The sequence below is a fragment of the Candidatus Ozemobacteraceae bacterium genome (genome assembly GCA_035373905.1).
Taxonomy (GTDB): Bacteria; Muiribacteriota; Ozemobacteria; order Ozemobacterales; family Ozemobacteraceae; genus MWAR01.
The window spans coordinates 57,672-165,163 of the sequence record DAOSOK010000007.1; the positions used below are offsets into that span (position 1 = coordinate 57,672).

Consider the following 107,492-nt stretch of genomic DNA (forward strand, 5'->3'; position numbering starts at 1 on the left):
AAAATATCTTCCGCCGTTTCGACGCAGGTCTTGCACAAGAGCATCCCGTCGCGGTTCTGAACGAACTCCCCGCCGCGACGGAGATCCTTTCCGCAAAACACACAATAACTCATAGATGTTGCACTTCCTTCATCAAGGCCTTTTCCGGCCCTGTACCAAATTCATGATACCATATTTCCCCCTCTCCATAAAGTGCTGTTCGAACGGCGTGTATACACGATCGTCTCCGGATAATCCCGCGTTCCCGTGAATTTGTTTCCTTCAACGCTTCGAGGCATGTTACCCTGAATCGTCGGCATTTCGAATCATCCATCCAAGGCAAAGCACTCCGCACAGCTCATGAGAAACCGGCCGCGCAGGCGATCTTGAATGTTTACCTTCAACTACGGGAAAAAACTGTCTCTCAAGGCGAAGACGGTCATCTACGCAGAGCATGCTCCCGTTTCCCCGAACGACGAAACCGTCTTTTTCATCATCCAGGGGAAGGCGATGATTGCTCGCCGCACATCCGAAGGGTTTTTCCGCATGGGCATGGCGGAGAACATGCTCATGGGCCTGCAGGACTCGTTCGAGACCTCCACCCGTATCACGAGCGCGATCACGCTCGAGGATTCGGAGATCTACTCCTGGAAACCGAAAGATTTTTTCAAGAATATATCTGTAGATATTCTTCTCGCGCGTGCGGCGACGTTCTCTCTCTGCCGGGAACTCCGATTTCTGAACGAGAAACGTGAGCGCAGATTCTCGACAGGCGCCGACGAGACCGAGGGGAAATTCGAGGTGTCCGAGGACATGTCGACCGTCGGCGCCCTGTACGGCCTCGCCTTCCAGAAGGAGAACGAGGCCATTCCCGACGAAATCGTCGCGATGTTTGGAAAGGCGTTCGACGCCGGCGAAACGATCATCGCCGAGAACGATCTCACCGATGAGATCTATATCCTGTATGACGGACGCGTCGAAGTTTCGAAAGGCGGCACGCCCATTTGCACGATGGAAGCGGGTGAAATCTTCGGCGAGATGTCCCATTTCGAGAAAAAACCGAGGGCGGCCACCATCAGGGCGCAAATTCCCTCGAAAACGCTGAAACTCGAACCGAAGAACTTCAACGTGCTCTATCAACTCCGCCCCAGCTGGTCCGTCAACCTCCTCAAATCCCTGAGCCGTCGCATCACCGCCGCCTACTCACGCATGTAGGAACGAAAAGCCTCACGGCAGAAAACGCGAAGAAGTCTTTCCGGCATATCTCTCATCTGCAATGCGGCTGATCACGATCCGCCCCTGTGTCGTCATGTCGGTCCTCGACGTGCAGAAGGATCACAAGGTGTTCTGAACCGGCGGAATCTGCGTCATCTGCAGATTCCTTCTCTGCGTAACGGCGTCTCTCTGGCTCGTTGGCCTGCCTGCGGATGTAGCCCTGATGAAGAAAACACCGGAAGGCGGTTGCCTCCCGGTGTTTTTGATCAGGGACGATTATTCGCCGTGGACCTCGTTGAAGAGGCGGGCGCTCTCGAGCTGCTCGCCGGTGAGGACGGTCGGATCGCCGGCCTTGGTGACGCCGCGCTTGTTGAACACTTCGCGGAGCTTATCGGCATACTTGCCGCCGAAGATGTTCTTGTCGGCGGTGAAGATGGCGTTGGCGCCGTCGATGAACTTCGGGCTGCCGGCCTTCAGGTAGTAGAAGCTCTTGTGGATGAGCAGATCGGCGACTTCGGCGCCGAGGGCGTTGCGGATATCCCACAGGATGGCGCCCCAGATGCGGCCGTCGGCATGCACTTCGCCCTCGATGCTCTCGGGATAATGCATGTTATTGGTCAGGATGCGGAGATAGGGCTTGCCCATCTTGTTCATCGCATACTCGCCGACCTTGTCGTCGTTCGAGATCGTGCAGGCGAAGTAGTCGGCCTGGCCTTCGTTCATGGCGCCGGACTCGGCGCTGTAATTCAGGCGGACGATCTGGGCGATGTGGGCGTGCGAATACTCGTGATAAGCGACGCTTTCTTCCTTGGCGAGATCGTTCAGACGATTGCCGTCGCCGAAGGCCATGGCGTTTTCCATCGGGGAATAATAGGCATTGTCATACTTGTCGCCGACATGGACGGTGGCTTTGATGGCCCAGTCGAGCTTGTCGTAGCCCATCTTCTTGAAGAAGTCGTGGACGGTGTTGATGTAGTAATAGATATTGGCTTCGTCGAAGTGGGTGTTGTCCGGATCGTAGATGTGCTCGTCGTTCTCGTTGACCGAGCCGGCGGTATCTTCATTCACGGCCTTGCAGTAGAGACCTTCGAGGCCGTGGGTGAGCAGATTGTTCAGCGTCTCGACGGAGGCCGGTGCGGCGAGGGGATGGTTCACGAACACGTTGCCCTTGCCGGTGTGGGCCTCGGCGAACACCATCTGATTGACGCGGCTGATTTCCTTGCCGGTTTCGGCGTCGATCAGGACTTCCCAGTCGCCCAGAGGCTCGAGGGCGCCCATCTTCACGAGGTACGCCATGCGGCCGACGTTCTTCTCGGGATGCACGACCATTTCGGCCTTGGCGACGCCGCGGATCTTCTTGATGCCCAGCGAGCGCTTGGCGGCGGCCAGCGCATCCTGGCGGCTGATGGTGATCTGGTTGATGATTTCGTTAATGGTCGGGAAGGAGCCGTTCGCGAGCTGAACGCGATCATCCTTGCCGATATGGAGGGAGATTTCCGCTTCGTGAACCGGGACGCCGTCGAGGTTCATCTGGAAGGCGACGTGCGTGGCGCCGGCGGCTTCCTCGTTGCGGATCATCTTGAGCATGTTGTCGTCTTTGGTGACCGGAAGATTGAACAGCTTGGCATTGCGCTGGATATATCTGCGGGCAGCCAAAGCCTTGTCGCCGGAGAGCTTCTCGGAAAGGTCGCCGCGGAGACTGTTGAGGCGCTGACCATCTTCGGTCGCGACCAACAGGTCGACGTGCCGGATATCGGCATTGCGAGACGTGACCGCGCGGATCAGGTTCTCGGAAATGGAAACGGGTCCGCGGCGGGTCGGCTTCACGTTCGTCTGCGTGGGCGACACGTCAAAAGCGAACGCCGAAGCGGCACAAAAGAAGGACAGGGCGAAACAGGCTGTTAACCTCTTCATCAATACTCCCCTTTTCTCAAATTCGGACGAAGATACTCAATCCTAACATGAGGGTACAAAACCCGCAAGTCCCCGACAATGAGTTTTGTATTTCAATGCCATCGCAAGGCCAGTCGCACCTGCGTTCCCACGAACATTCTGGTGGGGAGACACAGACGTGCATCGCGCGATGCGCGCGATATGCCCACGAAGGAAAACCGCCATCGACGGACGATCGATGGCGGTTCATATAAGGGCGCCCCCAGAGGGATTCGAACCCTCGCCGCAGCCTTGAAAGGGCTGTGTCCTGGGCCGCTAGACGATGGGGGCTTAGGACATCATTCGGCAGGTGTGGGCCCAGCAGGAGTCGAACCTGCGACCAGCCGGTTATGAGCCGGCAGCTCTAACCACTGAGCTATAGGCCCTTGAAGCAGAAAGAGTATATCATATCCTTCCGCATCGCGCAAGCATCATTCCATGTAAAATTCTTTGAGTTTTTTCGAGCGACTCGGATGGCGAAGTTTCCGGAGAGCTTTCGCCTCGATCTGGCGGATGCGCTCGCGGGTGACGCCGAACTTCTGGCCGACTTCCTCGAGGGTTCTCTGCCAGCCGTCTTCGAGACCGAACCGGTATTTGATGACCTTCGACTCGCGCTCGGTCAGGGTCGAGAGAACGCGATTGATCTGCTCCTTGAGGATGTTGTTGAACGCGGTTTCGGCCGGCGGCAGGGCCGACTTGTCCTCGACGAAATCGCCGAGATGCGAGTCTTCCTCGCCATTGATCGGCGTTTCGAGCGAGATCGGGTCCATCGCCGTCTTCATGATGTTCTTGACCTTCTCGACCGGCAGGCCGACCTCGAGAGCGAGTTCCTCGACGGCCGGATCGCGGCCGAGCTTCTGGACCAGCTTGCGGCTCGCCTTGCGGAGCTTGTTGATCGTCTCGACCATATGGACCGGAATGCGGATCGTGCGCGCCTGATCGGCAATGGCGCGGGTAATGGCCTGACGGATCCACCAGATGGCATAGGTGGAGAATTTATAGCCCTTGCGATATTTGAACTTCTCGACCGCGCGTATCAGGCCCTGGTTGCCTTCCTGGATGAGGTCGAGAAAGAGGAGACCGCGCTTGGTGTATTTTTTCGCGACCGAGACGACGAGGCGCAGGTTCGCCTCGATCAGCTTCCGCTGGGCTTCCTGGTCGCCGTGCTCGATGCGCTTCGCGAGAGTGACTTCCTCCTGCATGGTGAGAAGCTTGATCTTGCCGATCTCGCGGAGGTATACGCGAACCGAGTCATCGATGTCGTCGAAGTCTTCCTGGGCCTCGACATAGTTCTCGTCCTTCTTTTCCTCCGGCATCCGGAGCTTTTCCTTGAGCTGGATCTCGTCGTCGTCGACCAGCTCGACGTTGGCTTCCATCAGCTCGGTGACGACGGTCTCGAACGCTTCGGTGTCGAGCCCGTCGGGCAGCGCGCTGTTGATTTCCTGGTAGCTCAGGTAGCCCTGCTTTTTGCCTTTTTCGATCAGCTCGGCGCGGATCGCTTCGAGCGATTTACCCGCCGGACCCGAGGTCGGGGCCGGCGCCGGCGCAGGCGCGACGGCTTCGACAGCCGCCTGGGCGGCCGTTTTTTTCGACTGTTTCGGCGATGCCTTGGGGGCGGCCTGTGTTGTTGACGAAGTCTTCATGTCTGTTTCCTTACAATCCAGCATTCCGCTGGTTGAGTGCCTCCATCTTGCGACGGAGCTCGAGTTGCTGCATGGTCAGCTCGGCAACCTCGCTCTCGCGGCCGTCCCGCTCGGCGGTGCGGATTCGCGCCAGAAGCTCTTCGATTTCACGCTTCAACCGGCTTTTCACGAGTCCGTACACGCATTCGAGAAACGGTTCCTCGGGCTTCTCCTCGAGTTCGATGAGAAGCTCGCTGAAACGAGAGGCGAGCTCAGAATCGTCGATCGCGGCAATGATGTCCGCCGGCCGCGACTTCCCGCCCGAGGCTTCCTGTAAACGGCATATTGCCGTGAATATCTGTTGAAGCCGGGTATCGGTGAAGTCGGCCGGCGCAAGCATGGCTCGCGTGCGTTCCAGCTCTTCGGGATGTTCTATCAGGTGCTTGAGCACCCACTCCTGCCGCCGCACCATCCCGTCGGTCACCGGCCGGGCGCGAACGGGCGTTCCCGCTCCCCCTTCCGGCTTGACGAACGTGCGGTTCGCGAACTGGATTTCAAGCGCTCCCGGGTCGGTGTCGATCAGCCGTGCAATTGTCCTTATGACTTCGCTACGCGCAACAGGGCTGTGAATCGCCGGGACGAGATCCTTGAATTCGCGAACCAGCCGCTCTTTGACCGCGATTTCGAGCGGCGGCTTCATTCCACGGGTCTTTGTTTCCACGAGGAAGGTGTAGATGTCCCTCGCGGCAACGATGCGATCGACGAACCGCTCGGCGCCCTCGCGGCGCACGAAGCTGTCGGGATCGTCTTTCGGGTCTTCGAAGGAGATGACTTTCGCCGTCAGAGGCGTGTCGCGCTGCAGGGAGATCGCTCGCACCGTCGCCCGCTGGCCCGCTTCATCGGCATCGTAAGAGAAGTAGACGTTTTCGCAGTTACGAGCCAGGAGGGCGACCTGGTCGGCGGTGATGGCCGTTCCGAGGGTTGCGACGACGTTCGTGATGCCCGCCTGCACGAGACTGATCACGTCTAGATAGCCCTCGACCACGATCGCGGAGTTGCTGCGGCGGATCGGCTGAAGCGCATCGCGGAAGTTGAACAGCATCTTCCGCTTGTTGAACAGGTCGGTTTCGGGGCTATTGAGATATTTCGGCTCTTCCCCCTTGCCCATCACCCGGCCGCCGAACCCGACGATCCTGCCGTGAGCGTCGGCGATCGGGATGATCAGGCGATGCCGGAACGTATCGTAGTGGCCGCTTCCGGTCGAGCGTTGCTTGACCAGGCCGGCCCGGTCGAGAAGCTGGACGCGCTCGGCGTTTTTTCCCAGGGCGAGGGCCAGGGCGTCCCAGGTGTCGGGGGCATAGCCGAGACGGAATCTTGACGCCGTCTCGGGGGTGATGCCGCGCTGCTTCAGATACTCGCGGGCGATCTTTCCGCCGACCTGCTGAAGCTGGGCGGTGTAAAACTTCGCCGCCTCGTCGAGAATCTGGTACACACGGGCTTTCTTCTCGTATTCGGGGTCTTTTTCGATCGGAATGGCAACACCGGCGCGCCGCGCAAGCTGCCGGATCGCCTCGGGGAACGTCAGGTGCTCGGCCTCCATCAGAAACCGGAACACGTCACCGCCTTTCGAACATCCGAAACAGTGAAAGATTTGCTTGTCAGGAACAACGTAAAAGCTGGGGGTCTTTTCCTGGTGGAACGGACACAGCCCCTTGTAGGTTCGCCCGGTATGGGTGAGGCGTACATACTCGCCCACGAACTGGACGATATCGATCCGTCCACGTACCTCGGCGATGACTGCGTCATTGATCAAGGCCACGCCGCGAGCAATCCCTGCCTTTCAAGGGGCTGCGATCCACCCCTGTAAAACTTGACCGGAATTGTTCATGATACCAGCGATTCGGAGTGGTGTCAACCGTTTCTTCGCCGGATCACGAGCAGGGTGACGTCGTCCTCGATCATCCTGCTGCCGATCAGGCTTTTCACGCGACGCAGGATATCGGCATGAAGTGCTTCGGCCGTCCGTGCCGATGCACAAGCTTCCCCTGCGATACGTCGCAGACGGGAGTATCCGATAACGACGTTCCCCGAGTCTTTCGCTTCGACGATCCCGTCGGTGTAGAGAATAAGGCTGTCGCCGGGATTCATGGTAATGGACACGCTTTCGAAAGCCCCGTTTTTTCTCGCACCCAGAGGGAACGCCGGTTTTTCGATCTCGCTCGTCTCGCCGCTCGCGAATCGATGGAGGAACGGGAAGCAGTGGCCTGCGTTGACGAGTTCGACATTGTTCAACTGCGTATCGAGCACCGCATAGATCAGGCTCATCAACCGCTTCTTCTTGACCGTCTCGAACACCATCCGGTTCAGCCGGTCCATGGCCTCGACGGCACGGACGGACTCGCCCGGCCCGAGCATGGCGACGCCGCTCTTGGCCATGGCCATCAACAGAGCCGCGGGCACGCCGTGCCCCGTGACATCACCGATGATGGTGACGAGATGGCGGTCCCCGACGGTGAAACTGTCGAAGTAATCGCCGCCCAGGTCGGTCATGGAATCGGTCGCGCCGTACAATTCGTATTCCCCCTGGGCGACCGGCATTTTCGGGAAGAGAGTCTCCTGAACGATCTTTCCGACATGCATTTCCTCGAGGTTCGCGATGACGCGATTGAACGTCGTGCCAAGATCGCCGAATTCGTCGCTCCCGAGCGGAGGAACCTGGTGTGAAAATTCGCGGCGCTCGATCGCCGTGACTCCTGCTGCAAGCTGATTGATAGGCCACAGAAAGTGCCGCGACAGGAGAAGGCCGATGAAAAAGGCGAAGCATCCGCTCACCAGGGCGACCAGTCCGATTTTCACGCTGTTGTTCCTGATGACCGCGTCGATCAACCGTCGCGGATACATCGTAATGAGTATAAAATCCGGCATTTTTTTCAACGGTGAAGCGACGACGAGATACGGCTGACCGCCGATGTTTTCGACGGAAGCATGCTGCGTTTCGGTCGCTTGGACCTTTTCCGCCATTTCCTTGACGAAAGGATACTTGGTGTAATCGCGCGGATAGACGGAGTAGCCGTCACCTCGCGAAGCCATTGCCAGCCTGACGGGCGCAACGTTTTCCGAACGGAGCTGATTCTGCCGGACAATGTTTCTGAGATATTTCCGTGCGTATTCACGCGTCCGGTGAACGATCAGCAAAAGATTCGCCGGGCGTTTTTCCCCTTCGCCCCAAACGAATGTCGAATACATGAGGTTTCCGACATTCCCCAGCATGAACTCGATGATCTTGTCGTTCGCCTCGATGATGCTTCCGAACATTCTTTGCGAGCCCTTGCCCGACATGAACTCGGCGATACTGTCCGTAAAGCTCTCCACCATCACGTCGGACATGTTCGCACGCAGATCGTTATCGCTCTGGCCAAGTCTCGCAGCGAATATTTTCCGTGCGAGAGTGGGAATAAGCTTGCCGATCAAATCGCGGCCTCGCGGATTCATATCTTCCAAAAGCTGCATGTGCCCCTTGGAATCGACCATGAACATCTGCGAGAGAAGATCTGCGTCATTGAGACGGCGTGAAAGCGACCGGATGCGTCGAGAATCGCCGTTCCGGACGTAGGCAAGGCGCGAGATGCGTCTGTACAACTTTTCCAGCGAGCGGACGGCAGCCATGAAGCTTTCGTCGATATTCTCCGTGAGGCCTGACAACTGAGACACCCGCTCCTGGACCATGACCTGGTTGCGGTCGAGCATATATTGATATCCGAGAAGCAGGAGGGCCGTGACGGGAATCGCCGTGGCATACAGGAACAGCCCGACGAGTTTGTGCCGTATCGAGATCGAAACCATGTCATCCGCGACATGCACCCGCCAGGACCAGTATCCGGCAACCAGAAGAATCATGACCGACAGGATGTTGATCATGATGCCGACGTGACGTTCGAGCCCGTGTTCGAACCGTTTCATGCCGGCCACAACGCGGCCGGCATCGAGCGCGACGATCGCCGTGAGGCATTCGTTGTCCTGGTCCTGTCGCTGGTAGGTGTTGCGAAGCCCGACGACCCTGCGCAGGATCTCCTGGCTCCGCAGCCCGGTGCGACGGGCCAGGGTTCTGACCGCGTGGCTCTCCTCGGGGCGTTCGATATCGATGAGGGCATATCCCTCGCCAGGCGCCGCCTCACCGTTGAACCTGCGAAGAAGCTGTTTCAGCGCGAAATCCCGAGGGATGTCCCGTTCCTCGAAGAACGCAACGATGCCGCCCCTGTATTCGTCGAGGGCCTCATCACCGGCTCTGTTGGTTTGCCTGCCTCCATGCCGGCCTTGCGCTTCGGTGTAGAAGGTATTCCAATAGAAGTAGCCGGGTCGGCCCATGATCTGTGTCGAAACGAGGCTACCCTTCTGGTAGACGACGTCGGAGGGATCGATATTTCCGAGCATCGACTGGAACAGCGAGCGATTCTTCACGATCAGATCGCTTTTCCCGTGGAGTTCCGGCTCGACAAGGCCAGCATAGATGCGTTTCATTGCACTTCGCATCTCAATTTTCCTGCCGGGAACCGGAATGACTTCTCCCCCGGAATCGAAGAAGTGCGCGGTCACAAAGCCAAGGTTCGCCCTCCGAAGCGCGGATGCGGAGCTTGCGACGGCGTTGCCGGAAAAATCGTCCTCCAGGAGAAGCCCGTAGAGTTCGTTCAGTTGCCGCTGAATGTAATAGAGGTCGCCGCCTTCGCGTTTGAGACGGAACAGGTTCTGCTCGAGGCGCCCGAGGTGCGCTCTGCCGAGACGGTTTTTCTCCTGGGCGGCGACGAACGCCTCGCCGAGTCTGATCAGTCCGATCGGGAGCCCCGCGAAAAAGAGCACGGCGAGAAAGAAGGCAAGCCAGCTTCCGTCCTTCGACACCACTCCGGCACCTTTCTCCATGCGAAAAATTATACCAGACCTTGTGTTTGAAAACATGAGGCGGCGATCAGGGGCGGGACCATCCGATGTCTTCCGCCGGAAGAGACAATCCCGGATGGTAGAACTCCGTTCTGGGGATATGGTAGGATGCGTTCGTACTACACTCGCTTGTCGATGAGGAGTCACCGATGGAAAACAGAGGATGGCGGAATCTTCTCGTTGCCGTGTTGTTCGTTTCATGCGGCAGCGCTATGTTCGCGGCCGTTTCGAACCCCGAGGCTCTCAAGCTGTATCAGCAGGCCGAAGAGGCTTTCAAGAACAAGGATATCGAGAACGCCAGCAACTTGATGTTCGAGGTGCTGAAGAAGGAGCCGGACAACGCTGTATATAGATATATCTATGCAAAAATGCTCCTTCAGAAGAAGGATTACCTGGCGTCGAAGGAGAATCTTGACATCGTCGCCCGCTCGCGCCCATCGAAAGAGAAGGACGGCGATTACAACGAGAAGCTGAAGAATTTCAAGAAGAAGATCAAGGACCTTCAGGAGGAATTCAGCAAGGAAGGCGAGAACAAGTTTTCCATCTATCTGAAGAACCAGAACAGCCCCGAAAAGATCAAGCTCGCCGTCACTCTTTACCAGGCGTTCAGACTCGATCCTCCGCTCCGGTACAAGAATTACGACGAGCTGAAAAAGGCCACCGAGATCTACGAACAGGCGCTTCAGAAGTCGTTTTCGGGCCAGGAGTGGCAGAAGACCCCGATGCTCCAGCTCGCATTCCTGTACGAGATCGCGAACAAGAAGGACAAGGCCGCAGAAGTCTACATGCGCGCCCTCGACTACGTCAGCGACCCGAACGAGGAGTACGTCATCACGCACAAGTTCGATTACCTGAACCGGTCGAACAAGGAGAAGCTCCTCGACACAATCGAAGCCGGCGACTTTTCCCAGAAAGACCTCGAGGAGCTGATGGGCAGCAGTTCAGAAAAAATCACCCAGGAAGAGAAGCAGAAGGTCGAGGACATGATCGCAGAGGCCCGTGCGAAGCTTCAGAACGCCACATCCGACGAGGAACGAGAACAGGTTCTCGAAGAGATCAAGGCGAGCATCATCGAGAAGCAGAAGAAAGGCGAGCTGCCCGGTCAGGGCAAGCTCGAGGAAAAGCTCAAAAAAGAAGGGAAGACGATGGAGGATTATATGAAGGAAAAGGGGCTCTGACGAGATGCGAAACCAACTTACGATCGGGTTGTGCGTGTTTCTTGCCTTATCCTCGTATCAGGCCGGTGCCCAGATGTCGTCGAGCGGAAAAATCAGCCCGACCCTTGTGAAGGTGAAGGAGTTTCTTCGCGCAAAGCAGGCCGACAAGGCCGTCGCCCTCCTCCAGGAGGAACTGAAGAAACAGCCCGGCAATGCGCAGTATCTCTATGCCCTCGGGTATACATACGAAATCAATCGGCAGCCGCAAAACGCTCTCGAGGCATTCAAACAGGCCTATCGGCTGAACCCGGAATTTCCGGGGCTTTCCGTGCGGATCCGCAAGCTCGAGGCATCGATCGAAGCCGCCCGGGCGCCCGCGGTCGACGAGAGCACGCTCACGGAAGCGCAGAAGAAGGCGCGCAGCCTGTTCCGGGAAGCCCTGAAGGAAAAAGGCCTCGGGAATTTCGACAAGGCGTTCGCCCTGTTCGCCGACTGCGTTGAGCTCGACATCGGGTATCTGGGCGGGAACGACGAGGGCATTATCGTCACGGCGCTGAACCATTACGAGTCAAAACTGGAAGCCGGGAAAGACCCTTCGGCGGCGCTTTTTTACAACATCTACCGGTTCTTCCGCGGCGATCGCGACATCGCCGAGAAGGAACTTGGCGAGTTCCTCGCCGCGAAGCCCGCTCCCGAGCTCGCCGCCGTCGCCGAGAAATGGCTTGGAATAATCCGCAACCAGCAGACCATGGAAAAGGACCTGGTCATTTCCTATCTCGCCGAAAAGAAGCGAAAACTCGACGAACAGGCAGAACACCAGAAGAAACCGGCTCCCCCAACGCCGGCCGTCGCCTCCGCAACGCTCACACAGGATCAAAAGCCGGCCGTGGACAAGACCTCTCCTCAAATCACGTTTTCCGCCTCCCAGGAAATCACGCTTCCCGGCGTGGGCACGCTCTCGGATGAGTTCAGGAAAGACCCCAGATTCGTCCGCGCCCTCGCGGACATCGAAAATCCGGATCCGAAAGTCGCCGCCCGTGCCGCATACGATCTGGGAACATTTCGCAGGGCCACTCCCGAATCGCTCAACGCCCTCGTGACCGCCCTCCAGTCGCCCGACACCCGGGTGAAACTCATGTCGATCGAAGCTCTGAGAAAGATCGGGCCGGCCGCCGACCCGGCCGTGCCGGCCATCGTCTCCTGGATCGAGAGCGACACACGATGGATGAAGGTTCAGGGAATGGCGTGTATCGATGAAATTCTGACGCAGCCCCAAGTAACGGTTCCGTCGATCATCAAGTGCCTGGGCGATGCCAACAGAAATGTGGCACAGAACGCACGCCGTCTCCTTCTCAAATATGGCCAGGCGGCCCTCCCCATGCTCGAGGAGGCCCTCGAGGAACCAGGCGCCGTCTCAAAAAATGATATCCAGGAAATCATCACGACGATCAAGGGAAGTTATTGAGTCCTGCGGAATGAAAGCCACCCGTTCGCCCTGAGTCTGTCGAAGGGCGAAATGAGGAATCATCGGCAAGTGGCTGTTCGTGCTTCGACAAGCTCAGCACGAAGAGAGATACGAAGCTGGTTTTTGATATCCAGGACTCAATAGGAACAGAACGCTCCGCCCGGATGAAAAGCCCCTGCCTTTCGGCAGGGGCTTTTGTGAGATCAGTCAGAAGGATCAGTTTCTTTGCCGTTTCTCTTCCAGGGAGCGGATATTCAGATCGCTTCCGACGGCGTAGATTTTCAGAACCAGCTCGCGTTCCTTCCCGGCGAAATCCTTCGCTTTGACCGTGATGCTGTATTCCTTGCCGTCCGGGGTACCGCCGCTGACATTGGGGGCGCGGAACTGCCAGAACGGCGGATTCTGCATGAGGCCCTGCGGATCGTATGTGACATTCGACTCATTCGGGGGAGTATCCGCCGATGCCTTATTATCATCGCGGACGGTATAGGAGATCTTGTCCACACCAAAGCGGTCCGCTTCCGAGAATGTGTTGATGTTGTCCCAGGCCCGGATGTAGAAAACGAGGCGGGTATTGGCCTGACACACGAAGCCTTTTCCTGCGATGCCGTCGCCAGGATTGAGGGCACTGGCCCCACCCTTCTTTTCCTTGTCGATAAAGCGGTTATACAACGAACTATCGAACGCTTCGAATTTCAGTCCGTTCGTAATTTCCGTATTGTCAGCAGTGCCGTAGGGATTGGCCGTCTGATAGGCGCTGAAACTCGGGTTGGAATCAGCGATTTTCCCATCACCGCCTGCGTTCGTACCGAAGATATGGTACAGATTGTTACGGGTGTCGAATACGATCAGCTGGATTTCTGGCGGCGTGTTGTCGGCGCATTTGAGATACGCGTAACTCTGCCATGTATATCCCTCACTATCGACAGCGATATCTGAAGGGATGCTGTTTTCGAGCGGCGGGCTGTTATCGTATTCTGTTTTCAGTACCGTCGAAGGCTCGTCAGGAAGCACGACGCCGTTGTCCCAAACCTTGCCGGCAGAAGCTTTGACCGTCGCCGGATCGATGGCGCCAACCACGTCATCATAAGAAACCGATTTGAAGCCCGATGCATCTTCGGCAACCGCAAACACCTTCCAGAGTTTGGTCACGTCGGGCGAATCAGGGGCAGGGTAGTCCCATTCATGGGCTGAATACGCCGATGACTTGCCGGAGCCGTCATTCGCGAAATGCTGGGGCACCGGAACGTTGAATTGAGCCGAACCGGTGATGGTCCAGACGCCGCCGCCAAGCGTCGACTGACCGTCGGCGTTCAGCGTGACGAACGTGGGAGCGTCGGCGCTGACGGTGCCCGGCAACCAGACCCATTTCTGCTCGTAATACATGCCCTTCCACTTCGGATCTGTCGGCGTGGAGCTCGAATCGAAACCGATGAGACCGAGATTCATTTTGCTCGGCTGATCGAGATCGTTCACGCCCAGAATTCCTGATGGCTTGAAGGAATATACCGGATAGGACATAAACAACTTGATGGAATTCTTCATTCCAACGGAATCGTGCTTGATCGTTATTCCTGAGTCCCCTCGCTTGCCATGCAATCCGTCGGGAACGGGCAGATTCGCAAATGGGTCTGAACCGTAGACACTCAAGCTGAAGGGAACGGATACGGACGAGTCACCGGTATTATAAGGGGTATTCGCAGTAACCGCGAGCTTGGAAGTGATCGGGGGCTGAGTATTGTACACATGGAAAGCAGAGTAGCCGGCGGCGTTGCTGACTTTGTTCACAACGAGCTTGAGCCCGACGCTGCATTTCAGTGTTCTCACGCCACTCTCGGGGTCATCCGAATCGATATAGAAGCTGTCGAATACGTCATCTCCATTGGTATCCGAGGCGACCTCGACCCACAGATCCTCTTCCCAGGCCCAGAACAAATTCGTGATCTCGAAGCCAGCCGGGGGGCAGATGACCTTGACCTTGATCGGGCCGGAAGAGCCCAGCGTCGGCGTGGGGAATTTCACGGTAATTTCACCCGTCGAGTTGCCGACGCCGCCTTCTTTCGCGCCGTCCGGAAGAACCGGGAGAGCCTCGTCGCCGAGCCACACGTTCGGGCCGCCTTCGACGATATAGGCTTTGTAATCTTCATTCTTCAGGGTGGTCATACCGATGTTCAGATCTCCGATGAACAAACCCGAGGATCCCTGTTTGAACGTGGCTGTCTTCCGATAATTCTTGCCGTTTTTACTGTAAATCGGAGGAGTGAAGGTTTTCGGCGAAAAGATGTCCCAGTTATTCGGGAGAACGCTGTCAGTCTCTCCTTCGCTGACATTCAGATCATTTCCCGTAGGATCGCAGAGATTGGAAACGTGTGGATACGCCGACGCCTGGTGACCTTCGATGGACACGGTCGCATCGTTATCACCTTTCACGAAGCCCTGAATCAGAAGCTCGGACGGCTTCAGCCCGTTGTCCGGGAGGAACGTATTCTCCGGGGCAGTTTCGCCGGTCGCGCGTCCGAAGGCCTCACTGACGTCCTTGCGATTTCCCTGTACGGTGAAAAATTTCGCCATCGCCGAAAGCGGAAAAAATCCATGCCCGTCGGTGGCCGGAACCCTGTTCTCGAACCCGATATTGCCGTAATCGGGTTTCCATACGTAATCGTATTTTTTTTGGGCTTTCGATCCGTTGTGATCGTAGGGATCCCAGACGATATACATTTTGATTTCCTGGTTCGCAGGAACCAGGAAATAGTTCGTGCCGTCACCTTTGTTCACGATGCTGATACCGAGTTCTCCCATATCGTCTTTCGCCGGAATGACAGCGGCCGTTGGTTCAGCCGGCAATTCGCAGGCAACGACACTCCCTCCTGCAAGCATCAACAGCAGGCACACCCCAAGCCAAGGCCAGCTCCATCTCCGATTCATACTCCCCCTCCTTCGCCCCTATACGTTCAGTCGATGGTGATTTTTCTCGTCAATTCGATGGTTTTCGTCATGAGCTCAGATCGGGCCCCTCGGCCACCTCTGCGCTCGATGACGGTGCCGCTCGCGATGATCTGCGAGGTCAGAACGAACTCTTTATCCACCACATTCGTGAAAGCCGCGATGACCGTCATGCTCGCCACCTGGTATTTCCAGTCGTTCAGGTCGATTCCGAAGTCTGACTGAATCCGGGAATCCCAGGGAATGGCCGTCGTGTTGCAGTCGCCGATGAAAATCTCCATGGCCCGGGCGCTGGGCGTTCCCCTCGAGGGGGTCTGCCCGGCGATGACGGCCTGGAGCGGGCAGAACCCCTGGAGCGCCATTCCCGAGTCGTAGGCTTCCTGGGGAAGGATACGGCATTTGACCAGGGCATGCTGAACGGCCGACTGCGAGAGGAAGTTCGCCTGCAGGAAATTCACGTTGACGACGTTCTGCTGCTTCACTTCCTTGCGGAAATAGAACATTGCCGTGGCGAACGCAAGCGTGCCGGTAATGAACGTGAGGACGATGATGATGGCCACGCCGCGACGGTTCGACCGCTTCATGTCGTTCACATCCACCCCCTTCGGCCCAGGAGAAAGAACCTGTTGACGTCGGACCAGGCCGTGTTCGGCGTCCGCCACCGGACCTGCATCGCGATGTCGATCAGTCTGGGTTTTGTTGAATCCTTGGTTACTTCCTCGATCGTCCGGGTCAGTTCGTTCGTCTTCGAGTCGAGATCGTTTCCTTCCGTGCCGCCCGGGCAGGAGGTGCGGAAATCGTGCCAAACGAAATCGGGATATTTCACGTTCGTTGATGTATTCTGATGTCTATATACCCGAACCTTTATTTCGACTTCGTTCCCCTCGACGATAAACGGGCCTCCGTTCACGAAGTCTTCGACGCCGTCGTTCGGGAAATTCACCGGATCGAAGACGTACATCCACTTGTTCATCTCTTCCTTGGCGAGGTTTGCGGCGACGCCCTCGATTTTCTGAACTCTGCTCGCGGTGTTCGAAGAACTCATCAGGCCGAACATCGGGATCATCGCGAGAGCGAGCATCGCGACGGCGAGCAATACTTCGAGCAGCGTCGTTCCGTTGTTTCTCATAGATGCTCAACCTTCACATCGACTTTCGCCGCGGTCGACTCGACGACCTTCGTGTTCGGGAACTGCGTTTTCTCGGGGTGTCTGAGTTCGACGGCGATGGTGACAAGCTGGCTTCCCGTTGCAGAATCGACGTCGAAGGCGCTCACCGACAGATCGACGGAATGGACGTTTTCCATGAGCACTCTTCCTGCGTAGAGGGTTTCACCGAGAGTGTTCGGGGGCGAACCCGGGTCGAGCGCCTTTTTGTAGACGAGCTTCCCCCCGGAAAACTCGACGCTGCTTTTGAAACAGGCCCCCGAACTCGGAACGTCGGTCCGAAAGGGGATTCCGATAAACCATTCTGCGATGACCTGATCGGAGGTGGTCAGGCCTTCGCGCACTTTCATCGTCTTGTCATCCTCGACAACGACGGAGCCGATATTGATGGTCGTCTTGTACGAAGCCCGCTGCATCTCCTCGCGAAGGAACGTAAGGCCGTTTCGGGCATGGGTCTGCATGGTGAGCGACCAGTTCGACTGGCGGAACGAACGCGTCACGCCTCGGTATACTTGATACACACCGGTGAGAAAAATCGCCAATACGGACGCGCCGATAAGGATTTCCAGCAGTGTGAACCCGTTTTTTCCGCGCCGGCGCATGAACTTTCTCCCGTTCTTCAAAGCCTCTATTTAGAATTCTACCAAATTCCCCCCAGAGGGTCTATGAAGATAGTAAATATGCTGAGATGCGAATCGAGAACGGCATTTTGCAGGATTCTGCAAGAAGCGGAACAAATGCACTCCTGGAATACAGACGCGCCATCCGCGACGGCCGTTCAATCGGGGCTCAGGATGATGCAACCTGAATTTCCGATATCCGTCGTTCGATCTCCAGGTAGCCGGCCTCGCAGGGGCCCGGGTGCAAGGCATCGGCAGCGCCTGCAGCCATGGCCCAGCGGGCTGCATCGAGCCGGTCAAGGCCGTTGGCATGGGCCCAGAGAAGACCGGCCATCGCCGCGTCGCCCGAGCCGATGGCGCTCACTTCCCTGAGCACCGGTGGCCGCAGTCTCCAGAGGTGCGGCGGCTCCCACAGGAGAGCGTCCCGGGGGCCGTCCGTGACCAGGGCACCCCAAATCCCGGCATCGGCAAGGCGTTTGAAAAAGTCTCCGGATCCGGATTCATCGAACGGGTCGAGCCCGAACGATTCACGGGCCTCGTCGCGATTGTGCTTCAGGAAGAAGCCGCCAACCTCGAGAGCCGCCCGGAGCGGATCGCCGCGTGCGTCGATGAAGATGTCGCACCGATATGCGCGACACCGTTCGATCACCCGGCGGTACAAGTCCCGGTTGTTCCTGCCGGGAATCGTGCCGGACATGGCGAGGATTCTGGTTCGCGGAAGCTCCCGCTCGAGCATCTCGAGAAACTCGACGATCTCGGATTCGAGCAACTCCTCGCCGTCTTCGATCCACCAGGTCTGGTCAGGCGGATTCTCGACGACCATATTGATGCCCACGCGGGTTTCGGCTTCCGTCGGGACGAACAGGGCCGACACGCCCTGGTCTTTCAGCTTTTGGCGGATTTTCTCGCCATTCGGGCCCCCGGCGAAGCCCATGGCGAGGGCCGGTCGGCCGAGGGTCTTGAGCATTCTCGCAACGTTGATCCCCTTTCCGCCGACCGTCCAGTCGATGAAACGGGTCCGGTGGCCGCCCTGCGCCGGGGGGACCGGTGAGTGGATGATGTAGTCGAGAAGCGGGTTCGGGGTGACCGTCAGGATCATGAAGGGCTCCGGGCCTCAGGATATTGCGTCGGGGGGTATTCTACAGTAGACTTCCCCGCATGCACAACGCCGCCGTCATTCTCGTGTTTCACGGTTCCCGCAACCCGCAGTCGCAGGCAGAAGCGGCGGCATTCGTCGAGGCACTCCGTTCGTCACTTCCAGGGCGTCACGTGACACACGGGTTTCTCCGCGAGTGCCCCCCGGGCATCCGCGACTCGATCGCCGAAGCCGTTCGTGCCGGGGCAACCGAGATTCGGCTGGTACCCATTTTTGCCTTGACCGGAAATCATATAGCCATAGATATACCAGAAATCATTCGCGAAGCAGAAGCGGCCAATCCAGGCCGGCGGTTCTCGCTCGATCCCGTTCTCGTAAGGGCCCCCGGATTTCTGGACTACATGAAAAATTCCATTCTCGAGGCCTGACCATGGAACCCACCGCCGACGCCCTTCAACTCCGCCGCGCGCATCTCACAAAGGCGATCCTGTATCACATCCTGCTCGCGCTGTTCCTGTTCGCGGGGGCCATCTTCGGCTTCATGAACGGCTGGAGTTCTTCGAGAGCCGAAATCCTGATTGCCCCGACCTTCCACGGGGTGACCGGCTCCCCCACCCGCCCATGGGAAATCACCTGGGACGGCCTTTCCGACTGGATTTCCCGGCTTTCGAACCACGGGTATTCGCCCCTCGATCCGGCGAGTTTTCCGGCCTGGCTGAGCGGCGAAATCAGCGGCGGCAGGCGGTATCTCCTCACCTTCGACGACGGCCTCGTCACGTCGGCCGACGCGATCCGCAGGCTGCACAAGGAGCGCGGCATCCGGTCCGTGCTCTTCGTCACCACGGAGTTCATCGGCCAGCCCGGTTATCTCACGTGGGATGCGCTGAACGCTCTCGCTTCGGAAACAGGCTGTCTGGTCGGCCTTCACGGACTCCGGCATATCGAACCGCCGAAACTTCTCAAGGAAGGCGGCGATCTCCTCGCCGAAACCCTGAAAGCGAAGCAGGACCTCGAAACGCATCTTGGCACGGACGTGTCATGGTATGCGTATCCCTTCGGCGAATACGACACCGCCTCGAGAAACGCCATCGCTTCCGCCGGCCTGAAATTCGGCTTCACGATCGACGGCGACGACATCAAACGAACCGCCGACCCCCTCCTCTTCCCCCGGGTCATGTATCTGAAAGGCGTCGAAACCGCCGGCGGCCCCTCGCTCGCCGACTGGACGCCTCCCAAGGGCGCCACCACCGGCAGCCTTCATATAACACTCGCTCTATTCGTCGGTTTGATGGGCCTCAGAAGCGTCATGCGTCTCGTGATGCTCCGCCGCGCCCTCGCCTCGTTGTCATAGACACAGCGCTCCGCACGGGAAAAGGCCAAGGCCCTTCCAGAAGCATGCTCTCGCCCTTCGCGAGACTCGGGGCGAACGGGGGTATCATGTTGATGCGGGAACCATATAAAAACCGGCATCACTTTTCCGGCCGTATCCCTCCGCGGAATATCGGCATAGTATATATGCCACTATCGATAAAAAGGGGATAAAGGCAGGGCGACCTGTAAGCCGGGTTCTGTACCCTTGCGGGCGTCGATCATCTATCTGGGATGACGGTTACCCGCCACCTCAAGCGGCCAACCCGGGGTCAGACGGGGCAGGCAACCCCTTCCCCTGTTAGGCCTTGCTCCGGACGGGGTTTTCCAGGCATCGCCGTCACCGGCGACCCGGTGCGCTCTTACCGCACCATTTCAACCTTGCCTGATCCCGTTGCCGGGCCATCGGCGGTATGTTTTCTGTTGCACTTTCCGTCCCCCCGCGATTCCTCGCGGGAAGCCTGGGCGTTACCCAGCGTCCTGCCGTGCGGAGCCCGGACTTTCCTCATCCCGTCGGAGACGGGACGCGATCGACCGGTCGTCCTGCCGGGTCCGATCATACCTCATTCGGCCGGGGTATGTCTATCGTCCGAGGAAAGATCGCCGGGAAGCTTTGAAGACCCGCTGTTGATGCGGATGTTCCGGCGAGTTCCCAGGAGCCACAGCCAGAACCCGGCGCTGCCGGCGGGGTAGATCGGCTCTTTTTTGCGGCGGGTGAAGCCGCACCGCTCGCACGAATACAGGCGGCGGCGGAGGCCGAGGGTGTTGTGGCCGGGTTCCTTCAGGATTTCGAAGGCGATGTTCAGCGAGCCGTTGCAGCGGGGGCAGCGCTCGACGAAGAAGACCATGTAGCACAGGAACGCGCCCACGAAGACGGCGAGCAGGATTTCCTTGGAGGCCCAGAGGAAGCCGAACAGGTCGAACGAACCGGTCTGGGCCGGCAGATTCTGGTTCTCGCGCTTCAGCTCGTCGACCAGCATCTTCTTGATCGTCAGAATCCCCTCGAGGAAGCCGCGCCCGTCGTCGTTCTCGGCGTTGCCGGGCAGGATCACCTGGTTCAGGATCTTCTCGCCCATCTCGCGCGTGATCAGGTATTTCAGGCCGATGCCGACCTTGAGGCTGAATTTCCCGTTCAGGGAGTCGCGGGGAAGCGCCGCGTAGAGCAGGATGCCGCGCTTGTCGTTTCCGATCGAACGGATCCATTCCGAGAAGAAGGAGTCGATGCGTTTCGAATAGCTGTCGATATTCTCAAGCACTTCGGTCTTGACCAGAACGCGGATGCGCAGCGTCTTTTCAATCTCGCCGCATGCGTCGACGATCTGGAGTTTCACGGCTTCCTTCAGCAGGAGCGCCTGATCCGAGACATACCGTTCGGCCTGGGGCTGAGTCGCCGCCGGCTCGCTGGCCTGCTGGGCGAACGCCGCAAACTGCAGCAGGATGACGAGCGCGGCGGCGCAGAGCATTCCCGCGGGGGCATGCGGCCGGACGCCGAACATCGCTTCGACCTTCTGTCTGATCACGTGCATGGCGGGGAAAAGCTCAACGAACGCCGTCGACGATGCCCACCCAGCGGATGAGCACGTTGCAGTGCGGGCATGGTTCGGCCCGGTTCGTTCCCGCCATCGCGTTGATGAAGCCAGCGGAAAGGCTCATGCCGCAGGAAGGGCAGCCGGACTTGTCGGCGTCCCAGATCGCGCGGCCTTTCGTCTTGCGTCGGATCTCCTCGTAGAGTTCGAGGTCGACGGCAGGGAGCTTCAGGGAAGCCTGGCGGCGCTGGGTGCGCTGCAGGTCGGCCTCGCGCTCGAGTTCGGCGATCTCTCCGGCAAGGCGCTTCTTCACGTCGTCGAGGTGTTGTTTGCGGCCCGCCAGCAGTTTCGCGGCTTTTTCGATGTCCTTTTCGAGGACCTCGAGCTTTTCCATGTCTTCGAGAACGCGCGACTCGACGGAGCCGAGGAGCTCCTTGTTGCGTTCGAGCTCGCGCTGGGTGGCCATGTAGGCGTTCGGCGTCATGCCGGCGGTCTTGAGGCGAAGCTCGTTGCCGCCGATCTTCTCGGTCAGCGACGCGGCTTCGGACTCGGCTTCCCTGCGCCGCAGAAGGATCTTCTTCTGGAGGGCTTCCTTGCGGCGGAGCAGCGTCTCTTCCTCGCCGACCTCGCGTTCCATCTTGAGGCCTTTTTCCTTCAGTTGTCGAATGCGTGACTCGAGGTCGTCGACGGCAAGGTCGAAAGCCTGTATTGCCAGTATCGCGGTGCAGTCCTGCACGGCGGCCCTCCTCTCGATTCTGCGTTGGTTCGCAGCGCTGGGGTAGCCTAACAGATGATTCCGACGGTGTCAACCCGCCGCCGCGTTCTATTGACGCCTGTGCTGATGCGTGGTATGATCGATTTTTCATTCTTGGAGGTGTTCCCGGATGTCTCTCCTCCCCGTCATCGCCATCGTCGGCAGGCCGAACGTCGGCAAATCGTCGCTCATGAACCGGATCGTCGGATACCGGCACGCCATCGTGGACCCCACCCCCGGCGTCACCCGCGACCGCAACTACGCCGAAGCCGTCTGGAACGGCCGGCGCTTCTACGTCGTCGACACGGGCGGCCTCGACCCCGACGACGAGCAGCCGATCATGATGTCGATCAAGTCCCAGGTCGATTTCGCTCTTCGGGAAGCGGCCGCGATCGTCTTTCTCGGAGACGCCCGCGACGGCCTCCACGGCGACGACCGGACGATTCTCAACTTGCTCCGGAAAAAATGCACCGACAAGCCGTTCTACGTCGCCGTCAACAAGATCGACAACCCGAAGGAGATCGACGTTCTCACGGCGGAGTTCTACGGACTCGGTGTCGACCGTCTGTTCCCGATTTCCGCCGTTCACGGCATCGGCGTCGCGGACCTTCTCGACGTCGTCGTCGAGCCGTTCGAGCGGGAAACGGCACCCGACGACTCGGTTTCGTCCCCGCCGCTCGAGCGCATCGCGATCGTCGGCAAGCCCAACGTCGGCAAGTCCTCTCTCTTCAATAGGCTTCTCGGGCACGACCGTTCGATCGTCGACGACGTTCCCGGCACGACGCGCGATGCGATCACCGTCTCCGTCGACCGGAACGGCCGCACCTACCGGTTCATCGACACGGCCGGCCTGCGCCGCCCCGCCCGCCAGAAAGACAGCGTCGAGTATTTTTCGGTCTTCCGAACCCTCGACGCAATCCAGAAATCCGATCTCGCCGTCCTGGTTCTCGACGCCTCGGAAGGCAAGATCTCCGAGCAGGACAAGCGCATCGCCGGCCGGGTCGTCGACGCCGGCTCGGGATGCATCATCGTCTGGAACAAGTGGGACATCGCCGATAAGACGGCCCGCCCATGGGACGAGCTGCTCGTCGAGACGCGCGAAGCCTTCCCGCTGCTGAATTTCGCCCCCGTGACCTCGATCTCGGCGCGCACCGGCCAGCGCGTCGACCGGCTGTTCGAGATGGTCGACACGGTGCAGGAAACGGGCCGGCACCGCATTACCGACGAACGGCTCAAGCAGATTCTGTATGAGGCCGTCACGATCCAGCCGCCCCCCAGCGTCGCCGGCCGGGCCCTGCATCTCAAGAACCTGCGCCAGCTCAACGGGCCGCCGATCGTCTTCCGGCTAACGGCGTCCGACCCGAAGAACGTTCACTTCTCCTACCAGCGGTATCTGCTGAACCATATCCGGCAGGAGTTCCCCTTCGAAGGCTGGCCGATGCGGCTCGCCGTCGGGCGTTGACGAGATGATCGGAATCACCTGGCACCCGTTCGCCGCCGGTTATATCCTTGGGTCTATACCATCGGCATGGCTGTTGTGCCGCATTTTCTACGGCATCGACATCTTCGAGCACGGCAGCCGCAACATGGGCGCAACCAACGTTCATCGCGTTCTGGGCACGAAACCCTTCGCGATCACCCTGATCCTCGACATCCTGAAAGGCTTCGCCGCCGTTCTTCTTTCGATCTCCTTCTTTTCGGTTCCGGAAACAGCGGTCCCCACCGGTCTTGCCGCCGGCGCCGCCGCGATCGCCGGCCACTCGCTTTCCGTCTGGGTGAAGTTCCGGGGCGGGAAAGGCGTCGCGACGGGACTGGGCGTTTTTCTTGCCCTCGCTCCGAAAGCCTCGGTCACAGCCATGGGAATTTTCCTGCTCGTGCTGGTCTCGAGCGGTTTCGTTTCGCTCGGCTCGATCGCCGCGGCCTGCGCCCTTCCCTTTCTGATTCTCGAATTCCGGGAGTGCGGCGAGGCCTGGCTGTCCTCGTTCGTCGTTTTTTCCGCGATCGCGGCCCTGTTCATCGTGTTCAGGCACAAGGCGAATATCGTCAGGCTCTGGAACGGTGAGGAGAACGGTCTCGGCAGTCGGAAACCCGAACCGGAACCGCCCGGGGCGACCCCCGCGGCGTGACAATTTCGTCGAAACGGAGCGTCTGGAACACATGAAGATCGGAGTCATCGGTGCGGGTTCCTGGGGAACCGTCCTCGCGACGCTTCTCTCGAAGAAGGGCAACCAGGTCACTCTGTGGGCGCGCGAGCCGGAAGTGGTTTCCGGCATCAGGAACAGGCGACGCAACCCGTTTTTCATGAGCGATCTCGAGCTTCCGCCCGAACTGGGAGTCTCGAACGACGCAGCAGACGTCGCGGCTGGCGCGGATGCCCTTCTGTTCGCCGTTCCCTCGGCCCATTTGCGCGGTTTGGCGCACGGCCTTCGCGAGCACCTGCCGCGGATCTCCGGCGTCATCAACGCCGCCAAGGGATTCGAACCCGGCACCGGCAAGCGTCTCAGCGAAATTCTCGTCGAAGAGTCCGGCGTCGAGCCCGGAAGTGCGGGCGACCGCATCGCCGTCCTGTCGGGACCGAATCTCGCCGGCGAGCTCGCCGAGGGCAAGATCGGCGCCTCCGTCATCGCCTGTCCGGACGAAACCTGGTCCAGAACGGCACAGGAACTGCTCTCGAACGATCACTTTCGGGTCTACCGGCATACCGACCGCACCGGGGTCGAGCTCGGCGGCACGCTGAAGAACGTGTTCGCCATCGGGGCCGGCATCGTCGACGGGCTTGGCCTCGGCGACAACGCGAAGGCAGCCTACCTGACCCGCGCGCTCCATGAGCTCGTCAGGCTTGGATCGCGTCTTGGCGGCCGGCCGACGACCTTCTACGGGCTTTCTGGACTCGGCGATCTCATGGCGACCTGTTCCTCGCCCCTCTCCCGGAATCACCAGCTCGGCCAGGCCCTCGCTCGCGGGAAGACGCTCGACGAGTTGACGCACGGCAGCCGCATGGTCATCGAAGGCGTGGAAACGGCACGAATGGCCGCCTCGTGGGGGAAAAAACTAACGATTCCCCTTCCTATTACCGAAGAAATATGCAGGGTTCTCTTCGATTCGCTGTCTCCCCGGGAGGCAGCGAAGAATCTCATGACCCGTTCTCTGAAGGACGAAGAGGCCTAAATTTTTCGCGGGAGCTGTGTTCATGCGCCGGAATCTCACCATCGCCGCCTCGATTTTTGGCATCGCCCTCTTCCTCGGCGTTTTCTTCTGGGGGATTTTCTACTTCCAGGGGAAGAGCGGCCGGCCCGTCAGTCAAGGCACGGGCGACAAGCCGGCGCAGACGCAGAGCACGGGATCGGAGGCACCAATGCGTTCCACGGAAACCGCCCAGGCGAAACTGCGTGACATCGACGTTTCATTCACCCTCGACTCGAAGACGATGCATCTCGGGCCTCAGAAGCTGATCCGCGTCTCGAAACGCAGCGTTCAGGAGCCCCCCCTCGTCGAAGTCGACGTTCAGCTGGCCCACTCTCTCATCTCGAGCCTCCAGGAACTCGATCTTCAGACCCCCATCGAGCCGGCCCGGGTCTCGACCGACAAACAGGGAAATCCGCTCCGCATCATCCGCGGCTCTGGCAAGCGCGTGATCGACCGCGAACGCACCCTGCTGACGCTCAAGGATATGGCATCGCAGGCAGCCGATGCCTCCGCTCTCAACGTTCCGATCTCCGTGAAGATCGACGAGGGGTCCGAGGGGTTCGAGGCACAGCGCCAGAAACTCGGCTTCGGCGTCTGCCTCGGCCGGTTCGAGACGCTTCACGCCGATCACGCCGACGATGAGGCGCGGAACGAGAATCTCCGCATCGCCGCCGAGAAGTGCGACGGGCTCATTCTCGCCCCCGGCGCCGAGTTCAACTTCGACAAGGTCGTCGGCCCCCGCGTTTCGAAGAACGGGTTCAAGATGGCGGGCGTCATTTCGAACGGCCGCGTGATTCCCGGCATGGGGGGCGGCGTCTGCCAGGTCAGCACGACCCTGTATCGCACGGCCCTGCTATCCAATATGAAAATCACCGAACGGCACAACCACTCGATCTACGAAGGCATCCCCTACGCCGATCGCGGGCTCGACGCGGCCATTGCCTGGGGTTCGAAGAATTTCCGCTTCGTGAACACGCTCGGCGTGCCCCTGCTGCTTTCCTGCCGCGGCGGGAACGGCCGGGTCCATGTCTCTTTCTACGCGCCGAGCAAGCCTTTCGACCAGGTCGTCGTCGCGACGCGCAATGAAAAGGCGATCCGCTACCCCGTCGAAAAGAAAAAGAACGCCCGCCTCAAATCCGGCGAAACGCGCATCGTCCGCCCGGGCGTGACGGGCTATACGATCGACGCCTACCGCATCGTGACCAGCGGCGGGATGAGCCGCGAAGAGAAGCTGTCCTCCGATAACTACCTCATGTTTCCGCAGATCGAGGAGAGCAGCAACTGATGCGGTCTCCGAATACAAGGACGTCGCCCGGGCCGTGGCTCGCCGTGGCCGTTCTCACGTTCCTCGCGTATGCCTGTACGGCGGCAACGGCGCTCGAGTTCGCCAACTTCGTGACTCGCGGCTATGAAGGGAAAGGCGAACTCGAATTCATCATGCCGGAAGACCTCCTGCGCGACGCGTCCGGCAACATCATCGTCGCCGACCAGAAGAACAACCGCGTTCAGATCCTCACTCCGGAAGGGAATTTCAAGCGATTTTTCACGATCACGGCCCAGACCCCGGGCGTCGCGTCGATGGTCGCAAGCCTCACCGAGGCAGAGATCGCAAGCCAGTTTCCGCCCGAAAAAAAGCGCGAGCCCTCGGTCTCGAAAACCCCGAAACCGCCAGAAGTCAAACCGGTCCCCGGCCCCCGGCTCGACAAGCCGGTCGGTCTCGCCCTCGACGGAAAAGGGCTTCTCTACGTCGCCGGCTCCGGAACGGGCCATATCTGGGTCCTTCGGCTCTCCGACGGCGCCCTCGTCGAGGTCATCGGCCGGTTCGGCCGCCAGCAGGGCCAGTTCGACACCCCGCTCGACATCGACATCAGCCCCGACGGAAAGCTTGCGGTCGTCGATTCTGGCAACAAGCGCGTCCAGATTTTCGACGCAGACCGGAAGTTTCTCCGGGAAATCCATTACAAGGAAGAAACAAAGAAAAAAGAGCTTCGCTCCCTCCCCCCGCGCGGCGTCTGCTGGCTTCCCACGGGCGATCTCGCCGTTTCCTACCCGACGTTCAACCAGATCGTGAGCTGGAATCCCGCCGGTGAAGTGGTTTGGCGCTACGGCGTGAAGGGCAACCGGAAGGGCGAGCTCAACGAACCCTCCTACATGATTCACGGTCCCTCAGGGCATCTTCTGATCGCCGACAGCGGAAATCACCGGATCGTCGAAATCACCTCGAACGGCCTTTTCGTCAAGAACTTCCCCATGGGTCGCGGAAGCGGGCCCGGACGGCTCCTGTGGCCGCGTGGCATGGCTCTCACCGATCAGGACACGCTGATCGTGAGCGACCAGGGAAACAACCGCATCCATTTTCTTCAGCCGAGCAAGGCCGCCCTCCTTTTGCGCGAAGCGAAGCTTCTCGCGAACCAGGATAAATGGGATGAAGCGTACGTCCGCATCGAGCAGGTGCTCAACCTTCAGCCGAACGACCAGGATGCCCGCGCGCTTATGGTCAACGCCCTGCATTATTTCGGCGACCGCGCCATGAACAAGGCCGATTTCGAGCACGCCGAGGAGTATCTGCGGCGCATCCTGATCTACAATCCCAACGATCCGAACGTGCAGAAAAAGCTGGACGCGATCTTCTGGGCCTCGAACAAGGACTTGATCGGCAACTTCGTTTTTGGCATCATAGCCGTCATCGCCATCCTTATTCTTTTCTGGATCATCAAAACCACTTTGAGCCGGCTGATCTTCGGCCACCCCTAGGAGCGCCCGTGTCACACCCCCAGAAACACATCCGCAATTTCTGCATTATCGCGCATATCGACCACGGCAAATCGACCCTGGCCGACCGGCTGATCGAGCATACCGCCACGGTCAGCAAGCGCGAAATGAAGGACCAGATCCTCGACTCGATGGACCTGGAGCGCGAGCGCGGTATCACGATCAAGGCCCAGGCGGTCCGGATGATCTACCACGCGAACGACGGCCAGGAGTACATGTACAACCTCATCGACACCCCCGGCCACGTCGATTTTTCCTACGAAGTCTCGCGGTCGATCGCGGCCTGCGAGGGCGCCATTCTGGTCGTCGACGCGAGCCAGGGGGTCGAGGCCCAGACGATGGCGAACGTGACGCTCGCCCTCGCCGGGAATCTCGAGATCCTGCCGGTCATCAACAAGATCGACCTACCCGCCGCCGATCCCGAAAAGGTGCGCAAGGAGATCGAGAATCTCGTCGGCATCGACTGTTCAGACGCCCTGCTGGTTTCGGCGAAAGAGGGAAAAGGCGTTCCCGAGCTTCTCGAGGCGATCGCGAAAAAGTTCCCGCCCCCCCTCGGTGACCCGAAGGCGCCCCTGCGCGCCCTTATATTCGATGCGAAATATGATTCGTACAAGGGCGTCGTCGTCTACTGCCGCGTCGTGGACGGATCGTTCAAGACCGGCGACCGCATCAAATTTCTTTCCACCGGCTCCGAGTTCGAGGTCATCGAGACCGGCGTGTTCACTCCGAAGCCCCTTCAGGTGAGCGAAATCGCCGCCGGCAACGTCGGGTATTTCTGCGCCACGATCAAGGAGATGGGCCACGTCCGCATCGGCGACACGATCACGAACGCGGGCAAGAACGTCAAGGTCGAGGCGATTCCCGGCTTCAAGGAAGCCAAGCCGATGGTGTTCTGCGGCCTCTACCCCGTCGAGGCGAGCGATTTCGACGAACTGCGTAACGCCCTCGAGAAACTGACGCTGAACGATTCGAGCCTCTCGTTCGTCCCCGAGAACTCAGTCGCCCTCGGATTCGGCTTCCGGTGCGGTTTTCTCGGTCTCCTCCATATGGAGATCGTACAGGAGCGTCTCGAGCGGGAATACAACCTCGAGCTCGTCACGACGGCCCCGAACGTGGTCTACCAGGTCCGCACCGTTGACGGCGTCGAGTCCGAGATCGAGTCGCCGGCGAAACTGCCCGACTCGACGAAGATCGCCGAGATCCGCGAGCCGTTCGTCCACGCAACGATGTTCATGCCCAAGGATTATATCGGCACGGTCATGGAACTCTGCACCGAGCGGCGGGGCGCGATGAAGCACATGGAATACATCTCGGAAAACCGCGTCTCGATCTCGTTCGACCTGCCGATGGCCGAGATCCTGGTCGATTTTTACGACAAGCTCAAAAGCCGCACGCGGGGCTACGCATCGATGGACTACGAGCCGATCGGCTTCAGGACCGCCGAGATCATCCGCGTCGACATCCTCGTCAACGCCGAGCCCGTCGATGCCCTCTCTTTCCTCACGCACCGCGAGCGCGCCGAGCGCCGCGGCCGCTCGATGATCGAAAAGCTCCGCAAGCTGATTCCCAGGCACCAGTTCCAGATCCCCCTCCAGGCGGCGATCGGGGCGAAGATCATCGCCCGAGAAAATATCGCGCCGTATAGAAAAGACGTCATCGCGAAGTGCTACGGCGGCGACATCACGCGAAAGCGCAAGCTCCTCGAGAAACAGAAGGAGGGCAAGCGGCGTCTCAAGATGGTAGGCAACGTCGAGATTCCGCAGGAAGCCTTCATGGCCGTCCTCAAGGTCGAAGACGACTGACGCGCCTCCGGCTGGAGTTCTCTTTCATCGCTGTTCTGATGCCGATCTGAGCATCGCGTCGCGCGCGCGACCGTTCGCGAAAGCTGGCGATGGAACGCGCCGAACCCGCAGCCGGTCAGTCCCTCACGGTATAGTATGCGGATGCGCCGGAGCAGACATCGCACGTTTCCTGTGTTTCGCTGCGTGCGAGGAACGACTCGCGGCAACTCGGGCAACGTTTCGCCGGCAGGATATCTTCCTTGCCGTATTTGAGGAGCTGCACCCGCTGGAGGCCGAGGATGCGTCTCCCGACGCGAGAGAACTCCTCAACGACTTTCTTTCCCGACTCCTCTCGCGTGCGGTTGTCAGGAACATTTCTCGTTCGAAAAAAGAATCGATATAATTCGGGCGTCTCATCGGGGTCGATCTTGTCGAGGTCGATGAAGACGCGAACCCCCTCACCCGTATTCCGGTTGAACAGAGAAAAGGCATACCGTCCGATCTCTTCGCGAATCTTGAGATACCTGACGCCGACAGTACATCCGACGAGTACCTGAAGGCAGTCCGGAAGGCACGTCGAAGTTTCGCAGACCGCGTTCAGTTTTCCCCTGTTTTCGGGCCCGAGAGCCTCGACGGCATATTGTACCATAGCTACGCCAATATAAATACCGGGGGCTCGTTTCGTGTGAAACGCGTATACTCGCTCGACGGCCTGCTCAAACGTTTCTGTCGCCATGCTGTGCTTCCTCGGCCTCGCTTTCCTTTTTCATCTGGTCCAGCGACATTCTCGCCGCCCGTCGGACGTCGCGGGAAGGGTCGCTTTCCATCATCTTGTTCAAGGCGAAAAAGATCTCCGCCTTCCGGCCGAACCCCGGCAGCGCTTTCGCTACCGAGTATCGGACGTCCTCGGACGGGTCCTGCAGCTTCAGGAGGTTGTCGAGGGTTTCCGGATCGCGCCTCTTGCCGAGAGCCGCAACGGCGCAGGACCGTACATACTCATGTTTGTCGTTCAACGCCTCGAGCAGGAGGACGCCGGCTTCCATCCCGGCGAAATCTCCGAGGGCGTTCGCCGCGCAGCCGCGGACGTTGGGGCTTTCATGTCTGAGAGCCGCCTCGAGTTTCTCGATCGAGTCGCCGCCCCCGAGTTCCAACTGAAGGCTGCTGAATTTGCTCGACGCGTCACCGCTCTGGCGCTCTTTCGGCTTTGCCGGACCGGGTGCCGGTTCGAGGGGCGGAATGTTTCCAAGCTTGTCCTGCGCCTGGAACCAGGCGATCAACTCCTGGTCGAGCCGCCGCGAGGCCTCGATCAGGTCGTCCAGCACGTCGACGTCGTCGACGGTCATCAGGGCCAGAGAGGCCTTGTAACTTGTTTCGGAGTCGGGATCCCGGAGGGCCTTCCTGAGGAGTTCGACGGCGCTCTCGTTCTTGATCTGGGACACCACGTCGATGAGAGCACGCTTGAACCGGGCGTTTGCCGTGTCGAGCCGCCTGTCGAGCTCGGCGATGACGTCTTCTCCGCCGAGACCACCGAGGGCTTTGCCGACCGAGAAACGAACCACTTCGCTGCCGTCGTCGATCTTGCCGAGCAGGGCCTCCATGGCGCGCTTGTCACCGATCGTTCCGAGGGCGTAGGCCACCGAGGAGCGCACGAACTCGTTGTCGTCGTTCAACGCCTCGATCAGGGCGCCCACGGTTTTCTCGTCGCGCATATTGCTCAAAGCGGCGGCGGCCGAGTATCTGACCGCGACGTTCTCGTCCTTCAGGGCCTTCAGGAGCGGCGCGCCGGCGCGCTCGTCGCCCGAGTCGCCGAGGGCTTCGGCGGCAAGATACCTGACCGACTCGACCTCATACGGGTTCTGGAGCGCCTCGACGAGGGTCGGGACGACCTCCGGATCGTGGATGCCGATCGCGGCTTTCGCGGCCATTTTCCGGAGCTGCTGATCGTTATCCTTGAGCCCCTTCATGACGAGATCGCGCCTGGGAATCGGCGTGCCGTCGGCCTGGAAATACTCCTTCGGCAACAGGTCGATCTTGAAGACGGTGAGTTCCCGGTATTTGAAGGGATTCGCCTCGGGAATGACGGCCAGGTCTCGCGATTCGCTTCCCTCGCCTTTTTCGGCGTCCCTGCGCGCGCCCCTGGAAACGGCATCGCCGGAAAATCCCGAAGCCTCGATTTCCTGAAGGAGCCGGATATCGTTCCTGTGCGTGATTTCGAGCAGGGGTTCGATGCCCCGGGGGTCACCGATCCGGCCCAGTGCCTCGGCGGCGGCGGCCGATATCGCGGGATCGGGTTCGTAGAGAACCTCGATCAGGGTCGGCACGGCTTCGGTGAGCGTCAGCTCTGCCGCCCGCCGGATCGCGAGAAGTCGCTCCTGAACGGGCATCGAAAAACTTCCGATGATGAGCGGAAGCTCTTCGGGTCCTGCAACCCTCGCCGGAGGGACCGGGGAACCGGGTTTCCCCGGAGTCGCTCCGCCCGTCGCGAACCCTTCCGGTTCATGAGACAGCGGCGGCGGCCCCGAGGCAGGCTCCGGCGGAGCCTGGGCGGGTTGCGGTGATTCCTGTGGCGGTCCGAAGCCGGACGATGCACCTCCCCTCGCCTGGGGCGGGGGCTCGAAAAAGGATTTGCGCGGTTCTTCCGGCCGCTTCGTCTCCGGCCGCGGTTCCGGTTCGGGAGGGGCCGTTTCCTGCCGCAATGCCGCCCTGCGACGCAGGTAGAATCGTATTCCCGCGATCGCCACGAGGACGACCAGCATGGAAAGAATGATCATGTCTATTGCAGGCATCATCTTCAAGTATCGGTCCATCCGGGGAATTTTATTAGTCGACGCCCGTTGCGGTCGGCCGGCGGAGGGTGTAGTACTGGATCATGCACCAGATCGGACAGGTCATCATCGCTGACGACGTGTGGGATACGCGTTTCGCCTGCGATCTTTCGGCTTGCAAGGGCTGTTGCTGCGCGATCGGAGACCGCGGCACGCCGATCGACCAGGAAGAGGCCGACAAGCTGGCGACCCTGTTCCCCATCGTTCAGGGACGACTTTCGAAAGCCTCGATCCAGTTCCTGCGAAACGGCATCTCGGAAACCTACAAGGGGCGACTGTATATCCGGGAAGTCAGCCGTAACGCCCCCTGCCCGTTCGCGTATCACGGTGCGGAAAACGTGCTGTACTGCTCAATTCATTCCCACTGTCTCGAGGAAGGACTTCCCGTCACGAAATGGAAGCCCTTTTGGTGCAGTCTTTTCCCGTTCGTTCTCCAGAAGTCCGGCGACCAGTGGCTTCTGAACCAGTATATCGCCCCCCACTGCCGGTCGGTCGCAAACGCCCCGCTGATGCTCGATTGGGGTGCGCAACTGCTGGGAGAGTATCTCGGCGAAGCCTGGCGGACCGACCTCAAACGCGAACTCGACAAGGCGTTCGGCTCGAACCGGGTGTGACATCGACGCCGCATGTTTTTCCGACCGTGCCTTGGAAATCCGTTCTGATACATGATTTTCTCAGATTCCGCCCACACACGCTCTGTGACACAGACGACGCACCCTAACGGCCCGTGGTTCTGTTCAAACGGCAGGAATGCCCTTCCAATCGACGTATGAGACACCTGGCACTCGAATTGCTGGAATGAAATCGTGATATCAACTTACCAAGGAGGATGGGATATGGGTATTTTCAAGCGGATTTCACTGATCATCAGGTCGAACATCAACGCACTGATCGAGAAAGCGGAAGACCCCGAAAAAATGCTCGACCAGATCATCGCCGACATGAACGAGAACATGCGCGAGATCAAGCTCCAGATCGCCCGCTCGATGAAGGACGAGAAGCTGCTTGAGCACAAGGTCGAAGAAAACCGGAAGCTGGCCGGCGAGTATGAGAGCAAAGCCATGCTGGCTCTCGAGAAGAACAGTGAAGACCTTGCACGCGAGGCGCTGAAGCGCAAGAAATCGTATGCCGACATCACCACGTCGCTCGAAACCGAGCTCGACGAGCAGCGCAAGGCCGTCGAACTGCTCAAGACCAGCTACAAGGCCCTCGAACTCAAGATCGAGGAAGCGAAGAACAAGCGTCAGGTTCTGCTGAGCCGTCAGAAACGCGCCGAAACCAGGATCGACCTCAGCGACACGGTCAGCAGCATCAACGAGCAGGCCGACCTGTTCGACGCCTTCGACCGCATGGCCGACAAGGTCGCCAAGACCGAAGCCATGGCCGGCGCCCTCGCCGAACTCGACAAGGCGACGATCGAGCAGAAGTTCGAGCAGCTCGAAAGCGACCGGTCAATCGACGACGATCTCAAGGCCCTCAAGGAAAAAATGAAAAAGTAACCGCCCCAACGACCACCGTCATTTCAGGGAATTACCTCTCAGCGTTTCCGCGTCTCTCCGATAAGCGTTTTCCCGCTTATCACCGAGACGCAGAAACGCTGAGATTTTTCCGGGAGGGTGTCAGCGGATGACGGGCTTGATTGAGACGGGCGGCTTGCGTTCGGGAAAATTCAATTCGTCGACGCGTGCAAAGTATTCTTTTGCGAGGTCCGGCTGTTTGAGCTGGAGGAGAATCTCGCCAGCCCAGTAGTACAGTTCGGGGTCTTCAGGCCGCTGATCCATCAACTCACGGACGAGGCGAAACGCCTCCTCGTGATAGCCCTTGCTCGAAAGCACATGGCTCAGAAACCATTTCGCGCCCGGGTGGTGCGGATCAACCCGGAGGGTCCGGCGATACTCCTTGATCGCCTCGTCCTCCATCTGGAGACTGGAATACAGATTTCCGATCTGGAAGCTGTATTCGGGATTGTCCGGCCGCTTCATCCGCATGAATTTAAGCCGCTGGAGATACCTCTCGCGATCGTTGTTGACCTCGCCCGTGATTCCCGGGTCACCTGCCAGGATCACCGAGAACGCCGACACGAGGAACGCAAAGGCCGTCAGCAGCAGCACCAGTCGCGCCGCGCGCCCGGCTCTCGGAGCAATATCGGGGGTCAGAATCCCGAGAGGATGTAGGCCAGCCTGACCACGGTGATCAGCACCGCGAGATGCATCGCGAAGCGCAGCACGAGAACGATCTTTCCAGCGCTGATACCGACGATCGAACTCACCGTGTTCCTGTACAGCCATCCGATCCCTTCCTCGAAAACGTCCGGGTAGAACCAGTCGACAAGCGAAACCCCCACCAGGACGAGAAAAGCAATCTGGTACCCGAGATTTCCAGGCTTCCCTTTCTTGTCGGAGGTCTGTTCCGGGTTGTCGGTAGAAGGGGGCGTTTTGTTTACGATCGTCGTCTGTTTTCGCAACACTTTTCGAAGCGGATCGAACCTCAGCAGGCAATGGCACAGGGGGCACGCCAGAGACTCGGGCATGGCGCCGGGCTCGCTCCAGAGAAACGCCTTGAGGCAGTTCGGGCACATGTAGGTCGGCTTCTGACGGTCTTTCGCCTCCTGGATTTTCTCGCGGCAGAGACGCATCCATTCGAGGACGTTGTCCCTGTCTTCCGGATTGACGACGACGGCCAGAGACGCTTCGAAAAGGGGAAGCGCGGCCGCGTAGTTTCCGGCCTGGAACTGCTCGCCCGCGTCATTGATGAATTTTTTGAGGCGCTCTTTCGCCCGCTCGTTTTCGGCCTGAACGAAGTTGGTGAGCGACGGCGGTGCGAGAACGGGAGCGGCGTCGGGGACGGCGGCCGGTCGTTCCGGCTTCCGACCGTCGCCGGAGGCCGGTTCGCCTCTGTGGGTCTGGAAGCGTTCCAACTCCTCGATGATGACGGCGCAGTTGTCCGGGCGCATGTCGGGATTCAGGTCGAGCATGCGGAAGGTCAGGGTGTCCCAGTATTGATGGATGGGCTTGTAACAGGACGGCGGCTGGAAGATGCCCAGGGGCAGCAGGCCGCCGGTGAGCATTTCGTACAGGACGACCCCGACGGCGTAGATGTCGGTCTTGTGCGTTACGGCCTTGGGGTTGATGCGCTGTTCGGGCGACATGTAGTTCTCGGTGCCCATGAACGCGTTGGTCTTCGTCAGCGACTGCTGATCGCTCGTCGTTCCGAACTTGCGCGCGAGACCGAAATCCGTGACTTTCACGTTCGCCTGGCGGTCGAACATGATGTTCTCTGGTTTTATATCTCTATGTATAATACCATGGGCGTGCGCATGGTTGAGAGCGCGAAGGATGCCGAGAGCGATGTCGATGATGCGCCCCTCGGTCAGGCCGCCGTCGCGGATCACCTGGCGGAGCGTTCCGCCTTCGACCAGCTCCATGACGAAATACTTGAAGGAAGCGGCGGAGCCCTGGTCGATGACGCGTACGATGTTCGGGTGGTTCAGGCCGGCCATCAGGGCCATTTCGCGCTCGAACCGTTCGATCAGGTCGGGCGACTCGAGGCTCTCGTGAGTCATGACCTTCAGCGCATAGACGTTGTTCGCCGGATCGACGGCCGAGTAGACCTGGCCCATGCCGCCCTGGCCCAGAAGCTTCACCAGTCGGTATTTGCCGAGGGTCTCGATGGCCTGCGCCTGCCTCGAATCGATCTCGTTGGCGCAGTTCGGACAGAAAATCTTGCCCGCGTCAGGCGAATCGAGCACCTCGAAATCGAGTCCGCAGTATTGGCAGATGATCTGCCGTAGCATCAGAAGCTCCTCACGATCGTCACCCCGGCGGTCTTCCCCGCCCGACGGCCACGTCCTCTTCCCTCTGGTCGGTCGGGCCCATTATACCCGAATATCGGCATCGATAACACGGCATATTACATAACGCCTTTTCTGCCCTCTCGAATCGTATCTTGTCCGGTGGACAATTCATTTTTCTGATACCATATCATCCATGATGAACCCCAATCCCCCCTCCCGCGTCTCATAGGCGGAGGGCCTGACATGGACTGCAAGCAATTCAGAAGCATCCTGGAAGCGGCCGACACGCTCGGCGTTCCGGCGGAATTGAAACAGCACGCCGCAACCTGCGCGTCGTGCGCCAGACTCCTGGAAGCACAGGAACGGATGTCGATCGGCCTCGAGATCAACCGGCGGGCCGTTCACGCCCCGGATCTCACGGCACGCATCATGCGGCGGGTCGCGCAGGAGAAGCCGGCGGCATCCGATTCCCCCGGCTGGCTCGAGCGTCTGGTCGCACTGGTGACCCCGAAGACGGCGTTCGCGTCCTCCGTCTTCTACGTCGCGGCCGGCGTCGTCATCGTCGCCCTCAGCCATGCGGTCATCGACCGCGGCTCGGAACTCCAGGACCTCCGACGTCACCACGCCTGGCGCATGGTATCGGCCGAGGGACGCATCTCGGGAGCGTCTCCCGACGCGAAGACGAAAGGCGTCGCCTTCGGCACGCGGCTCGCCTGCGAAGACGGCGCGACCGCACGGGTCGAACTCGGCGACCGGTTCCGGCTTTCCCTGAACGGGGCGAACGCCGTCCTGGCGTCCGGCCAGGTCGACCTCGAGTCCGGAAGTATCGATGCTGATATCGTTCATGTCCCCAACGCCGTCCCGTTCCTGATCAAAACGCCTCATGCCGACGTCACGGACATCGGGACAACGTTCACCGTGACCGTCCTGAACGGCTCGACGACGGTCAGTCTCCGCACGGGCGCGGTTCGGGTCACCTCTTCGGCCACGCACGAGTCGCGGGAACTGAAACCGTCGGAGAACCTGACGGTCGGTTCCGACGGCTTCGTCCATCCAAAATTCCCTGTATCCAAAGATCCGGCTACGGCCCCGGTTGATCCGGATTTCCGAAGAATACAGCCGCCTGACGAATGACCTACGCCCCGAACCATTCCGGTCCTTCCGACGGCGAACTCGTCAGAGAAGCCCTTCGGGGCGACGCGCACGCCTTCGAAGCGCTCGTCAGCCGGCACCACCAAGGCGTCTTCCGTTTCCTGTATCATTTCATGGGGAACGCGGCCGACGCCGAGGACATCACCCAGGAAACGTTTCTGAACATTCACCGCAAGCTGAAGAGCCACAACCCGGCCCAGTCGTTCACCTCCTGGATGATCACGATCGCGCGGAATCTCGCGATCTCGCATCACAGGCGCCGGATGCCGTCCCCACTCGATCCGGCGCTGCTCGCCGCGGCGATCAAGGACGTCGCCCCCACTCCCGAATCCGAGCTGCTCGCAAAGGAAGCCGGCGAAGAGGTCCACGCGGCGCTCCAGCGGCTTCCCGAAGAGATCAGGGAAGTCCTCATCATGCGCTATCTCTTGGATATCCCGCTTCAGCAGGTCGCCGAGATGCTGAACATCCCCGAGGGAACGGCAAAATCCAGGCTGTTCAAAGCCCGCAACGTTCTCCGGGAGCAGATGGAACGCACCCATCACCGTGCGCTGCAGGCACAATCCGCCTGAGCGCATTTATGGGGGACGTAATACCAAACTTCCTCGAAAAATCCCCGGCGGCTTGATAAGAGGGTTGGGGTTCTCTGCGCTTCGACGTCAGAATACGTACATTCCGAATTCGGTATCACGTCCCCCGAAAACAACACCCCGGGGAGGTCCCCGGGGTGTTGTTGTAAAGCACCTGGTATTGAATTAGTCTTCGGAGGGCTGTTCGACGCGCGAGGCTTCGCCTTCGGTTGCGGTCGTGGTTTCGGTCGTGCCCTGCGCGGCATCCTTGGTGGTGTCGGCCTTGTTGCCCGCTTCGACGGCAGCCGCGGAATCGGCGGCGGTCTTGTCGGCGACCTTGCCGCCTTCTTCCCATCCGGTCTTGGCGGCGCCGGTGATGTCCTTGATGATGTCGGAGAAGTTCTTGTCGACGTCGGCGGCGGTCTGGCCGACCTTCTCGATGGCCTTGCCGACGTAATCAAGAGCGGTGCCGACCTTGATCAGGACTTTGCCGACCGAGACGAGCGCGGAACCGATCGAAGCCGTCCAGGGATTCGACTGGAGCGCGGTACCGATCGAAACGAGTGCAGTACCGACGGTTTTCAGCAACTGACCGATCTTCTGGAGCAGCTGGCCGATCTTGATCAGGGCCTTCTGGGCGGCGGCCTTGATCTTGGTCAGCTTTTCGAAGGTGTTTCCGCTGCCCGAGGCGGCGGCGCCGATTTCCTTCACGCTTCCGGCGGCCTCTTTGGCAGTGCCCTTCACATCATTGACCTGGGTCTTGGATTCGTTCAGCTGTTGGTTCGCTTCCCTGATCTTTCTTTTGGTGCCGCTTCCCATAAAACTATTGGTTTTGATGGTCTTGGTTTCATTCAGCGTCTTGCTGGCATCCTGCGTCTGGTCACTGCCGGCCTGGGCTTCGGTGCTCGCCGCAGCGGCAGCATTGCTCTGCTGCTCTTCGGTCGGCGTGGCCGATTCCTGAGAGGAAGCAGGCTGAGCCTGTTCCGTCGTCGCGGCGGCGTTCGCATCGGCCGCCAGGACGGCCACGTTCATGGCGAAAGGCTCGATAACCATCAGTGCCACAAGGACCCAGGTCACAAAAAAGCGCGCTCGTTTCATTGCGTTTCCTCCTGAATGATTTTTCGTATTTCGAGGGGATTTCACAAACCAGACGCGAACGACCCGTTCCAGGTTCATGAAAAATAACCGCATTAATTATGATAGGTTTCGTAATTCCAAGTCAAATTGTTCAGACTGCTCGAGATGAAGTTGCTCGAGATGGTCGTCGTGAGTTCGAGAGGCTTTCCGATGTTCGTGGAACCGTACATCTCTTTTCCCTCGTGGATCAGGAGGCGAACCCACAGCAACGGCACGGCCGGGTTCACCATGTGCGTGTACAGGCGAAATTCGACGGCCTCGAATCCCTTGAAACTCCGCTCGGATCCCTTGTATTTCCGCTTCAGGGTTTTCGTTGCGGCATCGAACGTGTACAGCACATGCTCCACGCGCGGCTTCGAACCGGCATCGAATTCGAAGCGGAAGAACGAGAGTCCGTTCGGGGTGACCTGTATGGGATCCCCATATTGGGGGGCCCAGCCGGGAGGATCCTTGAAAATGTATTTCCTTAACCGATTCACGTAGATGTAGGCGCCCGCCGGAGCCCCGCCGTCCTTGAACCGCGGGCACGCCGAGGAAAAGTCGCGGCGGAGATGGTTGATGGCGAGACGCGCATCCTGGAGGTTCTGGAGGTTCACCGTCCCGTACAGGTAATGGTTCCGCACGCTCGAGAGAAGTTTATATATCATCAGGAATACAAGCAGGGCGACCGCGATGCTTGCGATCATCTCGATCAAGGTGAACGCCGACCGGGGCTTGAGAAGGCGTTTCATGTCAGTAATCGATGCGATTGTCATGTGTCACCAGCGTCGTGAGAGTGATCTTGCGCATGCGCTCCCCGGAGGGGTCCATCAGGTTGGTCGGCGCCTTGCCTTCGTTCCAGCGGACCTCGACCCTGACCTCGCTCAGATACCCGGCACCGATGCCGGATGTGACCGGGGTCACGCTGATGTTCCGAATGAAATACGCCGTGTTATATTGATCAGAATATCCGATATCCCTGGAGATGATGCCGTCGGCATTCCATTTCGAGTTCTGCGAATCGGCCGTATCGACGTCCGCCGGGCCGGTCGAGCCTCCCCCGATGTCCACGATGAGGGAGCCGCCGCAGCCGCTCAGATTCGTGTCGAGATTCGCCGTATCGGTCGCGATCATCGCCCACTCGAGCGCCTCGTTGGCCAGTTCCATCGCGCGAAGATAGTTGATGGCCTTCGACGTCTCGGATCGGGAGGAGGAAACCATCATGATGATCGGAATCGAGCACACCGCGGCGATCAGGGTCGCGACGATGATCTCGACGAAGCCGAAACCCCTCCTAGCCCTCATTTTCTGCCCTCCGATCCGCCCGTTCTGGCCGTTCCGGAAGCGGTGAACGCATCCGGTTTGAGGGCTTTTCCCCGTTCAGCCAGGTCCTGCATCTCTTTTCCGTCCTCTTCGGGCGTCGCCACGGCGAGGAAAAACCTCGGCGGAGGCGACAGGTCGACCGGGGCCGCCATCTGCCTGGGGCGGTTCGATGCCCGCGCGGAGACGGCCGGTTCGTCCGGCAGAGCCGGGTCGGACGTTCCGCCGACCGCGACGACCTGCTCCTGCCCTTCCCCCGTGGGGGCTGAGATTTTCCTGAGGACGGTGAGGGTGACGATCATCATGCAGACAACCGCGAGAACGACGAGCCATCTGTTCCGGTCCATCAGAAGGTCTCCCTCCCCTCGGCGTTCATGCTGAACATCGTCCGGACCGCGCCGATGCTCGCCCGAAACGGGTCGTTTGCGGGAGGCTTGGGATTGTAGATCATCGGGTCATGCTCGATCGTCAGGGTGCCGTCGAGGGGGAGTCCGGTGTTGCCGGACTCGGTGAACAGGTAATCGACGATCAGGTTGCCGAGAATTCTGACCCGTTTGTTGTTCGGGTTGAAACTGCCCTGCGCGGTAAGACTCGAGGGGTCACGGGCGGAGCCCGGGGCGACGTAGGTCGTCGCGATGAGCGACGCCTCGATCTCCACGTCGCTGTCGGACGAATCGACGATGAAGTCTCCGTCCAGCAGGAGAATCCGGAGGGTCTGGTCGGAGCCGCTGCCGTCTTTCTTCAGGAAGTTGCCGATCCGGCAGTTTCCTTTCCCGAGGAAGATCAGGCCTCGTCCGGCGAACTGATCGACCCTCGACAGGTCGAGGTCGCCTTCGGTGATATACATATATCCGTCGATATACAATGTATTCTTTCCGTTCTCGCGAACGACCCGCTCACGCAGGAAGGAGGGCGGATCGTAGTAGTTGCGACTGCACATCTGCTCGTCGACGATGCGGAACATCTTGTGTCCGGGCTTCACCGTCTTTCCCGGTTTGACGACCTGCTGGGGATCCGGAATCACCCCGTCGGCCTTCGGATCGTACGTCCCGTCGCTGCCGTCGGTTTTGGTGATTTTCACGGTCTCGGTCGCGAACAACGTGTTGAGGGGTATCGTGTCGATCGCCCGGCTCATCAGCGACCGATCCACGAGATATCCTTTCGCGGGCGACGAGGGCAGGCACTTGGCAAACAGCCGGTCGTTCGCGAGGACGGACGAGGGCTGATTGAGGAACGTGTCATCCTGGCCGAGCACCGGGTCTTTCCGGTAGTAGTCCAGCGGGACCGGCGCAAGGACGCAAGGCACTTCCGTGTTCAGCAGGGTGAACGTCGCGTTCACCTCGTCGAAGTAGGCAACCTTGAAAAAGCGTAGAAACGCGTTTCCCTCGACGAGGAGAGGAACGTTGTCCGAGGGGCCGCACAGCTTCGCCATCTTCCCCACGAAGGCCCGCTCGCGGTTCCAGGGCGGGTTGGACGTGTCCCCCTCCGGCTGAAGATTCTGGTACATCCAGGGACCGACGCGGTTCGTCGGCTCGGACTGCGTCGCAAGACCGACGAGCCGAACGTCTCCCATCAGGGTGGAGGGGACCGGCAGTCGGGTCGAACCGGTCAGATCCCACAGGGCGGCGGCGTCGGTGTATCCCCAGCGATAGACCCAGTTGTCGATGCAGGTCTGAACGATCATGTTGAACGCCTGGCTCTGGGAAAAATCGGTTCCGGCATCTGCGACTTTGGTGTTGTAATCGTTGCAGAGCACCCACGCGGCCGAGTTGTTGTTTCCTCCCGAGGCGCTGAGCGCCTGGGCGCACTTCCGTTTCAGATCCGGGCCCGAGACGTAGGTGTTCACATTCAGAAACGCATTCGCCGCGCGATTGATCATGTCCCGGAACTGGTCTTTTATCTGTCTGACATTGTAGAACGCAGGAACGTCAAACCTCGCCACATCAAGGTATTTGTCGTTGTTCACCCCGAAAAACACCTTGAACGGCTCGGATTCGATGCCCGGGAATGCCGTGCGCGCAGCGGCGGCGGCCATTCCGAGCAGGGGGCCGATGAGGTTTTTCTGCTCGTCAAAGTTGACGTCGAACCACAGCAGGGGCGACGCCGTCGGGGAGCCGAACTCCCTGGATTTGGGGTAATACTGGTTCCCCACAAAGACGGTGGAGTAGACGCCCGCCGAAAAATCGGGCGGAATGCCCTTCACGACGAGGCGCCGCCGAGGGTTGTTCCAGTCAGGGCAGTAGTTCTTCACGAAAAGCGCGTACCGGTCGAAAAAGTGGCGCATGTCGACGACCTTGACGTCGCGGCGTTCCTTCACCTCGATTTTCGTCTGGTCGCCCGCGAGATGCGACGCGCGGGAAACGATCTCGAGATATCCGCTGAACCCCGCTGTTCCGGAAACGGCCGTTCGTTTCTCGAGCACCAGCCTCGCCTGGCTTTTGAGCGCGATGTTGTACCCCGCGCGAGCAACCATGTCCTGCGTCATGACGGGCGTGTAATTGTCGGGGAAAATGTTCTCGGACCACGGCAGCGTCGGCGGGGTTCCGTTGACTTCGAGCTTGATGGCCTTGCGGAACACGGCATAGAAACCGTTTTCAGATCCACCCTGAGTGTGGGCGTTGACCTGACTCCGGAGAATGGCGACGATCTCGTTGTTGGCTGCCTGGGCGAGCATGGCCAGGCGGTTCTGATCGATCGATTTCGAGAGCTGCTCGATGGCACCGCCTTTGAACGTGCTCAGCGAGAATGCCATGACGGCCATCACGAGGAAGACCGCGAGCACGACGAAAAACACGACGCCGGCGCGACTCCGGGGAACGGGGACGCGATCGGAGACGGCACGACGAGGCTCGCATCGGCTGCCCCTGGCGTGATGTACGCGCGATTCCGCCTGATACTTCTTCATGGCTTATGTGTATTCTACCGGATTTTTCCTCGTCTTTCCACAAACAGCTGGATATCCGTGGTTCAACGGCCGTGAACGCTGACGCGCCCGGCCTGAAAGAACGTGGTCATGCATTTCTCGAATCGGCGGTGGTGTGGTATAGTGGGGACGTCAGAGACTCCTCAGGAGGATTGAATCCGATGAAATCGTTCGTTCCGGCATACCGACGCTTCGGCCTCGTGCGCGCCACCCTCGCGGCCGCGCTGACCGTCCTGGTCTTCTGCGGAATCGCCTGCGCCGCTCAGGAACCCGTTTCCGCCGTGACCGGCACGTCGGGCACGGCGGAAAAAGCCGGCGATGCGCGGCTTCTGGTAACCGTCACCAGGTTCGGCACCTTCCTGAAATCGCCCGACAAGGAGCCGCTCGAGTTTTTCCGGCGACTCGGCCGGATGCTCTCACCCCAACTCGACAAGTATCTCGACAAGCCGTATGACGCGGCCGATTTCGTTCCCGCCGAGACAACCGGCAAACCGGAAAAACCGAAGCCGATCAAGGCGGATGCCTGGACGGACGCGCAGAAGGCGGCCGTCGAGCAACTCAGGGGCAGACAGACGGAACTGCTCGGCAACCTGATGAAAGCCGTCCCCTTCCCCAACGACGGTCTGCATCTGATCGCCGTCGCCGAACCGCATTCGCTTGTTGCACAGCTTGAGGCGCTCCTCGAGAACCCTGAAGCGCAGGCGAAGCTGCGCCCCGGCCAGATGATGAAGCTTCAGACGAAATTCATCCCGTTCCTTCGCATGGCCGATGCCATCGGCGTCGTGATGAGCCTTACTCCGGCCGGTTTCGCCCTCGAAATTCAGCTGCGCGGCGGGGAGACCTTCGCCGAGGCGATGCTGCCCGGGGGAAATCCTCCCGCGCCGCTCACCTGTTCGAAATTCATCTTTCCGGATTCCCTCGTTTCCTTCGTCCAGGTCAGCCCGACCGTGTCGCCCGCGGAAACGATGCAAGCGCTCAGGGCGTTTCCGCAAACGCGCATCGTCGAGAGTTATCTTGCCTCTGCCGGCCTCGAGTTCGAGCGGGACATCCTGTCGAACCCGGGTATCGAGTCTTTCGTCAACCTCGACCTGATCCCGGCGGGGGACGGTGGGCTGCCCGACTTCCGGGCCGCCATCCGGGTGAAAGACCCACTCAAGCTGGTTTCCCTGATTCCTCAATTGAAACAGCTGGCCATGAGCGTCGGCGTAATGGTGACGCCGAATCTCGAGAAACGGCCAACGGCGAAGATCTCGTATTTTCTCCTCCCGACCATCGGGGTCCACGTCGGCATGCTCGGCGAGTATCTGCTGATTTCAACCAGCCGAGACTCGCTGTTGGGGCTCGCCGATCGGATCGAAAACGTCTCCGCCGGAAAGGAAGCCGGCTTTGCGGGCGTTCCGGCCGATGCCCATCGCTTCTGGAAAATTCGGTTCTGCCTCCTCAACGAACAGCTCCAGAAATTGCTCCAGTCGCCACTTCTCGCCGGCCGCGGGATCCCGCCGCTCTCGAACCTGAACGTCGCGAGCGAACTGGGCGACCTGATCATGGTCACCCGCATCAGAAACGACGGAATCAACATGCGGCTCGATCTTCCGGTCGCTTCCGCGGGGAAATGACGCACGTTTCCCCTCCTCGTTTTCAAACAGTCGCGTTCTATGCTATACATGAACGACAACACCTGAATACAGAGGCCTGAGATGAGGAAACTTCGTTTAGCGGCGACAGTTCTCGGCGCGTGCGTGTTGTTTTTCGCACTGTTCACAAGCGGCTGCGGCGGCGGCAGCGCCCAGTCGGGCTCCCAGACGACGACCGCGCCGGCCGCCACCGTATCCCCCGCACAATCCGGAGGCGCCTACAAAGACACGGTCCTCAAGATCGGACGGATTCCGTTCACCAACGCCACCGAGATGGTGAAGAAGCACGAAGGACTGTTGTCATACCTTCGCAACGAGCTCGGGGTGAAGGAAACACGCCTCGTGCTCGCCTCCGATTACAAGGGCATCATCAGCAAGCTAACCCGCGGGGAGATCGATATCGCCTGGATGGGCACGACGTCGTACGTCGAAGCCCTCGCCGATCCGAAGCAGAAGGCGGCGATGCGGCTCCTGGTCAAGCCCAGGCGGTTCAAAACGACCTCGTATCGCGGCATCATCATCGTCCGGCAGGACAGCGGCATCAAGAACCTCACCGACCTGAAAGGCAAAAAGGTCGCCTGGGTCGAGCAGGATTCGGCGTCGGGATATCTGTTCCCAAAGGCCCTGCTGCTCGAAGCGGGCGTCAATCCCGACAAGGACTTCGCGGAAGCGGGCTTCCTCGGCAAGCACGATGCGGTCGTTTTGGCCGTGCTTCTCGGCAAATACGATGCGGGCGCCTGCTACGACGACGCGCGCAACACTCTCCGCGAAAAGGAAAAGATGAACGAGCTGACGATCCTCGCGACGACGCAGGATATCTCGAACGAGCCCATCGTCTGCCGATCCGACCTTCCCGAAGACATCATCGAGAAGATCAAGAAGGCCTTCCTGAAGCTCGACATCGAAAACCCGGCCTACAAGAAAGTTCTCGAGGACTGCACCGACGTGCAGGGCTTCACGGGCGCCCAGGAAAGCGATTACGAGTATGTCCAGCGTGTCCTGAACGTGCTTCAGGGCCAGAAATGACGCACAGGAAACGGAAATCGGCCTCGTGAGCCAGTCGACGGCAATACGTTATCCGCTGAGGGCGAAGTTCATCCTCGGGATCACGTTGCTCGTCGGAATGATCATCGGGCTCACCTCGCTGAACACCTCGCAACACGAAGAGGCCCTCCTCACCCAGAGCATGGACCAGAGCGGCCTTCTTCTGAGTTCGACCCTTGCGCTCGCCTGCCAGGATCCGATGATCCGGCAGGCTTACGACGAGCTGATTCCCTACACCGAACGGATCATCCTGAACGGCGAGGACGTCAGGGAAATCGCGATCTTCGATCAGGACGGCAAATATCTCGCACACCGGGTGCGAGGCGACAGTTCCAGCCTACTCGGGCAGACTCTTCCCGACGACCAGCAGAAGCGGTACGGCGCCATCGAGACCTCGACGCGATTCGTCGATTCGTCGCAGAAGCAGGTGGAATACGCGGCACCGATCCTCGTCGGCTCTTCCCGCTTCGGCACCGTCTCCCTGAAATTCACGTTCGACCGCCTGTCTGCCTCGAAAGCGGTCAGCCGGCAACGCATTCTGCTGATCGCCTTCGCCGCCCTCCTGGCCGGCATCCTCCTTTCCGCCATCATGGCCCGCTTCATCACCGCCAACCTCGACCGGCTCGTGGAAAGCACGCGGATCGTCACCGCGGGCGATCTGAGCCACCGTCTGCAGATCGACGCCTCGGACGAGATCGGCATGCTGTCCCAGCGGTTCAACGAGATGGTCACCAGTCTCGAAGCGAACGGCAAGGCGCTCGACCGCAAGATTTTCGAGATCGAGACGCTGTTCAAGGCGAGCCAGACGATGAATTTCCAGAACGACACCGACAAGCTGATCCGCCAGCTCCTGGAAATGGCGACCTCGGCTCTCAAGGCGGAACGGGCCTCGCTCATGCTGCTGGTCGACCAGACCGACGAACTTTCGACCCGCATCGTCCTTGGCCTCGACGAGGCGGAAGAGGCCTCGTTGCCCTCGGAAACGCGCATCAAAAGTGGAGACGGCGTGGCCGGCACCGTCCTGAAAACGGGCCAGTCGATTCTCGTGAACGAGGGGTGCAACGACCCGATCTTCAAGAGTTACGACTCCACGGCGGCGTTCGAGCACCGCATCCGGAACCTGCTTTCGGTTCCGCTGAAGGTGAAGGACCGCGTCACGGGCGTCGTGAACATCGTGAACAAGATGTCCGAGGAGGGGTTCAGCCCCGACGACCAGCGACTGATGGAGGCCCTTGCCCACCAGGCAGCCATGGCCGTCGAGCACGCCAGGCTGTATGAGCTGGCGATCACCGACGGCCTCACGAAGCTGTTCATCCACCGGTATTTCCAGGCCCGGCTCGACGAGGAGATCATGCGGGCCAAGCGATATCACACGACGGTTTCGCTCATCCTGTTCGACATCGACCATTTCAAGAAGTTCAACGACACCTACGGACACCAACAGGGCGACATCGTCCTGATCGAAACGGCCAAACTGATCAAGCAGGCCGTCCGCGACACGGTCGACATTCCCGCCCGATACGGCGGCGAGGAGTTTGCGATCATCCTTCCCGAGACCGACGCCAAGGGTGCCCAGCTGGTCGCCGAGCGTCTGCGCAAGACGGTCGAGTCCTACGATTATCCCGGCCAGGGAAAGGCCCTCAAAGTCACGATTTCGCTCGGCATCGCCAGCTTCCCCGATCACGCCAGCACCAAGCCGGTGCTGATCAAGAAAGCCGACGTCGCCCTGTATGCGTGCAAGGAAAAGGGGCGCAACTGCTCGTCCATCTACAACGACTCGATGAGCGAAAAATAAGGTGAACAGTCCCGACCCCCTGATTTCGCCGCTCGAGATCGGCGGCGTGCGGATTCTCAACAATCTCGTGCTGGCCCCGATGGCCGGTGTGGCGGACGGTCCTTTCCGTCGCATCTGCGCGCAGTTGGGAGCCGGCCTCACCGTCTCGGAACTCGTCAGCGCGCGCGGCTTGTTGAACGAGAACGGGCCGACGCACGATCTCATTTCGTTCACCGGCCAGCCCCGCCCCTACGCCGTCCAGATTTTCGGAAGCGACCCCGCGACGATGGCCGAAGCCGCGCGGCGGGTCGAGGCGATGGGCGTCTGCGATATGATAGATATAAATATGGGATGTCCCGTCGCGAAGGTCGTGAAGACCGGCGCTGGGGCGGCCCTGATGAGGAACCCGCCGCTCGCCGCATCGATCATCCGGAGCGTTCGGGCGGCGGTCCGGCTGCCCGTGACCGTGAAGTGCCGGATCGGCTGGTGCCAGTCGCAGATCAACGTGAAAGACTTCGTGAAGATGGCCGTCGCCGAGGGCGCGGCCGCCGTCGCCGTCCACGCCCGCACGAAGGAGGCCATGTACACCGGCATCGCCGACTGGCGCCATCTCGAAGGGCTCGCCGACTGCTGCGGCAAGATTCCTTTCATCGCGAACGGCGATCTGACGGACCGCGCGGCGCTCGAACGGGTTCGCGAGATCTCGGGCTGCGCCGGGTTCATGATCGGCCGGCCCGCGATCGGCAAGCCCTGGATTTTCTCGGAACTTCTGGGCGAGCCCGTCTCGAACGATCCGGCGGAGCGCCACACGATCTTCCGCAGGCATTTTATAGAAGCTATTATGGAACACGGATCGCGCGGCGTCCCCCTGTTCCGCGTGCACCTGTTCGCGTATCTGCGAAACTATCCGCACGCCGCGGCGATGCGCCGCAGGCTGTGCTCGGAGCACGATCCCGCCATCGTCAGGGACCTGGGAGCGGAGTTTTATCTCGGGGCCACGATTCCGGACTGGCTGAACTACGCGGAGGAACGGGAAGGCTGACCCGCGTCACTCCTCTTCTTCGTCGTGTTCCGGCGCCGCCGGCGGCGGCTCGTCGGCGAGAATCTCCTCGCGAATGTCCATGATTTCCGGATTGTCGGGCCACATCTCGAGAGCTTTTTCGACGCGCGCGAGCGCCTGCTGGCGGTCGCCCTCGTAGAACAGGTAGAGCGCGGCCAGCGCGAGGGCCTCGGCGTCGCCGGGGTCGAGCCTGACGACGTGCTCGAAATCCGAGAGCGCTTCGGCGAACTCGCCCATCGCCCCGAAGCAGTGACCGCGGTTGAAAAGATAATCGGGATGTTCCGGGTGGATCCGGACTGCTTCGTTGAACATTTCGAGCGCTCTCGCCGGGTCTTCCATGTTGAGGTAGCAGTAGCCGATGCGGTTGAGCAGGTCGGGATACTTCGGGTCCGTTTCCTGGTCGTCGACTTCGCGATACTGGCCGAGCGCTCGGTTCCATTCGCCCCGAATCTCGAAGATCTTGCCGTACACGAGGCGGGCCGGCAGGAGTTTCGGCTGAGTCGCGAGAATCTCCTTGACGATCGCGATTGCCCGTTCTTCAGCGCCGACGGCGGCGAGCGTCTCGGCGTATCCCAGGCGAGCGTCGGTCTGGTCGGGGGCGATCAGGACCGCCGCCGCGAAACCCTGGATGGCGTTTCCGTATGCGCCCATGTCGAGGGCGCAGCAGCCCATGCCGTAATGCACCTGGTACGCGATCGGGAACCTGTGCCCGATCCGTTCGAGAAGCCGGTAGGCGTAGTCGATGTCGCCCATGCGGCGCAATTCGAGCGTCCGTTCGAAGGCGCGATCGAGAAACGCCTTCTCGCGAGCCGCCTGAGAGCCGGGGCCTTTCCGCTTCGCTGGATTCCGATTTTTCATGGTTTCTTCTCCGGATTTGAAAAATTACCGCAAATGCGGCTCCGATGCAAGCGCCGTGAATCATCGCGTTGACAGGGTGGGAACTCGATGCTAGGATTAGGGTTTGCCGGGGCTCGACCGGGAGCTCCGGAACGTTTTATATTGATTGATATATGAAAGGTCCCTCCTCGACGCGATGTCCGAAATCGACAAGGTCCAGTTTCTCCGCCAGGTCTCCCTCTTCCGCAGCCTGTCCGACAAGGCGCTGCTGGACCTGTCGGCGATCACCGTGGAGCAGACCATTCCCGCCAAGACGACCGTATTCAAGGAAGGCGACCCCGGGGACGCCCTCTACATGATCAAGAGCGGCAAGGCGAACATCACCAAGCGCAACAGCAGCGGCGTCGAGTCGGTTCTCCTCACCCTCGGCAAGGATTCCGTCATCGGGGAGATGGCCGTCATCGATGATCAACCGAGATCCGCCTCGGTCGTGACGGTCCAGGACACCACGTTTCTGATCATCACGAAGAACGACTTCAAGGACCTTCTCGGCAGCACGCCCGAAATCTCGTTCCAGATTCTCAAACTGATGACCGACCGGCTCCGCAACACGAACATGCACCTGCGCGAGCTCGAGGCGTCGGCCAACCAGATGCAGGAGGTCATCCGCGTCATCACCAAGATCGCCCGCAAGAGCAATCTCCTGTCGCTGAACGCATCGATCGAGGCCGCGCGCGTCGGCGACGCCGGGCGGGCGTTTTCCGTCGTTGCCTCCGAGATGAAGAAGCTCGCCGAAGACTCGGCCCTCGAAGCGCAAAAGATCGACAAACTCCTGGAAACGCTCCAGACGAAGACAAAAGCCCTGGCGATGATGAAGTGACCCCGGCCCGAAGCACGTAAAACCCAGAGAGGCCGGAAACGGCTTCAAGGAGGCGAGAATGACCCAGTATAAATCCCAGATCCAGAACCTGTTCCTCTCGATGTGCCGCAAGAAGCATCAGCCGTGCGAAGTCGTGCTGAACACCGGCACGACGCTTCGGGGAAAGCTGAAGAGCTACGACCAGTTCTCGATCACTCTTTCCTTCAAGGACAAGATCGAGGTCATCTATAAATCGGCGATCCTGTTCATCACGGCGATGCAGCGCAAGCCCCGGCCCGTAGCCCGAAGGCCCTACGGCATCTCCGCCGGCCCGTCCGCGGGCCCCCGGCGCGCCCCGTCCGACAGGCCCGACCGCCCCGTGCGCCCGCCCGCGCCCCGGACCCCCCCCGGGTATGACGACTCGGGGGATATATCGGACCCGCCGCCGCCCAGGAAAACGCCCCGGTCCTGAACAAGCACGACGACTCGCCGGAAGCCCATAGGATTCCGGCGAGTTTTCTTTTGCGTTCCTCAGGAATTCTCTCCTCCCTGCCGATACGTGAGATGATCGTCTGCCCGCCGAAGGAGGAATCGCATGCAGTATCTGTGTCCGCGCTGTGACGCATCATTTTCAAGTCAGGACATCCAGTGCCCGTCCTGCGGATACATCTGGCTCGTTCCCTGCTCCTCGTGCGGGAAGCCCAACATTCGCGCCGCGAAGTTCTGCGGCCGGTGCGGGGAGTCAATGTCCAGGGTTTCGCGCATCTGGAACCGGATCTGCAGGCACTTCTCCAGGCCGTTCGGCTACAATGCCAGGCAGATCGGAACCGGATTCGCGTTCGGCGGACTGCTCGCCTTCTTCGCCTTCGGTTCTCTGGGCATGACCAGCCCGAACCATCGAGCCATCGCACCTGCCGAAGGCATGGCGGGCGTATCCCAGCCGGGCGTCGCGGACCAGGTTTCGGGCGTCGACTGCCTGACCGGGCTTCGTGACTGGCGGAACGATGCGGGCGAGGCTACGCGGGAGGCTTCCCTGAAGGACCTGATGCAGGTCGGCCGGAAAGTGCTGGACGGTCTTTCGGAAGACGGCACGGACGGTTCTCCGGCCGACTCGTCCAAGGACGCCGACAAGATCAGGTATCTTCAGGGCCTCCGTTCGGGACTTTCGGCAGAAGAGGGGAAGCCTCTCAGGCGCGGCGACGTCGCCCTGTTTTTCTACCGGATCGCGGGGAGCAACCTGAACGTGTCGCTCAGGGCGTTTCCGGAGACGACGTATTCCGACATTCCGAGGCACCACTACATGACCGTTCCCGTGCGCACGCTCGAAAGTCTGGGAGTGCGCATCGCGCGAAACGACGCCGTTTTCGGAAGCGATGACGCCATGACGGTCGGAAGTCTGGGGAAAATAGCGGCCGATTTTTTATCCCAGGCAAAGCTCCTCAGGAAATCCGACGATGAAAAGAAGAACACCAGGCAACGCCCGTCCAGGAAGGCGAAACCCCAGACGGCAAAATCCGCCCCCATCCTTCTTCATCACGAGCTCCATGAAAACGGCACCTGCAAATGCGGTGCTCTTCTCAACTGAGCGGTTCGGCCGTCCCGCACCGTCACACAGCCGGCTGTTCCAATTCAGGGACTGCTCCGGCTCGCGCGCCCGATGGCATCCGGAAGTGATCGCGGCGCCCCATCACTGAGAGCGCAAACCGCGGGAAGATACCCCGTACGCCCTGAGCCTGTCGAAGGGCGAGAGCCCTCGTGCTTCGACTTGCTCAGCACGAACGGAGACACGAAGCTGGTTTTTGATATGCAGGACTCAATAGGCGACAACTATCGCGTGTGAAATATATCGTATGCGCCCTAACATGATACGGCCATTCGCCCTGAGCCTGTCGAAGGGCGAGAGCTTTCGTGCTTCGACAAGCTCAGCACGAACGGCATCGAGACGGGATGAGTGTCGTGTTACGTTTGCGATGAGCAGTATCCTCCGCGACATATCGGAGAAACGTCATCCGACCGTGCGGCGACACCACATATCGTAAAAGATATATTCCGTTACCGGGCCGGCGTCTCGGGCTGGATGAAAACGCCGGGCTCGCGCGGTTCGTTCTGCTCTTCCTCGTCGTCGCCGACGGCCTCGGCGTTGGCCAAATCGTCGTCGCCATCTTCCTCGTCATCCGCGACATACCCAGGAGCGACGCCGACCATCGGCGGCTGGACGTTCCCCGTTCGGGCGGGCACGTCGGGCTTCCGGTAGTCGGCCTGGAAAAAGTCCGGATCGGGAGCGAAGTTCTGAGAGACCGTATCGGCGGTGAGGCCCGACGCGAACTCCACGCCTTCCTCGTTATCGATCGCGAACGTGCCGCCGCCGGAGTGGATGTGGCACTCGTTTTTCGGCACGGCCTCGATGGGATACACCTGGCCGTTGACGACTTCCTTCGGACAACCGGGCGAAGCCGGCTTTCCGCTCGTCATACAGATTTTCAGGCGAACGCCGCCGTCGGGGACGGGGAAATCGCTTTTCGGATAATCCTTGAGAACCTTTACCATGAAATCGTGCCAGACCGGGGCCGCCACCGTGCCGCCGGCCTTCTTGGCGCCGAGCGTCTTGGGCATGTCGTATCCGAACTGGACGATCGTCACGAGTTCAGGCGTGAACCCGTTGAACCAGGCGTCGACGTAATCGTTCGTGGTGCCGGTCTTCCCGGCAACGGCATGGCCGGGAACCATGGCGCGCTTTCCCGTTCCCTTCTCGACGGCCGAGCGGAGCATATCGACGAGCATGGCGGCATGAACGGCCTTCATTACCTCGCGGGCATGCGGCAGGGACTCTTCCAGGATGTTGCCGTCGCGGTCCTCGACCTTTGTGATGGCGACCGGCGTCGTGTAGATTCCCTGGTTTGCAAAGACGGCGTATGCGGAGGCCATTTCCAGGGGGGTGAATTGGCCCGATCCGAGGGCGAGCGAGAGGTTCGGTTCCATCGGCGAGCTGACGCCGAGTTTCCGGGCGAACCGGATGACTTTCGCCGCCGTCAGCTTGTCGAGCACGCGCACCGCAGGCACGTTGAAACTGTTCGTGACGGCCTTGATCAGGGTGACCGGACCGTGGAACTTGAGATCGTAGTTTTTCGGTGCCCAGACCTTGTGCGTCCAGGGGTTGGTATAACTGATCGGCTCGTCCACGATGATGTCGCCGGGAAGGGCCCCGTTTTCGAGAGCGCAACCGTAGACGAAGGGCTTGAACGACGAACCGGGCTGGCGCAGGGCCTGAGAGACGCGATTGAACTGCGAGCGTTCGAAACTGCGGCCGCCGTACATGGCCTTGATGTGGCCGGTCCTGACGTCGATGCAGACCAGAGACCCGTTCATACCCGGGTCTTTCTCGATCGGCCGGGATTTCATGATTTCGGCGTTATCCATGGCTTCTTCGGCATATCGCTGATAATCGATATCGACGGTGGTATAGACCTTCAGACCACCGTTATAGACCAAATTCGCGCCGTATTTTTCCAGGAGTTTGTCGCGCACGTAGGTGACGAAATACGGCGCGAGCATCGTCTCGGTCTTTTCTTTGGCGAGAACGAGCTGAAGTTTCTTCGCCTCTTCGTATTCGCCCGGGGAAATGAAGCCGAGCTCGACCATCTTCGCGAGGACGAGCTCGCGGCGCTGACGGTTGTTCTCGGGATATTTGAACGGGGAAAACGCGACCGGGCTTTTCGGAATGCCGGCGAGCGCGGCGCATTCGAGCAGGTTCAGGTCCTTCGGATCCTTGTTGAAATAAATCCGGGAGGCGGCATCGAGGCCGTAGGCCCCGTGTCCGAAGTAGATCTCGTTGAGATACAGCGTCAGGATCTCTTCCTTGGAGTATTTACGCTCGAGCTGGAACGCCATCATCGCCTCGATGAGTTTGCGTTTCAGCGTCTTCTCGCTTGTGAGGAACGCGTTCTTCACCAACTGCTGGGTGAGCGTGGAAGCGCCCTGCACGACTTTTCCCGCCTGCACGTTTTTCGCCATTGCGCGCATGATGCCGACGACGTCGATGCCGTAATGCTGATAGAAGCGTTCGTCTTCGATCGCGATGACGGCATGGCGCATCTTGTCGGGAATCTCGTTCGCCGCGAGTATGCGCGTGCGGTTCTCTTCGGCATGGAGCGACGCCAGGGGGCGGCCCTTGCAGTCGAACAACTGGGTGGTCAGGTTCGGCCGGTAGGAGCGGTCAGAGACGATGGGGATCTGTTCGGAAAATCCCTTGACGATTCCGATGATGGCGCCCGTCACGACGATGATCGCGATGACGGTCAGGGCGAATCCGAGTTTGAAGAGAAACCAGAGCCACCCGATGATCCACTGGGTTACGGACAGGGACTCTTCTTCGTCGTCGTTCTCGACGTCGTCGATGTTTTGCGTTTCGAGAGGCTCTTGCTCATGCGGTCTGATCATAAAATGCTCCCACAATACGTGAAAACGGCAGAGTACTATACTCACATCGGCAGATTCAAGGCCTGCGGTAAGAACAAACCTTTTCTTCCCTCTGAATGTGTCGTTCGAACATACATTCCACGAACTCCCTGAGCTTGTCGATGGACGAGAGCCTCTCGGGTTTCGACAGGCTCGAGATTGCGAAACGGGGCCTCGGCATGATGGAATTCACCGACTCTCGGAGAAGCCCCCGGGTTCCGAGCTTTTCCCGGTGCCTCGTTTCTGCTATAGTGGCGGCGCCTCGGACGAGGCATATTTTGTTGTCGGAAAGAACGCACATGGACTTCACGAGCGCGATCGAGTGGCTTAGCAGCCGCGATCTCATCACGGGCCCCTTCGGGCTTCACCGCATGGAGTTCCTGGCCGAGCGACTCGGCAACCCCCAGCATGACGTGCCCTGCGTCGTCATCGGCGGCACGAACGGGAAAGGATCGGTCACGGTCCTTCTCGAGTCGATGGTTGCTTCGGGAAACGTCTACCAGACAGGCGCAACCGTTTCGCCCCATCTCGTCTCGCTAACCGAACGCATTCGCATCCAGACGGGCCACCTACCCGAGGCGGAATGGGCCCGCGGCGTCGAAGCCCTTCTGGATATCGTGAAACTGATGGAACGCGAGCCCTCGATCGGAGCCCCGAGCTTTTTCGAGATCATCACGGCCCTGGCCCTGTGGTCGTTCCGCGAAACGGACCGCGATCTCGCGTTCGTCGAAGTCGGCCTCGGGGGCAGGCTCGACGCCACGAACATCATTCACCCCGAGGTATCCGTCATCACCAACATCGGAACGGATCATCAGGAGCTTCTCGGCAGCGATCGTCCCTCGATCGCCCGAGAAAAGCTCGGCATCGTTCGCCCCAAGGTGCCCCTGATCACCGGTGAATCCGACCCGGAAATCCTCCGGCTGTTCGGCGATGTCTGCCGCGAAAAGAAGATTCCGTTGCATCCGGTCGGAAACTCCCGGGGCTTCAGACTCCTCGAAAGCACACCGACGGGGCACCGGCTGATCCTCGACGGCCGCGATGCGGAAACCTTCCTGCCGCTCCCCGGCGAGCACCAGCTGAAGAATCTCGCGATCGCCCTCGAAGTGATCGCCTGTCTCCGGAAGCACGGGTTCGACCTTCCGCCCGATGATATAGCAGGAGGTGTAGAATCTGTTTGCTGGCCGGGGCGACTGCAGTGGATCGACGGCGCGCCCCCCGTCCTGCTCGACGGTGCGCACAACGAGGAAGGACTCTCCTCGCTCACGGCATATCTCGACGCGTTTCCCCCGAAGCGGCCGCTCCACGTCGTTTTCGGCGCCCTGCAGAAGAAACCGGTTTCGCGCATGGCGGCCGAATTGGCGAAACGCGCCGACTCGCTGGCGTTCGTCGCGCCGTCGACCCCGCGAGCCCTTTCCCCGGAAGATTTCCGGGCGCTGGTTCTTCCGTCGGACCCCCGCTGGGTACTGCACGAAACGCTCGATGCCGCCCTCAACGCCGGCGCCGCGTCCGGCACGATCCTCGTGACGGGGTCGCTGTATCTCGTCGCCGACTATCTCAGGACCCACCCGCATGACCACGTTTGACTACGGGCTCGAAGCGTTTCTCTCGGCGACCGACGTCGGCGGGCGTCTCGGCCTCGTCACCAACGCGACGGCTCTCGACCGGCGCGGCGTCCACCTCGTCGACCGGCTCGCCGATCACCCCCGCCTCAAGCTGACAGCCATCTTCACCCCCGAGCACGGTTTCGGGGCGGATGCGCCGGACGGCGAAGCCGTGGCGAGCTCGACGCACCAGAGGTATCGCGTTCCCATCCACAGCCTCTACGGTCCCCGAAAAACGCCGTCGGCGGAGGAATTGAACGGCATTGACCTGCTGGCTTACGATATCCAGGACGTCGGTGTGCGCTTCTACACGTATATCTCGACCTTGAGAAACACGATGGAAGCCGCGGCGGAGCGCGAAATCCCCTTTCACGTCCTCGACCGTCCCGACCTGCTGGGCGGCATCGACGTCGAGGGGCCGATGCTTCAGGCCGGCTTCGAATCCTTCGTCGGACACCTTCCGATCCCGCTCCGATACGGACTCACGCCGGGCGAGCTGGCCCGCTGGTGGAATTCCCGTCTCGAACGTGCGGCGGCCCTCACCGTCTGGCAGTGCCAAGGCTATCGGCGCGGAACCGCCTTCGAGCAGCTTGGCGTTCCCTGGGTGAAACTCTCGCCGAGCATGCGTTCGACCGCCACCGCCAGGTTCTACCCGGGCACGTGCCTGTATGAAGGCACGAACCTCTCCGAAGGCCGGGGCTCCGAGGCGCCGTTCCAGATTCTCGGCGCGCCGTGGGCCGACCCCGATGCCTGGATCGAAGCTCTCGCGCCGCTCCTGCCGGCTGACGTACGCGTCTCGCCGGTCACGTTCAGGCCGACCTTTTCGAAGTTCGAGGGCGAGGCATGCCGGGGCATCCGCTTGGACACCGGCTCGCCGCTCCTGCACGATGCGTTCGGAATCGGTATCATGACCCTGTCGGCCTTCATGCGATCGCATCCCGGACGTATCGAGTTCACGACACGACCCAGCCTCCCGCACCCGTTTTTCGACCACCTCGCCGGCAATTCCTGGGTCAGGGAAGCGCTGCTGGCCGGGGCTCCCCCGTCCGAGATCGTCGCCCGTGCGAACGCCGAACATCAGGCGTTCGCGGCCGAGAGGCAGTCGTTCTGGTTGTATTCCGGCTCATGATGCGTAGCGGCGACAGACGATGCGTCCCGTACGCTGGGCGACGAGTATTACGTGCAATATCTAGTGTTTCCGCTTCGACATGACACCCCCGTTCGCCCCGAGCCTGTGGACGGGTGAGAGCATTCGCGCTTCGACAGGTTCAGCACAAGCGCGACGTGAAACAATACTCCCCGGTCCGCGCGGATCGGGGAGTATTGTATTATACAATATTATATCAACCCTGAGGAACCTCGAAGGCGATCCTGTTCAGGACGAGGCCGTTGCCGTCGCGTTCGAGCACGAGAAGGGCCCCGCCGGCGTCCCAGGCGAGATCGCGCGGGCAGACGGGGGCGGAAACCGGCAGTTTCCAGAGCATCCTTCCGTTCTGGCCGATGAGGGCAACTTCGCGGGATGCCCCGACGTAGTAGGAGACGAGCAGTTCGCCCTCGGGCCCGGTCGGTCCGAACGAGATCCCGGTCGGGTCGAACTCGGCGGAGAATTTGAAGATCTTCTTCATCTGATTGCCGAACCCGTCGATGAGCGTCGCTTCCCAGGCACGAAGGCCGGGCCGGGTCATGCTCCACAGAAAGCCGTCCCGCAGCGGCATGGAGAGATAGTTGCCTGGTATGACGACGGAGTCGGTCGCCCGGGGAGCGAGATAGAAAGAGCTCTTGCCGCCCGACAGAAACCCCTCGCCGTTCGCGATGTCGATTCTGACGGCGGCGAAGGGGCCGGCGGGCCAGTCGGCCGGCTTCGCTCCGATCAGCGTTCCGTCGGATAGCAGCGCAACGACCTTGTCGCCGCTCAGGGCGAAATCGAGCACGGTTTTTCCGGCGGTTTCGAGAGGCGTTGCGGGCGTTGTTTTTCCGGTGAGGAGGTCGGTCCTGGATTCGCGGCCGTCCCTGTACACCAGGATGGCCGTTTTCGCACAGGTCCTGATGCCTACGAGAGCCCCTGAATCGACGCCGGGAAGCGTCGCCACGGTCTCCTTTCTGATTTTCAGGGCGGCCCAGGGATCGACGGTCTGCGCCTTCGCCGGAGATTTCGGCGCCTCGGGAGCCGCCGCAACCGGGAAGGTCGCACAGGCGAGCGCGATTGCGAGGAACACTGCTTCGGCGGTTCGTTTCACTTGTCACCCTCCGCGGTCAGAGACACGATCCTGAAGGCGCCCTTCGGAGCCTTGTCAAGGTCGGCGGCGGCACACCAGAGAACGCCGTCTTCCCCGCGCGCGAGATACCGGTTCATGCCCTGGGGCGGCCTGACGGAAAACTTTTTCAGCAGGGCGCCTTCGGGACCGAACGAATACACCGTAATCGCGCCTCGGAACCCGCCGGCCGGAATGAACGAAACCGCGATCCCGCCGTCCCGCTCATGCCACCAGAGGCGGGGGTTCTGAAGAGCCGGCAGACCGAGATGGACGGCCTTTTCGAGCCGGCCGTCGGCTGAGTAACGCTGCCAGACGTAGCCTGCGCCCTCGACATACACGATGGTGGAGAGCCGGTCCTGCGCATCGACGGCGAAACCCGACCGTTCCCATGGCAGCTCGCGAAGAAGTTTCCCTGCGGGATCGAAAATCGAGATGACGGCCCTGCCGAAATCACCGACGTACAGCCTTCCGGTCGGGCCGACCTCGAGCTGGTGGATCTGCGTGAACAGGCCTGGTTCCTGACCTCTGCCGCCGACCCGCGCGATTTCCCTGCCGGCCGGAACCGACAATTTCCTGACGAACAGGTCAGCGCCGTCAGCCACCCAGGCGGCTTCGACCTTGCCGGCCTGGTTCTTGACGAGGGCGATATCCTCGAGAAGCGTGTCGGTTCCGACGCCGGGCACCTTCATCGCACCCTTGAGGGCGCCGCCGGCGCCGAGCCAGAGGAGACGGCCGCCGATCGAGTCGGCCAGCCAGAGATCGCCATCGTCGAGCCGGAACGCCATGGGTCCAAAGGGAGACGCCTCCTCGATTTTCGGGTTCACCTTGTCGTTGTAATACCCGACCTGGGACGGGCCCGTGCCGTAGGTGAGTTGCCAACCGGGAGGAGCCCCCCAGGCCGTCACAGCAAGAACTCCGGCGAGAAGAAGCCCGAGTCCCGAGTGGTTCGATGTTCTGTTCCCGTGCATGTTGTCCTCGATGTTTTCGGAATGTACAGACCGGCTCAGCTTTTCCGCATGACCCGGGTGACCGGCCCGATCGACGAAGGTTCGGAGAGGCGCGGCGTGCGGAGACGGGACGAGTTGTTCATCGCCATGTAGCTGTTGCCTTCCTTCACGATGATGCCGATGTGCGTGTCGGGGTCTTTCACGCCGTCGCCGGTGTAATCGTACGTTTTCCAGAGAATGACGTCGCCTTCCTTGTAGGGAGGCGCCGAAACGTCCTTCCAGCCCTCCGCGTGAAGCATGTCGACCGTCGATCGGCAGTTGAGGGAGACGCTGTCGATCGCGCCGGCGTTCTTGAGGGCCGTGGTGACGACCTTGGCGCAGGCGAGATTGCCATAATCGACGTCGGCGGTCCTGAACCTGGTGCTGCCGATCAGCTTCCTGGCTTCAGACACGATTCTCTGCTGCAGAGAGCCGGAAGATGCCGTCGTCGGAGGAGCGGAGGTCGAAGGAGAGCCGGGCCCCCCGGTAACCTCGTTGCGATTCTTCGTGACATAATTGGAATGCACATACCGCGTTTTCCCGTTGTATTCGATCTGGTACCAGTCGTCGACCTTGCCCGTGACGCGCACGGCGATGCCGTATGGCAGGGTGGTATCGATCGCTCCCCACGGGGCGGTTCGCACGTTCAAACCTATATCTGCCGTTACATATCCGATAAAGTCGTTCTTCTCGACGTTCGAGGCCGGGGCGGCCGGCTGGTCGGTGTCGATATACTGGCGGGAAACGAAGGCCTCGTTGTCGCCGTATTTGATCTTGTACCAATCCTTGGTCGCGCCGAGGATCTCGACGGATTGCTGGTCTTTCAGGGTGCCGATGATGTCGCCGCCCGGGACGCGCCGCACGTTGAGCCCGAGGCGGGCGTTCACCCATCCGCTTTTCGGAAGGGTCTTTTTCGGCTCGCCGTCGCGGAGCACGTAGGTGGAGTGCACGAACGCGGTCTTTCCGTTGTATTCGATCTTGTACCAGTCGCCGAGCTGGCCGACGATGGTGACCTTGTCGCCGGGGCCGAGCGATCCGAGGACCTCGCCCCAGGGGCCGGAACGCACGTTCAGCGAAGTCGAGACATCGATCGTTCCCTTGACGCGCTGGCCTTCCTTGATGACGGGAAGTGCCGGTGCCGTCGCGGCCTGCGCCTCGTCGTCTATCTTGACCTGCTTGCCGGAGAAGGGGTTCTCGCCTGCCACGACGGGCATCGTGACGGCTGTCATGAGCATCAGAAGTGACAATATGAGGTATCTGGCTTTCATACGCGATTCTCCCCTGACGAGTTATGTCTATTCTACCCCAACTCCCGCAAAAAAGTTTCACCCTTCGAAATAAAGTTGCGGCTCACGGGGCCCTTCTCTTATACTTCCGCATGTGAAATTCACGAGAGGATGTACGCACGATGATTGACCTGAAAACGTTTCCGTTTTTCAGCACGCTTCCGCGCCACGAGGTCGAGAAGCTCAAGAACACCTGCCGCATCCAGAAATACACCTCCGGAACGAAAATTCTCCTCGAAGGCGAGGAGGTCAAGGAGATCCTGCTCGTCGTCGAAGGCCAGGTTTCCGTCGTCAAGACCCACGAGGGCCGCAAGAAAACGCTTTTCACCCTCGATCCGGGAGACACCTACGGCGAAGTCGAAGTCCTGAACGGAACCCCGGCCCTCACCACGCTGATCGGGTATCAGGACTTCCAGATCCTGTTCATCCCCAAGATCGACGTTCTCCGCCTGATCGGCCTCAACGCCGGCTTCGCCCGGGAACTCCGCTACCAGTACACCCGACGCGCATCGATCCTGCTCGAGCAGGGCATGAGCAAGGCGCCTCTCGGGCAGGTGATCACGTTCTACAACGCCAAAGGCGGCGCCGGCAAATCTGTCCTGTCGGCGAACACGGGAGTCCTGCTCGCGAAAAAGTGGCGAAAACGCGTCGTCCTGCTCGATCTCAACCTGGCTTTCGGCGACCAGGCGATCCTCCTCAGCCTGCCGAACGACAGGAACATTTACGAGCTACTCACACAGGGCGGCCCGCTCAGACCCGAGAAGATCGAAAGCCAGCTGACCGTCCACAAATCCGGCTTGAAAGTCCTGCTCCCGCCGCCGCTCCCGGAATACGCCGAGAAGATCCGCATCGAATTTATAGAGCAGATTATTGAATCGCTCCGGACGAACTACGACTACATCATCATCGACACGCATAACCAGTTGTCGGAACTCGAACTCCGGCTCCTCGAAATCAGCGACCTGATCCTGCTGATCATGACGATGGAGCTCACCTTCGTGAAGAACACGAAACTGCTCCTCGAGCTGTTCCAGCGGATGAAAATCCCGCGCGAGAAGGTGAAGGTGGTTCTCAACCGAGCCTTCAAGACGCTCGGTCTCGAGCCCTCCAGGGTCGAAAATTCGCTCCGCTATGCCATCAGCTACTTCATCCCGAGCGAGGGCGACATCGTCATCCCCTCGATCAACAAGGGGTCGCCGTTCGTGCTCGACACGCCCGAAAACTCGCCCCTCAAGCTGTCGGTCGAGAAGCTGTGCCAGTGCCTCGTCGGCGAGGAACCCGACAAGGGCACCTGGAACATGTTCTCGATGATCAAGGACGTCTTCGGCCTGTAACGTTTTCGGCCCGAAGGACACCGGGCCCGTGATTCCGATGGAATCACGGGCCCGGCGTGTATCGAACCGTCACCAGCCGAGGAGTTTTTTGAAAAAGCTGGTTTTCTTGGACGTCACCTGAACGATGACGACCGACACGTTGTCCCTGCCGCCGTTTTTCAGGGCCTCTTCGACGAGCATGTTCGCCGTTGCGTCGGGTTCGAGGTTCTTCGAAAAAATCTCCTCGATCTTGTCGTCCTTCACTTCCTCGGTAAGGCCGTCGCTGCACAGCAGAAACACGTCGCCGTTCCATACCGGTCCGGATGTGATGTCGACCTCGAGCTTCGACGAGCAGCCGATATAGCGGGTGATCTGGTTGCGGTAGGGGTGGCCCTTCTTTTCCTCTTCGTTGATCAGGCCGCGAATGAACAACTCCTCGACGTAGGAGTGGTCGCGGGTGACCTGTTTGAGCTGGCCTTTCCGAAAGAGGTAGATCCGGCTGTCGCCGACATGGGCGACGAAGAAGTTCTGATCGCGGAGCATGAGAAGAACGCAGGTGCAGCCCATCCCCTGCTGGTCGGTGTTGCCCGAGGCGGTCGCGCGCACCTTCTCGTTCGCGGCGAGGAACGCCTCGCGGATCAGAGCCTCGACGTTGTCGCCGACCTCCTGCTGGATGAGTTTCGAGGAGATCACGTCCCTGGTGATATTCGACGCGACTTCACCGGCTTTGTGGCCTCCCATGCCGTCGGCAACGAGAAAAACTCCGTCTTTATCGGTTGTAAGGAAGGCGTCCTCGTTGTTCGAGCGGACCTTCCCGATATCGGATTTACCGAAAACCTTGTATTCCACGTTCCTCCCCTCCCCTGTTACAGCTGTTTTACGATCTGGAGGATTGCCGTCTGATCGGGATCAAGAAACAGGGAAAGGTCGTAATACTGCTTCGCCTTTTCCCTGTTGTTTTCCTTGCGGAAATAGTCTCCGAGCGAGTTCAGCATCAGGATATCATTCTGGTCGATATACCAGGCCTTCGTGAGCGTGTCCAGCGACTCCTTCATGTTGCCGCGGGCCATCTGGATACGGCCGAGCATCGTCGTGAAGAGGATGTTGCCTGCGTTCTGGGCGGAGCGAACCTGGTAATACTGCTCGGCATGCGCCAGGTAGCCCTTTTCCGCCGCATAGCGTTCCCAGGCGAGATGGACATCCGGTTCCTGCTTCCACTGGTCGAGGAACCGGTCGATGTCCTGAAGGGCGTCCTGCTGCTGGGCAACCTGCTTGGCTTTTTTCGGATCAACGGAACCTGCGGCCGGGAGATCGTCGAAGACGGCAGCGGCCTTCTTGTCGAGATCCGCGACGATTTTCCGGAGTTGGCGGCTGATCCTGAGGGTCGCGCGCGCCTGGAGATCGGCCCTGACGGACTGCGAATGGTATCCCGGGAGATCGTAACCGATCTTGTAGGTGCCTGGAGCGAGCGTCAGAGAAAACGGACTCGAGCCGATCTGTTTTCCATCGACCAGGACCGTAGCGCCCGGCGGAACGGACTCGACGACGAGAATGCCCTGGGTATACACCATGTAGCCCTTGAGCACGCCGAGGAAGGAGATCGTGAAGAGGACGACGAGTCCGACCATGAACATCGTGTTGCGGACCGGTTGCGAGGCAAGGGCCTGCGTCACCTTCGTCGTCCGTTTCGAGACGGAATCGGCGATATCGGACTCGGTCTTTTCCTTCAGGCCGTCTTCGGGCATCTCCGACGGCATGGTGGAAAGATCGACGCTCTCGACGTCGGCGGTAACGGGCTCTTCCGGTTCGTCCATCCGCTTGAGGGCTTCGATCATCTCTTCGCAGGTCTGGAAGCGGTCTTCCCGCTTCTTTTCCATAGCTTTAAGAATAATACTGTTCAGGCGCGGCGGGCAGGCCGGATTCACTTCGATCGGCGGCTTCGGTGGTTCCTGGATGTGCATCAGGGCGACGGAATTCGGGTTGTCGGAAACGAACGGCAGGGTTCCGACGACCATTTCATAGAGGGTGACGCCGATCGAGTAGATGTCCGACCGATGATCCATGTCGCGCTTGCCGAGGGCCTGCTCGGGGGACATGTAATCGGTCGAGCCGAGCGTGAGACCGCTCCCCGTCTTGCTGGTGTTCAGTTTCGCCTTGGCGATGCCGAAGTCCGTGAGTTTGCCCCTGCCGTCGGAGGTCAGAAGGATGTTGCTGGGCTTGATGTCGCGATGGATGACGCCCTTGGCATGGCAATGCGACAAGGCTTTCAGGGCGGTGGAAATAACATCGACGATGAATTCGAGCGTGAAGCCCTCATCAGAGTGAATCTTCGCCTCGAGGGATTTCCCGTCGATGTATTCCATGATGAAGTAGGGCGGAAGCCCCTCGCGCTCGCAGATCTCCTTGCTCGCGATATCGATGATCTCGACGATATTCGGGCTTTCCTTGAGCCGCTCCATGGTTCGGGCTTCGTCGAAGAAGCGGCTGACGACGTCGGGCTCGTTGATCCATTCCTCGAGAAGGAATTTGACGGCCGCCTTTTTTTCGAGCACCGTGTGCTGGGCGAGATACACGGTGGCAAATCCCCCGTCGCCCAGTTTCTGGACGATGGTGTAATTGCCGGCCCGCTTGCCGTTATAGTCTGCCACGGAGCGTCAGTTAAAACCCGAGAACGGCGCGAAGTTTGCTGAAAATTCCGCCTTCCTCGGCGATCTTTTCTTCGCCGCAGAGAGTCCGCTGGATGTTCAGGATCCCCTGGGAAAGGGGGGAGGAGCTCCGTTCCTTCACGTAGAGTTGACCGCCGTGCGAGGTGAGAACTGCGTCTTCCGGGGAGAACGGCAGAGAAATGAAGTCGCGGCGGACGATCGTCTTGATCTCCTCGGAAGAAAGGGTGCCGGGGCGTCCCAGCCGGTTGATGAGCACCTTCACCTTCGTCTCGGGATACTTGAGCTGGTTCATGATGTCGAGAATCTTCTTGAGCGCCAGCATCTGGCCGATTTCCGGCTGAGCGACGACGAAGATCTGGGTCGAGAGTTCCCAGGTGGTGAGCGAGACGTCGTCGATCTCGTTCTTGGAGTCGACGAACACGAAGTCGTGGTTGGCTTCGAGGCTCCAGAGAATCTTCTTCACGTGGTCGGCCTTCACGAGCTCCGCGTATTCCGTCTTGACGGGGGCGGTCAGATAATCGAATCCGGGGCCCTGGCGGAGGAATTTACCGATCTTTTCCCCCGTGATTTCGGGTTCCTGGATCAGTTCGTGAATCCCGAGGCCGGGCTTTCCGCCGAGATACGTCAGGACGTCGCCGAAGCGGAGGTTGAAATCGGCCACGGCGACTTTTTTCTTCGTCTGCGAAGCCATCGCATACGCCAGGTTGGACACGATGCTTGTCAGGCCGGCTCCGCCCTTCGGACTGTAGAACGTGATGGTCTGGGCGCCGCTTCGGTTCAGGGGCTTGAGGGTCTCCCACAGGTCCGCGCGGGCGGAGTCGATGAATATGAATTCATATATATCGAACTTCACGACGTCCTTGTGGTTCAGTTGGACCGGCGTGTTCGGGGTCATCTGCTTGTTGTTCAGATACGTGCCGTTCGAACTGTCGTTGTCGACGATGAAAAAGGCGCCGTCCTTGTAGCAGATCGTGGCGTGCAGGCGAGACACCATGTCGCTGGGGATCTGAATGGAGCGCCCCTCTTCGCGGCCGATCGTCAGGTCTTCCGGCGACAGTTCATACGGCTTGCCGAGGAACGGCGGGGTGTTCCCGACGAGATACTTCTTCTTTTCCTCATCAGGCACGACGATTTTCCGGAATACGGTTTTCTTCGATTCATCGGCCATCTGGCATCCCCCTCAATTTGAAAAAAGTGTGGGGGGAGTATAGCACAGGGGGTGTCGCCCTTCAACATACTCATCGCAACCCCGCGCAACGAAGCCTCTGATACACATCGCCGCACGTCCTGAGCCGGCGATGTAAAGAGAAATGCAGAATGAGCCGCGCCAGAGATTTCAGGGATACCGCGGACGAATCCGAAATCCGCCCCACCGCTTCGTTTCCCTGGAAGGGGCGCTTCGCGGAACGCCCATGGCGATCGTGGCGGGAAACGTGCAAATGTGCATCGCGTGGCGTCCGGGATGAACATCGTGACGACGCTCGGATTGACACGCCTTTCCCGGACTGTTAGGATGGGCGGTCATTTCCGTGGATACACACCTGTATCAGCGACAAGCGAAACACAGCATTTCCGGGGCGCGATCCGCCCCGGGGTTTTTTGCGCCCATTCTTGCCGCCCTGGTGTTCCTTACGGGGTGCTGGACGGCCGAAACGCCGACGGTTCCCGCGCCGAAACATTCAGCGGAACGCCATTCAGCCGTCGCGTCGGCGCCGACAACGATTGCCAGCGGGAGCGTTTTCGAGCAGTTCCAGTTCAAAGAAGTCCATACCGACTTCCAGCGCTCGTACCTTCAGCTGATCCAGAACATCAACGGCTTCAACTCGCCGCAGGTCGACATCAGGGATCAGAAACTCCTGTTCTCGGAATACGGCCGCGCCCAGAGAAAATATAAGGACGTTCTGAAGAAAATCGCGGCCTACTCGGCAGATCAGAAACTTCGCTGCTTTTCGATCATGAAGTCGCTGATCCTTGCCGTCCTGTATTACGACAAGAAGACGAACAAGAAGATGTTCAAATACGATCCCGAGAAACTGCTCTCAGAAAAAATACTGACAAGTATTCCAAAATGTCCCGACGGGGGCGAATACTCGATTATCTACAAGGATGGCCGCCGGCTGTTCCGGTGCTCGGTTCACGGCGTGCTCAGGCAGAACTGAGCCCACCTCAGGCGCCCTTGTTTTCAGGCCCCTGGTGCTCGCGGTGGCTGGGCGTATTCGTGAACATCAACTCCAGCATCTCCATGATGGTACGGACGAACAGCACGCCGACTCCGACGGAAAAAAGCAGCGTGAGTGCGATCGCGAGAATGACTTCCTTCATCATGGTGTTGCGGCTCCTGGTCTGCGGTGGTCATGAGCGTGGAATGATGGTGCCAGTATCGGCGGGAGCCTGAGTTTTTTTAACGGTCGTTTCGGAAAAACGGCCGGCCGGTTCATCGCAGGAACCGGCCGGCCTTTTTCCATCTGACGATGCGCCTATTGCATCTCCCGGAATGCAAGCCATCCGCTCGCTCTGAGCCTATCGACGGAGGATCGCCTCTCGTATTTGGACAGGCTCAGAACGACAGGGAGATTCAACACTGGCTTTTGGCATGCGGAAATCAATCTTTTTTCGGGGTTTCGGACGAAATCACCAGAAACAGCGGGGTGCCCTCCCGGATCACGACGAACACGGAGCTTTTCTTGGCGCCCGAGGGACTTTTCAGCGCAGAAACGAGAGTCGCCTCGTCGGTAACGGCCTTGCCGTTGATCTGCGTGATAACGTCCCGGGGCCGTAATCCGGCTTCCGCCGCCGGGGAATTCTCTCCGACATCCGTGACGACGAGGCCGGACTTTTTTTCGATCCGCATCGACTCGGCCAGCTCCGGCGTCAGCACCTTGAACGAGAAGCCGAGGCTCTTGTAGGGGCGTTCTTCCTCATCCTTTTTGCCCGAGCCTTTTTCCTGGTGCAGCAGATCTTCGGGATCACGCAGTCCGAAGGTGCGAGGCATGCGCTCGAGGACGATCGGAATCGTTTTCTTTTCGCCGTTCCGGAGAATGTCGAATGAAACCTTGTCGCCGACCTTCCGACTGAGAATGTACTTCTGAACGTCGCTGGTCGACCTGATCTCCTTCCCGTCGATCGAACGGATGATATCCATCTGCTGGAGGCCCGCTTTGGCGGACGGCGTGTCGGGATTAACCTCCATTACGACGGCGCCGTTCTTGTCGCCGAGCGAGAAATGCTCGGCCAGTTCGGGCGTCACGGCCTGCATCGTGATGCCGATGTACGGCCGTTCGACCGAACCTGTCTCGGAAATCTGCGTTGCAACGCGGCTCGCCATGTTCGAGGGGATCGCGAAGCCGATGCCCGAGCCGGGTGCGGCGAAGATCAGGGTGTTGATACCGATCACGCGGCCGTCGAGATCGACCAGAGGGCCGCCCGAGTTGCCGGGATTGATGCTCGCGTCGGTCTGGATGAAATCCTCGATGGCCGTTGCGCCTATTCCAGAGCGTCCGAGAGCGCTGACGACGCCGACGGTCACGGACTGCTCGAGGCCGAGCGGACTGCCGATAGCCATGCACCACTGGCCGACCTCGATCTTGTCGGAATCTGCGAACGAGGCCGCCTGCAGCGGGAAGTCCACATTGACCTTGATGACAGCCAGATCGCTCTGAGGATCCTGGCCAACCATGGTGGCCGGTGCTTCTTTGCCGTCATGGAATTTGACGGTCATCTTCGTAGCACCCTTCACAACATGGTTGTTCGTCAGGATCGTTCCGTTCGCGTTGAAAATGACGCCCGATCCGGCAGCCTCGGACTTGAAAGGAGTGCGCGGGCCGAATTTTCTGCCGCGCGGCATGTTCCTGAAGAAGTCTTTGAACAGATCCTCGAACGGGGTTCCTCTGAATTGGTCTTCCTCGTCTTCCCCGAGAGATTGCCCCTCCTGTCCTCCTTCGGTGCGCTCGACGCGGATGTTGACGACGCTCGGCTTCAGGGTTTTGGCGACCGTGGTAAACGCCATCTGGAGTTCACGCGCGGCCTGGCCTGGTTCGGCGGAAGCCACGAGCGGAGTTCCGACGAGGCCGACGATCAGCAGCAGGCTGAAAACGACGGCCAGAACGTCACGAGATCGATATGTACGATGCATGTCATGCCTCCTCGAGCCGGTAGTCCGGTGAATTCGCAGTTGCCCGGTGATTTCATTCGGGCACAGGGTATTGACCGCAACCGGAAGCGAAAGTTCCAGAAATCGACATTGATTTTTCAAGGCGTGAATGATTGAATGACGGCTCAGAACTTTTCCAGGAGACACCTCATGCGTATCGTCGTTTCCGGCGGAGCCGGCTTCATCGGATCTCATCTCGTCGACCGGTTGATCGAACAGGGTCACAAGGTCCTCATCCTCGACAATTTCGTCACCGGCTGTCGCGAGAACGTCGCGAAGCATCTCGAGAGCGGCGCCGCCACCCTCGTCGAGCACGACATCACGAAGCCGATCTATTTCGGCGACAAGGTCGACCGCATCTACCACCTGGCCTCGCCGGCCAGCCCGATCGATTACCAGAAGCTTCCGATCCCGACGATGAAGGTCGGCGCGCTCGGCACGCACAACATGCTGGGCATGGCGAAACTGCACGGGGCGCGGCTACTCCTCGCCTCGACCTCGGAAGTCTACGGAGATCCCGAGATTCATCCTCAGAAAGAAGACTACTGGGGCCATGTAAACCCGGTCGGCCCGCGCTCCTGTTATGACGAGGCGAAGCGGTTTGCCGAAGCGCTGACGGTCACCTACCGCGATTACCACAAGGTCGACGTGCGGATCATCCGCATCTTCAACACCTACGGGCCGCGCATGCGCCTGAACGACGGCCGCGTGGTGCCGGCGTTCATCTCGCAGGTGCTGCGCAACGAGCCGCTAACCCTGTTCGGCGACGGTTCACAGACCCGCAGCTTCTGCTACGTCTCCGATCTCGTCGACGGCATGATGGCCGTCATGGAGCGCGGCGACCAGTTCCCCACCAATCTCGGCAACCCGACCGAGCTCACGATCAAAGAGTTCGCCGAGCGCATCCTGGCGATCTCGGGAAGCGCGCTGCCGATCGTTTCGAAGCCGCTCCCGGTCGATGACCCCAGGCGCCGTCGCCCCGACATCACCCGAGCGAAAACGATGCTCGGCTGGGAGCCCAAGGTGGCCCTCGACGAGGGGTTGCGCCGCACGATCGAGTGGGCCCGGAGGGGCAAGCTGCCGTGAAATCTCCTCATCCTGATATCGAACGCGTTCTTATCCCCACGCACGAGATCCAGACACGGATCGCCCAACTCGGAAAACAGATCACCCAGGACTACAAAGGGGAAAGCCTCGTCCTGGTCTGCGTGCTGAAGGGCGCCTTTCTCTTCATGGCCGACCTGTGCCGGCACATCGACCTTCCGGTGAATACCGAGTTCATGGCCATCAGCAGTTACGGCCACGCGACGAAAAGTTCTGGCGTGGTGCGGATTTTGAAAGATCTGAACGAGTGCATCGAGGACAGGAATGTCCTGATTGTCGAGGACATCGTCGATACGGGGCTGACCCTGTCGTATCTGGTCGACCTGCTTGCGACGCGGCATCCGCGCAGTCTCAAGGTCTGCACGCTCTGCAGCAAACCACAGTGCCACCAGCGCGAGGTCAAGATCGACTACTGCGGATTCGAGCTTCCAAGCGAGTTCGCCGTGGGGTACGGGCTCGACTTCAAGGATTTCTACAGAAACCTGCCGTTCATCGGCATTCTGAAGCCGATCATGTATGAGAACGACCTCTGACGAGGCATGACAACGATGACGAACCAGTATCGTTCGGGAAACCTCATCATCGAATGCCTCACGCTCGGCCCGCTCGACGTCAACACGTATCTCGTCTACGATCCGCAGGCCGGCGACGGCATCGTCGTCGACCCGGCCGAGGACGCCCCGCTGCTGATGAATCGGCTGAAGGAGCTGGCCTGGACGACGACGCGCATTTTTCTGACGCACGGACACGCCGACCATATCGCCGGCCTCGAGGCCGTCCGGGCCGCCACCGGGGCGAAGGTGCTCTGCTCGCAGGAGGACGCCCCCATGCTTGGAGACGCCCGGCTGAACCTGTCGCTGTTTCTCGATACCGCGTTCACCGCGCGACCGCCGGAAACGCTGGTCAGGCACGGCGACGAGATCGCGATCGGGCGTGACCGGGGAAGCGTCATCGCCGTTCCGGGGCACACGCCGGGCGGGCTTGCCATCGCCTTCGACCAGGCCGTCATCACCGGCGACGCCCTGTTCGCAGGGTCGATCGGCCGCTCGGATTTTCCCGGAGGCGATGGGGCACAGCTCGTCCGGTCGATCCGGGAACGACTTCTGCCCCTCGGCGACCGGCTCGCCCTTCCCGGCCATGGGCCATCGACGAATCTGTCGCACGAAGCCGTGCATAATCCGTTCCTCACCGGCGGTTGGCAGTAACACGGCTTCACGTGCTCATTTGACAGGCTTCCAGGGCGATGCTACCATTCGCAGGGAATCTCTCGGTCTGACGCTCTCACTCTCGACAGTCTGGAAAAGGTTTTCGGTTTGGCAGATACGTTCGGACAACGACTCCATCCGGCGGAGACAGCGCCGGATTTCCCGGCCACACATCGGGCCGGCAGGCGTATGAAGGGCACGTGCGGAAAAAAAGAGAAGCCCTTCCGCCTGGCTTTACGAGGAAAGGAATCATGAGCGCTCCCATCAGAATTCTCGTCGTCAATCCCGGCTCCACCTCAACGAAGCTCGGCCTTTTCGAGAACGAGAAGCCCGTCGCGATCGGCAAGGTGGACCACCCTGCCAAGGACCTCGAAGCGTATCCCCGGATCCTCGACCAGGTCCCGATGCGCCGCCAGGTCATGCTCGACTTTCTTCGGCAACAGGGCCTCGCCCCGGCGGATCTGAGCGCCGTCGTGGGCCGCGGCGGGCTGCTCAAGCCCATGGTCGGCGGCACCTACACGGTCTCTGCCAGGATGGCGGAGGACCTCCAATCCTGCGTCTACGGGGAACACGCCAGCAATATCGGCGGCGTGCTGGCCTACTCGTTCCACAAGGAGTTCGACATCCCCGCGTTCATCGTCGATCCCGTGGTCGTCGACGAGATGCGCGATATCGCGCGGTATTCGGGGCTGAAGGAAATTCCCCGCCGCAGCATCTGGCACGCGCTCAACATCCGGGCCGTGATCCGCCAGGTCTGCGCCAGGGAAAACTGGGACTTCAACGCGGACAACTTCGTCGCCGTGCATCTCGGCGGCGGCATTTCGGTCGTCGCCATGGAGGCCGGCCGCTGCGTGGACGTCAGCAACGGCCTCGAAGCCGGCCCCTACACGCCCGAACGCGCCGGCACCCTGCCGAGCCTCGACCTTGCGGCCCTCTGCTATAGCGGCAAGTATACGCATGCCGAGATGAAGAAGTTGATCGTGGGTCGCGGCGGGCTGATGAACTATCTCGGCACGAGCAACCTGATCGATATCGAGAAGCGCATCGAAAGCGGAGACGAGGAAGCGGCCGCCGTCCTCTCCGGCATGGCCTATCAGGTCGCCAAGGAGATCGGCTCGTATTTCGCCGTTCTCAAGGGAAAGCTGCGCGCCATCGTCATCACGGGCGGGGCGGCGCATTGTTCGATTCTCGTAAATGATATAAAGCAGTATATTGAATCCATGGGCCGCGTCGTGGTCGTTCCCGGCGAAGACGAACTCGCGGCCCTCGCCCTGGGCGCCCTTCGCGTGCTGCGCGGCGAGGAAAAAGCCCGGACCTACGAATGATCGTACCCGGCCGGACGCGGCCGGAGCGTAAAAGAAAGGATCGCACCCAGTGAACTTCGAGCTCGACGAAAAGGATTTGCAACGCCAGACCCTCTGGCGGACGACGGCGGAGGAAGTCCTCGGCCCATGCGCCGACGGCATCGACACAACCGGCCGCATCGACGACCTGCCTGCTCTGCTTCGGGGCAACGCTCTCCTGAAGCCGTTTCTCCCCGAGAATCTCGGCGGAGAGAACCTGGGCATGTTCCAGCTTTCCCTTCTGCTCGAGGAGTTTGGCAGACACAGCCCGCCCGTTGCCCTCCTGATCGCCCAGCAGGTCGTTCTCGGCATCCGTTTGAACGGACGGGCGTTCAACTTCGCCCGCAAGGACGAACTTGCGAAGGCCGCCGCCGCCTGCGAATCGATCTTCTCGATCGCGGCGACCGAGCGCGAAGCCGGGTCGGACCTCCAGTCGATGGCCACCGTCTGCAAAAAGCTGCCGGACGGCCGCTTCGAGGTTTCGGGCGGCAAGGCCTACGTGAACTGGGCCGGGCGCGCCTCGCATATCCTGCTGCTCGCGAAAACGGAGGAGCAGGAAGGCACCGGCACCTCGCTGTTCGCGATTCCGCGCGAATCGGCAGGCGTGAAGGCGGGCGATTTCCATCACACCATGGGCATGAACGGACTCGAGGCCGCCCCGGTGAGCTTCGAGAAGGTCCAGGTTCCGGCGGACTCCCTGATCGGCGTCTACGGCTACGGTCTCGACCTGTATGACCAGATCATGAGCGAGCTGCGCATCTGCGTCGCGGCCATCGCCACCGGGCTCGGCCAGCAGGCCTACGATGACGCCGCGCAGCACGCCAAGACAAGGAAACAGTTCGGAAAGCCGGTCGGCAGCTTCCAGAGCCTCCAGTGGAGGTTCGCGGATGCGGCGCTGCGCATCGATGCTTCGCGTCTGCACGTGTGGCGCGCGGTCGAGCAGTCGGCCGTGAAGGGCTCGTTCTTCACGCAGGCCGCCATGGCGAAGGTCTACTGCACCGAAGCGGCGTTCTCGGTCGCCGATTTCGCGGTGCAGGCGATGGGCAGCACGGGGTACGTCAAGCCGAGCCGCGTCGAGCGCCTCTTCCGCGACTCGCGCTTCCTCAAGATCGGCCACGGCACCTCGGAAATTCTGCGCAACCGCATCGGCGAAAAGCTTTGAGCGGCCGGACAACACAAGGATGATCCAATGAAAATAATCGTCACCGTGAAACAGGTTCCGGACACCAACGACGTCCGGATCGACCCGGCCACCGGCACCCTGATCCGCGAGGGCGTTCCGAGCATCGTGAATCCCGAGGACCGGCATGCCGTGGAACTGGCCCTTCAGCTTCGTGAAGCCGCCGGCATCGGCACCGTCACCGTCATCTCGATGGGACCGCCTCAGGCCGAAGTGGCGCTGCGCGAAGTTCTGGCGATGGGCGCCGACGATGCCGTCCTGCTGTCGGACCGCGCCTTCGCCGGAGCCGACACGCTCGCGACGGCTTCGGCGCTCGCGCATGCGATCAGGAAGATCGGCGCGTATGACCTGATCATCTGCGGCAGGCAGGCCATCGACGGCGACACCGCCCAGGTCGGTCCCCAGCTGGCCGAGTTTCTCCAGATTCCGCAGGTGACCTACGTGCTGAACGCCCGGTTCGGATACGGCGGCCTGCTGATCGACCGGCAGAGCGATTCGGGCACGCAGCGGCTCACCGTGCCGATGCCGGCCCTGCTGACCTGTCTCAAGGAGACCAACATCCCCCGCATCCCGACGCTGCACGGCTGCATCGGCGCGTATCGCGAGAAGAAATTCACGGTCTGGTCCGCCGCCGATATCGGCGCCCCCGCCGAGCAGATCGGACTGAAAGGCTCCCCCACCCAGGTGCGGCGAACGTTCACGCCGACCCCGAAGGGCGCGGGCACGATCCTGACCGGCGATCCCGCCGTGACCGTGCCCAAAACCCTCGAGATTCTCCGCGAGAAAGGAATCATCTGAGTCGCCATGGCCATCATCATCGATAAAAACCTGTGCGTCGGCTGCGGCGCCTGTTTGAAGGCCTGCCCCTACGACGCCATCGACATGATCGAGCGCAAGGCGATCATGAACGCCAACTGTATCCACTGCGGAAGCTGCGTCGATTCCTGCAAGTTCAAGGCGATCGCCTCCGTCGCTTCCGATGCGCCGAAAGCCGACCTGTCCTCCTGGAAGGGCATCCTGGTCTTCGTCGAGACGCGCGACGGCGCGCCCGCGAAGGTGGCTCTCGAGCTGCTCGGCCGCGGCCGCGGCCTCGCCGACGAGCGCAAGGTGCCGTTGTACGCGGCCCTGCTCGGCCACCAGGTCGGGCCGATGACCGACACGCTCATCGCGCACGGCGCCGACGTCGTTCTCACGGTCGACGACCCGCAGCTGGCCGAGTATCGCACCGCGCCGTTCTGTCGGGCGCTCACCGGCGTCATCCGCGACGTGAAGCCCGAAATCGTGCTGATCGGCGCGACGATCATCGGCCGCGACCTCGCGCCGCGCACGGCGAACCGCCTCCGCACCGGCCTGACCGCCGACTGCACCGAGCTCGCCGTCGAGGCCGCGTCCGGCCTGCTGCTCCAGACCCGCCCGGCCTTCGGCGGGAACGTGATGGCCACGATCGTCTGCCCGAACCACCGGCCCCAGATGTCGACCGTCCGGCCCGGCGTCATGAAGCCCATAAAGGCCGACACCGCGCGCAAGGGCGAGGTGCGGACCGTGAAGATCGGCTTGAAGGACGTCGATCTGAAGGTCATCGTCCGCGAGACCATCAAGACCGCCGCCCGGCATGTCGACCTGTCCGAAGCTCAGATCATCGTCGCGGGCGGCCGCGGCGTCGGCGGGGCCCAGCAGTTCAACACCCTCCGCGACCTGGCCGATGCGCTCGGCGCCGAGATCGGCGCCTCCCGCGCCGCCGTCGAGTCGGGCTGGATCGGCCACGATCACCAGGTCGGCCAGACCGGCAAGTCGGTCAGCCCCAAACTTTATATAGCATGTGGTATAAGCGGAGCCATCCAGCACCTCGCCGGCATCGCCGGCGCCGACTTCGTCGTCGCCGTCAACCGCGACGAGCTGGCTCCCATCATGAAGGCCGCCGACGTGGCGATCGTCGGCGATCTGCACCAGGTGGTCCCGATGCTGGCCGCCGAGATCCGCCGCCAGCGAAAGGAGGCCGTCGCGTGATCGACTTCAAGCTGACCCCCGAACAGGAACTCATCAGGCAGTCCGCCGCCGAGTTCGCCCGCACGGTCATCGCACCGGTCGCGGCCGAACTCGACGAGAAGCAGGAATTCTCATGGGAGATCACCCGGGCCATCGCGAAGCAGGGCTACATGGGCATCATCATCCCGAAGGAGTACGGCGGCGCCGGCGCGAGCGCGCTCACCTACACGATCCTGATCGAAGAGATCTCGAAGGCGTGCGCGGCCCAGGGCGTCACGATGTCGCTCACCAACTCGCTCGTCGCCTACCCCATCATGACCTACGCCTCGGAAGAGCTGAAGCGCAAATACCTGCCCGCCCTCGCCACCGGCGAGAAGCTGGGCTGCTTCGGTCTCACCGAGCCGAACGCCGGCTCCGACTCGGGCAACCAGGAGACGACGGCCGTCCTCGACGGCGACGAGTACGTCATCAACGGCTCGAAGATCTTCATCAGCAACGGCGGCGTGTCGGACTTCGCGCTCATCATCGCGAGCACGAACCGCGCCTCCAAGATCCGCGGCCTTTCCGCGTTCATCGTCGACAAGGACACGCCCGGCTTCACGGTCGGCGTGAAGGAGAACAAGCTGGGCATCCGCGCTTCCAACACGGCGGAGCTGGTGTTCCAGAACTGCCGCGTGCCGAAGGAGAACATGGTGAGCACGCCCGGCCGGGGCTTCCGCATCGCGATGGACACCCTCGACGGCGGCCGCGTCGGCGTCGGTGCGCAGGGAACGGGCGTCGCGCGGGCGGCGTACGAGGCGGCGCTCAAGTATTCCCGCGAGCGCAAGCAGTTCAACAGCCGCCTCGTCGACTTCCAGGGCATCAATCACAAGCTGGCCGAGATGAAGATGGACATCGAGACGGCGCGGCTGCTCACGTGGCACGCGGCGTGGCTGAAGGACAACAAGAAGCGGTACGCGAAGGAAGCCGCGATGGCGAAGCTGTACGGCTCCGAGATGGCGACGCGGGTCGCGCACCAGGCGCTGCAGATTCTCGGCGGCTACGGGTTCATCAAGGACTACCCGGTCGAGCGGTATTACCGCGATGCGCGCATTCTCGAGCTCTACGAGGGCACCAGCGAAGTGCAGCGCATGGTCATCGCCTCGTATGCCCTCGGCGTCTGAACCGGAACTGAGAAACAGCGGAGGAAGGGAATGAACGAGTCATTTTTCGGCCGTCTGGCCGGCGATCTCGACCCGAAGCGGGTCTGCCGGGTTGCGGTCCCGTTCGCACACGACGAGGCGGTCGCCTACGCGATCTGCGAGGCCGTCCGCATGGGCATCTGCGCGCCAATCCTCATCGGCGACCGAAAGGGCATCGAGGAGATGTACGGCGCCGTGGCCTCGCACGCATCCGTGAAGATCGTGCCCGAAGCGGACGCGCAGAAAGCCTGCCAGACTGCGGTGGACCTGGTCAGGAACGACGAGGCGGACATCCTGATGAAGGGCCTCGTGCCGACCGCCACGATTCTCAAAACCGTCCTCAACTCGCAGCGCGGCATCAAGAAAAACCCGGTGCTGTCGCACCTGACCTTCTTCGAGATTCCAAAGACGCCGGGCCTCCGGATCCTGACCGACGTCGCGCTCAATATCGCCCCCGATGCCGAGATGCTCGCGAAGGAGATCGACAACGCCGTCGAGGCCTACCGGCTCTTCGGCTCGAACCGGGCGCCCCGCGTCGCCCTGCTCGCGGCCAACGAGAAGGTGTCGGAGAAAGTGACCTCGACCGTCGTCGCCGATCAGGTCGCCAAGGCGCTCGCGCATCGCGAAGACATGGTCGTCGAGGGACCGATCTCGCTCGATCTCGCCTGCAGTCTCGAATCGTGCCATATCAAGAAGTATAAAGGCCGCATCCAGGGCGACGCAGACATCTACGTCGTGCCGCGCATCGAGACGGGAAACGTGCTGTACAAGTCGCTCCAGTATTTCGCGCGTGCGGCGATGGGCGGCCTCATCTACGGCGCGAAGTGTCCGATCGTCCTCACCTCCCGGGCCGACGACAACGCGACGAAGCTGAACTCGCTGCTGCTCGCGATGCGGCTCTGGCAGGGCAGCGCCACATCGGCGCCCGCCGCCGCCGAAGCCTGACCACCCGCGGGAGAGCCCCGCGCCCTGCGCGCCGGTTCCTGAACGTCGCCGGCAGAACATCGGGAGAAGCCCATGGCACCACAATCAAAAGACATCAACATCAACCAGACGGTGACCTTCGCCGTCGGCCAGATTCCCGATCTGCTCAAGAAAATCGAGCGATTTTACGGCGTTCCCCTGTCGCTTCGGTCGAACACGGGCGAGGTGGTCGTCAAGACGGATTACTTCAACGGCCCGTGCAGCATCATCCGGGGCTCGGAGCGCGGTCGCCAGCGGTGCAAACGTTCGTATAAGAACGTCGAGGACAGGCTGTTCAGGCGCAAGGTGCCGTTCGTCAACATCTGCTACGCCGGCTTCCTGGTCTTCGCCATTCCGCTCGAGTTCCGCGGCGAGATGGTCGGAACGCTTTTGGGAAGCCAGCTTCTGCCCATGGACATGCGAACTCGGGAAGACCTCGCGATGAACTTCGAGCACACCCTCCTGGCCCTCGGAATCAAGGAACTTGATGGGTTCTACCGAAGTTTCGATCGCGTCCGTACCATCCGCCCGGATTTCGAGCGGGTCTCCCTGCTGAACTTCCTGGACACGGTCGGCAAGCATTTCATCTCGATGGCGTTCGCGGGGAAGACCTGGGAGGAAGCGCGCAGAGAGCTTCGTCGGGAAATTCCAGGTCCGTTCCGGGATTACGACCTGGACCACATCTGATGTATACGCTTCTCGACAACTGCCGGCTCCTGATGCCGGATGAGACGATCGCCCCCGGGCGGCTCGTTCTGTATCAGGACACGATCGCGGCGGTGCTGCCGGCCGACGGAACGTTCGACAAACCGATCGAGACGACGGTCGACCTCGGCAACCGCCTCGTGTTTCCGGCGTTGATCAACGCGCACGACCATCTCTACGACACGTTCTGGCCCGCATTCGGCGACCGGCCGTACGCGAACTGGCTCGAGTGGGAGCGCGCGTTCCAGGCGTCGGACATCTATCGCGACCGCCAGTCGCTTTCGATCACCGATCTGTACGGTCTCGGCATGTTCAAGAACGTGCTTTCGGGCGTCGGGCTGATCGTCGACCATTTTCCCCACGAGGTGAACGCGACCTACACGGGCCGCGGCCTGGTCAGCCTTCTCGAGCATTATTACCTCGCCCATTCGGCGTCGCCGGATGCGCCGGCGTGGGGTCAGGGTCCATCGGAGGAGATCCGCCTCTCCCGCGGGATCCTGCCGTTCATCACCCACTGCTGCGAGGGAAGCGGCGCGGACGTCCACGAGGAGCTCGAATCGCTGAAACGCCTCGGGGCGCTTGGCCCGAACACGATCCTCGTGAACGGCATCGGTTTCTCGGATGCCGATCTCGAACTTGTCGCGTCCTGCAAATCATCTCTCGTCTTCTGCCCCGGATCCCTTCAGAACAGGTTCGGCGTCATTCCGCCCGTGATGAAGGCTCTCGATCTCGGCATCGAGATCGCCGTCGGCACGGACGGCGCCGTGAGCGGCTCGGTCAATCTGCTCGAGGACCTCCGTCTCCTGCGGAAATGGTCTGACGAGCGGTTCGGCGGCCGCCTCAAGCCGAAGGACCTCGTGCGGATGGTGACGCAGATCCCCGCGAAACTCTTCCGGGTCGACAAGAAATACGGCAGCATCGCGGCCGGCAAAACCGCGAACCTGCTCGTGTTTGATGATTCGAAGGAAGATCCGTTCGAAAGCTTCCTGGCTCTCCAGCCGGGAGATATATCCATGGTTATACATAATGGGGCGCTCGTCTATGGCGAGGAGGCGATGCGCCGGGCCTGCATGATCGATTTTTCGAACTTTTCCGAGGTGACGGTCGAGGGGCGGCCCAAGCTGCTCTACGGCCGGCCGCTCAACATTCTCGAACGCGTCGAAGCGAAGCTCGGCTCCGCCCGGGTGTTCCCATTTCTTCCGATTACCGCACCGTGAGAACATGAACGAACACAGCACCGCAGGCCACGCCCCCGGGTTCCGCTGGGAACCCTTTCACACGCGCACCCTTCCGAACGGCCTGACGGTCCTCGTTCGCGAGCACCGTACCGCCCCGCTGTTCGTTTCCGACATTTGGGTCAGGGCGGGCAGCCGGCACGAGGTGCCCGAGACGAGCGGGATCGCGCACTTTCTCGAGCACACCCTGTTCAAGGGAACGCCGACCCGCGGCGTCGGCGCGATCGCACGCGAGATCGAGAGCTTCGGCGGCCGCACCAACGCGGGAACGTCGCTCGATTATACCCACTACTATATCAGCGGCGAGAAACTTCATCTCGACAAGGCGCTCGAGATTCACGCCGACGTGATCCGGCGCTCGGTCCTCGACCCGGCGGCGGTCGACGCCGAGCGGTCGGTGATCGTCGAGGAGATCAAACGCTCCGCCGACAATCCGCATCGCGTCCTCTGGGACGCGATGATGGCGGAACTGTACCCCGGTCATCCGTATGGTAGGCAGATCCTCGGGCCTCGCGAGAATATAGCTGGCGGTATAAGTCGAGACATGCTGGCTGGCTTCTTCCATACCTGGTATGTGCCCGCCAACCTGTTCATCCTCGTCGCCGGAGATGTCGACGTCGATGCGGTGATGAAGCGGATCGAGGAACTGTACGGCGACTGGACGGCCCCCGCGCCGACCCAGCCCCTCACCCCCCTGCCTCCCCGGCCGGCCGCGGGAACGGCGATCCGCCGGGCCCTCGACGTGAAGCGCGGCTACATGCAGTCGGCATGGCGGACGGTGTCGCAGGCGAACCGCGAGGACGCGGCAGGTCTCGAACTGCTCGGCGTCCTGCTCGGCCAGGGCCGCAGCAGCAGGCTCGCCGCGACCCTGAAGGAGAAACGGGGCATCGTCACCTCGATCTCGTCGGGGCAGCTTTCCCTCGGCGAAGACGGCATTTTCCTCGTTCGGGCGGAGTTCGATCCGACCGACGAGTTTTCGGTGCGCGAGGGCATCGCCGCCGAGATCGCCCGTCTACGCCGCGAACCGGCATCGGCCGAAGAAGTCACCAAGGCGATGGATTTCCTTGAAACGCTGTACATGCGCGGCGCCGAGACGAACGAAGGCCAGACCGACATTCTCGGGAATGCATTGATTCATGATGCGCTCGAGCACGAGTGCGCCTATCTCCAGCGGCTCCGCGCCTTCACCCCCGAGCGCCTGATGCAGCTCGCCGGGCGGTATCTCGCCGGTGAGGCCGACGTCACGACGCTCGCGGGCCCGAAGACGCGCTCGAAGCCCTTCCAAGCGTCACCGCAACCAGTCGGCGCGGAGCAGGACGACGTATCGACCTGGAGGCTGGAAAACGGACTGCGCGTCATCCATCGCAGACTCGCGGGCATCGGTCTCGTCGGGGCGACCCTGACGGCCGAAGCCGGCATCAGGCACGAACCGCCGACGGCCGGCGGCCTCGCCAACCTCATGTCCGAGATGCTGCTGAAGGGCACCCAGCGCCGCGACGGCCAGCTCATCCTGTGGGACCTGGAAGCCCTCGGCGCCGATCTCGATCCCTCCGCCGACCCCGACATGATGCGCCTCAGCCTGAGCGCGCCGGCGCGCACATTCCCGCAGGCCCTCGCCATCATGGCCGAGACGGCCAAGCTCCCGACGTTCCCGGCCGACGCATTCGAAACCGAGCGCCGAAAGGTCCTTGGACGGCTCAAGGCCGTCGACGACGACATGTTCGAGAACACCTGGCGCCTCTTCCAGGCCAATCTGTTCGGGAAGCACCCGTACGGCCGCTACTCCCTCGGGACGCGCGAGTCGGTGCAGGCGCTCACGCCGGAGCTCGCGGCGAAGTTCCACGCGTCGACCTTCCGGGCCGACGGCATGGTCTTATCTATCATTGGTGATATAGAATCAACCGAAGCCCTCCGCCTCGGCGGCGACTTTTTCGGCGACGCCTTCGCTCAGACCGGTTCTTCCGCGCAACAGGCCGGCCCCATCCCCGTCGAACCCCCGCATGCGTCGAAACGCGCCGAGGAGTTCCGCGACCGCCAGCAGGCGATGGTGTGCCTCGGCTGGCTCGGCCCCCGGTTCGATCATCCCGACTACCCCGCCATGAAGGTTCTCAACGCCATTCTCGGCGGCGGCATGTCGGCGCGCCTGTTCCGCAAGGTCCGCAACGAAGCCTCCCTGGCCTACGCCGTCCACTCCCTTTTCCCGACCCGCATGGACGGCGCCCCCCTGTGCGCCGTCATCGGCACCGACCCATCGGCCGTCGACCGGGTCATCGAGATGGTCTCGGCCGAAATCGCCGACCTTGCATCGAAGGGCCCCGAAGCCTCCGAACTCGATCGCGCCACGGCCTTCGTCACCGGCCAGTTCGCCCTCGACCTCGCCGCCTGCCTCCGCCAGTCGCATTTCTACGCCTGGTTCGAAGCCCTCGGCGCCGGCTACCGTTTCCTGAAAACCTACCCCGACGCCGTCCGCCGCGTCACCGCCGCCGACGTCCAGCGCGCCGCCGCCACCTGGCTCCACCCAGACCGCTCCGTCATCGCCGTCACCCGTCCCCAAAAATGATTCGGCCTCCACTGTCGGCCAACCCGGGCGGATCACGATCCGACTCTACGCCACAGAGTTTTGCATGTGTCACTGAAATCCAATTTCACCTTCCGGTTCGTGCTGACCCTGTCGAAGCACGATGTGAACCTGACTGTGCCCGCCCCTGCAGTTCCAATCGATATTGATTTTTTTCCCGTCCCGTGATATCTTTATCTCATAAGGGCAGTTGGCTCAGTGGAAGAGCATCGCCTTCACACGGCGGGGGTCACAGGTTCAAATCCTGTACTGCCCACTCCCGAACCCCGAAACCAGACATGGTTCCGGGGTTTTTCATTTTCGCATGGGGGTGAAAATGGGGGTTATTTTTCAGAAATCCCGTAACAATGCGGGTTTCACCATCTGCCAGCCAGGCTGAATCACTCCCCAAGCTGATTTCCCCTCCCCTCAGAGAGCCTCACCCCACTCGCCGTCGTGAAAGACAATCCTCCGGAACGACATGTGCGATCTCACTCGGGACAGCATCCTCACGAAACGGATCGTCGGCCTGCCGGAAATTCCGTTGTCTCGGCATCCACATCGGTGTAGCATGGTATTCGAAATAATACATGCCGTTACTCAATGGGGGGCCGTGAATGGATGTCTTCCAGTTCCGCGACAGGCTTGTTGAGGATTATCGCCGCTTTTCGACCAGCTTCACGAAGATCATGGCGCCGGATATCCGGTCGTTCGTCGAGCAGACCTACGACGCCGGGCGCTTCTGGCCGGCACCTCTGATTCAGCTGAATCCGAACTTCGTGAGGGCCGGCTCCGTCGAGGACCTCGTCAACCAGGGCCGACTGCACCCCCAATGCAATAGCCTTTTCCGTCGGGACAAGGACACGTTCCCGGGCGGCAAAACCCTGTATCTGCACAAGCACCAGGAAGAAGCGATCGCCATCGCCTCGCGCGGTGAAAGTTACGTGCTGACAACCGGCACCGGCTCCGGCAAATCGCTCAGTTACTTCATTCCCATCGTCAATCACGTCCTCCATACCAAAACCGGCCATGGCCCAGGCAAGCAGATCACAGCGATCGTCGTCTATCCGATGAACGCTCTCTGCAACAGTCAGCTCGAAGAACTCGAACGCTTCCTCGGCAAGAACGGCCCCGTCACCTTCGCCCGCTATACCGGCCAGGAAAACGAACAGGACCGTGAGCGCCTCGCCGACAATCCCCCAGACATCCTCCTCACGAACTACATGATGCTCGAACTCATCCTGACCCGGCAGCAGCATCCGGACCTCGCGATCGTGAAGGCGGCGCAGGGCCTCAGATTCCTCGTCCTCGACGAACTGCATACCTATCGGGGACGTCAGGGCGCCGACGTCGCCATGCTGGTTCGGCGCGTCCGCGAATCTCTGAACCCGGACCTCCTCTGCGTCGGCACCTCCGCCACCATGGTCAGCGATGGAGACGCCGCTGCCCGCCGCAAAGTCGTGGCCGGTGTCGCCGGACTGCTGTTCGGGGCACCGGTAAAGCCCGAGAACGTTGTCACCGAAACCCTGTTCCGCATGACGCCCGAATCGACGCAGATCGATGCGGCAACTCTCTCGCGGGTCATCCAAGAGGGAGTCCCGACAGAAGCAACATTCACCTCCCTCCGCAATCACCCCATGTCAGCATGGATCGAGCTCGAACTTGGCCTCCAGCTTGAGGAGGGGAAGTGGGTCCGCAGGGCGCCCATCAGCATCAAAACAGCCTCGGAACGATTGAGCCAGACGTGCGGCATTCCGACAGAAACCTGCGCCGCGTATCTGTCAGACTACCTGATGCTCTGCTACAAGACCCGCGACGAAGACGGGCGAAGCCTCTTTGCCTTCCGCCTGCATCAATTTTTCTCCGGCGCTGGAACGGTGTTTTCAACGCTCGATGAGCCCCGGAAACGGTATCTCACCGTAGAGGCACAGCAGTTCAAGCCGGGCGACCGCGCTCGCACGCTGTTCGGCCTGTGCTTCTGCCGCGAATGCGGCCAGGAGTACATGCCGGTCTGGGCCGCTCTCGAAGGCAAAACCCCCGTATCCTTCACGCCGCGAGAACTCGGGGAAAAAACCCGCGAAGACGCCGATGACGACAAGCTCACCTTCGGTTTTTTCATGCCCGATCCCGAAGGCCGCTTCCTCGCAAACGATTTCGAGGCCGTCTACCCGGAAGAATGGATCGAAAGCCATCGTGAAGAATATCGCCTCAAATCAGGCTACAGAAAATACGCTCCCGTCCGGGTGACCGTAGCTCCTGACGGGCGTGTCGATGCCGCCGGCCTCCCGGGCTGGTTCATTCCAAAAGGCTTCAAATTCTGCCTCAATCCCGACTGTCGCATGACCTACGACTCGTCCACCCGCTCGGATATCTCGAAACTTTCGACCCTGAGCAGTGAGGGCCGCAGCTCGGCAACGACCATGCTGACCCTGTCGGGCCTGCGATATCTCCTCGAAGAGGCGGAAGGTCTCGACGACAAGGCGAAGAAGCTGCTCGGTTTCACGGATAACCGCCAGGATGCCTCCCTCCAGGCGGGTCATTTCAATGACTTCGTCCAGATCCTTCTTCTTCGCAGCGCCCTGCTGGCGGCAATCCTGGACCATCCCGACCATACCCTTCGCGACGACATCCTGACCCAGCAGGTCTTCGCCCATCTTCACCTTGCCCCGGAAGACTTCCTAGCCAACGCCGATGCCCGCGGGAACAGGCTCGAACAGACCCGACGAACACTGCGCGACGTTCTCGGCTACCGGCTCTATTTCGATCTCAAGCGGGGCTGGCGCCTCATGAATCCAAATCTCGAACAGATCGGCCTGCTCGGCATCCGATATCAGGGCATCGATGAGTGCGCCGCCGACGAGGAATCCTGGGCTGCGACTCATCCGTTGCTCGCATCCGCGACGCCGGCCACGAGAAAGGAAATCTGCCGCACGCTTCTCGATACCATGCGACGCGGCCTCTGCATCAAGACCATCTATCTTGACAACCAGCACCAGGAGCAGATCCGCAACCGATCCTTCGCGGACCTCAGGGAACCATGGGGTCTCGCGCCTGACGAACGCATGTTCTGCTCGGCGGTCATGGTTCCGACCTCCTCGCCAGCGAGACTGCGCGATCGCGTCCCGACGGTGTATGTCTCGCTCCGGTCGCGGTTTGGCAAGTTTTTGAAGTTACGCTCGTCGTGGGGTGAAAACCGGTGTGAATGGCCGAAAAAGTTTGACGAAACGGTCTACACCGAGATCATGAGCGGCCTTCTCCGGACCATGACGAATCACGGATTGGTCCAGAATATCGAGCTCGACGGCCGCATCGGTTACCAGGTCGACTCCGGCATCATCGAATGGACCATCGGCGATCCGGCAACGGTTTCGGAAGCCACGGCGACCAAAACCAACGTGTTCTTCCGGACCCTGTATCAGAACGTTGCAAGCGCTCTGACCGGCAAGCACCAGACGCTTCATCAGCTTCGTGCTGCCGAACATACGGCCCAGGTCGATGCCGAGGCTCGCCAGAAGCGTGAAACGGCCTTCCGCGAAGCCGAGCTGCCGCTCCTTTTCTGCTCTCCGACCATGGAACTCGGCGTCGATATCGCCACCCTCAACACCGTCTACCTTCGCAACGTGCCTCCGACGCCGGCGAACTACGCCCAGCGCAGCGGTCGAGCGGGCCGGAGCGGCCAGCCGGCGCTGGTCATCACCTATTGCGCCAACCGGTCCCCGCACGATCAGTATTTCTTCGCCGATCCGACTCGAATGGTGGCCGGCAGCGTGAATCCTCCATCCATCGACCTCGCCAACGAGGACCTTGTCAAAAGCCACCTGCACGCCGTCTGGCTGTCCCAGACCGGGCAGAAGCTCCCCTCCTCGATCCGTGAGGTGCTCGACGTCGAAAAGGAGCTCGATCTCCCCATCCGATCTGACCTCAAACAGACAATGGACACGCAGAGGTGTCGAGAAGGGGCCAGGGAACGCGGCATACGAATTCTCGACATGCTGAAACAGGAGCTGAAGAGCGATCTCGCCGCCTGGTATTCCCCGGAGTGGCTCGAACGCACGATGAACCAGGCGTTTCTTCTCTTCGAGCAGTCGTTCGAGCGCTGGCGCGGCATGTATCAGGCGACCCGGCAGCAGATGGCGCGCACCCACGCAATCACGATGAACGCCACCGCGTCCGATCGCGAGCGGCGCGAGGCGAAACAGCGGTATGACGAGGCCCACACCCAGATGGATATGCTTCTGCAGGCGAAATCCGATCTCAACTCGGATTTCTATACCTATCGCTATCTTGCAAGCCAGGGATTCCTGCCGGGGTACAATTTTCCGAGACTTCCGCTTCTCGCCTATATTCCAGGCCGACGGGAACGGGTCGGCAGGGACACCTTCCTGTCACGCCCCCGCTTCCTCGGCCTGTCGGAGTTCGGCCCCCAGTCGCTGGTCTATCATGAAGGCAGCCGCTACCGCGTCGTGAAGGCTTCTCTTGCCGCGCGCGATCTCGAAACGGTTGCGACCGGGGCGACGTTGCCCATGCGGTCAGCCCGGCTCTGCCCCCTGTGCGGATACGGGCATTTCGGCAACCAGCAGGAAGCCGACACCTGTGTTCATTGCCACGGCGGTCTCGAAGGCGGCATGTTCCTCAACTCACTGTACCGGATCGACCAGGTCGGCACGAGGCGCGCCGACCGTATCACATCTGACGAAGAGGAGCGACAGCGCCTCGGGTACGACCTTCGGACCACCATCCAGTTCCCCTTCGAGAACGGGCGGCCAAGAATAAATACCGCAATTTATACTTCGAGCGGCGACGAGTTCCTCGAAGCGAGATTCTGCTCCGCGGCGACCGTCTGGCAGATCAATCTCGGGTGGCGCAACCGCACGAACAAGACCGTGTATGGCTTCAACATCGATGTGACCACCGGCTCCTGGTGCAAGGACTCCCAGTCCCCGCTGGAAGACGACGTGGAGGTCGAGGAAGGCCGCGCCGTCCAGCGCATCACACCGTTTGTCGAAGATCGCCGCAACATCCTCCTCGTGACCCTGAAGACACCGCTCGAAGCTCCCCAGATGGCCACGTTCGAGTATGCCCTCAAGCGCGGCATCGAGTCGGTCTTCCAGCTTGAGGAAAACGAGCTTGCATCGCAGCCCATGCCGACCGCAGCCCAGCGCAACGCGATCCTGTTCTTCGAGTCTGCGGAAGGAGGAGCCGGCGTCCTGACGCGTCTGACGACCGATCTCGACCTCTTCGCGAAAGTTGCCCGCCGGGCTCTCGAAATCTGTCATTATCGGTCCCGATCGGGGAATTGGACCGGCCCGGACGACCTCGAAGACACGAAGCCCGAATGCGAAGCCGGGTGCTACAAGTGCCTGCTCAGCTACTCCAACCAGCCGGAACACGAGCAGATCGACCGCAGGAACCCCGATTTTCTGGCGGTCATGTGCCACCTGGCCCATGTCCAGGGACGAAAAGCCGTCGACGGCCTCACGCCCGACGGTCAGTTCGAACAGCTCCTGGCCAAATGCGAGAGCGGTCTCGAAAAGGCATGGCTCACGGCCGTGCGCGACAACGGCTACCATCTCCCCGACGAAGCCCAGCGTCTCCTGTCGGAGTTCGAAACGCGCCCCGACTTCCTCTACCGCGACCGCCAGATCATTGTCTACATCGACGGCCCCCACCACGAATCCGACGCCCGGAAAAAGATCGACCAGGCCCAGGCCAGGCGCCTCATGAACGCCGGCTATGAGGTTATCCGCTTCCCGAAAGAACGCGAAACCTGGCCCGACATCTTCGCCCGCTACCCCGACATCTTCGGTAGAAGACACGGCACCTGACGTTCGCTGGTTTCTTTCTATATAACGACATAGTATTGGTGAATATATGAATACATCTATTGAATCAGACACATCTTCGCAGGCGGGAGCGACGGCCCAGGCTTCTGTGGATAGTACATTCCAGCCTGGCAGTCTCGTTCGACTGCGCGATCGGGAATGGATCGTCATGCCGGAGAGCCGGCCGGACGTTCTACATCTGCGACCGCTGGGCGGGGCTGAGGAAGACGCCGTCCAGGTCTACGTGCCACTCGAATCGGTGCCGCCCCGGGCCGCCACCTTCGCTCCGCCCGATCCCGCGACGTCAGGGTCCCAGGCATCGGGTCTCCTTCTGCGCGAGGCCCTGCGCCTGAAACTCCGGGCCGGGGCCGGCCCGTTCCGCAGCTTCGGCCACCTCGCCTTCGAGCCGCGCGCCTACCAACTCGTGCCGCTCCTGATGGCCCTCAAGCTCGACCCGGTCCGGCTGCTGGTCGCCGACGGCGTTGGTATAGGCAAGACGATAGAAGCCGGCCTCATCGTGCGCGAGCTGCTCGATCGCGGCGAGATCAGGCGTTTCTCGGTCATCTGCCCCCCCCACCTGTGCGAGCAGTGGCAGAAAGAGCTCGCATCGAAGTTCAACCTCGCCGCCGAAGTCGTCCGCACCGGCACCGCGAGCCGCCTCGAACGCGGCCTGCCGGCCGGCACCTCGGTCTTCGACGTCCACCCCTTCACCATCGTCTCCCTCGATTACATCAAGTCCGACAAACGCCGCGACGAGTTCCTTCGAGCCTGCCCCGAGTGCATCATCGTCGAGGAGGCCCACACCTGCGTCCAGGCCGGCACCGACACCCGCCACCAGCGGTTCAAGCTCCTCAAGGGCCTCGCCGAGAATGACCAGCGCCACATGATCTTCCTCACCGCGACGCCCCACAGCGGAAGCGACCCCGCGTTCGACAACCTTCTCGCCCTTCTGAACCCGCGATTCCAGACCCTCTCCCAGCTCACCGATGTCGAGCGCCGCAACCTGCGCGAGCAACTCGCCGTGCATCTTGTCCAGCGCCAGCGGCCGGATATCGACGAGTGGCGCGACGCGACCGTCTTCCCCGACCGGCAGGTGAAGGAAATGACCTACGCTCTCACCGGCGCCTGGGGCCGCCTGTTCGACGACGTCACCGGCTACGCCCGCGAGATGGTCCTCGCCGCAGAGGCCAAAAGCCGCCTCCACCAGCGCATGAGCTGGTGGGCCGCCCTGGCCCTGCTCCGCTGCATCAGCTCCAGCCCCGCCGCCGCCGTCATCGCCCTGCGCACCCGCCTCCATGCCGTCGCCGACCTGTCCGAAGACGCCCAGGCCGACGCGATTGACCGGCAGGGCGTTGAAACCGTGTTCGACGGCGAAGACATCGAGCTTCTCTCGGCCGACGAGAACGTCCCGGCCGGTGTGCCCGAAACCATCGCCGAAGCCTCGCCTGAAGGCCGTCAGCTCCTGGCGTTGATCGAGCGCGCCGAAGCCCTGCGCGGTCCCGCCGACGACCCAAAGCTGGCCGAGATCGTCCGCCAGGTGACGGGGCTGGTGAAAGACGGCTTCAACCCCGTCATCTTCTGCCGCTACATCGCGACCGCCCATTACGTCGCTGAAGCCCTTGCCCAGGCGCTCGGCACCGAGACGCTCAAGGTCGAGTGCGTCACCGGCGAGCTCGCCTCCGAACAGCGCGAGGAAAAAGTCGAGGCCCTCGGCGAGTTCGACCGCCGCGTCCTCGTCGCCACCGACTGTCTCTCGGAGGGCATCAACCTCCAGAACCTGTTCGACGCCGTCGTCCATTACGACCTGTCCTGGAACCCCACCCGACACGAACAGCGGGAAGGCCGCGTCGACCGCTTCGGCCAGCCCCGCAAGGCCGTGCGCGCCCTCATGTTCTACGGCGCCAACAACCCCGTCGACGGCGCCGTCCTCAACGTCATCCTCCGCAAGGCAGAGCGCATCCGCAAGGCCCTCGGCGTGCTCGTGCCGATGCCCAGCGACAACACCGCCGTCACCCAGGCCATCATGAAGTCCGTCCTCCTCCGTAAAGGCTCGGTGCTCGATCCCAACCAGCCCATGCTCGACTTCGGCGACGTCGAACGCCAGGTCGAGACAGACTGGGAATCGGCTCGGGAAAAGGCTCTCCAGAATCGCACGATCTTCGCCCAGCGCCGTCTGCGCCCCGACGACGTCCTCCCCGAATGGAGCAAGGCGAACCGCATCCTCGGCGGCCCGGAAGACGTCGAGCGGTTCCTCGCCCGCGCCTCAGAACGCCTCGGAGCGCCTCTCGAAGAGGTTCGCGGCCACCGGAAGTTCCCCATCGACCACCTCCCGCCCGCGCTCAAAGACCGCCTCGCCGGCGCCGGCTTCGTCAAGCCCCTGCGCCTCTCCTTCCGACCGCCCGTCGCGGCCGGTGCCGAGTTCATCCACAGATCCCATCCGCTCGTCGCCCTGATCGCCGACGAACTGGCCGAGCGCGCCCTCGCGGCGGCCTCCCTGCCCGGCGCCCCGGCCGACGCGGCGAACATGCCGGCGGCCAGGTGCGGCGCGATCTTCACGCAGGCCGTATCCGAACGCACGGTGCTCCTTCTCCTGCGGCTTCGGTGCCAGATCACCCTCGAACGACGCATCGACGGCAGATATCGCCACGAGCGGCATCTGCTGGCCGAAGAGTGTCTGACCGTCGCCCTCCGCGGTGATGCCGACGAGCTCCGGATCCTCGACGAGGTCGAGGCTCTCGCCCTCATGGAGGCCCAGCCGATGCCGGGCCGGAACATGGCCCCGGAACAGCGCGCCCGCCAGGTGCAGAGCGTCCTCGATGAGCTCCCCGCCCTGCGCCCGCACCTCGACGAACTCGCCCGTCGCCGCGCCGCCGACCTCCTGGCCGACCACCAGCGTGTCCGGGAGGCCGCCGAGGCGAAGGGCCGCCGCCACCAGGTCGCCCCCTGCCTCCCCGCCGACCTCATCGGCGTCTACGTCCTGCTCCCCGTGGCGAGCCTGTAAGGAGAACCGATCATGGCCAGACTGACGCGTGAACATGGGTTTACGGCGCTGCGGATCGAGGGCGGGCTGATGCCGGCCGAGTTTCTGCACAAAGTTGCGGCTTTCGGGGCCGAGCACCAGGCGGCGGCGGATTACGGCCTGGCGCGCGGCCTGAACCTGAAGGATGAGATCGGCCGGGCCTGGCGCATCGCGAAGGCCGAATGGCAGGATACGGCCGGCCGGATGGACCGCTGGTGGCGCGCCCTGTTCCAGGACGTGCTGTGCTTCCGCGACTTCTCGGCCCGCCGGCCGGCCGTCATGGGCGATCGCGTCTTCCCGGTCGGATTCCAGGCGTTCGGCGGCGCCGTGCCCATGGTCCTCGCCGGGCCGGACGTCGACCTGGAGCGGCCCGACGCGCAGTTCGGCGACGAGCATCGCAAACGATCCCCGCACGCCCTCATGCAGGAGTTCCTCAACGCCGAGGATGCCGCGCTCTGGGGCATCATCAGCAACGGTGCCCGCATCCGCATCCTGCGCGACAACCCCAGCCTCACCCGCCCGGCCTTCGTCGAGGCGGACCTCGAACGCATCTTCGCCGAGGACCTCTACGCCGACTTCGCCGCCTTCTGGCTCCTGGCCCACGCTTCCCGGTTCGAGCCGCGCGACGCCCGGCCGGAGCGTGCCGTCATCGAGACCTGGCGGGAAAACGCCCACAAGACCGGCGAACGCGCCCTGGAGAACCTGCGGAAGGGCGTCACCGAGGCTCTCCGCCAGCTCGGAACCGGCTTCGTCGCCCGCCCCGGGAACGCCGCCCTCCGCGCCCGCCTCGCCGACGGAACGCTCGCGCCCAACCGGCTGTTCCAGGAACTGCTCCGGCTCGTATATCGCCTGCTATTTCTTTTCACGGCCGAGGAACGCGGTGCGCTCCACCCCGACTCGAAGCAGAAGGAAGCCATCGAGTTGTATAGAAATGGATATTCCTTGGCCCGGCTGCGCGACCTGGCCCTGCGCCGGCGCAACTACGACGAGCACGCCGATCTCTGGCAGGCGCTCCGGATCACGTTCCGGGGCCTCGCCCAGGGCTGCGCCCCCCTGGCTCTGCCCGGCCTCGGCGGCCTGTTCGGCGCCGACCAGTGTCCCACGCTCGATGCGGCGGAGCTGGGCAACGCGCATCTGCTCCGCGCGATCCGGGCCTTGAGTTTCTTCGCGAATGGGAACACCCTCGCCCGGGTCAACTACCGCGACATGGGCACCGAGGAGCTCGGCTCGGTCTACGAAAGCCTGCTGGAACTGCACCCCCTGATCGAAACCAGCGTCATTCCCTGGAAGTTCGGCTTCGTCGGCGACACCGGCGACGAAACCTCTCGCGGCTCGGAACGTAAGCTGAGCGGCTCCTACTACACCCCACCCTGCCTGGTGCAGGAGTTGATCGAGTCAACCCTCGAACCGGTCATTCGGGCGCGCCTGGAGGAGGCGCGACGATTGGCGAATGGGGTGTGGCGAACGGAGGAGGAGAAACAGTATGTCGATTCAGTCCTTTCAGGATCTGGAAGTCTGGAAACGGGCCATGGATCTTGCGGAAACGACCTATCGACTTACGAAAACCTTCCCACGGGAGGAGTTGTTCGGAATGGTGAGCCAGATTCGTCGTGCTTCGACATCGATCCCGGCCAACATCGCAGAGGGCTGGGGTCGACAGGGCACCCGGGAATTCCTTCAGTTCCTCCGGATATCTCAGGGCAGTCTTCGGGAACTGGAAACATTCCTGCTCCTGGCCCGGCGCGTGGGCTACTGCACCGAACTCCAAATTCAACCCCTTCTGAACGAAACCACGATCCTCAGCAAACAACTCCTCGCCCTTCAACGCAGCCTCCAAAGCCGCTCCTCCTGACCCCCACACCCCCATTCCCCAATCGCCAATCGCCAATTGCCAATCCCCATTCCCTCCTCGCCACAACCGCGCTCCTGCGCATTCGCATCATCGACCCCGCTTGCGGCAGCGGTCATTTTCTTCTCGCGGCGGCCCGCCGGATGGCGGCCGAGATCGCCCGCATCGAGTCGGCAAGCGACGTGCCTGACGAAGAGACGCGCCGCCACGCCCTGCGTGAGGTGGTCAGGCACTGCATCTACGGCGTCGATAAGAACCCGCTGTCGGTCGAGTTGTGCCGCACCGCGCTCTGGATCGAGACGATCGAGCCGGGCAAGCCCCTCTCGTTCCTCGACGCTCATATCCGATGCGGCGATTCGCTGGTCGGCGTCTTCGATCCGAAGATCATGGAAGAGGGCATCCCGCCTGAAGCCTACGCGGCCCTTTCTGGTGACGAGAAGACCGTCTGTTCGGCTCTGAAGGCCGAGAACAAAAAGGTGAAGATCGGCCATGCCACGCAGGGCGATCTCTTCGACCAGGAGGGCTTCCAGAAGCAGGCGACCGAGGCAGGCCGCTTCGAGGCCATGCCCGAGGACACGGTCGAGCAGATCGCCGCGAAACAGAAAGCCTGGGCCGAGGCCGTGAGCGCTTCAAGGGAAAATCGCGACCGACTGAGGGCCGACCTGTTCGTCGGCGCCTTCCTCACGACCAAAACGGCAGGAACGAAGGCCGTCGTCCCGACGAACGCCGATCTCAACAAGGTGCTGGCCGAACTGCCGCCCCGGCCCGGCGTCGCCGACTTCGCCCGGGAGCTGGCCGTCAAGCACCAGACATTCCACTGGTTCCTGGAGTTCCCGCACGTGTTCGCCCGAACGCTGTCAGGGAGCCGCACGCCAGGGTTTGACGTCGTCCTGGGCAACCCCCCCTGGGAGCGCATCAAACTCCAGGAACAGGAGTTCTTCGCGGCCCGTAACCCCGCCATCGCAGCCGCCCCCAACCAGGCCGCCCGTGGCCGCCTGATCGCGGCCCTGAACCGGCCGGACGCCCCGCCCTCGGACCGCGCCCTCTGGAATGAATTCCAGGCGGCCAGGCACGACGCCGAAGCCGCCAGCCAGTTTACGCGTGAAAGCGGCCGGTTCCCCCTGACAGGATGCGGCGACGTCAACACCTATGCCCTCTTTTCCGAGCTGTTCCTCAACCTCCCGAACCAGTCGGGCCGGGCCGGCCTCATCGTGCCGTCCGGCATCGCGACGGATGACAGCACAAAGAAGTTCTTCGGGGAAATCAGCGGCACGAACCGCCTGGCCCGTCTGGCCGATTTCGAAAACAGTCTGCCGCTCTTCTCAGGCGTTCACCGCAGTTACAAGTTCGTTCTGCTGACCATTGGTAGGAACGAGCCAAAAGGCGTCTTCTCATTCTTTGCCCAGCAGCCATCGGATCTCGAAGATGAGCGCCGCATTTTCACCCTGACCGCCGCCGACATCGCCCTCATCAACCCGAACACCCGCACCTGCCCGGTGTTCCGCACCACGGCCGACGCCGAGATCACGAAGAAGATCTACAGCCGGATTCCGGTTCTCATCAACGAAGCCGCCGGCGCGGAGGGGAATCCCTGGGGCATCACCTTCATGCGCATGTTCGACATGTCGAACGACAGCGGGCTGTTCAAGACGTATGCGCAGTTGGCGGCGACGCAGGGGCTGGAGCTGCGCGGCAACTGTTTCTACGAGAAAGCCCGCCCGGCCGACTCGCCCGACACCGCCTCGCTCGACCGACCCAACCCCGCCTGGCTGCCGCTGTATGAGGCGAAAATGATCCACCAGTTCGACCACCGCTGGGCCACCTACGAGACCGACGGCGAAACCGTCCGCAACGTCACCCCCGAAGAAAAGGCCGACCCCGCCTTCCAGCCCCTCCCCCGCTACTGGGTCCCCGCCGAAGAGGTCTACCTCAAGATCACCCGCATCCCCCCCGGCTTGAAACAGGGCTGGATAGACTCGGACGACAAGGTCATGCGGTATGTGCTCGCCTACTGGCTGGCCGGCTACTTTCAGAATCACGGTGAGTCGCGGAAGTGCAACACAATCGTCCAGAACATCCTTGGCGGCGGCCTCAGCGGCCCCTTCCAGGCCGTCTCCGACTGGCTCGGCTCCCAGAAGACCGAAAAGGACTACCCCCTCACCGACGAAGAACACCGCTCGATTCTCGCCGCCCTCACCGAAGGCCCGAAAGCCGACATCCACGCCTTCGTCACCACCCTCATCATCCACCGCTCCCCCAAATGGCTCCTGGGCTGGCGCGACATTACTAATGCGACGAACGAGCGCACTATTATTGCCGCTATATTTCCTAGAGCAGCTTCAGGGGATACACTCCTCCTGAAATTCCCCTTTAATGCGACTCCCGTCCAATGCGCCGCTTTGAATGCCAACCTTGACAGTCTCATATGTGACTATGTTGCCCGGCAAAAAATCGGTGGAACACACCTGAAATATCATGTCTTCAGGCAGATAGCTGTATTGCCTGCGGCTGCCTATTCGGATGCTGATCTCGGCTTCATTGCACAACGTCAGCTTGAATTGCTTTGTATATCCAACGACATGCGTGATGTCGCCCGAGACATCATTGCCGATTGCCGGCAAAGAGGAATAGCGCTAAATATACTTTGCATTGGCATTTCAGGGCAGGCAGCCGACTCTGACGATATTCCAGAGCAATACGAATACATTCCTGAACGCCGAGCTGTCCTGCGAGCGGAACTTGATGCATATTATGCCTACCTGTATGGATTAACGCGAGACGAACTCCGGTATGTTCTCGACCCGGCCGACGTCCACGGCGAGGAGTTCCCCGGCGAGACCTTCCGCGTCCTCAAAAATAACGAGATGCGGCAGTTCGGCGAGTATCGCACCCGCCGCCTCGTCCTCGAAGCCTGGGACCGGCTCACCGCCGACGGCACCTTCGCCCGCCGCGGCCCTCCCCCCGACTTCTCCGCCGAAATCGCCCAGGCCGCCCTCCGCGCCGCCACCCCGCCTGAACCCGAGTCCGAGCCTTCGAAAAAGCCCTCACGCGCCAAAAAGACCGTCTCCCGCTCCAAAAAAGCCCCTTCCGCCGCCCCCGCTGCCCCGTCCGACACCACATCCCCAACGATGAAAGACCTTTTCGACATCCCCACCGACGACACATCGAACGAGTGACACATGAACGAACTTCGAAAAAGAAAACTTTTCAAATCAACTGAGATATCGCCCCCAGAAGCCTCGCCCAGCGAAGCGACATCAGCCGCAAATCAACGCTCCTTCGATCAAGAACGCTGGAAGAGTCTCGTAGATCAGCGACAAAGTCAGCTCGGCAAGGGGGCATCGAGATCCTGAGCTTCAACGATCCCCTTGAAATGGCGAGTGTTGGTGGTAATGACGACCCCATCCACTTCAAGCGCCTGGGCAGCAAGAATAACATCCCCGTCGAGAGCTTCATCCTTCCCTCCGGGGCGTCCTTTTGAGCGACTCTCAGCCCATAATTCGGCAGCACGTTTCATAACGGAGGTGGTCAAGGGCAAGTAATCAAGGTCTTCCCCAAACAAGTCGAGTCGCTCCAGACTTTGAGTTGTCGCCACCTTGTTCTTTAAAGCGATGTGAAGGAGTTTTCTTCGCAATTCGTAATCTGCAATTTCCGGTAAAATAAGCCTGATCGCAACGGTCTTCCGGTTGATGCAGGCTTGAATCCAGTCTACCACTGCCCGATTTTCCTCATGCTTGGGATGACAAAGCATCCCAAGAATGCAGGTATCGAGAAGGAAATTCAGCTTCCTGGTTCGCGACATTTGACCGGATCCGCCTTCAGACCTTTTTTGACAAGGGGCCAAACGCGAGCATCGTAACCCGATTCATCTTCTTTCCACGCCTCCAGCCGGGCCAGCAGTCGAGAATAGCGCTCCGATCTGGATTCCTTACGGGGCAGAGCCTGAATCGGAACCAACAGTTTTTTCATGATATCGAACAGACTGTCCCTTTCGATTTCCGACCACCGCCTGAGCTTGGGATTCGAAATGCCCATGCTCCCAACCAGAGCATGACTCTCCCGCATCTCTGCCCGCATCGTTTCCGATCCGAGGTAGGTGCTTTCGCTGCCTGGAAGCGTAGTGTCGAGCTGAATCGAAGTCACGATTTCGTTTTCCCTTTCAATAGCTTCAGGTATCTATCGGTGCAGGCGGGTGAAAAAGCATCCCAGATTCTCTCATGCATCGATTCCAGATGCTCTCGAACCACCGGCCATTCCCAGGGAAGATCCTTCTCCAGAATGGTATCAATATCGAATATGAGACAAGGTTGCCCGTCTTCTATTCCGGAATTGCCGCCGAGAGTGACGATCTGACGGAACTCCGGCGCGGGGCGATGATCGAATCGGGAAGAAAAAAGCCCCGTTTGCTCCAAGACGGCAGAAGGAAATAGCGGGCTTTCCCTCAACCAGAGCTTCACCGGATCATCACACCGGTCTTTCGGAATTCTGTTGATGAAACGCAATCCAATCCTTCGAAGCCCGCGAATATCGAGGACTTCGCCCAAGGTCTTCCATGCAAAATGAATGTCATTGAGGAATTTGCTCCACCCTGGATACGGTTGAAGTTCATTCACACTCAAAACGCCTTGGGAAAGCAGGAGAAGATGCGGTCGCTTTTTATGCTTCAGCATCATCCGCAATCGGGGGACCTTGATTTCCTGAACTTCCCCGCCTTTGCCGATCTTGGCGCCCATCGCCAGGATCTGCTGAGGCTCCATCCGTGGAAAATCCTTCTGGACCTTGTTGAAGAAAGCTCCACACCAATGGAGATGGTCCTCCGGAGCTACCGGGGAGTCAAAATGAAGCTCGCAGAGAGTTTCAACCAACGTTGGTTGGGGATAAGACGGATGAGCATCCTTCTCTTTCTTCATCGTTCCTCCGTAGCGGGATGATACATGATTTCTTCAAGCCAAGATACTCGTTCTTCAACGGGTTGTCGTTTTTAAGTTTGTTCCATTGTTCATACGATTTACGATATATTCCCAGTCGTTGGCGGGAATCTGCTTGATGCCGGCGCGGAAAAAGACGGACCAGTAGAGTTTGTTCGTGATGAACCGGAGATCGTCGACCATTTCCTTGATGTCGGCCTCGCGGTTCTTTCCGAGAAGTTTTGCCTTGAAATCGAACCGATCCGGGAAGATGCCGTCGGCTTTGAAAATGCGGCTGTCGTCCATGTAATAATCGCTGGTCGCCTCGCCCAGGGCGATGAACCGACATTCGCCCGTCACATAGCAGGCGATTTTATCTCCGGCTTTCACCTTCCCGATGGCGATTTTCCGATCCTTCCCGAACGTGCCGATCTTGATGCAATGCTCCATATCCGGCCGTGGGAGAGCGATAATCCAGTAGTTCATCCCGAACCTCCTCTACAGCGATTCGAGCAAGAGTAACCCAATCTCAGCCCCAAAACAACGCCCCTCTCACATCCGCCAGAGGTCCTCTGCCGGACAGATATATTACATAATATTCACGGTAATTTGAGGTGCTTGGCTATTCAGCGTCGATTCGGATATCGGCCTTTGCCATATCCTGAGCACGTTGGAACAGTCGCTCCCAACCTGGAAGTTGGCCACCAGCGAGGTCATCGTGAAATTTCCGGATGGCCGGCTTCATCTTCTCCAGCTCGTCGCCGCCGAACCTGGGGGACAGCTCGATCGGAACCAGGCGCATTTCCTTCGCGCCCAAACCATGGTTCCGTATCGCGAACGTGATCTCTTCGCCGTCGTCCGTCGCCTCTGTGTATTCGACGAAATGAAACTGAAACTCATCGAAGAACGGATCGGGAGAAAAGAGGGGCTCTCCCCATACAACACCACCAGGGATAAGGCTCATCTTCCCGACCAGGAAGCCCAGGACATCTTCGCCCGTATAGATATCCAATACGGCGCCATCCAGCACGATCTCATCGATCCGCCGTTGAAGAGTCGACCGTTGCGTCATATCGCTGGCTCTACGAGGCCTTTTTCACCAGAACAACACGGACAACATCGGGCCGTGCGTGCGCCACTGGCGGTCAGGCAGCCAGGGCTTTCAAAACCGCCTTCGGGTTCGCAGAAACGACCTTCAGAAGTGCCCGTGCCGGCCCAATGGGATGGCGCCGCCCCTGCTCCCAGTTTCGGAGGGTGGCGACACTCACGCCGATCATCGCGGCGAATTCAGGCTGAGATTTATGAAGGTCCTCGCGAAGCTTCTTGATGTCGAGGGGAGTGACGTCGAAACGCCGGCTTGGAGCCTCTTCGCCGCGGTTGATCTTCCCGGCCTGCTTGATGCTCGTCACCAGCCGGCCGAACAGTTCCTTTTTCATTTCAGCTCCCCTTTCACCAGGCGTTTGAGAATGGCCACCTGATCTGGCGTCAGATTCTCCTGGCGTGCTTTCTTGTAGAGCAACAGCAGATACACGATATCGCTGGAAACCGCCCAGTAATAATTTCTCGTATCCCACCGCGTTTTCCCTTGCCCAGCAACGACCATCGAACTTTCCGGAGCCCGCCCCCGCCCGGAATAAGGTCGCCGAGATCCGGATCAAGGCTCAAAACCTTCTGGAATTCGCCGTATTCTTCGTCGGAAAGGGTTTCCAGCACGTCTTCCGTAAATATCGGGGTTTCGATGAAGATCATACGTTATGATATACGCCATTGGCGTATGGTTGGCAAGAAAATCCGAGAAGGTCGTTACGCGGCCATCTTTAGCAGATGATGGCGGAGAACATCAGGCCGAGCGAGCGTCACAACGAGCAGAGAGCGAGCCTCACCGACACCTTTGTTCACGATCCTTGAACCCCCGAAGGCCGGCGCCCGGCAGGCCGGCCTCAGGAATCCATTGAGATGCGCATTCGCCGAGCGGTCTGTTCAGTTTGCTGCGATGCTCTTGATGTCTTCTTCCTTGATTTTCAAACTTCCATGCGCCGTCTCGATCGTATAAGCCCCGGAATTCATGCCGGTGATCCTGCCGACGAATCTGTCACCGTTGTTCAACGTAATCAGCTTGTGCCCATCCGGGACGACAACGCTCTCAGCAACCGCCGGCTCCGCCCTGGGAGCCCCATTTTCGCTGTGGGTGCCGTTCATCGCGACGGCGATATTGTCATCGACGAACGCAACGATCTGAGTACCGGCTTCGAGTGTGACGTTCGAACCGCGACAGAATGCCAAAGGCCACGCGACCAGGATCGCCCCCGCCGTCATCAGTCCCTTGTTTCCGCCACCAACCCTGTTCTTCTGCGCCCGGAGGGGAACCTTCTGGCCGTCGACTGCGAACGTGTAATCGACCGAAACGTCCAACGCCCCGCGGCGGCCCCAGGCTCCAGACGGCCTCGAATTCAGGATCGTACCGAAAGCCTCCGTCCCCTTCGCAATGACCAGATTCTTCGAATTGTCGTAGACATCTTCATCCACCTTGAAGTTGACGCGGTCGCCTTTCCTGGATGCCCCGGACCGAAGTCGATCCAGCAGGATCAGCTTCACCGAATCATTCGTGGTGAGAGCTCCGGAATCCGAACTCGGCTTCACCTCGGTCGGCTTTGCATGATTCCCAGAAGCCTGGCTCCTTTTTCCCGGATCTGCTTCACTCGCTCTTCGAGGGACATATTCGACGTCGTCGTCGACTCCGATGCCTTGTCGGGCGCGTTCGAGACAACGGAGTCCCCGGCAAATAACGGAAACACGGACATGTTCATCAGGAGATGAGTGGCACACATCTTTTTCATGTTGCTATAACCTTTCGTATATAAAATAATGCTGCGGGTGCTGTATTTGAACTTCCCGATCAATTCCGACGGAGAACATCCCTGATGTTTGCGTTGATGACTGGCTTCGTAGATACGGGCGGAATCAGGGCCACCATGTTCAGATTGTCGAGAACGCTGTTCGGAATGCCCAGGGGATTCGGCCCCGTGGCTTCGAGGTAGTAGTATTTCTTGCCCTGGTAGGTCCAGTAGACGCGGCCAGAGCCCATTTCCGCCTCAACGCTCGGGGGAACGGCCAGACCGAGACAAGCGTGCCCCTGACCGCCATTGGCTGCATGAAGAAGGACGAAGATGACGTCTCCTTCGAGGCGATAGAGCAATGAGCCCAGCAAAATGGCCCGATCCTCACAGTCACCCTTTCCAAAATAGAGGCCAACCCCCGGAAGAGCGACATACTCTTGATCGAAGTAGGTCTGCTGGTCATATTGATATTCAACACCGTTCGTCACCAGGTCTATAACATAGGATACGGGATTGTTTATGGCGCCGCTCCGGGAATTCTCAAGGATGAAATCCACAAGAGATTTCAACTCAGAATCAGCCGTGCAGGCATACTGGAATACCCGTGCATACGTGGTATCCGCATAACTTCCACCCACCGGAAATGGCGGATATACCTCATGGAGGCGGTCGTTCATCGCTTTCAGATATGAGACTCGGAGACCGTTCAGATTGAGCGTGAGAAAACCATCGTTTTTGAAAAGGCTCTCGTCGGCGCTCCACTGAAATGTCACCGTTTTATCAGCAAGAAGTCCCGATCGATTCGTGATGGTCGTCGTCTTCCCGTCAGCCTCGTAGATCGAGGTCAGGGTTCCGTTCGAAACCCGATGCCGGGCTTTGTACACAGTTCCCGAAGACGTCAGGGTATCGGTGATTTCTCCGGATACCAGTTCACCATCGGCAGCCCGGATCGTCACCGAGCCGTTTCTCGCATATGCGAAGGATCGCTCAACAATCGTATATGTTCCCTTTTCAGAAGCAGTAATGATCAGCTGGGAAGCTCCCAGCCAGTCGGTTTGCCCCGCCGGAAGAGCCAGCTCATACTTGACGGTGTAATTTGCATATTTGATCAACCCGTAATCGGTTTCCCCCGTCGCTTCGAGCTCACACTTTTTCGTGTCAGAGGTTGGGCCATCCTGCGTCTGCCCCGAGCCGTCGACATATCGGACGCGAATCGAGTTGAACCCATCGCCCTCGATGGCGCTGTAATCACTGTCTCCAGGATAATTCGTGGCTTCCAGCCGATACCAGCCATCACTTCCACGGGTGACCGTCGTATTTGCCCGGATGTACCGCATGGGCGCCTGTCTCGCTCGGCACGTCGCGCGAATGCTGTTCGTCGAGGGGGCGTTTTGCGCAAGAAGCCCGGCAACGATGCCGATCGTGATGATCTCATGGGGAATACTAGATGCCTGTATATAGTCCTCAGCGGTCAGACTCTGAGAAAGCGTCGTGAGGGGGTCCTGAGGCGTCACAGGTGCGACAGGGTTTCCGCCCCCTCCTCCGCCTCCGCCGCCACCGCACCCGGCAAGCAGCAGAAGGCCTCCGATGAGACAACCGGCAAATCCGATCTTTCGCTTTTTCATCATTCCTCCTGAATTCCCATCGGCAATTGTTTTCTGCCACCGACCGAGTTCATGCGCTTTGTTATATAACATCTCATTGAGTATTTCAAGAAATTATATATACCTCGACAGAACTTTCGTTTGACACTGAACGCATATATCTCCGGCCGAACCCGCTCCCAGCAGCGTTTTCAGGACTCGGAAGCAGGAAAGACCGACACAGAAATATTCTCACGGGTGATCGAGGCCGGAAGTTCCCGCCCCGGAGAGGAAGACGTCAGCCGTTAGGATTGTCCCGATCAGGATGACGAATCAGCCACGATTATCCAGCATTCCCTCGATAAAGAAGCGCTGCCCGAGGGGCAGATCAGCCGCCGGTGGCGATTCGAGCTTCTCAGACCGTTCAGCATCCTTAACCGGGCCGGCGCAGTGAAGGAATGGTCGCAGATATTTCATTCAGATGAACGAGAGCGACATGGCCGGCCTCTTCCATGGCTTTGTGGTGAGCCAGAAGCCGGGCGGCAATTTCGTTGAGGCAGCGGAGCGCCGCCGTCATTTTTTCGGCGGGTAACTCGACGGCAGTGCCGTTGCTCGTGGGGATCGAGCAGCCGAACAGAAGATGATATGCCGGTTCCCCCTGGGCGCCGCCGTGAAGGACGAGCGTCTTGAACGAACCGAGGGTTGCATGTGAAAGAGAGGCAGGCCATTTCCCGGACGTATTGGGATTCCCCGCGCTCCATAAGGCGTTGAGGTTGAGTTGATAGATTTCACACAATTCGATGATGCTCGTCGCGAGTCGGCCGGCCAACTCTTTCGCCGTCCCGGCCTGCTGCTTCGACTGCGGTTGCTTCTGCGATTTCGGTCTATGCAAAGGGCCCGTGACAGTCGGCCTGGGTGGCGTTTTGCTGACTGGAGCCGGGCGTGCGGCATTACCGACTGATCGCTCCTTGCCCTGTTTCTGGGGAGTGATGACTTTGGCGCCCGGAAGATGAACCGTTCGGCCTGACATGTTGATCAGCTTGAGTTCCGGCTTGAGATTTGTGTCAGGCCTGGTCAACGTGCCTGTCGGTATAACACCCGGCTTCGATGCAGACTGACTGGACTGCCCCTTGACCGGAGAAGTTCTGTTTTTGAGATAGGAACGAAGTTTTTCGATAAGCCTGGCTTCAGAAACCGGCATCCAGTCTTCTGAGGGTTCGAAGATCGCCCCACCTGGGGATGGCGTGGTGCCGGAAGCGTTCGTATAGATCATATCCAGCATCCGCATCAGGTAGAGCGTCTCATGCGACAGCTTTTTCTCGCTCACGAGGAGGCCGAATGAGCGCAGAATGGCTTCCCCCTCGGCCCGTATCTGGTACGTGATCTTGTTGTCGCTGCGACTTGTTTTGATGTAATAGCCCGGCGGAGATTTTCGCTCATACAGGATCGGCATGGCTGGTTTTTCCTCTGTGCCTCCGGAGCTATATCGAAGCCAGCCGGGAACGGGCGAATTCCACGGCTGAGGCAATGTGCTCGACGCCGTCGGCGACGTGCGTCATCACGCCTTTCAACGCATGGAGAGCCGGGACCAGATACTGGTCTGGAAGCGGTGAAATCCTCTTCTGGCCGACGATGACGACTTCCTGATCCGTGCAGAGGTGATAGGAGGGGAGCGTCGAATCAGAGAGATAGACGAGCAGACGCATCGTTTCCTGCCCATCGACATGCTGAAACCGGAGTGCAAACGTCTTGGCAAGCCTTGTCTCGAATGAATACTGTAGTATATTCGTAAATTTCGTATACTCCTGGAACTTGTGACATATTTGCTCTACGGTTCTTACAAGTGCATCAACACGCTGGCGGATATGCCCAAGCCGACTCCGAGTCTCCCGGGCATTTTTCACGGCCGACTCAAGAAGGCTCAAATTGTTACGAGCCTCATGCAGATGCCCGGGTTCCTCACAGCGGGAGGGTTCGGGAACGCCTTTCCTGCGCCTCAAGAGATGCGTGTGGAGCATATCGATCACCTCATGGATGTTTTTCAGCACCGTGCCGGAGAGTCTACTGGCAGACACGAATGAGGATTTGCCCACGCTGTTGTCGTCTACGGATAATCGGACTTCGATCGTATATTGTTTCCCAGACCGCGAAATTCTGGCAAAACCGCCCTTTGGGCCGCCGGAATACCAACCGGTCGTGAAATCGCCGTCGTTTGAGATCGCTTTGTGGAGGGCCGCCTTGGCCTCCTGGCTCCAGTCTGCAAGACCATTGCAGACCCTGACATCGGATTTGAATCCCTTCAGTTCTTTCATCGGGCCGTCGCCTGTGGAATAGATGAACTCAGTGAAATGCAATCGATATATACTTCTGAGAACATCATACCGCATCAGCCTTTAGCTGTAAAGCCCCTTTGGCGAGTGCGAATCATCCTGTTTCACATTGTATGCCTTGCGCTGTGAATCGGTTAGTGCTACAATTCGGCTGTATAAGAAATAGTTTATTTTATATAGTATCAACTTGGCTACATACCTTCACAAAATGCGCCGTATCACTCGTCTGATGTTGTCATCCCGCAGGAAAGAAAGAGGCTTTAGAGCGATGAAGCACCATTATAAAGGCAGGCATCGCGGTGGCGACTTTTGCTGAAGGGCTTCAATTCGGAAGCCTGATGGGGGGAAACTGTTTTGAAGGAGCACACGATGGAACGCTTTGACATCGACGACCTCTACGGGAAAATGGTCGATCCATGCCGCATGGGGCCTGAATGGCGGTTCGTGGCGATCAAAGGCGGCTTCGAGATCACCGGTCACATCGTTCGACGGAAGGCGCCGGACCGGGATGAGATGCTGGACATGGGCGTATTGAACTTCGGGGGCGGGCCGGGAATGCCGGTCGTCATTTACGCGAGGATCGAAACCGACGCTGAATTCCGCATCACCTCGATCTGCCTCGACGCCAATGCCACCTCCGGGCCCGCTCATGGCAGACCGATTCAATGCGCCGTCACCGACGATGACGAAGAACAGATCGCTGAAGAGATCGGACGATTTCTCGACGTTCCCAGGCTCGAGGGCGGGAAGGTGGTCGAAGAGCGGGATTGGCTCGAGAAGCACATGGAAACCTTCGACGCTCTTTCCGAAACCCCGGTCATGATCGAGGAGCGGCTGAATGCATACGTTGGCAGGGCCGTCAAGCTGAAAGAGGCCGCGGCGAACGGCTGGGAACTCCATGAGAACGGCTCCATCTGCTACGGCTGTCTGAAACTCTTCACGAACTGCTGTCACGGCTCATTCTGGGCGGCGATGATCCTCGAACTGGACGGAAAGAACGTCATCACCGCCGTCAAACCCGTTCTTTACGATGATCGCCCGCCGACGTTCGGAGACGTTCGGGAATACGGGCCCATGCCCTTTGGCGACGAATTCAACGCCAGACGCATGGACCGGGCGCTGGATGCCATCACGAGCAGGCCTTTCCGCGAGCGAACCGGAAAGAGCAACGTTGAAAATGAGCTTCGTGAATCCTCTGGAAAAAAGCAATCGAACAATTGTTTTCAGAATACTACGAACCCGGGGAGAGAAAATATGGTTATGAAGAAGACTCGGAAGACGGATTTTTCTGGGTGAATCTTGCAGCTCGCCAGAATGCAGACGATGCAAAGACGCGAGACATTGTGGCTAAACGTCTCACCCCTGCCAAACGAGAGGAAATTCAGGCTCGCTGCATAGAGCGGATAAGCGATTTCGAGAACCGCCGCAAAAAAACAAAAGAGTATTAATTTTAGGCACATATTTCGGAAAAGAAACCAGGCATCATGGTTCTGATTGCCAGACGCTGAATTTGCGGCCCTTGGGAACGTCCCTTTTTTGCGGGACGTCTCGAAGCGAGAGATCGATTTCGTCGTGATGAAGAACCGGAGGCTGGGCCTCAGTTTTGGGCGGCCTCTCCGGGAGGAGCCGGGGGTTCGTCTCCTGCCGGCTCCGGGGCGTCGGGGTGCTGGCCTACGCGGCGGCCAGGCTTGGGGGCGGGCGGAGGGGCGATGAAGAGGAGTTTGGATACGTCGCCGTTGATGGTGGCTTCGCCTTCGCCGGTGAGGATCCCGATGTCCATCATGTTGGGGGCCTTCAAATCGCGGCGCAGGGTGAACGTGAGCTGGAGAGCGCCGATTTCCTTGGCATCGCGGAGCTTTTCTTCAAAGCCGCGCATGATTTCCTGACGCTCTTCCTCGGGCTTTCTCTGCATTTCGGTCGGATCGACGGCCAGAGGCGCGGCATCCAGAACGGTCGCCCTGATGCTCTTCACGATCGATTGCCCCTGAGGGTCATCCTCATTCTTCTCGAAGGTTACTTCGACGTTGCTCACCACGTGGCCCTCGCCATCGATCCCCAGGAAGCCGTGAGGCGCGGGCGGCTGTCCCGGACCTTTCTGCGGCCCCATGTCCGGCGAGCCATCGTGGCTCCTGCGCTGCTGTCCGGGCTTGTCCTTCTCCTCCATGGCCCGCGGCCCGGCCGGGGGAACCGGCGGCACGCTCAGCAGGAACGGCTTGAACTCCTCTCCCTTCCGGCTCAGCCCGAAAAAGACGAGATCCTGCGGGCGCTGGTGCATTCCGGGGGGCGAATGGCGTTGCCCAGGCGCCGCGCCGATTTCCGGCCGGCCCTTATCCTGAACCTGCGGCGGCTGAGCCATGACAGGGGATGCGCATACCATCGCCAGAAGAACCGTCAACGCGAACGTAGCTCTCATACTTCCTCCCAAAATGCTTTACCGCCGGCCCACCGGCTTCTTTCACGATATCACCAGCCCCGAGAGCTATCAATCGTGGCGTTCCGTGTCCAGCAATTCTCAGTGAGCGTTCTGGTACGGGTTTTGAGGGGAACCTCTGTCGGGA

86 protein-coding genes, 3 tRNA genes, 1 other RNA gene and 1 pseudogene (1 of these 91 only partly in view) are annotated in these 107,492 nt (G+C 60.5%); 44 read left to right on the forward strand and 47 right to left on the reverse strand.

Features of this window, described 5'->3' with window-relative positions; all coding sequences use genetic code 11:
* Positions 1-113: the beginning of an ATP-dependent Clp protease ATP-binding subunit ClpX gene (gene clpX / locus PLU72_04920; protein ID HOT27510.1), read on the reverse strand. 1,213 nt of this gene lie to the left of the window's left edge; the window shows 113 of its 1,326 coding nt (coding positions 1-113); its start codon is at positions 111-113; its stop codon lies off the left edge, out of view.
* Between the two features lie 256 nt (positions 114-369).
* On the opposite strand from clpX, the gene PLU72_04925 reads away from it, so the two are divergent.
* Positions 370-1,194 carry a cyclic nucleotide-binding domain-containing protein gene (locus tag PLU72_04925; GenBank protein ID HOT27511.1) on the forward strand — a complete coding sequence of 275 codons (825 nt, stop codon included), beginning with the start codon at positions 370-372 and terminating at the stop codon, positions 1,192-1,194.
* 276 nt (positions 1,195-1,470) lie between these two features.
* On the opposite strand, the gene PLU72_04930 is transcribed toward PLU72_04925, so the two are convergent.
* From PLU72_04930 to PLU72_04955, 6 genes are all read right to left on the reverse strand, one after another.
* Positions 1,471-3,108, reverse strand: a complete 1,638-nt coding sequence (locus PLU72_04930; protein ID HOT27512.1) for a M36 family metallopeptidase — start codon at positions 3,106-3,108, stop codon at positions 1,471-1,473.
* A 236-nt stretch (positions 3,109-3,344) separates the two neighbouring features.
* Positions 3,345-3,417 (reverse strand) — tRNA-Glu (locus tag PLU72_04935).
* Positions 3,418-3,439: 22 nt separating this feature from the next.
* Positions 3,440-3,512, reverse strand: a tRNA-Ile gene (locus PLU72_04940).
* Positions 3,513-3,557: 45 nt separating this feature from the next.
* On the reverse strand, positions 3,558-4,769 hold the full coding sequence (gene rpoD / locus PLU72_04945; GenBank protein HOT27513.1) for an RNA polymerase sigma factor RpoD: 1,212 nt from the start codon (positions 4,767-4,769) through the stop codon (positions 3,558-3,560).
* Positions 4,770-4,779: 10 nt separating this feature from the next.
* Complete coding sequence (gene dnaG / locus PLU72_04950) at positions 4,780-6,567, reverse strand: DNA primase (GenBank protein HOT27514.1); 1,788 nt, start codon at positions 6,565-6,567, stop codon at positions 4,780-4,782.
* A 92-nt stretch (positions 6,568-6,659) separates the two neighbouring features.
* Positions 6,660-9,644 (reverse strand): SpoIIE family protein phosphatase, encoded by a 2,985-nt coding sequence (locus PLU72_04955; GenBank protein ID HOT27515.1) that lies wholly within the window; start codon positions 9,642-9,644, stop codon positions 6,660-6,662.
* Between the two features lie 185 nt (positions 9,645-9,829).
* Between PLU72_04955 and PLU72_04960 the strand changes: the two genes are divergently transcribed.
* Both PLU72_04960 and PLU72_04965 read left to right on the forward strand, forming a co-directional pair.
* Entirely contained in the window at positions 9,830-10,858 is a 1,029-nt protein-coding gene (locus PLU72_04960; protein ID HOT27516.1) for a hypothetical protein, read from the forward strand.
* A 4-nt stretch (positions 10,859-10,862) separates the two neighbouring features.
* The gene (locus tag PLU72_04965; GenBank protein ID HOT27517.1) at positions 10,863-12,302 is read left to right on the forward strand and encodes a HEAT repeat domain-containing protein; all 1,440 of its coding nucleotides are present in this window, start codon (positions 10,863-10,865) and stop codon (positions 12,300-12,302) included.
* A gap of 216 nt (positions 12,303-12,518) precedes the next feature.
* Here the strand turns inward: PLU72_04965 and PLU72_04970 are convergent, their stop codons facing one another.
* From PLU72_04970 to PLU72_04990, 5 genes are all read right to left on the reverse strand, one after another.
* The gene (locus tag PLU72_04970) at positions 12,519-15,194 is read right to left on the reverse strand and encodes a hypothetical protein (GenBank protein HOT27518.1); all 2,676 of its coding nucleotides are present in this window, start codon (positions 15,192-15,194) and stop codon (positions 12,519-12,521) included.
* Positions 15,195-15,253: 59 nt separating this feature from the next.
* Positions 15,254-15,838, reverse strand: a complete 585-nt coding sequence (locus tag PLU72_04975) for a hypothetical protein (protein HOT27519.1) — start codon at positions 15,836-15,838, stop codon at positions 15,254-15,256.
* On the reverse strand, positions 15,835-16,374 hold the full coding sequence (locus tag PLU72_04980; GenBank protein HOT27520.1) for a hypothetical protein: 540 nt from the start codon (positions 16,372-16,374) through the stop codon (positions 15,835-15,837). Before PLU72_04980 ends, PLU72_04975 begins: the two co-directional genes overlap by 4 nt.
* Positions 16,371-16,910: a hypothetical protein gene (locus PLU72_04985; GenBank protein ID HOT27521.1), complete on the reverse strand. Its 540-nt coding sequence runs from the start codon at positions 16,908-16,910 to the stop codon at positions 16,371-16,373. The genes PLU72_04980 and PLU72_04985 overlap by 4 nt, the downstream gene beginning before the upstream one ends.
* A 289-nt stretch (positions 16,911-17,199) precedes the next feature.
* Entirely contained in the window at positions 17,200-18,129 is a 930-nt protein-coding gene (locus PLU72_04990) for a PfkB family carbohydrate kinase (GenBank protein ID HOT27522.1), read from the reverse strand.
* Positions 18,130-18,188: 59 nt separating this feature from the next.
* Here PLU72_04990 and PLU72_04995 point away from each other — a divergent pair, with 59 nt between their 5' ends.
* Entirely contained in the window at positions 18,189-18,554 is a 366-nt protein-coding gene (locus tag PLU72_04995; GenBank protein ID HOT27523.1) for a CbiX/SirB N-terminal domain-containing protein, read from the forward strand.
* 2 nt (positions 18,555-18,556) lie between these two features.
* The gene (locus PLU72_05000; GenBank protein ID HOT27524.1) at positions 18,557-19,477 is read left to right on the forward strand and encodes a polysaccharide deacetylase family protein; all 921 of its coding nucleotides are present in this window, start codon (positions 18,557-18,559) and stop codon (positions 19,475-19,477) included.
* 190 nt (positions 19,478-19,667) lie between these two features.
* On the opposite strand, the gene rnpB is transcribed toward PLU72_05000, so the two are convergent.
* From rnpB to PLU72_05015, 3 genes are all read right to left on the reverse strand, one after another.
* An RNA gene (rnpB, locus tag PLU72_05005) (RNase P RNA component class A) lies at positions 19,668-20,040 on the reverse strand.
* Positions 20,041-20,057: 17 nt separating this feature from the next.
* Complete coding sequence (locus PLU72_05010) at positions 20,058-21,020, reverse strand: TPM domain-containing protein (protein ID HOT27525.1); 963 nt, start codon at positions 21,018-21,020, stop codon at positions 20,058-20,060.
* 13 nt (positions 21,021-21,033) lie between these two features.
* A complete protein-coding gene (locus tag PLU72_05015; protein HOT27526.1) occupies positions 21,034-21,756 on the reverse strand; it encodes a hypothetical protein in 723 nt (240 codons plus the stop codon).
* Positions 21,757-21,904: 148 nt separating this feature from the next.
* Between PLU72_05015 and der the strand changes: the two genes are divergently transcribed.
* From der to lepA, 6 genes are read left to right on the forward strand one after another with little or no spacing between them, the layout of a single operon-like run.
* Entirely contained in the window at positions 21,905-23,236 is a 1,332-nt protein-coding gene (gene der, locus PLU72_05020; GenBank protein ID HOT27527.1) for a ribosome biogenesis GTPase Der, read from the forward strand.
* A gap of 4 nt (positions 23,237-23,240) precedes the next feature.
* Complete coding sequence (gene plsY, locus PLU72_05025; protein HOT27528.1) at positions 23,241-23,900, forward strand: glycerol-3-phosphate 1-O-acyltransferase PlsY; 660 nt, start codon at positions 23,241-23,243, stop codon at positions 23,898-23,900.
* Positions 23,833-24,942 carry an NAD(P)H-dependent glycerol-3-phosphate dehydrogenase gene (locus PLU72_05030; GenBank protein HOT27529.1) on the forward strand — a complete coding sequence of 370 codons (1,110 nt, stop codon included), beginning with the start codon at positions 23,833-23,835 and terminating at the stop codon, positions 24,940-24,942. Before plsY ends, PLU72_05030 begins: the two co-directional genes overlap by 68 nt.
* 22 nt (positions 24,943-24,964) lie before the next feature.
* Positions 24,965-26,245 carry a VanW family protein gene (locus PLU72_05035; protein HOT27530.1) on the forward strand — a complete coding sequence of 427 codons (1,281 nt, stop codon included), beginning with the start codon at positions 24,965-24,967 and terminating at the stop codon, positions 26,243-26,245.
* On the forward strand, positions 26,245-27,714 hold the full coding sequence (locus PLU72_05040; GenBank protein HOT27531.1) for a hypothetical protein: 1,470 nt from the start codon (positions 26,245-26,247) through the stop codon (positions 27,712-27,714). Before PLU72_05035 ends, PLU72_05040 begins: the two co-directional genes overlap by 1 nt.
* A gap of 8 nt (positions 27,715-27,722) precedes the next feature.
* The gene (gene lepA / locus PLU72_05045) at positions 27,723-29,534 is read left to right on the forward strand and encodes a translation elongation factor 4 (GenBank protein ID HOT27532.1); all 1,812 of its coding nucleotides are present in this window, start codon (positions 27,723-27,725) and stop codon (positions 29,532-29,534) included.
* Between the two features lie 115 nt (positions 29,535-29,649).
* Here lepA and PLU72_05050 read toward each other — a convergent pair whose 3' ends face one another.
* Together PLU72_05050 and PLU72_05055 are read right to left on the reverse strand one after the other, a co-directional pair.
* Positions 29,650-30,249 (reverse strand): FmdE family protein, encoded by a 600-nt coding sequence (locus PLU72_05050; GenBank protein ID HOT27533.1) that lies wholly within the window; start codon positions 30,247-30,249, stop codon positions 29,650-29,652.
* Positions 30,230-32,284 (reverse strand): HEAT repeat domain-containing protein, encoded by a 2,055-nt coding sequence (locus PLU72_05055; protein ID HOT27534.1) that lies wholly within the window; start codon positions 32,282-32,284, stop codon positions 30,230-30,232. The genes PLU72_05050 and PLU72_05055 overlap by 20 nt, the downstream gene beginning before the upstream one ends.
* A 98-nt stretch (positions 32,285-32,382) precedes the next feature.
* Between PLU72_05055 and PLU72_05060 the strand changes: the two genes are divergently transcribed.
* The gene (locus PLU72_05060) at positions 32,383-32,952 is read left to right on the forward strand and encodes a DUF3109 family protein (GenBank protein ID HOT27535.1); all 570 of its coding nucleotides are present in this window, start codon (positions 32,383-32,385) and stop codon (positions 32,950-32,952) included.
* A gap of 222 nt (positions 32,953-33,174) precedes the next feature.
* Positions 33,175-33,837, forward strand: coding sequence for a PspA/IM30 family protein (locus PLU72_05065; protein ID HOT27536.1), 663 nt, complete (start codon positions 33,175-33,177; stop codon positions 33,835-33,837).
* Positions 33,838-33,957: 120 nt separating this feature from the next.
* Here the strand turns inward: PLU72_05065 and PLU72_05070 are convergent, their stop codons facing one another.
* The gene (locus PLU72_05070; GenBank protein HOT27537.1) at positions 33,958-34,449 is read right to left on the reverse strand and encodes a tetratricopeptide repeat protein; all 492 of its coding nucleotides are present in this window, start codon (positions 34,447-34,449) and stop codon (positions 33,958-33,960) included.
* Between the two features lie 41 nt (positions 34,450-34,490).
* Positions 34,491-36,131, reverse strand: coding sequence for a serine/threonine-protein kinase (locus PLU72_05075; protein HOT27538.1), 1,641 nt, complete (start codon positions 36,129-36,131; stop codon positions 34,491-34,493).
* A 243-nt stretch (positions 36,132-36,374) separates the two neighbouring features.
* Here PLU72_05075 and PLU72_05080 point away from each other — a divergent pair, with 243 nt between their 5' ends.
* Both PLU72_05080 and PLU72_05085 read left to right on the forward strand, forming a co-directional pair.
* Positions 36,375-37,265: a FecR domain-containing protein gene (locus PLU72_05080; protein HOT27539.1), complete on the forward strand. Its 891-nt coding sequence runs from the start codon at positions 36,375-36,377 to the stop codon at positions 37,263-37,265.
* Positions 37,262-37,852 carry a sigma-70 family RNA polymerase sigma factor gene (locus tag PLU72_05085; GenBank protein ID HOT27540.1) on the forward strand — a complete coding sequence of 197 codons (591 nt, stop codon included), beginning with the start codon at positions 37,262-37,264 and terminating at the stop codon, positions 37,850-37,852. Before PLU72_05080 ends, PLU72_05085 begins: the two co-directional genes overlap by 4 nt.
* A 183-nt stretch (positions 37,853-38,035) precedes the next feature.
* Here PLU72_05085 and PLU72_05090 read toward each other — a convergent pair whose 3' ends face one another.
* The 5 genes from PLU72_05090 to PLU72_05110 form a co-directional block, all read right to left on the reverse strand.
* Positions 38,036-38,947, reverse strand: a complete 912-nt coding sequence (locus PLU72_05090; GenBank protein ID HOT27541.1) for a hypothetical protein — start codon at positions 38,945-38,947, stop codon at positions 38,036-38,038.
* Between the two features lie 92 nt (positions 38,948-39,039).
* Positions 39,040-39,717, reverse strand: a complete 678-nt coding sequence (locus PLU72_05095) for a prepilin-type N-terminal cleavage/methylation domain-containing protein (GenBank protein HOT27542.1) — start codon at positions 39,715-39,717, stop codon at positions 39,040-39,042.
* A 1-nt stretch (position 39,718) separates the two neighbouring features.
* Entirely contained in the window at positions 39,719-40,270 is a 552-nt protein-coding gene (locus PLU72_05100; protein HOT27543.1) for a hypothetical protein, read from the reverse strand.
* Entirely contained in the window at positions 40,267-40,632 is a 366-nt protein-coding gene (locus PLU72_05105; protein ID HOT27544.1) for a hypothetical protein, read from the reverse strand. Before PLU72_05105 ends, PLU72_05100 begins: the two co-directional genes overlap by 4 nt.
* On the reverse strand, positions 40,632-43,190 hold the full coding sequence (locus tag PLU72_05110; protein HOT27545.1) for a hypothetical protein: 2,559 nt from the start codon (positions 43,188-43,190) through the stop codon (positions 40,632-40,634). Before PLU72_05110 ends, PLU72_05105 begins: the two co-directional genes overlap by 1 nt.
* 179 nt (positions 43,191-43,369) lie before the next feature.
* Here PLU72_05110 and PLU72_05115 point away from each other — a divergent pair, with 179 nt between their 5' ends.
* From PLU72_05115 to PLU72_05130, 4 genes are all read left to right on the forward strand, one after another.
* Entirely contained in the window at positions 43,370-44,824 is a 1,455-nt protein-coding gene (locus tag PLU72_05115) for a hypothetical protein (GenBank protein ID HOT27546.1), read from the forward strand.
* An 81-nt stretch (positions 44,825-44,905) separates the two neighbouring features.
* Positions 44,906-45,868, forward strand: coding sequence for a phosphate/phosphite/phosphonate ABC transporter substrate-binding protein (locus PLU72_05120; protein HOT27547.1), 963 nt, complete (start codon positions 44,906-44,908; stop codon positions 45,866-45,868).
* A 25-nt stretch (positions 45,869-45,893) separates the two neighbouring features.
* Positions 45,894-47,681, forward strand: coding sequence for a diguanylate cyclase (locus PLU72_05125; GenBank protein HOT27548.1), 1,788 nt, complete (start codon positions 45,894-45,896; stop codon positions 47,679-47,681).
* A 1-nt stretch (position 47,682) separates the two neighbouring features.
* The gene (locus PLU72_05130) at positions 47,683-48,702 is read left to right on the forward strand and encodes a tRNA-dihydrouridine synthase (protein ID HOT27549.1); all 1,020 of its coding nucleotides are present in this window, start codon (positions 47,683-47,685) and stop codon (positions 48,700-48,702) included.
* A 6-nt stretch (positions 48,703-48,708) separates the two neighbouring features.
* Here PLU72_05130 and PLU72_05135 read toward each other — a convergent pair whose 3' ends face one another.
* Positions 48,709-49,578, reverse strand: coding sequence for a tetratricopeptide repeat protein (locus PLU72_05135; protein HOT27550.1), 870 nt, complete (start codon positions 49,576-49,578; stop codon positions 48,709-48,711).
* A gap of 145 nt (positions 49,579-49,723) precedes the next feature.
* Between PLU72_05135 and PLU72_05140 the strand changes: the two genes are divergently transcribed.
* The 3 genes from PLU72_05140 to PLU72_05150 all read left to right on the forward strand — a co-directional run bounded on the left by PLU72_05140 (position 49,724) and on the right by PLU72_05150 (position 52,001).
* Complete coding sequence (locus PLU72_05140; protein ID HOT27551.1) at positions 49,724-50,437, forward strand: methyl-accepting chemotaxis protein; 714 nt, start codon at positions 49,724-49,726, stop codon at positions 50,435-50,437.
* 58 nt (positions 50,438-50,495) lie between these two features.
* Positions 50,496-50,888 (forward strand): RNA chaperone Hfq, encoded by a 393-nt coding sequence (locus PLU72_05145; GenBank protein ID HOT27552.1) that lies wholly within the window; start codon positions 50,496-50,498, stop codon positions 50,886-50,888.
* Positions 50,889-51,011: 123 nt separating this feature from the next.
* The gene (locus PLU72_05150) at positions 51,012-52,001 is read left to right on the forward strand and encodes a zinc ribbon domain-containing protein (protein ID HOT27553.1); all 990 of its coding nucleotides are present in this window, start codon (positions 51,012-51,014) and stop codon (positions 51,999-52,001) included.
* Positions 52,002-52,468: 467 nt separating this feature from the next.
* Here the strand turns inward: PLU72_05150 and PLU72_05155 are convergent, their stop codons facing one another.
* Positions 52,469-54,853 carry a penicillin-binding protein 1A gene (locus PLU72_05155; protein HOT27554.1) on the reverse strand — a complete coding sequence of 795 codons (2,385 nt, stop codon included), beginning with the start codon at positions 54,851-54,853 and terminating at the stop codon, positions 52,469-52,471.
* 317 nt (positions 54,854-55,170) lie between these two features.
* Between PLU72_05155 and PLU72_05160 the strand changes: the two genes are divergently transcribed.
* Both PLU72_05160 and PLU72_05165 read left to right on the forward strand, forming a co-directional pair.
* A complete protein-coding gene (locus PLU72_05160; protein HOT27555.1) occupies positions 55,171-56,454 on the forward strand; it encodes a folylpolyglutamate synthase/dihydrofolate synthase family protein in 1,284 nt (427 codons plus the stop codon).
* On the forward strand, positions 56,441-57,601 hold the full coding sequence (locus PLU72_05165; GenBank protein ID HOT27556.1) for a DUF1343 domain-containing protein: 1,161 nt from the start codon (positions 56,441-56,443) through the stop codon (positions 57,599-57,601). The genes PLU72_05160 and PLU72_05165 overlap by 14 nt, the downstream gene beginning before the upstream one ends.
* A gap of 214 nt (positions 57,602-57,815) precedes the next feature.
* On the opposite strand, the gene PLU72_05170 is transcribed toward PLU72_05165, so the two are convergent.
* The 3 genes from PLU72_05170 to PLU72_05180 are packed head-to-tail and all read right to left on the reverse strand — an operon-like array spanning position 57,816 to position 60,981.
* Positions 57,816-58,709: a hypothetical protein gene (locus PLU72_05170; protein HOT27557.1), complete on the reverse strand. Its 894-nt coding sequence runs from the start codon at positions 58,707-58,709 to the stop codon at positions 57,816-57,818.
* Positions 58,706-59,695 carry a hypothetical protein gene (locus PLU72_05175; GenBank protein HOT27558.1) on the reverse strand — a complete coding sequence of 330 codons (990 nt, stop codon included), beginning with the start codon at positions 59,693-59,695 and terminating at the stop codon, positions 58,706-58,708. The genes PLU72_05170 and PLU72_05175 overlap by 4 nt, the downstream gene beginning before the upstream one ends.
* 35 nt (positions 59,696-59,730) lie before the next feature.
* The gene (locus PLU72_05180; GenBank protein ID HOT27559.1) at positions 59,731-60,981 is read right to left on the reverse strand and encodes an SH3 domain-containing protein; all 1,251 of its coding nucleotides are present in this window, start codon (positions 60,979-60,981) and stop codon (positions 59,731-59,733) included.
* A gap of 140 nt (positions 60,982-61,121) precedes the next feature.
* Between PLU72_05180 and PLU72_05185 the strand changes: the two genes are divergently transcribed.
* Positions 61,122-62,333: an AAA family ATPase gene (locus PLU72_05185; protein HOT27560.1), complete on the forward strand. Its 1,212-nt coding sequence runs from the start codon at positions 61,122-61,124 to the stop codon at positions 62,331-62,333.
* Positions 62,334-62,402: 69 nt separating this feature from the next.
* Here the strand turns inward: PLU72_05185 and PLU72_05190 are convergent, their stop codons facing one another.
* The 3 genes from PLU72_05190 to PLU72_05200 are packed head-to-tail and all read right to left on the reverse strand — an operon-like array spanning position 62,403 to position 66,146.
* Positions 62,403-63,161, reverse strand: a complete 759-nt coding sequence (locus PLU72_05190) for a Stp1/IreP family PP2C-type Ser/Thr phosphatase (GenBank protein HOT27561.1) — start codon at positions 63,159-63,161, stop codon at positions 62,403-62,405.
* 17 nt (positions 63,162-63,178) lie between these two features.
* Positions 63,179-64,960, reverse strand: coding sequence for a protein kinase (locus tag PLU72_05195; GenBank protein ID HOT27562.1), 1,782 nt, complete (start codon positions 64,958-64,960; stop codon positions 63,179-63,181).
* A gap of 10 nt (positions 64,961-64,970) precedes the next feature.
* The gene (locus PLU72_05200; protein ID HOT27563.1) at positions 64,971-66,146 is read right to left on the reverse strand and encodes an FHA domain-containing protein; all 1,176 of its coding nucleotides are present in this window, start codon (positions 66,144-66,146) and stop codon (positions 64,971-64,973) included.
* Between the two features lie 361 nt (positions 66,147-66,507).
* On the opposite strand from PLU72_05200, the gene PLU72_05205 reads away from it, so the two are divergent.
* Positions 66,508-67,137, forward strand: coding sequence for a hypothetical protein (locus PLU72_05205; GenBank protein HOT27564.1), 630 nt, complete (start codon positions 66,508-66,510; stop codon positions 67,135-67,137).
* A gap of 7 nt (positions 67,138-67,144) precedes the next feature.
* Here PLU72_05205 and PLU72_05210 read toward each other — a convergent pair whose 3' ends face one another.
* Both PLU72_05210 and PLU72_05215 read right to left on the reverse strand, forming a co-directional pair.
* Positions 67,145-67,303, reverse strand: coding sequence for a hypothetical protein (locus tag PLU72_05210; protein HOT27565.1), 159 nt, complete (start codon positions 67,301-67,303; stop codon positions 67,145-67,147).
* A 277-nt stretch (positions 67,304-67,580) separates the two neighbouring features.
* Complete coding sequence (locus PLU72_05215) at positions 67,581-69,110, reverse strand: PDZ domain-containing protein (protein ID HOT27566.1); 1,530 nt, start codon at positions 69,108-69,110, stop codon at positions 67,581-67,583.
* 168 nt (positions 69,111-69,278) lie between these two features.
* On the opposite strand from PLU72_05215, the gene PLU72_05220 reads away from it, so the two are divergent.
* From PLU72_05220 to PLU72_05300, 17 genes are all read left to right on the forward strand, one after another.
* The gene (locus PLU72_05220) at positions 69,279-70,214 is read left to right on the forward strand and encodes an SDR family oxidoreductase (GenBank protein HOT27567.1); all 936 of its coding nucleotides are present in this window, start codon (positions 69,279-69,281) and stop codon (positions 70,212-70,214) included.
* Positions 70,211-70,765 carry a hypoxanthine phosphoribosyltransferase gene (hpt, locus tag PLU72_05225; GenBank protein ID HOT27568.1) on the forward strand — a complete coding sequence of 185 codons (555 nt, stop codon included), beginning with the start codon at positions 70,211-70,213 and terminating at the stop codon, positions 70,763-70,765. Before PLU72_05220 ends, hpt begins: the two co-directional genes overlap by 4 nt.
* A 6-nt stretch (positions 70,766-70,771) precedes the next feature.
* A complete protein-coding gene (locus tag PLU72_05230; protein HOT27569.1) occupies positions 70,772-71,437 on the forward strand; it encodes an MBL fold metallo-hydrolase in 666 nt (221 codons plus the stop codon).
* A 251-nt stretch (positions 71,438-71,688) separates the two neighbouring features.
* Positions 71,689-72,762, forward strand: a complete 1,074-nt coding sequence (buk, locus tag PLU72_05235; protein HOT27570.1) for a butyrate kinase — start codon at positions 71,689-71,691, stop codon at positions 72,760-72,762.
* 49 nt (positions 72,763-72,811) lie between these two features.
* On the forward strand, positions 72,812-73,942 hold the full coding sequence (locus PLU72_05240; protein ID HOT27571.1) for an acyl-CoA dehydrogenase family protein: 1,131 nt from the start codon (positions 72,812-72,814) through the stop codon (positions 73,940-73,942).
* Positions 73,943-73,969: 27 nt separating this feature from the next.
* Complete coding sequence (locus PLU72_05245) at positions 73,970-74,758, forward strand: electron transfer flavoprotein subunit beta/FixA family protein (protein HOT27572.1); 789 nt, start codon at positions 73,970-73,972, stop codon at positions 74,756-74,758.
* A 6-nt stretch (positions 74,759-74,764) separates the two neighbouring features.
* Positions 74,765-75,967, forward strand: a complete 1,203-nt coding sequence (locus PLU72_05250; protein ID HOT27573.1) for an electron transfer flavoprotein subunit alpha — start codon at positions 74,765-74,767, stop codon at positions 75,965-75,967.
* Positions 75,967-77,109, forward strand: coding sequence for an acyl-CoA dehydrogenase (locus tag PLU72_05255; GenBank protein HOT27574.1), 1,143 nt, complete (start codon positions 75,967-75,969; stop codon positions 77,107-77,109). Before PLU72_05250 ends, PLU72_05255 begins: the two co-directional genes overlap by 1 nt.
* A gap of 30 nt (positions 77,110-77,139) precedes the next feature.
* The gene (locus PLU72_05260; protein ID HOT27575.1) at positions 77,140-78,072 is read left to right on the forward strand and encodes a phosphate acyltransferase; all 933 of its coding nucleotides are present in this window, start codon (positions 77,140-77,142) and stop codon (positions 78,070-78,072) included.
* 72 nt (positions 78,073-78,144) lie between these two features.
* Entirely contained in the window at positions 78,145-78,777 is a 633-nt protein-coding gene (locus PLU72_05265; protein ID HOT27576.1) for a PocR ligand-binding domain-containing protein, read from the forward strand.
* Positions 78,777-80,012, forward strand: a complete 1,236-nt coding sequence (locus PLU72_05270; GenBank protein ID HOT27577.1) for an amidohydrolase family protein — start codon at positions 78,777-78,779, stop codon at positions 80,010-80,012. The genes PLU72_05265 and PLU72_05270 overlap by 1 nt, the downstream gene beginning before the upstream one ends.
* Positions 80,013-80,016: 4 nt before the next feature.
* Positions 80,017-82,590: a pitrilysin family protein gene (locus PLU72_05275; protein HOT27578.1), complete on the forward strand. Its 2,574-nt coding sequence runs from the start codon at positions 80,017-80,019 to the stop codon at positions 82,588-82,590.
* A gap of 202 nt (positions 82,591-82,792) precedes the next feature.
* Positions 82,793-82,864, forward strand: a tRNA-Val gene (locus PLU72_05280).
* 340 nt (positions 82,865-83,204) lie between these two features.
* Positions 83,205-88,412: a DEAD/DEAH box helicase gene (locus PLU72_05285; protein ID HOT27579.1), complete on the forward strand. Its 5,208-nt coding sequence runs from the start codon at positions 83,205-83,207 to the stop codon at positions 88,410-88,412.
* A gap of 166 nt (positions 88,413-88,578) precedes the next feature.
* Positions 88,579-91,410: a helicase-related protein gene (locus tag PLU72_05290; GenBank protein ID HOT27580.1), complete on the forward strand. Its 2,832-nt coding sequence runs from the start codon at positions 88,579-88,581 to the stop codon at positions 91,408-91,410.
* A 1,501-nt stretch (positions 91,411-92,911) separates the two neighbouring features.
* Positions 92,912-93,280, forward strand: a complete 369-nt coding sequence (locus PLU72_05295; protein HOT27581.1) for a four helix bundle protein — start codon at positions 92,912-92,914, stop codon at positions 93,278-93,280.
* A gap of 89 nt (positions 93,281-93,369) precedes the next feature.
* Positions 93,370-96,453, forward strand: coding sequence for an N-6 DNA methylase (locus tag PLU72_05300; GenBank protein HOT27582.1), 3,084 nt, complete (start codon positions 93,370-93,372; stop codon positions 96,451-96,453).
* A 146-nt stretch (positions 96,454-96,599) separates the two neighbouring features.
* Here the strand turns inward: PLU72_05300 and PLU72_05305 are convergent, their stop codons facing one another.
* From PLU72_05305 to PLU72_05360, 12 genes and pseudogenes are all read right to left on the reverse strand, one after another.
* A complete protein-coding gene (locus PLU72_05305) occupies positions 96,600-97,079 on the reverse strand; it encodes a PIN domain-containing protein (protein ID HOT27583.1) in 480 nt (159 codons plus the stop codon).
* Positions 97,058-97,420 carry a hypothetical protein gene (locus tag PLU72_05310; protein ID HOT27584.1) on the reverse strand — a complete coding sequence of 121 codons (363 nt, stop codon included), beginning with the start codon at positions 97,418-97,420 and terminating at the stop codon, positions 97,058-97,060. Before PLU72_05310 ends, PLU72_05305 begins: the two co-directional genes overlap by 22 nt.
* On the reverse strand, positions 97,417-98,187 hold the full coding sequence (locus PLU72_05315) for a TIGR04255 family protein (GenBank protein HOT27585.1): 771 nt from the start codon (positions 98,185-98,187) through the stop codon (positions 97,417-97,419). The genes PLU72_05310 and PLU72_05315 overlap by 4 nt, the downstream gene beginning before the upstream one ends.
* A 54-nt stretch (positions 98,188-98,241) precedes the next feature.
* Positions 98,242-98,670 carry an EVE domain-containing protein gene (locus tag PLU72_05320; GenBank protein ID HOT27586.1) on the reverse strand — a complete coding sequence of 143 codons (429 nt, stop codon included), beginning with the start codon at positions 98,668-98,670 and terminating at the stop codon, positions 98,242-98,244.
* Positions 98,671-98,806: 136 nt separating this feature from the next.
* The gene (locus PLU72_05325) at positions 98,807-99,256 is read right to left on the reverse strand and encodes a hypothetical protein (protein HOT27587.1); all 450 of its coding nucleotides are present in this window, start codon (positions 99,254-99,256) and stop codon (positions 98,807-98,809) included.
* Positions 99,257-99,329: 73 nt separating this feature from the next.
* Complete coding sequence (gene nadS, locus PLU72_05330) at positions 99,330-99,620, reverse strand: NadS family protein (protein HOT27588.1); 291 nt, start codon at positions 99,618-99,620, stop codon at positions 99,330-99,332.
* Positions 99,617-99,933 (reverse strand): annotated as a pseudogene (locus PLU72_05335) (hypothetical protein). The gene nadS and the pseudogene PLU72_05335 overlap by 4 nt, the downstream one beginning before the upstream one ends.
* Positions 99,934-100,164: 231 nt before the next feature.
* Entirely contained in the window at positions 100,165-100,824 is a 660-nt protein-coding gene (locus PLU72_05340; protein HOT27589.1) for a hypothetical protein, read from the reverse strand.
* Positions 100,821-101,021, reverse strand: a complete 201-nt coding sequence (locus PLU72_05345) for a hypothetical protein (protein ID HOT27590.1) — start codon at positions 101,019-101,021, stop codon at positions 100,821-100,823. Before PLU72_05345 ends, PLU72_05340 begins: the two co-directional genes overlap by 4 nt.
* A gap of 59 nt (positions 101,022-101,080) precedes the next feature.
* Positions 101,081-102,646, reverse strand: coding sequence for a hypothetical protein (locus tag PLU72_05350; protein HOT27591.1), 1,566 nt, complete (start codon positions 102,644-102,646; stop codon positions 101,081-101,083).
* 391 nt (positions 102,647-103,037) lie between these two features.
* Positions 103,038-104,057, reverse strand: a complete 1,020-nt coding sequence (locus PLU72_05355) for a hypothetical protein (GenBank protein HOT27592.1) — start codon at positions 104,055-104,057, stop codon at positions 103,038-103,040.
* A 28-nt stretch (positions 104,058-104,085) separates the two neighbouring features.
* Positions 104,086-104,916 (reverse strand): hypothetical protein, encoded by an 831-nt coding sequence (locus tag PLU72_05360; protein ID HOT27593.1) that lies wholly within the window; start codon positions 104,914-104,916, stop codon positions 104,086-104,088.
* Positions 104,917-105,303: 387 nt separating this feature from the next.
* Here PLU72_05360 and PLU72_05365 point away from each other — a divergent pair, with 387 nt between their 5' ends.
* The gene (locus PLU72_05365; GenBank protein HOT27594.1) at positions 105,304-106,230 is read left to right on the forward strand and encodes a hypothetical protein; all 927 of its coding nucleotides are present in this window, start codon (positions 105,304-105,306) and stop codon (positions 106,228-106,230) included.
* Positions 106,231-106,531: 301 nt separating this feature from the next.
* On the opposite strand, the gene PLU72_05370 is transcribed toward PLU72_05365, so the two are convergent.
* Positions 106,532-107,347, reverse strand: coding sequence for a hypothetical protein (locus tag PLU72_05370; protein HOT27595.1), 816 nt, complete (start codon positions 107,345-107,347; stop codon positions 106,532-106,534).
* Between the last annotated feature and the right edge of the window lie 145 nt (positions 107,348-107,492).

What these genes read in the sequence shown, in the direction of transcription:
- PLU72_04925 (HOT27511.1), top strand. Translation starts at nt 370, where the DNA reads ATGTTTACCTTCAACTACGGGAAAAAACTGTCTCTCAAGGCGAAGACG.
- PLU72_04930 (HOT27512.1), bottom strand. Translation starts at nt 3,108, where the DNA reads ATGAAGAGGTTAACAGCCTGTTTCGCCCTGTCCTTCTTTTGTGCCGCT.
- rpoD (HOT27513.1), bottom strand. Translation starts at nt 4,769, where the DNA reads ATGAAGACTTCGTCAACAACACAGGCCGCCCCCAAGGCATCGCCGAAA.
- PLU72_04960 (HOT27516.1), top strand. Translation starts at nt 9,830, where the DNA reads ATGGAAAACAGAGGATGGCGGAATCTTCTCGTTGCCGTGTTGTTCGTT.
- PLU72_04965 (HOT27517.1), top strand. Translation starts at nt 10,863, where the DNA reads ATGCGAAACCAACTTACGATCGGGTTGTGCGTGTTTCTTGCCTTATCC.
- PLU72_04980 (HOT27520.1), bottom strand. Translation starts at nt 16,374, where the DNA reads ATGAGAAACAACGGAACGACGCTGCTCGAAGTATTGCTCGCCGTCGCG.
- PLU72_04990 (HOT27522.1), bottom strand. Translation starts at nt 18,129, where the DNA reads ATGATCCTGACGGTCACCCCGAACCCGCTTCTCGACTACATCATCCAC.
- PLU72_04995 (HOT27523.1), top strand. Translation starts at nt 18,189, where the DNA reads ATGCACAACGCCGCCGTCATTCTCGTGTTTCACGGTTCCCGCAACCCG.
- PLU72_05000 (HOT27524.1), top strand. Translation starts at nt 18,557, where the DNA reads ATGGAACCCACCGCCGACGCCCTTCAACTCCGCCGCGCGCATCTCACA.
- PLU72_05010 (HOT27525.1), bottom strand. Translation starts at nt 21,020, where the DNA reads ATGCACGTGATCAGACAGAAGGTCGAAGCGATGTTCGGCGTCCGGCCG.
- der (HOT27527.1), top strand. Translation starts at nt 21,905, where the DNA reads ATGTCTCTCCTCCCCGTCATCGCCATCGTCGGCAGGCCGAACGTCGGC.
- plsY (HOT27528.1), top strand. Translation starts at nt 23,241, where the DNA reads ATGATCGGAATCACCTGGCACCCGTTCGCCGCCGGTTATATCCTTGGG.
- PLU72_05035 (HOT27530.1), top strand. Translation starts at nt 24,965, where the DNA reads ATGCGCCGGAATCTCACCATCGCCGCCTCGATTTTTGGCATCGCCCTC.
- PLU72_05040 (HOT27531.1), top strand. Translation starts at nt 26,245, where the DNA reads ATGCGGTCTCCGAATACAAGGACGTCGCCCGGGCCGTGGCTCGCCGTG.
- PLU72_05050 (HOT27533.1), bottom strand. Translation starts at nt 30,249, where the DNA reads ATGGCGACAGAAACGTTTGAGCAGGCCGTCGAGCGAGTATACGCGTTT.
- PLU72_05055 (HOT27534.1), bottom strand. Translation starts at nt 32,284, where the DNA reads ATGATCATTCTTTCCATGCTGGTCGTCCTCGTGGCGATCGCGGGAATA.
- PLU72_05060 (HOT27535.1), top strand. Translation starts at nt 32,383, where the DNA reads ATGCACCAGATCGGACAGGTCATCATCGCTGACGACGTGTGGGATACG.
- PLU72_05065 (HOT27536.1), top strand. Translation starts at nt 33,175, where the DNA reads ATGGGTATTTTCAAGCGGATTTCACTGATCATCAGGTCGAACATCAAC.
- PLU72_05075 (HOT27538.1), bottom strand. Translation starts at nt 36,131, where the DNA reads ATGCTACGGCAGATCATCTGCCAATACTGCGGACTCGATTTCGAGGTG.
- PLU72_05080 (HOT27539.1), top strand. Translation starts at nt 36,375, where the DNA reads ATGGACTGCAAGCAATTCAGAAGCATCCTGGAAGCGGCCGACACGCTC.
- PLU72_05085 (HOT27540.1), top strand. Translation starts at nt 37,262, where the DNA reads ATGACCTACGCCCCGAACCATTCCGGTCCTTCCGACGGCGAACTCGTC.
- PLU72_05090 (HOT27541.1), bottom strand. Translation starts at nt 38,947, where the DNA reads ATGAAACGAGCGCGCTTTTTTGTGACCTGGGTCCTTGTGGCACTGATG.
- PLU72_05095 (HOT27542.1), bottom strand. Translation starts at nt 39,717, where the DNA reads ATGAAACGCCTTCTCAAGCCCCGGTCGGCGTTCACCTTGATCGAGATG.
- PLU72_05100 (HOT27543.1), bottom strand. Translation starts at nt 40,270, where the DNA reads ATGAGGGCTAGGAGGGGTTTCGGCTTCGTCGAGATCATCGTCGCGACC.
- PLU72_05105 (HOT27544.1), bottom strand. Translation starts at nt 40,632, where the DNA reads ATGGACCGGAACAGATGGCTCGTCGTTCTCGCGGTTGTCTGCATGATG.
- PLU72_05110 (HOT27545.1), bottom strand. Translation starts at nt 43,190, where the DNA reads ATGAAGAAGTATCAGGCGGAATCGCGCGTACATCACGCCAGGGGCAGC.
- PLU72_05115 (HOT27546.1), top strand. Translation starts at nt 43,370, where the DNA reads ATGAAATCGTTCGTTCCGGCATACCGACGCTTCGGCCTCGTGCGCGCC.
- PLU72_05120 (HOT27547.1), top strand. Translation starts at nt 44,906, where the DNA reads ATGAGGAAACTTCGTTTAGCGGCGACAGTTCTCGGCGCGTGCGTGTTG.
- PLU72_05135 (HOT27550.1), bottom strand. Translation starts at nt 49,578, where the DNA reads ATGAAAAATCGGAATCCAGCGAAGCGGAAAGGCCCCGGCTCTCAGGCG.
- PLU72_05145 (HOT27552.1), top strand. Translation starts at nt 50,496, where the DNA reads ATGACCCAGTATAAATCCCAGATCCAGAACCTGTTCCTCTCGATGTGC.
- PLU72_05150 (HOT27553.1), top strand. Translation starts at nt 51,012, where the DNA reads ATGCAGTATCTGTGTCCGCGCTGTGACGCATCATTTTCAAGTCAGGAC.
- PLU72_05155 (HOT27554.1), bottom strand. Translation starts at nt 54,853, where the DNA reads ATGATCAGACCGCATGAGCAAGAGCCTCTCGAAACGCAAAACATCGAC.
- PLU72_05160 (HOT27555.1), top strand. Translation starts at nt 55,171, where the DNA reads ATGGACTTCACGAGCGCGATCGAGTGGCTTAGCAGCCGCGATCTCATC.
- PLU72_05165 (HOT27556.1), top strand. Translation starts at nt 56,441, where the DNA reads ATGACCACGTTTGACTACGGGCTCGAAGCGTTTCTCTCGGCGACCGAC.
- PLU72_05175 (HOT27558.1), bottom strand. Translation starts at nt 59,695, where the DNA reads ATGCACGGGAACAGAACATCGAACCACTCGGGACTCGGGCTTCTTCTC.
- PLU72_05180 (HOT27559.1), bottom strand. Translation starts at nt 60,981, where the DNA reads ATGAAAGCCAGATACCTCATATTGTCACTTCTGATGCTCATGACAGCC.
- PLU72_05185 (HOT27560.1), top strand. Translation starts at nt 61,122, where the DNA reads ATGATTGACCTGAAAACGTTTCCGTTTTTCAGCACGCTTCCGCGCCAC.
- PLU72_05200 (HOT27563.1), bottom strand. Translation starts at nt 66,146, where the DNA reads ATGGCCGATGAATCGAAGAAAACCGTATTCCGGAAAATCGTCGTGCCT.
- PLU72_05210 (HOT27565.1), bottom strand. Translation starts at nt 67,303, where the DNA reads ATGATGAAGGAAGTCATTCTCGCGATCGCACTCACGCTGCTTTTTTCC.
- PLU72_05215 (HOT27566.1), bottom strand. Translation starts at nt 69,110, where the DNA reads ATGCATCGTACATATCGATCTCGTGACGTTCTGGCCGTCGTTTTCAGC.
- PLU72_05220 (HOT27567.1), top strand. Translation starts at nt 69,279, where the DNA reads ATGCGTATCGTCGTTTCCGGCGGAGCCGGCTTCATCGGATCTCATCTC.
- PLU72_05230 (HOT27569.1), top strand. Translation starts at nt 70,772, where the DNA reads ATGACAACGATGACGAACCAGTATCGTTCGGGAAACCTCATCATCGAA.
- buk (HOT27570.1), top strand. Translation starts at nt 71,689, where the DNA reads ATGAGCGCTCCCATCAGAATTCTCGTCGTCAATCCCGGCTCCACCTCA.
- PLU72_05245 (HOT27572.1), top strand. Translation starts at nt 73,970, where the DNA reads ATGAAAATAATCGTCACCGTGAAACAGGTTCCGGACACCAACGACGTC.
- PLU72_05250 (HOT27573.1), top strand. Translation starts at nt 74,765, where the DNA reads ATGGCCATCATCATCGATAAAAACCTGTGCGTCGGCTGCGGCGCCTGT.
- PLU72_05260 (HOT27575.1), top strand. Translation starts at nt 77,140, where the DNA reads ATGAACGAGTCATTTTTCGGCCGTCTGGCCGGCGATCTCGACCCGAAG.
- PLU72_05265 (HOT27576.1), top strand. Translation starts at nt 78,145, where the DNA reads ATGGCACCACAATCAAAAGACATCAACATCAACCAGACGGTGACCTTC.
- PLU72_05270 (HOT27577.1), top strand. Translation starts at nt 78,777, where the DNA reads ATGTATACGCTTCTCGACAACTGCCGGCTCCTGATGCCGGATGAGACG.
- PLU72_05275 (HOT27578.1), top strand. Translation starts at nt 80,017, where the DNA reads ATGAACGAACACAGCACCGCAGGCCACGCCCCCGGGTTCCGCTGGGAA.
- PLU72_05285 (HOT27579.1), top strand. Translation starts at nt 83,205, where the DNA reads ATGGATGTCTTCCAGTTCCGCGACAGGCTTGTTGAGGATTATCGCCGC.
- PLU72_05290 (HOT27580.1), top strand. Translation starts at nt 88,579, where the DNA reads ATGCCGGAGAGCCGGCCGGACGTTCTACATCTGCGACCGCTGGGCGGG.
- PLU72_05295 (HOT27581.1), top strand. Translation starts at nt 92,912, where the DNA reads ATGTCGATTCAGTCCTTTCAGGATCTGGAAGTCTGGAAACGGGCCATG.
- PLU72_05305 (HOT27583.1), bottom strand. Translation starts at nt 97,079, where the DNA reads ATGTCGCGAACCAGGAAGCTGAATTTCCTTCTCGATACCTGCATTCTT.
- PLU72_05315 (HOT27585.1), bottom strand. Translation starts at nt 98,187, where the DNA reads ATGAAGAAAGAGAAGGATGCTCATCCGTCTTATCCCCAACCAACGTTG.
- PLU72_05320 (HOT27586.1), bottom strand. Translation starts at nt 98,670, where the DNA reads ATGAACTACTGGATTATCGCTCTCCCACGGCCGGATATGGAGCATTGC.
- PLU72_05325 (HOT27587.1), bottom strand. Translation starts at nt 99,256, where the DNA reads ATGACGCAACGGTCGACTCTTCAACGGCGGATCGATGAGATCGTGCTG.
- nadS (HOT27588.1), bottom strand. Translation starts at nt 99,620, where the DNA reads ATGAAAAAGGAACTGTTCGGCCGGCTGGTGACGAGCATCAAGCAGGCC.
- PLU72_05345 (HOT27590.1), bottom strand. Translation starts at nt 101,021, where the DNA reads ATGAAAAAGATGTGTGCCACTCATCTCCTGATGAACATGTCCGTGTTT.
- PLU72_05350 (HOT27591.1), bottom strand. Translation starts at nt 102,646, where the DNA reads ATGAAAAAGCGAAAGATCGGATTTGCCGGTTGTCTCATCGGAGGCCTT.
- PLU72_05355 (HOT27592.1), bottom strand. Translation starts at nt 104,057, where the DNA reads ATGCCGATCCTGTATGAGCGAAAATCTCCGCCGGGCTATTACATCAAA.
- PLU72_05360 (HOT27593.1), bottom strand. Translation starts at nt 104,916, where the DNA reads ATGAAAGAACTGAAGGGATTCAAATCCGATGTCAGGGTCTGCAATGGT.
- PLU72_05365 (HOT27594.1), top strand. Translation starts at nt 105,304, where the DNA reads ATGGAACGCTTTGACATCGACGACCTCTACGGGAAAATGGTCGATCCA.
- PLU72_05370 (HOT27595.1), bottom strand. Translation starts at nt 107,347, where the DNA reads ATGAGAGCTACGTTCGCGTTGACGGTTCTTCTGGCGATGGTATGCGCA.